Here is a 115,343-nt window from a genome sequence, read left to right on the forward strand (position 1 = left end):
CTACGACCTGCATCCGCATGAAGTCTCCGGCGGCATGGGCCAGCGCGCGATGATCGCGATGATGCTGATCGCAGGCCCGGAGCTGCTGATCGCCGACGAGCCGACCTCGGCGTTGGACGTCACTGTGCAGCTCGATGTGCTGAGGATCATGCACCGGCTGGTATCGGAACGCGGCATGGGGCTGATTTTCGTGTCCCACGATCTGAGGCTGGTGTCCTCCTTCTGTGACCGGGTGATCGTCATGTATGCCGGCAAGATCGTCGAGGAATTAAAAGCTTCCGAACTCAACAATGCGCAGCATCCCTATACGCGCGGTCTGTTGAACTGCATGCCCGTCATCGGCGAGGACCGTCACCCGCTGCCGGTCCTTGATCGCAAGCCGGAGTGGGCGGCATGACGGCGGCGCTTGCGGTCGACGGCCTCAGTGTCGTCTATGACGGTTATTACGCCCTCGATGCGGTCAACATCGATGTGAACAAGGGCGAATCCTTCGGTCTCGTCGGCGAATCCGGTTCCGGCAAATCGACCTTACTGCGCGCCGTCGCCGGTCTCGCGCCTGTCAGCGACGGCGTGATCCGCGTTAATGGCGAGGCGCTGAAGGGTGCAAAACGCACCAAAGCGTTTTACCGCCAGGTCCAGATGGTGTTTCAGGACCCCTATGGCTCGCTGCATCCGCGTCAAACCATCGACCGGCTGCTGCTGGAGCCGCTGGCAATCCACGGCATCGGCGACAGCGAGACGCGCATTACCCGGGCGCTTGACGAAGTCGGCCTCGGTTCAGGCTTCCGTTTCCGCTATCCGCACCAACTATCGGGCGGCCAGCGCCAGCGCGTGGCGATTGCCCGCGCTTTGATCGTCGAGCCGTCTATCCTGTTGCTCGACGAACCGACCTCGGCGCTGGATGCTTCCGTGCAGGCGGAAGTGCTCAATTTGCTGGAGCAGGTGCGAAGGGATCGTCATCTGACGTTCGTTATGGTCAGTCACGATCTCGGTGTCGTCACCCATATGTGCGAACGCCTCGTGGTGATGCAGAATGGCGCTGTCGTCGAGCGGCTGAGCGCAAAAGAATTGGCGGCCGGCGATGTCAAGCAGGACTACACGCGCAACCTGATGATTGCGAGCAAAGGCTTTGTCCGCGCCTAATTGATTGTAATCATTAGTCCTTCATCGCCCTTTTAGTTAAGCTTCGCTTAAAAGACGACTAATCGTATAGACTATTGACTCGTGCCGCAATTCTGTCATGATCCCATTAATGGCGGTTAACTTTCGTGATCTCCTACATGGGGTCATGCGCGAGTGGAGGCAGGCATGTTTTTCATGGGTGGCATGACCATGGGGTATCTTCATCCGCCAGCACCGGCAAAAGAAGAGGACGCGTTGACCGTCACTCTGCCGGAAGAACAGAGCCGCCGTCAGATCGGTCCGACCGAAACTCCGGCTGCTGAAGCAAGCGCTGTAGAGCGCACTTTGATCTGGGCTCGCCGCATTCTCTGCTGATGTCAGCTTGCTGATCTTTCGAGCCAGACCGCCGTCCAATGGTTTATTTTTTCTTACGTTGGCCTCTGGACAAAAATTCATCTCTACCTAATTGATAGGGATTGTATAAATGTCGGACGTGGGCTCGCCCACATGACAACGACAAAAACGAACGGAGGCAACACATGGCGAATTTGGGTATGTCGAATACGCATGTGAATCAGTTCGACGGCTCGAAGCGCGTTGCGACGACGCGCAGCAAGATCCAGACTGCAATCCACGTTGCGCTGTTTTCTGCCGCATTCCTCTTCGTCGTCGCCATCGTCTTCGGCATCGTGATCTGAACGCGCTGCAAGGATGATATGACCGGCATTGATCGGTCATATCATGGGCGCGCGCCGCTGCGGTGCCGCGTTTATAGAGCGATGGTTGGCGTCATCTCTTTTTTGTTTTCTAACGGCCACGGCCGATCGGGCTAATCTTCAGGTCAGCCAGACGTTACCGTCGCATTCCTGTTTCTTCCCAAGTTGAAACGCTTCCCTAACGGCAATTCTTCTTTCCCGGCCTTGTCAAAACTTCGCCGGGCAAAGAAAATTTCCCATGACCGATAGAATGCGCTTCATGAAAACAGTAAGCTTCGCCAAAACACAAAATAGAGTGGGGCGGAGCATGACCAAAGCGGAGGCTGGGCGCAGCGGCAGACGGAATGGTGGTCAAGACGGGCGAGCGGTCCTGGACCAGGATTCGCATGCCATACGCGACGTAAAAGAGAATAATCTCGAATTGGCGATCGGCCACGAGGTCCGCGCCTTTCGCAAGAAGCTCGGCATCACCGGCGCCGACCTTGCTTCGGCCACCGGCATATCGCTCGGCATGCTCTCAAAGATCGAAAACGGCAACACGTCGCCGTCTCTCACCACATTGCAGGCGTTGGCGCGGGCGCTTGGAGTGCCCGTCACCTCGTTTTTCCGGCGGTTCGAAGAAAAGCGCAACGCCGTCTTCGTCAAGGCCGGCGAGGGTGTGGAGATGGAGCGGCGGGGTACGCGCGCCGGTCATCAGTACAATCTGCTCGGTCACATAGCCAACGGGTCTAGCGGGCTGCAGGTCGAGCCCTATCTCATCACGCTGACGGCCGATTCTGATGTTTTTCCGGCATTTCAGCATGAAGGGCTGGAATTGATCTATATGTTGGAAGGGGAAGTCGAATACCGTCATGCCGACAAGCTTTATGCGATGCGGCCGGGTGACAGCCTCTTTTTCGATGCCGATGCGCCGCATGGTCCGGAAGTGCTCGTTAGTCTGCCGATCCGCTTTCTGTCGATCATTTCCTACCCTGAGAAACACAGCTCTTGAGAGGAATTTGCGAATCTTTTGAGGGAGTTCAGTTTAAGTTCATCTTCCGCGGGATATGGAGGGCAACCTACCAAACCCTACTGAATTTCCGATTGCAAGAAATCAGCCTAAGGAGAATGCCTCATGACCTTGATCGATTGTCTTTGACACGTGCAGACTGCTGCCGGAACCATCCGGTCGCGTCTCAAGTTTCACGGAAGCCTGTTTCGAATGATGGCGCAAAATTGCCATGATCCTGACGAAGAGGCCGTGAAAATCTTCGCCTGAATACGTTTGTTCTAAGCCGCCACTTCGAATTCATCCCCTTCGCGCGCCGGGAAGCGAAGCAAAGGGTCCAAATGCATGAATAGTCGTGTGGGGCAGGACAAAAACGGTAAAGGCGACAATGCCTGTCACTCTGTTTGGACCCAGAACCCGAATCCATGACGTCTCAAAACCTCTCCACTGTTCCGCCGCGCGATTCTGAAGCCAAGCAGATCGATCATAACGATTCGATCCGTGCCACCTATTTTTCCAACGATCAGATCCGGGAATGCGGTTCGATCTTCGCCCGCAACGGCGCTGCGACGAAGCTGCCGGGCTTTGCGCCCTTCGATTTCTTCGACCGGCACAAGGAGAACGAAAAAGAGATCCTGCGCGTCTATCGTTCGGCCAATGCCGACGTCGATGCCGGCGAATCGATCACGCCTGCGGCCGAATGGCTGCTCGACAACCACTACATCATCGAAGAGGCGATCCAGGAAGTCCGCCGCGATTTCCCGAAGAAGTACTACGATCAACTGCAGAAGATCACCATAGACGGCATGGTGATGCCGCGCACGCTGGCGCTTGCCTGGCTCTATGTCGCTCACACGCACAGCACCGTATCCAACCAGGGTCTGCTGGCGCTCGTCGAAGGCTTCCAGTCGCACGACATGCTGAAGATCGGTGAGCTCTGGGCGGTTCCGTCGCTGGTGCGCTATGTGCTCGTTGACAATCTGCGTCGCATCTCCAGCCGCGTCGAGCAGAGCCGCCTGACGCGCAAGAAGGCCAATGCCGCGGTCGATGAGCTGATTCGCCTCAATGACGATGCCAAGGTCACCGAGTTCCTGAGGACGCTCGAACCCTATACGTCCGACAATACCTTCGCCACGCAGTTCCTCTATCGTCTGCGCGACGGCTCGCACACTTCGGGCCTCGCCGTCACCTGGCTGGAACGGCGTCTGACGGAAGCCGGCACCGATGCCGAAACCGTCATGATGGCCGAGCACAACCGCCTGTCGTCCGGCAATGTGACGATGGGCAACATCATCAAAAGCCTGCGGCTGATCGACGATACCGACTGGTCGGGCTGGGTCGAGGAGGTCAGCGCAGTCGACAAGCTGCTCTGGGACGAGACCGATTACGCAAAGCTCGATCCTGGCTCGCGCAACAGCTATCGCCGCGCTATTGAGAAGCTAGCACGCCGCTCCGACAAGACGGAAATGGAGATCGCCCAGGTCGCCATGGCCATGACCGAAGCGGCCAAGGCCTCGGGCGAGCCGCAGCCGCATGAGCCCAATATCGGCGATTTCATCGTCGGCCAGCAGATCGGGAAGCTGGAAAAGGCGATCGGCTTCCGACCGAAGCTGTCGCAGCGCTTCGTCCGCCAGTGGCGCAAGTTCAACTGGCTGGCGATCGCCGCCCCCGTTCTCCTGATCACCGTCATCGCTCTCTGGATCGTCGGTTATTTCATGATCCAGGCCGGCATGGGTTGGGCTGAAACCATCATCCTGCTGTTGATGTTCTCGCTGCCGGCATCCGAAGGCGCCACCGGCCTGTTCAACTTCGTGGTCACCATGTACCTCACGCCGGCGCGTCTCGTCGGCTATGAGTTCAAGGAGGGCATTCCGGAAGAGGCCCGTACGCTGGTCGTCGTGCCGACTTTGATCGGTAATCGCGACAGCGTCGACGAACTGGTGCGCAACATCGAGGTCCATTATCTCGCCAATCCGCTTGGCGAAGTCTATTACGCGCTGCTGAGCGACTGGCCGGACAGCAAGGAAGAAGAGAGCGAACGCGATCTGGAGATTCTGGATTACGCCCGCCGCGAAGTCGCCAATCTCTCGGCCCGCTATGCCGAGGACGGCAAGCAGCGCTTCTATCTGCTGCATCGCCGCCGCCTCTACAATCCGGCCGAAGGCGCCTGGATGGGCTGGGAGCGCAAGCGCGGCAAGCTGCACGAGCTGAACCTGCTGCTGCGCGGCGACCGCGATACGACCTTCCTGCCCGGCGCCAATACCGTGCCGAAGAACGTGCAATACGTCATGACGCTCGATTCCGACACGCGTCTGGTGCGCGACACGGTCACGAAGCTCGTCGGCAAGCTGCATCATCCGACCAACCGCCCGGTCTTCGATCCTGAGACCAAGCGGGTCGTGCGTGGTTACGGCGTGCTGCAGCCGCGCGTCACCCCGTCGCTGACGACGGGCAAGGACGCCTCGGTGTTCCAGCGCGTCTTCTCCGTCAATCGCGGTCTCGACCCCTATGTCTTCGCCGTCTCCGACGTCTATCAGGACTTAGTCGAGGAAGGCACCTTCACCGGCAAGGGCCTCTATCATGTCGACGCCTTCGAGGCTTCACTGAAGGGCAAGATCGAGGAGAACGCGGTTCTCAGCCACGATCTGCTCGAAGGCTCGATGGCGCGCTGCGCCCTCGTCACCGACTGCGAACTCGTCGAAGATTTCCCGATCCGCTACGAAGTCGAAGTCTCGCGCCAGCATCGCTGGGCTCGCGGCGACTGGCAGTTGCTTCCCTATCTCTTCAATCCGAAGCGCGGCGTTACCGGCCTCGGTCGCTGGAAGATGATGGACAATCTGCGCCGCTCGCTGACGCCGATCGCCTGGTTCTTCGCCTCCGTTCTCGGCTGGTATTTCATGGGGCCGTTCGCCGCCCTGATCTGGCAGATCCTCTTGATCTTCTGCCTGTTCGTGGCGCCGACACTGTCGCTGATCAACGGCATCATTCCGCGCACCAGCGATATCGTTGCCCGGGCCCATCTCTATACGGTCTGGTCCGATATCCGCGCCGCCAACGCGCAAGTCGCGCTGCGTATCGTCTTCATCGCTGACGGCGCCTGCATCATGGCCGACGCCATCGGCCGCTCGCTCTACCGTGCCTTCGTCAGCCGTAAGCTGATGCTGCAGTGGCGCACGGCGGCCAGCGCCCAGGCCGCGGCGCAGACGACGATCCTCGGCCATTACCGCGTCATGTGGCACGCACCGGTGCTGGCGCTGCTGGCATTGGCTTTCGCATCTCTTTCCGGCGACAATGCCTTCTTCGTCGGCATCCCCTTCGCGCTGCTGTGGATTCTGTCGCCGGCGATTGCCTGGTATGTCAGCCAGACGGCGGAAACCGAAGACAAGCTCGAAGTGCCGGAAGGCGTCTCCGCCGAGCTGCGCAAGATCGCGCGGCGCACCTGGCGTTATTTCGACACCTTCGTGGTCGAGCAGCAAAACCACCTGCCGCCGGACAATGTGCAGCAGACGCCGCATGCGGTGGTCGCTTCGCGGACTTCGCCGACCAATATCGGCGTCTACCTGCTCTCCGTGATCTCGGCCCGCAATTTCGGTTGGATTTCCTTCGAAGAAACCATCGATCGCATGGAAAAGACCATGGCGACCGTCGAGAAGCTCGAGAAATTCCGCGGGCATCTCTGCAACTGGTATCATACGGACACGCTGAAGCCGATGGGCGCGCGCTATGTCTCGGCGGTCGACAGCGGTAACTTCGCCGGTCACCTGATCGCCGTGTCGTCGGCCTGCCGCATCTGGGCGGAAGCGCCCTCTGCGCATATGCAGGGCAATCTAGACGGCATCGGCGATGTCGCCGGCATTCTCGGTGAAATGCTCGCCGAACTGCCGGATGACCGCAAGACCGTTCGTCCGCTGCGTCATCGTCTGGAAGAGCGCATCATCGGCTTCCGGAACGCGCTGGCCGCCGTCAAGCGCGAGCACGAGTTCGCCTCGATCCGCATCATCAACCTGTCGGTCCTGGCGCATGATATTCAGAAGCTCGCCGCCAACCTCGACCATGAGGTCAAGTCGCAGCAGAGCGGCGAGGTGCTCACCTGGTCGGAATCGCTGGTGAAGGTCTGCGAAGGCCATATTGCCGACAGCGTCTTCGATCTCGCCAATGTCGATGCGCTGCGCCAGCGTCTGGCAAAGCTGCGCGACCGCATGCGCGATACTGCTTTCGGTATGGAATTCGCCTTCCTCTACCGTCCGGAACGGCGCCTGCTTTCTATCGGCTTCCGTGTTGAAACCAACGAACTCGATGCAGCCTGCTACGACTTGCTGGCATCCGAAGCCCGTCTTACCAGCCTCTTCGCCATCGCCAAGGGCGATCTGCCGACGGAGCATTGGTATCGCCTCGGCCGCCAGGTTGTGCCGATCGGCTCGCGGGGTGCGCTGGTTTCCTGGTCCGGCTCGATGTTCGAATATCTGATGCCTCCGCTCGTCATGCAGGAGCGTCAGGGTGGTATCCTCAACCAGACCAACAATCTGATCGTTCAGGAGCAGATGAATTATGCCAAGCGCCTCGGCGCCGGCATTCCCTGGGGCATTTCGGAAGCGGCCTTCAACGCCCGCGATCACTACATGCATTACCAGTACACCAACTTCGGCGTGCCTTCGCTCGGCCTGAAGCGCGGTCTCGGCCAGAATGCGGTCATCGCGCCCTATGCCTCGATTCTCGCCAGCCAGTATCGTCCGGAAGCGGCGCTTGAAAACCTGCAGAAGCTGCGCAAGGTCGGCGCGCTCGGCACCTACGGCTTCCACGACGCCGTCGACTTCACGCCGACCCGCGTTCCCGAGGGCAAGAAGTGCGCGGTGGTCTACAACTACTATGCCCACCATCACGGCATGTCGATTGCGGCTATTGCCAACGTCGCCTTCAACGGACGCCTGCGTGAGCTGTTCCATGCCGATCCGGTGATCGAAGCGGCCGAACTGCTGCTGCAGGAAAAGGCGCCGCGCGATATCCCTGTCATGGCCGCAAAGCACGAGAGCGACCAGCCGGCCAATATCCAGGAAGACATGCTGCGTCCGGAAATCCGCAAAATTGCCGATCCGGCGACGCACGATCGCGAACTCGCCTTCCTGTCCAACGGCCATTACGCCGTCATGCTGACGGCGACCGGCGCCGGCTACTCACGCTGGAACGGCTTGTCGGTCTCGCGCTGGCGGCCCGATCCGACGGAAGATCGCTGGGGCACTTTCATCTTCCTGCGCGATACCGCATCCGGCCAATGGTGGTCGGCCACATCAGAGCCGCGCAGCGTCGAAGGCGAAAAGGTCAAAGTCACCTTCAGCGATGAAAAGGCGGAATACAGCAAGACCATTGGTGATCTCACCAGCGATGTCGAATGCATCGTCGCAACCGAACACGATGCCGAGGGCCGCCGTGTGACGCTGCTCAACATGGGCGCGGAGGATCGCTTCATTGAAGTGACCTCCTATCTCGAGCCGGCAATCGCCAGCGACGATGTCGATTCGGGCCATCCGGTCTTTGCGCGCATGTTCGTGCGCACCGAGATCGGCAGCACGGGCGACGTGATCCGCGCCGAGCGCAACAAGCGCGATTACAACGAGCCTGACATGTCGATCGCCCATCTGGTCGTCGACAATGCCGGCACCGAGCGCCCGACGGAATTCGAGACAGACCGCCGCAAGTTCCTCGGCCGTGGCCGGACGCTCGCGGAAGCCGCCGCTTTCGATCCGGGCGCAACTCTGTCCGGCACGGACGGCTTCACCATGGACGCCTGCTTGTCGCTGCGTCGCGTCGTGCGCGTGCCGGCCGGCAAGAAGGTCAGCGTGATCTTCTGGACGATCGCCGCACCGAGCCGCGAGGATGTCGACAAGGCGGTCGATCGCTACCGCAATCCCGATACCTTCGGCATCGAGCTCACGCAGGCCTGGACGCGCACGCAGATGCAGATGCGCCATGTCGGCGTCACCTCGCAGCAGGCCGCAGCCTTCCAGAAGCTTGCCCGCTATCTCGTCTATCCGGACATGCATCTGCGCGCCGACAGCGCCACCGTTCAGGCCGGCCTGCATTCGCAGTCCGCACTTTGGCCGGTGACGATCTCGGGTGATTTCCCGATCTTCACCCTGCGCATCAACGACGATATCGACCTCGAAATCGCGCGGGAAGCGCTGAGTGCCGCGGAATATCTGCGTTCACGCGGCATCAATGCCGATCTGGTGATCGTCAATGAGCGGGCCGTGGACCAAGCCCAGGACATGCAACGTGAGCTCGACAAGCTCGTCGAGCATATTCGCCACAATCAGGGCGAGGGCCTGCGCCAGAATATCTTCTCGGTTCGCAAGGATCTGATCGAGCAGGAGACCTATCAGCAGATTCTTGCTGCCTCGCGCGTGATCTTCCATGCACGTAACGGCAAGCTTGTTGATCAAATCGCCCGTGCGGCGACGCTGTTCGGTTCGGCGCAGTCCGATGGGCCGGCGCCGGTCAATCGCCTTGCCGTGCCGATGGTGCCGCAGAAATCCGTCTTTGCAGCCGGCGAACTGGAAGCGCAGGACGACCTCGACTTCTGGAACGGCTATGGCGGCTTTGCCGACAATGGCCGCGAATATGTCGTCCGGCTCGCCGGCGGCCAGTCGACGCCGCATCCGTGGATCAACGTCATCTCCAACGAGCGTTTCGGCTTCCATGTGCCTGCTGAAGGCGGCGGTTTCACCTGGAGCCACAATTCGCGCGACTATCAGTTGACCCCATGGACCAACGACATGGTCATCAACCGTCCGGGCGAGGCGCTTTATGTGACCGATCTCGACAGCAATACGGTGATGACCCCCTATGCGGCCCTGTCGCGCAATCCGAAGGTCCAATATGAGGCCCGCCACGGTCTCGGCTATTCGGTGTTCTCGAGCGAACAGAACGGCATAGCGCTGGAGCTGACGCAAACGATCGATCGCGAACGCCCGGTCAAGCTTTTCCGCCTGCGCATCCGCAATACGGGCGAGGGCAGCCGCCGGCTGCGGCTCTACAATTATGCAGAATGGGTGCTCGGCATCAATCCGCATAAGACACGGCCGTTCATCCTGTCGTCGGTGGATGAGGAAACGGGCGCACTGTTTGCCAACAATCCCTACAGCATCGATTATTCCAAGCGTATCGCCTTCATGGCGGCGAGCGAGGCGCATTCGAGCTTCTCGGCCAGCCGCCGCGAATTCATCGGCCGTTACGGCACGGTGCAGATGCCGGAGGCCGTCGTTTCCGGCGCTGCCCTTTCCAATTCCACCGATCTCGACGGCGATCCCTGCGCGGCGCTCGCCTTCGATCTGACGGTCGGAGCCGGCGAACAGAAGGATATCTGCTTCTATATGGGCGATACCGCTTCGATCGAAGAGGCGCGCGCATTGGTGGCCGACATCCGCAATGCCGATTTCGAGGCTGTGCTTTCGGCCAGCCGCGGCTTCTGGGATAACTTCACCGGCCGTCTGCAGATCTCGACGCCGGACAAGGCGATGAACAACCTGATCAATGCCTGGCTGCCCTATCAGAGCCTCGGCTGCCGCATCATGGCCCGCACTGCCTTCTATCAGGCTTCCGGCGCCTTCGGTTTCCGCGACCAGTTGCAGGATACGCTGGCCTTCCTGATGCATGCGCCGGAGCTTGCCCGCAAGCAGATCCTGAATGCGGCGCAACGCCAGTTCCGCGAAGGCGATGTGCAGCATTGGTGGCTGCCGGGCAGCGGGGCCGGCGTGCGCACGAGTATCTCGGACGATGTCGTCTGGCTCGCCTATGCCATCGACCAGTATTGCACGGTGACCGGCGACAAGTCGCTTCTCGATGAAGAACTCGCCTTCGTCGAAGGTGCGGCTCTCATGCCTGGTACGCACGATGCATTCTACCAGCCGACCGTGTCGCAGGATAAGGTCAGCGTCTATCAGCATGCGGCCTTGGCGCTCGATCTGGCGATCAAGCGCAAGGGCGGCAATGGCCTGCCGCTGATCCTCGGCGGCGACTGGAACGACGGCATGAACCGGGTCGGCATTCAGGGCCGTGGCGAAAGCGTCTGGCTTGGCTGGTTCCTGGCCGGCACGCTTACCTCTTTCCTGCCCTATGCGGAAGCGCGGGGCGACCGGGAGCGTGTCGAACGCTGGACCAAGCATCTGCCGGAACTGCGCAAGGCGCTGGAAACGGCGGGCTGGGATGGCGGCCACTATCGCCGCGGCTATTTCGACGATGGCAGCCCGCTCGGCTCGGACGAGAATTTCGAATGCCAGATCGATTCGATCGCGCAGTCCTGGAACATCTTGTCCGGCGAAGGCGACCGCGAGCGCGGCGAGAAGGCGATGAATGCCGTTCTCGAAAAGCTGGTCGACGATGATAACCGCATCATCCGGCTGTTCACGCCGCCCTTCTCCAAGTCGGCGCGCGATCCGGGCTACATCAAGTCCTATCCGCCGGGCGTGCGCGAAAACGGCGGCCAGTATACCCATGCCGCGACCTGGGTGGTCATGGCACTGGCAGAGATGAATCGCGGCGACGATGCCTGGCATTGCTTCGAACTGCTCAATCCCGTGAACCATGCACGAAATCGTGATGAGGCCGATACCTACCGCGTGGAGCCCTATGTCATTGCCGCCGACGTCTATGGCGAGGGGCAATTGACCGGCCGAGGCGGTTGGACTTGGTATACGGGCTCGGCCGGATGGCTTTATCGCGTGGCAATTGAGGGAATTCTCGGCATTCGCGTCAAAAATGGCCATCTCTACGTCAAGCCGGCGCTGCCGTCGAAGTGGGATGGTTTTGCGGCGGACCTCGATCTGCCGAGCGGAAAATACCGCATTTCCGTCTCAAAAGCGCCCGATGCTAAGGGATACTTGGTGTCTGTGAATGACAGGGCGATCGCCCATCCCGAAGAGGGCTATCCGATCGGACAGTAGCGCTTTCCTGCACTGTTTCGCTTCAACGATCGGGGCCAAAGGGGGAACTCTTTGGCCCCGATCGCATTTGGTTGTCGGAACAGGAGAGGTCCATGAATTCCAGGGCAAATATCGACGTGGCCTCGGCAACGCGAGTCACCTTGCCGAAGGCGACGACGCAGCGGGATACGAGACTGGATGTTCTGAGGGCTTTGGCCCTGATCACGATCTTCATCAATCATGTGCCCGGTCAGTTCCTCGAGCGGCTGACCACCAAGAATTTCGGCTTCTCCGACGGGGCGGAAGCCTTCGTGCTGATCTCCGGTATTTCCGTCGGTCTTGCCTATGGCACGCGGTTCAAGCCGGGCAACCGGCTTTCAATTGCCTTGAAGGCGGTCAAGCGCGCTTTCACGCTTTACACCGCACATATGATCACCACTTTCATCACGCTGGTGCTGTTCATTTCCGGCGCATGGGTCTTCCGCCAGGCGGGCCTTCTCTGCGAGGTGAACATCCTTGCCGTGCTTATGGATCCGGCTCGCGGCGTTCCGGCCTTGCTGCTGCTCGGGCACCAGATCGGCTACAACAACATCCTGCCAATGTATGGCGCCTTGTTCCTGATGCTGCCGCTGATGTTGGTGCTGGAGGCGCGAAGCCCGCTGCTTTTGCTTTTGGTTTCCGGCAGCGTCTGGCTGGTCGCTGGCATCTATCAGATGGCGCCGCACACGACGCTGTTGGATGGTTTCTGGTTCCTCAATCCGCTGTCCTGGCAGTTCCTGTTCGTCATCGGCTTCGTTGCCGTCATGCATGTGAAGCGCGGCGGCCGGATATCCTATAATCCGGTCCTGTTTGCGCTGTCGCTTGCCTATGTCGTGCTGTCCTTCATCTGGGTCACCGACAAGCTCTGGACGTTGGGCGATCACCTTGCAGCGTTTGGTCTCCCGACGGTCGTCACCGGTTTCGACAAGACGTTTCTGTCGCTGCCGCGCTTGCTACATGTGCTGTCGCTTGCCTATCTCATCATCACTGTGCCGTCGGTTTCGCGGTTACTGCGTCGGTCCGCCGATCATCCGTTGACGATCCTTGGACGGCATTCCCTCAGCATTTTCGTTGCGGGCACGATCCTCGCCATGGCCGGCCAGGTCATCCTCTACGTTACCGACAAGGATCCGGCCGTCGGCGGCGCCTATGTGCTCGTCGGGATCGCCGCACAGTTCGCCTATGCCTATTATCTCGAGCATAAGCGGCAGGACGCAGTCAGCCGCCCGTCCCTTGCGACGTCCATAGCGACGATTCCGCTGCCGGTGCGAATCGAAAAGCGCCGATAGTCGACTCTGCGGCTATCGGCTACCACAACACGTAATCCATTGAATTATATTCACAATTCGTTTTGCGACACTTGTGTGAACGAAGTGTGACGTGATTTTTCTGCAACGCAATGACAATCCAGTGCGTTGCAGCAAAGATTCCATTGCTCGAAATCTTGTTGTGCAAAATTGAATTGCCTACATCAGGACCGTGACGGCGCTCGGGGAGTGCCGCCACCCCGGCGCTATACGCGTCCCAACGACGGGCGCGGCGCATTCGTGGGGATTGTCAAAACGGGAATGGGGTAGGGAACGTCGATTTTTCGGCGCGATAGCTCATGCCCAATCGATACTGGATTGGAGTAATCTATGAATATCAGAAGTCTTCTTCTCGGTTCGGCCGCTGCTCTGGCTGCCGTTTCGGGAGCACAGGCGGCTGACGCCATCGTGGCCGCCGAGCCGGAGCCGCTTGAATATGTTCGCATCTGCGACGCCTTTGGCGCCGGTTACTTCTTCATTCCCGGCACGGAAACCTGCCTGAAGATCGGCGGCCGCGTCCGCACCGAAGGCGAATGGTACGATGCCTACAACGCCAACAGCAAGAACGGTACGCTTTGGCATACTCGCGCCGAGCTCAGCATCGACACGGCGAGCGATACCGAATACGGCCCGCTGAAGACCAACACCGTCTACCGTTGGGATTGGCAGGAAGGCAACTCCACGAGCACGAAGCTGCTTTGGGCCAATATCAGCCTCGCCGGCTTCACCGTCGGTAAGCTCGACTCGCAGTACAACCTCTTCATGGGCTATGCCGGCAACGTCATCAACGACGACGTCGTCTATGACGGCCCGAAGGAACTCAACCAGTTCACCTACAAATATGATGCCGGCAACGGCTTCACGGCAGTGATCTCGCTGGAAGATTCCAACTCGTCGGCCGACACCTCGTCCTACGGCGGCGCATGGCGCACCGGCAAGGCCGATCATTATGCTCCTGACGTTGTTGCCGGCGCCGGCTACAAGGCCGGTGCATGGACCCTCCGGGTCATCGGCGGCTATGACTCGATCGTCGAAGAAGGCGCCATCAAGGCCCGCATCGACGCCGATTTCGGCGACTTCAAGGCCTTCCTGATGGGCGGCTGGAACACGGATGGCGACAAGCTGAACAAGTATGCCGGTTCCTACCTCAACAGCAACCGCTCAGCCTGCCCGACCAATGGCGCGGATTGCGGCTGGGGCGACTGGGCCTTCTGGACGGGCGCCAGCTACCAGTTGACGCCGAAGCTGCAGGCCAATGCTCAAGTCGCTTACACCGACTCGAAGATCCTCGCCGCCACCGCCAACGTTGCCTGGCGTCCGGTCAAGGACCTGCTGATCGAGCCGGAAGTCTCCTACACGGATTGGGACGCTGCCGACAAGGATCAGTGGGCCGGCGTGCTCCGCTTCGAACGCAAGTTCTGATCTGATCCCGGTTTGACGCCAGTCGCAACCGGTTTGACGTCGGCCGTGACTCCAGCTTGACGCCAAAACCGATTTGACCTCCGATCAGAGAAGGAGAAAGGCCCGGGTTCCCTGCCGGGCCTTTCTTGTTTTTGGTTTAGTTGCCGTATTCGAAGGGGATGTTTCTTGCGAGGGGCCAGGCACAGGGCTGCGGCGTCATCGTGCTTGCCTGATAAACTCCGCGCTGTCGGCAACAAAAAAGCCGGAAGAGCATCGCTCTCCCGGCCTCGATCTCTAAGCCCTTTGCAAATATCAGGCGGCTTCGTTTTCCGTGGTATGTGCCTTGCGGACCTCGTCGTCCGTCAGGATGCCGCTGGCGCGGAGCAGGGCGGCGAAGCGGCCGTTGCTCTGGCTGAGTTCGTTGAAGCTGCCGTTTTCGATCACGCGGCCATTGTCGAGGAAGAGGACGATATCGGCCTCGCGTACCGTCGACAGGCGGTGGGCGATGATGAAGGTCGTGCGGTTCTGGCGCAGATTGTCGATCGCCGCCTTGACCCGGTTCTCGGTCTCCACGTCGAGCGCGCTGGTCGCCTCGTCGAGCACGAGGATCGGCGCGTCCTTCAGGATGGCGCGGGCGATAGCGATACGCTGGCGCTCGCCGCCGGAGAGCTTGTTGCCGCGTTCGCCAACCCGGGTCTCGTAACCGCTCTCGCGATTCTCGATGAAGTCGTTGGCGGCAGCCGCTTGGGCGGCGCGGACCATCTCCTCTTCGGTCGCACCTTCGCGGCCGAGACGGATGTTGTCGCTGATCGAGCGGTTCAGCAGGCCGGCATCCTGGAAGACGGTGGCGATGTAGCGGCGCAGCGACTTGCGCGTCACCTTGGTGATGTCGTTGCCGTCGACGAGGATCTGGCCGTCCTGCGGGTCGAAGACGCGCTGCAGCAGGTTGACCAGCGTCGTCTTGCCGGCGCCGGTCGGGCCGACGATGGCGACCGTCTGGCCGGCCTTCACCGTGAAGTTGATATTGTGCAGGCCCTGCGACGTATTGCCGAAGCCGAAGGATACGTTGCGGAACTCGACTTCGCCCTTGACGTCCTTGATTTCGGCAAGGCCGGCCGGCTCTTCACGGTCGCGGACGGAATCTTCCAGCGTGTAGAAGTCTTCTAGCTTGGCACGTGCTTCGAAGATCTGGTTGGCAAAGTTGCGGAGCTGCTCCAGGCGGCCGATCAGCACGTTGGCGAAGGCGATAAAGGTGATGAGCGCGCCGAGGCTCAGGCTGCCGTCTTGGACGAGCACCGTACCGATCATCAGGATCGCCATCATCGCGACGGTCGAGGCCGTGCGGTTCAGCGCGCCGGCGAGCGCCCACCAGTCGAGAACCGGATACTGCGCGGCGAGCAGTCGTTCGGTGAAGGACTTCAGCGCCCTGGTTTCGGCTTCGATGCGGTTGTAGCTATGCAGCACGGAAACGTTGCTGATGCTGTCGCTGACATGCGAGAACACCGTGTTGTAATGGCTTTCCACCGAGGTCTGGCCATCCTTCGTGCGGTTCATGACCAGACGGCCGATGATCCAGTAGAAGACGCCGAGTAGGATGAGAACGGCCGACAGGCGCAGGTCCATGGCAATGGCCGTGGGAACCATCACGACCAGTGCGACCGCCGTCGTCAGATGGTTGCGCATGAATTCGAGCCAGAGGCCGAAGAGGGCTTCGCAGGCGCGGAGCAGCGTATTCAGAGCACTCGCCGTGCCGCGCTGGCTGTGCCAGGAGAGCGGCATGGAGATGATGCGGCTAAACGCTTCGGTCAGCAGCGAGGCGCGGCGTCCATGGGCGAGACGATCCGCCTCGCGGGAAACGACGATGAAGGCGACTGCGCTGAAGACGGCGAAACCGGCCCACAGCATCATCGTCGGCGCCGCGGCCTCTTTCTTGGCAATGGCGTCGAAGATACGGCCGAACAGAACTGGCTCGTAAATAGTGGTCATCGCCAGTGCAATGTTTGCGATGACAACCATCCAGACGCGGTATCGATACGCGCCAAGATACTTCAGGGCTCTTGCATAGACTTTGAACAACGACACGTCGGGCACCCTCTGTGCATCTGCGAAAATTCGGAATGATCGGATGCTACAGATTGGTTCCTGAACCGGCGATTAACGGAATCCGACGCTGTTTTTTCAGGGTAATTTTTACCCCTTATGCCGGGTGCCGCGAGGGTACGAAATCGGCTGCCAGAGAAATGTGACAATTAAAGAATACTTCATATCATGGCATTGTCGCGCAGCGATGCGATTGCTATTCAGGGTTGATCACTAAATTTTTCGCCAATGACGTTCAATTTATTTTCGATCCGATTATGTTTGCCCGCCATCAGCCGACTCGGGAGGCAAGGCGGAACATGAAGGCGGCATCTGCTGACGAACAACCAGGCTTTCAAGCCAGGGGGTAGCTGTGAATATTCATTCCTTAATACAATTGCTTGTGGTCATTGAAGAATGCAAGCTTGCCAAGAATGTCGTGGCGGAGCTGGAACTGGTGCTGCGGTCCTACAAGTTCGATTTCTACGGTCTGCTGAAGCAACCGCGGCCGAATGTGGACCCCACGACCCTGATGCTGGCCGGACGCTGGCCCGACAAATGGCCGCTCACTTACGTCGCCAAGAAATACCTCCTTATCGACCCCACCATCCGTTATCTCGGCCGGGCGCAGCGGCCCTTCCGCTGGCGCGATGCCATGGCGGCGCTGAAGGGCGATCCGCTGCGCCGGCGCATGGAGCAGATGATGGCCGATGCCCGCGCCCATGGGCTGATCGATGGCTATATCTTCCCCATTCACGGGCGCAGCGGCCTGCTCGGCAGCATGACCGTCGGCGGCAATGTGGTCGATCTGTCGCCCGCCGAGCTCTCGCTGTTCGATGCAGTGGCGAAAAAAGCCTTCTGGCGGCTTCTGGAACTGCGCGGCGAAGCGCAATCGCTGGAACAACCATCCACAATCGACGTGAAGCTGACCAGGCGCGAGACCGAGGTGTTGAACCATCTGGCGGAAGGCATGACCTCCATGGAAATCAGCCGGACGCTCAAAATCTCAAATCACACCGTCGATTGGTATATGAATAGTATCCAGGACAAGCTGAACGCCAAGAACCGCCAGCATATCGTTGCCATCGCCTTCAGAAACGGGCTTATTCCGTAGTGGCAACTATTTTGATGTCGGATGTCGCAGGAGAAATTGAACTTCTTGTGACAAGAAGTTAAGAATTCTCTTCGCGGGTGCAGCATTGCCCGTTTCGATGCCGTGAGGAGACAGCATTGCCCATTTCCAAGATCCTGGTTGCTAACCGTTCCGAAATCGCCATCCGCGTATTCCGCGCTGCCAACGAGCTTGGCATAAAAACGGTGGCCATTTGGGCCGAGGAAGACAAACTCGCGCTGCACCGCTTCAAGGCGGACGAGAGTTATCAGGTCGGCCGCGGCCCGCATCTTTCGCGCGATCTCGGCCCGATCGAAAGCTATCTGTCGATCGACGAGATCATCCGCGTCGCCAAGCTGTCCGGCGCCGACGCCATCCATCCCGGCTACGGCCTTTTGTCGGAAAGCCCGGAATTCGTCGATGCGTGCGATGCCGCCGGCATCATCTTCATCGGCCCGCGCGCCGACACGATGCGCCAGCTCGGCAATAAGGTGGCAGCGCGCAATCTCGCGATTTCGGTCGGCGTGCCCGTCGTGCCGGCTACGGAGCCGTTGCCGGACGATATGAAGGAAGTCGCCAAGATGGCCAAGGAGATCGGCTATCCGGTCATGCTGAAGGCCTCCTGGGGCGGCGGCGGTCGCGGCATGCGCGTCATCCGCGCTGAGGCGGATCTCGCCAAGGAAGTGACGGAGGCCAAGCGCGAGGCGATGGCCGCCTTCGGCAAGGACGAGGTCTATCTGGAAAAGCTCGTCGAACGCGCCCGCCACGTCGAAAGCCAGATCCTTGGCGACACGCACGGCAATGTCGTGCATCTTTTCGAGCGCGACTGTTCAGTTCAGCGCCGTAACCAGAAGGTCGTCGAGCGTGCGCCGGCGCCTTATCTGACCGATGCGCAGCGCCAGGAACTGGCCGCCTATTCGCTGAAGATCGCCGAGGCGACGAATTATATCGGCGCCGGCACCGTCGAATATCTGATGGACGCCGACACCGGCAAATTCTACTTCATCGAAGTCAATCCGCGTATCCAGGTCGAGCATACCGTGACCGAAGTCGTCACCGGCATCGATATCGTCAAGGCGCAGATCCACATTCTCGACGGCTTCGCCATCGGCACGCCGGAATCGGGCGTTCCGAAACAGGAGGACATCCGTCTCAACGGTCATGCGCTGCAATGCCGCGTGACGACCGAGGATCCGGAACATAATTTCATCCCGGATTATGGCCGGATTACCGCCTATCGCTCGGCCTCCGGCTTCGGCATCCGTCTCGACGGCGGCACGTCCTATTCCGGCGCCATTATCACCCGCTACTACGATCCGCTGCTGGTGAAGGTGACGGCCTGGGCACCGAACCCGCTGGAGGCCATCGCCCGCATGGATCGCGCGTTGCGCGAATTCCGCATCCGCGGTGTGGCGACCAACCTCACCTTTCTCGAAGCGATCATCACCCATCCGAAATTCCGCGACAACAGCTATACGACGCGTTTCATCGACACGACGCCGGAGCTGTTCCAGCAGGTCAAGCGTCAGGACCGCGCCACCAAGCTCTTGACCTATCTCGCCGACGTCACCGTCAACGGCCATCCGGAAGCCCGCGGCCGACCGGCGCCGTCGCCGAAGGCGGCCGAACCGGTCTTGCCCTATAGCGACGGCAAGGTTCCGGACGGCAGCAAGCAGCGCCTGGATCAGCTTGGCCCGCAGAAGTTCGCCGAGTGGATGCGCAACGAAAAGCGCGTGTTGATGACCGATACGACGATGCGTGACGGCCATCAGTCGCTGCTCGCGACCCGCATGCGTACCTTCGACATCGCCCGGGTTGCCGGCACCTATGCGCGCGCTCTGCCGCAATTGCTGTCGCTGGAATGCTGGGGCGGCGCCACCTTCGACGTTTCCATGCGCTTCCTCACCGAAGACCCGTGGGAACGCCTGTCGCTGATCCGCGAGGGCGCGCCGAACCTGCTCTTGCAGATGCTGTTGCGCGGTGCCAACGGCGTCGGCTACACCAACTATCCCGACAATGTCGTCAAATATTTCGTCCGCCAGGCGGCCAAGGGCGGCATCGATCTCTTCCGCGTCTTCGACTGCCTGAACTGGGTCGAGAACATGCGGGTGTCGATGGATGCGATTGCCGAGGAGAACAAGCTCTGCGAGGCGGCGATCTGCTATACGGGCGACATCCTCAATTCCGCCCGTCCGAAATACGATCTGAAATATTATACCGATCTCGCCGTCGAGCTGGAAAAGGCCGGCGCGCATATCATCGCGCTGAAGGACATGGCCGGGCTCTTGAAGCCGGGTGCGGCCAAGGTCCTGTTCAAGGCGCTGCGCGAGGCGACTGGCCTGCCGATCCATTTCCATACGCATGATACCTCGGGCATTGCAGCCGCAACCGTGCTGGCTGCCGTGGACGCCGGCGTCGATGCCGTCGATGCCGCGATGGATGCGCTCTCCGGCAATACCTCGCAGCCTTGCCTCGGCTCGATCGTCGAAGCGCTGAAGGGAACGGAGCGCGATCCGGGCCTCGATCCCGAATGGATCCGCCGCATCTCCTTCTATTGGGAAGCGGTGCGCCATCAGTACGCCGCTTTCGAAAGCGATCTCAAGGGACCGGCCTCGGAAGTCTACCTCCACGAGATGCCGGGCGGCCAGTTCACCAATCTCAAGGAACAGGCCCGCTCGCTTGGCCTCGAGACCCGTTGGCATCAGGTGGCGCAGGCTTATGCCGACGCCAACCAGATGTTCGGCGACATCGTCAAGGTGACGCCGTCCTCGAAGGTGGTCGGCGACATGGCGCTGATGATGGTGTCCCAGGACCTGACGGTCGCCGATGTCGAAAACCCGGCCAAGGATATAGCCTTCCCGGATTCGGTCGTTTCCATGCTGAAGGGCGATCTCGGCCAACCGCCGTCCGGATGGCCGCAAGCACTGCAGAAGAAGGCACTGAAGGGCGACAAGCCCTATACCGTCCGTCCAGGTTCGCTGCTCACTGAGGCCGATCTCGATGCCGATCGTAAGGCGATCGAAACCAAGCTGGAACGCAAGGTCGACGACTTCGAATTCGCCTCCTACCTGATGTATCCGAAGGTCTTCACCGACTATGCGCTGGCGGCCGACACCTATGGCCCGGTCTCGGTGCTGCCGACGCCGGCTTACTTCTACGGTCTGAAGGAAGGCGACGAGCTGTTTGCCGAAATCGAGAAAGGCAAGACGCTCGTCATCGTCAACCAGGCGATGACGGCGACCGACGAGAAGGGCATGGTGACGGTGTTCTTCGAGCTCAACGGCCAGCCGCGGCGCATCAAGGTGCCGGATCGTGCCCATGGTGCGTCGGGCAGCGCCATCCGCCGCAAGGCCGAGACCGGCAATGCCGCCCATGTCGGCGCGCCGATGCCGGGTGTCATCTCCACGGTCTTCGTCTCGCCCGGCCAGGCGATCAAGGCCGGGGATGTACTCGTCTCCATCGAAGCGATGAAGATGGAAACCGCGCTGCACGCGGAGAAGGATGGCACGATTTCCGAGGTGCTGGTGAAAGCCGGCGATCAGATCGATGCCAAGGATTTGCTCGTCGTATATGGCGCCTGAGCGTCCATAAAACACGGAAAGGGGGCGGCTCGTCATCCGGCCCCTTTCTGCAGCCCGCGAGCGGAGTCGCATCCATGACCGATCATTCCCTGCATGTCGGGCAATACGACGTTACTCTTCTGCACGACGGGTTATTCGAAGCGCCGGTGGATGTGTTGATCCACACGGATGGCGATGCTGCCCGGCAACATGCGATCGAAAGCTGGGGTAAGCCGACGCTTCAGGTGGATGTGAACTGCTTTCTCCTGCGCGGGCCTGCCGGTGTTCTTCTCGTCGATGCCGGGACGGGCACTGCCTGGGGGCCGAAATACGGCCATGCGCGATCGGCGTTGCATGAAGCGGGGATCGCGCCGGATGAAATCCAGAGCGTTTTACTCACCCATATTCATGGCGACCATGCGCTTGGCTTGTTCGATGGAGACAAGCCGTATTTCCCTCATGCAGACGTGTTCGTGTCGGACAGTGATATCGCCTTCTTCACCGATCCCGTCGCGCGCGAGGCTATGCCGGAGGCGCGGCGCGGCGGCTTCAAAGTGGCCGAGCAACTGCAGCGCGTCTATGGCTCCCGCATAAAACGGATCGGGGCTGGCGAAGTGCTGCCCGATATAGAGGCGCATCCGCTGCCGGGCCACACGCCGGGCCACACCGGCTATCTGCTGCGCGGTGGCGACAATTCTCTTCTGATCTGGGGCGATGCCCTGCATTTGGGGGATCTGCAGCCCGGCGATCCGAAGATCGGCCTGGCCTATGATCTCGATCCCGAGCTGGCCGTCAGAACCCGCCGGGCTGTTCTGGAAGATGCCGCCCGCGAAGGCTGGATCGTCGCCGGCGGCCACATCACCGGCTTCGGGCGCGTGGAGCTGGCCTCCAACGGCTACAGGATTTCGCCGGTGTGAAGCATCCGCCGGCCTCTCCTCGCTCACAATCTCTGCTTCTCAATCAAGGCAGCCCAGACTGCCGCCAGCAGCGCGAGCACCGCGGATATCAGCATCAGAGCAAACAGGGTATGGATCGTCGCCGATTGCGCGATGAACAACCCGCCAATCGAGCCGATGAGGGCTCCGCCCGCGATCCTCATGGCGGCGGCGAGCCCCGCAGCCGTGCCGACCATATCCGCCCGGACCGACATTGCACCACTGTTGGCAGCCGGCATGGTGAGACCGTTGCCGATGCCGATGAACATGCAGGGGCCGAAGAGCGCCCAGATGTGCGTCATTACCGACAGCGACAGGGCCAAGCCGATCGACAGGCCGATGCAGGTCAGAAGCCGCGCGATGACAAGGATCCTGCCGAGCGGGATTTTCGCGGCGTAGCGGCCGGCGAGATAGCTGCCGAGAATGAAGCCGGCGGGAACCAGGCCCATGTAGAAGCCGAGCTTGGCGCTCGATCCGCCGAGGGAATCGCCTATCGTGAGCGGGACTCCTCCAAGGAAGATATAGAGCACGCCCATGGAGCAGGCCATGCAGAGCGTATAGGCCCAGAATCGCGCCGAACGCAAAAGCAGCCCATAGGATTCAAGGTAGTTCCTCCGCGCACCCGATAAGGGCGCCCTCGATCCCGTCAATTCACGCAGGGAGAGGAGGAAGGCGGCGATGCCGAAGATCGCGAGGACGACGAAGCTTGCGCGCCAGCCGAAAAACTCGTCCAGCGAGCCGCCGAACAGCGGCCCGACCATGGGCGCCAGCGCCCATCCCATGGCGAGATAGCCGAATTTGCTGGCGGCCTCGTGCTCGTCGGATGTTTCCTTGATGACCACGAGAGCGACGGAATAGCACGGCCCGATGCATGCCTGCATCGAGCGAAAAACGAGAAAGGTGCCGATATCGGGCGCGAGAACGCAGCCGATCGAGGCGATGATGAAGATCGCGAGCGCCGTCAGGACCACAGGCCGGCGGCCGAACCGATCCGATATCGCTCCCCCGATGGCCTCAAGCGACGCGGTGACGATGGAAAAGCCGGCGACCGAAAGGTTCACGAGGGCGAAATCGGCATGGAACGCCGCTGATATCTTCGGCAGCGACGGCAGGATCATGTTGACCGGCAGCACGGCAAGGGCGGAAAGCAGGATGAGGGTCGTCAGCCGCGGCTGTGCGGCTGCTTTCCCACTGGTCGTGTTGTCGATTGCTTGCGTGGCTGAATGGTCTATGCGGCTTTTGGTGCGCGTCATGGCCTTGTCCGTCGCGTGAGTGGGGAAGTCGAGGGAGATCTGACGGGGTGCTGCCCGGATTGAGGGCAATAAAAAAGGCCCCGTCAGGAGCCTGCTTACCGCGCATGGGTGCTTTCGCCGGATGGTTACACCATCCTGCCCATGCGCCTTCCTACCACTGCGAGAACGAGTGCCGTGTTCATGACACCAGAGCTAGACGGAAAGCTGTGCGCGGTCAATGCGCCTTTTCCGGCGCAATGGATGCCCGGCAGCGCTGTCGCTCAAATATCGTAGCTGTGCCCGGCATTCAGCGTCGAGATGAACCGCTTCGTGCGCTCCTGCGTCGGGGCGCTGAAGATGGCGCGGGAGGGGCCGGTTTCGACGATGTTGCCGGCCTCGAGGAAGACCACGCTGGTGGCAATTTTCGAGGCAAGGCGCAGGTCGTGCGTTGCCATCACCATGGTGGTGCCTTCATTGGCGAGCTGGCCGAGAACGTCGACGACTTCGGCGGCGAGTTCGGGGTCGAGCGCCGAAGTGGGTTCGTCGCAGAGAAGAACGCGAGGCGAGGGGGCAAGCGCGCGGGCGATCGCCACGCGCTGCTGCTGTCCGCCCGATAGCGTCGAGGGCCAGGCGTCCATCTTGTGCGACATGCCGACCTTGGTCAAAAGCTCGACGGCGCGGGCGCGCGCCCTTTCGGCCGGCCAGCGCAGCACGGTGACCAGGCCTTCCATGACGTTTTCGATTGCCGTCTGATGCGGGAAGAGCTGGAAATTCTGGAAGACCATGCCGGTCTGGCGGCGGATTTTCTGAATATCCTGCCAGCCGGTTTTCTTGCCCGGCTGAAAGGTGGCCATCTCCTCGCCGATACGGATCATGCCGGCGGTCGGGATTTCCAGAAGGTTGATGCAGCGCAGCAGCGTACTTTTGCCGCCGCCGGAAGGGCCGACCAGCGCTGTCACCGTGCCTTCCGGAATGAGCAGGCTGATGTCGCTCAGGATGATATTCTCGCCAAAGCGTTTTTCGATGTGCGACAGCTCGATCATGTCCGTGCCTCCAGCGTGCCGCCATAGCGGGCGAAACGGCGTTCGAGAGAGACCTGTAGCGTCGACAGGAAAGAACTCATCACAAGATAGATCAGGGCTGCTTCGATATAGAGGATCAGCGGCTCATAGGTCGTTGCCACAATGCGCTGCGCGGCCTGGAACAGTTCCGGCACCGTGATCGCCGCGGCAAGCGAGGTATCCTTGACCAGCGAGATGAAGGTATTCGACAGCGGCGGCACGGCGACGCGTGCGGCCTGCGGCAGGATGGTGCGGTTCATCGCCTGCCGCCAGCTCATGCCGATGGAATAGGCTGCTTCCCACTGGCCCTTCGGCACCGAGGAGATGACGGCGCGGATGATCTCGGACGTATAGGCGCCGACGCTCAGCGTGAAGCCGATGACGGCGGCGGGAAAGGCATCGAGCAGGATGCCAAGGCTCGGCAGGCCGTAAAAGATAACGAAAAGCTGCACCAGCAGCGGCGTGCCGCGGATCACCCAGACGTAGAAGCGTGCGACAGCGACGAGCGGGCGTGGGCCGAAAAGCCGGGTGACCGCGGTGAGCAGCCCGAGCAGCAGGCCGAGAACGAAGGTAATCAGGGTGAGCGGGATGGTGAAGACGAGCCCCGCCCAAAGCAGCGAGCCCAGTGATTCCCACATCAATTGCAACCAGTGCTGCACGAAGAAGCGGCCTCTCAATAGAAGAATGCGTCCGGAAAGGGTTCCGGACGCATCTTTTTCACAATTTGGCGTCGATGCCTATTACTTCGAAACGTCCTGGCCGAAGTATTTCTGCGAAATCTTGGCATAGGTGCCGTCAGCCTTGATATCGGCCAACGCCTTGTTGATGGCAGCCTGCAGCTCCGGTTCGCCCTTTCGGATGATGGCGGCGGAATAATCGGCATTGGCCTGCTGGGCGACGATCTTCACCGGCGCATCCGGCTTGTGCTTCTTGAAATCGAAGAAGGAGAGGCTGTCGTTGATGGTGGCGTCGGCGCGGCCGGTCAGCACGAGCTGGATCGACTGGTCGAAGCCATCCGTGCCGACGAGTTCGGCGCCGGACGTTTGGGCGAGCTTGCCGAAATTGCTGGTCAGCGACTGCGCGGCCTTCTTGCCCTTGAGGTCGGGGAAGTCCTTGATGTCGCTGTTGCTTTCCTTGACGATCAGCACCGCCTTGGAGGCGATATAGGGATCGGAGAAATCATATTTCTGCTTGCGGGCATCGGTGATGCCGACTTCGTTGATGACGGTGTCGTAGCGGTTGGCGTCGAGACCGGCGATCAGGCCGTCCCACTTGCCTTCCAGAAACTGCGCCTTGACACCGAGCTTGCCGGCGATCGCCTCGGCGATCTCGACATCGAAGCCGACGAGCTTGCCGCTTTCGTCATGATAGGTGAAAGGAGCATAGGTGCCCTCCGTGCCGACCTTCAGAACGCCGGCGGACTGAATCGCCTTGAGGTTATCGCCTGCATGGGCAGGAAGGAGAAATGCGGCCTGCACGAGGGCGGCAGCGGCGACGGTCTTCAACCAGTTCATTGTTTTCTTCCGTTTCTTGAGCGGTTCAATCGATGAGGAATACATTGCAGAAAATCTAGGGCAGTGAAGCGTAGAAAACTGCAAAAGAATTCGGCAATTGCGAATATTTTTCTCAAAGGAGCTGAAGGCGCAAATCGAGTTCGTCTCTGATGGGGATTCTGTTGTCGGCGATCCTTGGAATGCTTGGTTTCAGCCGCCGCGCTTCATCGACCGCCCCAGGTCGAACCCGCCGAAGTTCGAAACCTCGACGTTGGTAGAAACGGAGGGCATCGAGATTGTCGTTCGTCGTCATGACCCAGAGTGCCGACACGCCTTGCTGGCGCAATTGATCGGCGAGCGCTTCTATCAAAGCGGTTCCCACGCCCTGGCCGGAGTGAACCGCATCCAGCGACATCAGTTCCGCCTCATTGCCTTGTATTCGGTAGGTTGCCAATCCCCGCTCGGGATCAACGACGAGCGCCGGCAGATCCAGCAGGTCAAAAATCTCGCCATGGGCGGCGACTTTTGTGCCGCCCCATCGCTCTGTGAGGAGCTTGACGATCCAATCCTTGTCTTGCGGTCCAGCTTCGCGAGTCATCATAAGCCCGATTAACAGCATTGGTTTCGCCCCGGATGGAATGAAGCACCAGCCGGTGCGAAATGGCGCCAAAAGTCAGCCCCGCCGACGCCATAGCCAGCTCGGAAATTAAGTGCCACGCCGTCCTTTCCGCGTTATAATAATCGGCTGCAATGTAGACGGAAAGGTGAAGCTAATGAAGAGGCTAGCAATCGTTGCCTTGTCGCTAGCGACGGCGCTGACAAGCGTCCCGCCGGCTGAGGCGTTTCCCACCATTGTTGTCCCGAAAGTCGAGGCACCGAAGGCGCAGCCGATAGACTGGCATGGCGGTTATCATGGCGGATACTACCATCATGGCGGATACTATCACCACCACGGCGACAACTGGGGTTGGGCGCTCGGCGGCCTCGCTGCTGGCGCGTTAATCGGCGGGCTACTGGCGCAGCCGAATTATTACGGCGGCTATTACGGGTCGGGCTATTACGGCGGCGGCTATTATGGGCCTGGCTACTACGGCGGCTATTATGGTCCGCGGTATTACGGCGGCTATTATGGTCCGCGCTATTACCGACGAGCCTACTATGGCGGCAGTGCGCATGTGCGCTGGTGCTATGCGCGTTATCGGTCCTACAGGGCTTACGATGATACGTTCCAGCCCTCCTATGGTCCGAGACGGCCGTGCGTCGCGCCATACTAGTGATGGCGCAAAAAGCATCTTTTAGGATTGGTTACTGGTGGCGGATAGCTGCCCGTCAGTCAGGCCATGGTTGCTGTCGAACCGCGCGTATGGCCGACTGCGCATAACGAGTCCAGCCGCCGCTATCTGCTCCTCGTCAAACCGTTGCCACTTTCCCCTTCATTCGCTCGCTGACGATGATGATCAAGCCGGCGCTGAGGATGAAGGCTGCGCCGAGGAAGGTGTTGGCCTTGGGGATGTCGCCCCAGATCAGGAAGCCAAGCAGGAAAGCCCAGATGAGGGACGTATATTCGAACGGCGCCAGAACGGAGACCGGCGCCTGCCGCATACCTTCGAACAAGGCAAGCTGTCCTGCGCCGGCAATGACGCCTGTGCCGAAAAGCAGCAACATCTGATAGGCGGTTGGCGTCTGCCAATGCAGGATGGCCATGGTGGCAGTCAGGAGGATGAAGATGATGTTCGAGACGGCCATCTGAATATGGCTTTTCTCGTGCAGCGCGGTCTTGCGCAGGAGCACCATGCCGGTCGCCCAGAGCACGGCGGCCTGCAGCGCCAGATAGACGGGCCAGGAAATGGACAGGCCGACCGGATTGGAGGCGATCACGACGCCGCAGAAGCCGAGGCCGACCGCCGTCCAGCGGACCAGGGTGACCTTCTCGCGCAGGACGATGGTCGCCAGGATCGTGCCGACCACCGGCGCGGCATAATAAAGTGTCGTCACTTCGGCAAGCTGCAGGTAGCGGGCGGCGGAATAGTAGGAGGTCCAGGCGATAACCAGCAACATGCTGCGCACGATCATCGGCTTGATGATCGGCGAGCGGCGGACCTTGCGCGCCAGCGACGGCCCTTCGAAGAGGAAGCAGCCGGCGAGGATGGTGCAACTGCGCCAGAAGAGGATCTGCCAGACGGGGATGTCGGCGACGAGCAATTTCACCACCGAATCGTGGGCAGTGAACAGCATGTAGGCAAACACCGTAAGCAGGATGCCGTAGCTGATGGGGTTTTTCACAGAAGCACCAGGGGAATGGCTTGAGGCAGGCCGGCAGAAAATTTCTTTTAAGGCTCAACGGATAGGCGGCTACTTTTTCGCCGTCAATAGGCCATATGGGCAGGGTAGACCGCGTGCGAAACATTGTTTGCGGTTGTGACTTCCTTGCCTCCGTTTTAACAGACGGAGACGAAACGTGACCGATCGGCGTCTTTTCGGATGTTGAGATTTCAATCGATTTAAATATCCTGCGGCCACCGATTTGGGGATTTCTTATGGATGATATGACTCGATCCGGGAGCTTTCAGGCTCGTAGAAGCGGATTTTTCACAAAATCGCGCGCAGCCGTTTCCCTGCTGTTTTTGATGAACGGCTTCACCGTCGGCTGCTGGGCGCCAAAGATTCCGGAGTTCGCCGAACGACTACAACTGACCAAATTCGAGCTCGGCCTGATGATCCTTGTCTTCGGTCTGGGGTCGCTGGTGATGATGCCGATGGCTGGCGCGCAGATTGCCGGGCGCGGCTCGAAGATCGTCGTCAAGGCCTTTGCCGTGTTGCTGGTGCCGATGTTGCTCGCCTTGACCGTCACCCAGAACGTCTGGACCGCCGCGATCGCCATCTTCCTGTTCGGCGGCTTCATCGGCGCCATGGACGTCGCGATGAATGCCAATGCCGTGTCGGTGGAGAAATCCATGCGTCGGGCGATCATGTCGTCCTGTCACGCGTTCTGGAGTCTTGGCGGCCTCATCGGCTCGGCGATCGGCGGTTTTCTGATCTCGCGCTGGGGCGTGCTCGGCCATGCCGAGGCGGCCACGGCCCTTGCCGCTCTCTTCCTCGCCGTCGCCTGGCCAATGATCCTCGGCGACCAGCCGCATCCGGACGAGGCAAAGCCGAAGGCGCGCTTGCCGATGATCCCCTTGCCCTGGCTGCTCGGCATGATGGCGCTTTTCTGCATGATTCCGGAAGGTGCGGTGCTTGATTGGAGCGCCCTCTATCTCGGCCAGGAAAAGGCCGCTTCGGTGACATTGTCCGGATTTGGCTTCGCCGCCTTTTCCCTCACCATGGCAGCGATGCGCTTTGCCGGCGATTTCGTTCGCGACCGGCTGGGCGCCGTCAAGACGTTGCGGGTCTGCACGGTCTTTGCGATTGTCGGCATGCTGCTTGCGGCGCTGGCGCCGAATGCGGAACTGGCCATTGTCGGCTTCGCGCTTTGCGGCATCGGCATTTCCAACATGGTGCCGATCGCCTTTTCGGCCGCCGGCAATATTCCGGGTCTGCAGCCGGGCATCGGCATCTCCGTCGTCACGACCATGGGCTATTCCGGCATGCTGGTTGCTCCCTCCGCCATCGGCTTTGCCGCCGAGCATGTCGGCTTTTCGCCGGTTCTGATGGCGCTGCCGGTGCTGCTGCTCATCGTGCTGGCGCTGTCGTCTCTGGCCCATTACGCCGACGGCATTGGCAGCGGCTCGCATTAATTTGGTCGCTTTCGCCTGCTATCGCCGTGCTTTCGCCTGAGCAAAAGTGATGCCCGGAGCGGTTGACAACGACCGCTCCGTGATCCACCTGAAAGGCACCCATTTCCCGAGGCTAACGAGAGCTTTCCATGTCGTCCGCCAGTGATTTCGATCCGAAACCGCGCCGTTCCTCCGTTGCCGTCGATGTCGGCGGCGTCATCGTTGGCGGCGGCGCGCCCGTGGTCGTGCAGTCCATGACCAACACCGATACCGCCGATATCGATTCGACGGTGGCGCAGGTCGCAGCGCTCTATAGGTCCGGTTCTGAGCTGGTGCGCATCACCGTCGATCGCGACGAAAGTGCCGCCGCCGTTCCGAAGATCCGCGAGCGGCTGCTGCGCCTTGGCATGGACGTGCCGCTGATCGGCGATTTCCATTATATCGGCCATAAGCTGCTTGCCGACCATCCGGCCTGCGCCGAGGCGCTGGCGAAATACCGCATCAATCCCGGCAATGTCGGCTTCAAGGACAAGAAGGATAAGCAATTCGCTGAAATCATCGAGATGGCGATCCGCTACGACAAGCCGGTGCGCATCGGCGTCAACTGGGGCTCGCTCGACCAGGACCTGCTGACGGCGCTGATGGACAAGAATGCGGCCGAGGGCTCGCCGCTCTCGGCCCGCGAGGTGACGCGCGAGACGATCGTGCAGTCGGCGCTGATTTCGGCCGACCTTGCCGAGGAAATCGGCCTGCCGCGCAATCGCATCATTCTCTCGGCCAAGGTCAGCCAGGTGCAGGACCTGATCGCCGTCTATTCCATGCTCGCTGCCCGTTCCGATCATGCGCTGCATCTTGGCCTCACCGAGGCCGGCATGGGCTCGAAGGGCATCGTCGCCTCATCCGCCGCCATGGGCTATGTGCTGCAGCACGGCATCGGCGACACTATCCGTGTCTCATTGACGCCGGAGCCGAATGGCGACCGCACCCGCGAAGTGCAGGTGGCGCAGGAACTGCTGCAGGTGATGGGTTTCCGCCAGTTCGTGCCGGTTGTCGCGGCCTGTCCCGGCTGCGGCCGGACGACCTCGACCGTGTTCCAGGAACTGGCGCAGAACATTCAGAACGACATCCGCAAGAACATGCCGGTCTGGCGCGAGAAATATCCGGGTGTCGAGGCGCTCAACGTCGCCGTCATGGGCTGCATCGTCAATGGTCCCGGCGAGAGCAAGCATGCCGATATCGGCATCTCGCTGCCCGGCACTGGCGAAACGCCCGCCGCCCCAGTCTTCATCGACGGCAAGAAGGCGATGACGCTGCGCGGCCCGAATATCGCTTCGGACTTCGAGGCGCTGGTTACCGACTATATCGAGAAGCGTTTCGGCCAGAAGAGTGCTGCGGCGGAGTGATCCGCCGCCGGAACTGGCCTCAGACGTTGCTGGTCAGCAGCTTGATGCCGGCAAAGCAATAGAAGCCGGCCATGGCGCCTTCGATCCATCGGCGCGCGTTCCTGTAAATCTTCAGAGCATGCGGCGTCGAGAACAGCGTCGCATAGCCCATGAAAGCAACAAAACCGGTCGCTCCGCACACGGTTATAATGAGTACCGCAACGGAAGCCGGCGCACCCGGCGGCATACCGAGCGCGATGATGGCGAGCCAAGCGAAGATCGCTTTCGGATTGGTGACGTGGATGCCGTAGCCGCGCAGGATCAGCGACTTGAAGCTTGGCGTCTTCTGCTCCGCCGTGGCGGCCGGCAGGTCGCCACTGGCGCGCACAGCGCGAAATGCCTTGTAGGCGAGATAGAGCAGATAGAACCCGCCAAAAATCTTCAGGATCTCCAGCGCCATCGCGTAGGTTTGCAACAGGGTGGCAAGCCCGGCGGCGGCAGCGATCGCCCAGGTCAGCGAGCCGCCGAAGATGCCGAGCGAAATCGTCATGCCCGCCTTGCGGCCGTGGGTCATTGATGTTCCGATGATGGCCATGATCGCCGGTCCAGGACTGACGACGGCGATGATATAGGCAATATAGGCCGGCAGGATCTGCGGCAGATAGGCAAGCGCCTCATGCATGGGATAGCTCCGCAGGATGTCAGACAGCGCGGCCAATTCCGCGTGCTTGACACTGCAGGCGCCAGAATTGCCACGGAATCGCCAGGACGTCACTCTTGTCTCGGAGATTTTTTGTCACGGTGACATTTTGCGCCGAGAGCTTCTCAGCTCCGGCGGCTTGCCACGAAGCGCGCCGTCTCGATCAGCAAAGCCGCCTTCTCTCCATAGGGAGAGAGCAACTCCGCGGCTTCCGCCACCAGGCGCGCAAGCGTGGTTTCGGCCCAGGCCTGGCCATGCAGCGCGACCAGCGTGCCTTTGCCGCGGGCGGCATCCTTGCCGGTGGCCTTGCCCATGGTTGCAGCATCGGCGGTCAAATCGAGGAGATCGTCGGCGAGTTGGAAGGCGAGACCGATCTTTTCGCCGAAGATACGCAGCCGCTGACGGTCCTCAGCCGGGGCACCGGCGATGATGGCGCCGGCTTCGCAGGCAAAGCGGATCAGTGCGCCGGTCTTCATGGCCTGCAAAGTGGTGATGCCGCGTTCGTCCGGCGTCTCTTTTTCGGCAGCAAGATCAAGGGCCTGACCACCGGCCATCCCGCCGATCCCGGCCGCGCGCGACAGCGCCAGCACGAGCTCGATCTTCCGGTCCGCCGGCAGGCCGGTTTCCGGCGCCGCGATGATATCGAAGGCATAGGTCAGCAGGCTGTCGCCGGCGAGGATCGCCGTTGCATAGTCGAAGGCGACATGCACGGTCGGCTGCCCGCGGCGTAAATCGTCGTCGTCCATCGCCGGTAGGTCGTCGTGGACCAGCGAATAACAGTGCACGCATTCGAGCGCCGCTCCGATGCGGAGCGCTGCGTCGCCGTTGCCGCCGAGAAGTGCCGCCGTCTCCATCACGAGAAACGGTCTCAGCCGCTTACCGCCGTTCAGCACGCCATGACGCATCGCTTCGAGCAGGCGGGTGGGGCGAGTGATTTCACCGTTCAGGCTGGCGTCCGCAAGAAGCAGGCTCAGGATAGCCTCGACCTTGCCGGCATTGTCCCTGAGGCGATGTTCGAAGGAGGAATTGGTGCTGTCCATGGCCGCTGTTTGGCATGAGTGCGTGTTGCTGGCAACGAGAATTGTCAACAGCCAGGGTGGGAATCTCGTCGCACTCTGGTCATCGCTCTGTGTAGACGGTATGACAATTGCAGCATTCCTGCGCGTTCCTCGGACGCAGGGGTGCTCCGGGGTGGAGCAACGGGTGGACCTTCAGCAATTGGACATACCGACGGACAGCGATGAGGAAGCCGAGATGCCGCAACGCTCGGGCCGGCTTGCACGGTTCAAGGCCCGTCCGCTCTGGCAGCGTATCGTTCTCCTCCTCGTCGGTTTGATGCTGCTGCCCTATCTGTTCATCCTGCTTTACGTTCTGCCATTCACCCACCCGATTTCGACTTTGATGCTGCGCGATGCCCTCACGTTTCAGGGATATGATCGCCGGTGGGTTTCCTTCGATGAGATAGCGCCGGTGCTGGTGCAGTCGGTCATGGCTTCCGAGGACGGACAATTCTGCTTTCATGGTGGGGTCGACTGGGGCGAGATGCGCATGCTGGTACAGGATACGCTGCGGGGCCAGTCCACGCGGGGCGGCAGCACCATCCCCATGCAGACCTCAAAGAATCTTTTCCTCTGGAACAGCCGCTCCTTCGTGCGCAAGGCGCTGGAGCTGCCGCTGGCCGTCTCCTCCTCGTTCGTCTGGTCGAAGCGGCGGATGATGGAAATCTATCTGAATATCGCCGAATGGGGGCCGGGCATCTACGGCATAGAGGCGGCGGCACGCTATCATTTCAAGGTGCCCGCCTCGAAGCTGAACGCCCGTCAGGCCGCTCTTCTCGCCGTCTCTCTGCCCAATCCGATCGACCGGGTGGCAAGCAAGCCGGGGCGCGGACTGCGCCAACTCGCCTCGCTGATCCAGCGCCGCGCGAGGAGTTCCGGCGAGTACATCAAATGCCTTTATAACTGATATCAGAACTTGTCGTTCGATTGGCTGACCGTCATCTGACATTCTTGCTTGTGACGTAAGGGCGGGTATCTGCCAACCAAACCGGACATTTGCCCAATGAACATTGATGCCTTCTCGCCCGAACTGCTGAACTATTCCAAGAGCCGTCATCCCGAACCGTCCATTCATCTCGGCACGCGCTTTGATCTCTCGGGCAATTTCCAATACGAGCCTGGCAATACGATCGTCTGCCATGTGGTGGAAGGCTCCGAAACGCAGCAGGCCCTCGTTGCGGCGCGCGAGAAATTTCTGGCGATGCCGGAAGCCGCGCAATTCACCTTTACGCCGATTTCCAGCCTGCATATGACGCTGTTTCAGGGTATTATCGAATATCGCCGCAAGCAGCTCTATTGGCCGGCGGATATCGCGCTCGATACGCCGATCGATGAGATGACCGAGATCATGGGCGAGCGCTTAAAAGCTTTTTCCATGCGCGATCCCTTCAACGTGGCGGTGACGGGCGCGCGGCCGAGCGGCCTTTTGATGGATGGCGCGACCGAGAGGGATCAGCAGGTGATGCGGGAGTGGCGCAACGCTTTTGCGGATCTACTCGGCTATCGCCATCCCGATCATGACGTCTATCCGTTCCACATCACCTTCTCCTATGTCATCGAGCGGCTGGATGACGAGGCGCTGCCACGCTGGCAGGCGATGCTGGACAAGGTTGCCGCCGATGTTCGCGCCGAGGTGCCGGTTCTCGAGCTGCGACCACCGGCTTTCTGCGCATTCGACGACATGAAGCATTTCGAGGAACTTCTGGTATTCGAGTTCCAAAAATAAGAAGGACAAATCATGGACAAGCTGACCCTCTATATCGGAAACAAGAACTATTCCTCCTGGTCGTTTCGGCCGTGGATCGCCTTGGAGGGTTGCGGCATCGCATTCGAAGAGGTGCTGATCCCCTTCGACTTTCCGGCCGGCAATCCGCGCATCCGCGAGGTTTCGCCGACCGGCAGGGTGCCGATGCTCGTTCATGATGGCTTCAAGGTCTGGGAATCGCTCGCCATCATCGAATATGTGGCCGAGCTTTTCCCGGATGCAGGCCTCTGGCCTAGTGATCGCCAGGCACGGGCCACGGCGCGCTCGATTTCCATGGAAATGCTGGCGGGCTTCCGGGCGTTGCGCAACGCCTGCCCGATGAACATCCGTCGCCCCGTCAGCCGGCTCGATCTGCCGGAGGGCGTCATGGAGGACGTGGCGCGGATCGAGACGATCTGGCGCGACATGCGCGCCCTATCCGGCGGCCCGTTCCTGTTCGGCGCTTTCTCCGGCGCCGATGCCATGTTCGCGCCGATCGTCAACCGCTTTGAAGTTTATGATCTCGTCAGTTCCGCCGACACCCTGGACTATATGGCCGCGATGAAAGCCCTGCCCGCCTGGCAGAAATGGGAAAAAGCGGCGCGCGAGGAGCCGTGGATCGTGCCGGAGGACGAAGCCTGATCATCGATTCGGCTTCCATCCCGCCGAATCAGATGGTGCGGGCAAAAAATGCGGGAAGGGACTGGTCAAAGTCCCTTTAGCCATGTATAAGCCCGCCCAATTTCCGAAATTGATCCATGTCTGTTTCGGCCGCCTGGCTGGCCGCTGATATGTTTCGTCCGCAAAGTGGAGTAACGAGAATGGCTGTACCGAAGAGAAAAACGAGCCCGTCCAAGCGCGGTATGCGCCGCTCGGCCGATGCGCTGAAGGCTCCGACCTATGTCGAAGACAAGAACTCCGGCGAACTGCGTCGCCCGCATCATATCGACCTGAAGACCGGCATGTATCGCGGTCGTCAGGTTCTGACGCCGAAGGAAAGCGCATAATTCAAGCGCTGCCTTAAAGGCTGAGATTAAAAGGCTGGCGTCTCGCCGGCCTTTTTCTGTTTGCGCATTCGGCTCAGCAGGATCACGCCCGAAAACGCTTCGCACTTTTCCTGGATTTGCTTTAAGACTCGCGGCGACTTCAATTCCGAAGGGATTTTCCTGGCTATGATTGTTGCCTTCCCGCTGATGGTCGTTCCGCTCGTGCTCTATAATCTGGCGATGCTGGGTCTGATGGGCGCCGGCGGTATCGCTTCGCTCAACAATGTCATCCTTGCTCTTCCCATGCTCTCGGGCGCGACATGGACGCTGCAGCTCGGCGATCTCTTCATCGTCATCGCGCTGATCACGCTGTTCTTCGAAATCTTGAAGGCGACGCGCAACGGTTCCGGCTCGCTGCTCAATCACATATTGTCGATGCTGGTGTTCATCGCCTATCTCGTCGAATTCCTGCTGGTCAAGGATGCGGCGACGCAGACTTTCTTCATCCTGATGGTCATCACCTTCATCGACGTCATCGGCGGATTCACGATCTCGATCCGCTCGGCGGGACGGGATGTTTCGATCGGCTTGTGAGGGTTTTTGACTTCTCCCCCGACGGGGAGAAGCTCGTACAGAGCACGGATTAAAGCGGCGCTGCACTGTGGGCGGGCATCGGCAAGATGCTCACAAACTATCCAGCTTGTTTTGCATCGCGCGGAGCTGCTCTTTCAACTCGTCGATGTCCTTTGCCTCCGCCTTGCGGCTTTCCTTTGCCGGCGGCTTCATGAAGGGGGAGAACATCTGCATGGCCTGCTGGAACATTTCGGTATTGCGGCGGACCTGTTCTTCGACCATCTGGATCGGCAATTGCAGATTCTTGCCGAGCGGCGTTTCGCCGAAGGCGCGGTTGATCTGATCGCGCATCTGTGTCTGCTGTTCGGTGAAGGCGCGCATGGAATGTTCGAGAAAGCTCGGGACGACCATCTGCATCTGATCGCCGTAATAGGTGATCAACTGCCGGAGGAATGAAATCGGCAACAGCGTATTTCCGGTCTTCGATTCCTGTTCGAAAATAATCTGCGTCAGCACCGAATGCGTGATTTCTTCGCCGCTTTTTGCATCTTGGACGATAAATTCCTCTCCCTTCTTCACCATCTCCGCCAGGTCATCCAGCGTCACGTATGTGCTGGTGCCGGTATTGTATAGGCGGCGATTGGCGTATTTCTTGATTACGATCTGGCCCTCATTCTTTGCCATTATCAGTCTCCTGGACCCGTCTGATTGTATGGAAACTCCTCCACCCCCAAGTGTAGACGCAAAAGAAGCTTGGTGACAATCGGTTTGTGCGATGCGGCAAGCCCTTTCCATTAATCAGATTTTTGCCGGCGATGACGGGTTCATGAAATCTGGAAGATCAAAATTCTTGGCGTTTGACTCCGGCGCAAAGCTTTGACAGTTTCGCCTTATATATGTTCAACCTGTGAGGAGGCTTCCATGAGCAATCCATCCATCGTCGTCGCCAGTGCAGCTCGCACTGCTGTCGGTTCCTTCAACGGCGCCTTTGCGACCATTCCGGCTCATGAGCTCGGCGCGGCTGCCATCAAGGGCGCATTGGAACGCGCCGGTGTCGAGGGCAGGGAAGTCGACGAGGTGATTCTCGGCCAGGTGCTGCAGGCGGGCGAAGGGCAGAACCCTGCCCGCCAGGCCGCCATGAAGGCCGGCATCCCGCAGGAGGCAACCGCCTGGGGTGTCAATCAGCTCTGCGGTTCCGGCTTGCGCGCTGTTGCGCTCGGCATGCAGCAGATCGCTTCTGGCGACGCGAAGATCATCGTTGCCGGCGGCCAGGAATCCATGTCGATGGCCCCCCATGCCGCCCATCTTCGCGGCGGCACCAAGATGGGCGACATGAAGATGATCGACACGATGATCAAGGACGGCCTGACGGACGCCTTCTACGGCTATCACATGGGCATCACGGCGGAAAACATCGCCCGCCAGTGGCAGCTCTCGCGCGATGACCAGGATCAGTTCGCCGTTTCCTCGCAGAACAAGGCTGAGGCTGCCCAGCTCGCAGGCCGTTTCAAGGATGAGATCGTGCCCTTCATCGTCAAGGGCCGCAAGGGCGACGTCAGCGTCGACGCCGACGAATTTATCCGTCACGGTGCGACGCTGGACGGCATGACCAAGCTGCGCCCGGCCTTCGACAAGGAAGGCACGGTGACGGCCGGCAATGCCTCGGGCCTCAATGACGGCGCGGCCGCCGCCGTGCTGATGACCGAGGCGGAGGCCTCGCGCCGCGGCATCCAGCCGCTTGCACGCATCGTCTCCTGGGCTACCGCCGGCGTCGATCCGCAGATCATGGGCAGCGGCCCGATCCCGGCCTCGCGCAAGGCCTTGGAAAAGGCGGGCTGGTCGGTCGGCGATCTCGACCTCGTCGAGGCAAACGAGGCCTTCGCTGCACAGGCCTGCGCCGTCAACAAGGATCTCGGCTGGGATACGTCGATCGTCAACGTCAATGGCGGTGCTATTGCCATCGGTCATCCGATCGGCGCCTCCGGCGCGCGCATCCTCAACACGCTGCTGTTCGAAATGAAGCGCCGCGGCGCCAAGAAGGGTCTCGCAACGCTCTGCATCGGCGGCGGCATGGGTGTCGCCATGTGCTTCGAGGCGCTTTGAGCAGCGTCGCGCCAAACGGTGCGGGAATGGTTGTAAACAAGGTCATGCTAAAATAAATAGCGAGAGACGGATGAGCGATTCGGGTTCGCTCATCCTGCTCTAGCGGTAACAGAGGGGAGTGGACATGAGCAGAGTGGCGTTGGTGACAGGCGGGACGCGCGGCATCGGGGCGGCCATTTCGATAGCGCTGCGCAATGCAGGCTACCGGGTTGCGGCAACCTATGCCGGCAACGACGAGAAGGCACAGGCTTTCCGCGAGGAGACGGGCATTTCCGTCCATAAATGGGATGTGTCCGACTATGAAGCTTGCGGCGCCGGCATTGCCAAGGTGCAGGAGGAGCTTGGCCCCATCGAGATCCTCGTCAACAATGCCGGGATCACCCGTGACGCCATGTTCCACAAGATGACGCCGCAGCAGTGGCACGAGGTCGTCAATACCAACCTTACCGGCCTGTTCAACATGACGCATCATGTCTGGCAGGGCATGCGTGACCGCAGCTTCGGCCGCGTCATCAATATCTCTTCGATCAATGGTCAGAAGGGCCAGATGGGCCAGGCGAACTATTCCGCCGCCAAGGCCGGCGATCTCGGCTTCACCAAGGCGCTGGCCCAGGAGGGTGCTGCCAAGAACATCACCGTCAATGCCATCTGCCCCGGTTATATCGGCACCGAGATGGTGCTGGCGGTGCCGGAAAAGGTGCTGAACGAGCGCATCATCCCGCAAATCCCTGTGGGACGCCTCGGCGAGCCCGAGGAAGTCGCCCGCGTCGCGGTCTTCCTTGCTAGCGACGATTCCGGCTTCATCACGGGATCGACGATCAGCGCCAATGGCGGCCAGTTCTTCGTTTGAGCTGATGGGCTGAAGTGGCGGATGATTGCCGGGAAATTGCCCGGCAGTCATCGCTGGCGTGAATTCACGGACGGCCGTGGCCGGGGTTTGAATTCCAAAACGACAGGCTTAAGGGCCACACGGCGCATTTCCTTGTCCCGCATCCGTACGGCATGGCCGAGTACATAAAATGTGGTGCCGACAAGAGCGAATGCTGCGATACTTGCAATGAATTCGGCCATGGTGCCGTTCCTTTCCAAAAACGTTGACGCGATCCCCCCGAAACCTGCGTGGGTGTGAGTGTTCGTCTCAAGAAATGTCGGCCCAAATTTTCGGCGCGAAAGATTTGGCTTTCATGACCGATCGTCAACGAAGCGCTGACGATCGGTCGGAAGAAATCGATCTTTGTCTATACCGGCTTACCGGCAGCGAGCCTCATAGCGGCGGCCATAGCGGTCGCGGTAGATGCAATAGCCCTGGTGCTCGTGGGACCGGCCGATGAGGTAGCCAACGGCGCCACCGGCGACGGCACCGATTGCGGCGCCACCCCAGCTATTGCTGGCGACACCGCCTATGATCGCGCCGGTGCCGGCGCCTATGGCTGTGCCCTTCTCGGTTGCTGTGCATGAGGCGAGTGCGCCGACAAGAGCGATCGCGACAATGATTTTCTTCATGGTATTGCTCCCTAGTGTGAGATCTTCAACAAACTCAGCCGGATCAGATCCGGCCCATCAATAGCAGAATAAGAACGATGACGAGAACTAGTCCGAGACCACCTGATGGACCATATCCCCAACCTCGGCTGTAACCCCAGTTCGGGAGCGCTCCGATCAGCAGCAGAATCAAAATCACGAGCAATATTGTACCAAGCATAGCGTATTCCTCCGCGTCCAGCGCCTAGAGCATCCCGCCAGAGCGACCTCACGCAAGCGGATAAGATGCGCCTAGATACAAGTGCCGATGCGTCCTTATCCACTCCTCGAGAATGAGGGCGCACCAATGCCGCTGTCGATAGAAACTTATTTCACGAGAAATTGTTCCGGCTCAGAAATAACAAGACATGAAGATGAGCCGGCATGCCCCGGGCAAAGGTTAATGCCCGGCTGCGAGCTGCGCAAGAAAATACCCGCCGACGACCGCGGGATATGGTTAAAAACAATTTAAAATACAATATGTTGCGGTGAACGAAACGGGAAAGCGAGCTTGTCCGTGATTCGTCAGCGATTCGTTCTGTATTTGGGCTTTGGTTAACGGCGGCAGGGATTGTGGCCTCGGAGAACCTACCCCTTTCGGCGAGGAAGGTTTAGGCCTTATCGCCGGAAAGTGGTAATTCCTCGGTCGAAATGGTTAATGCCGGCGAATTTTTTCGCTACCCATATCGTCACATCATCCTCCCTTTGGATGAGCTTCCCCTCCGAACGCTATATCTAGCCGTGAACAAATACAGTACACGAGATAATCAGCGATTCGTCGCCGATTCGTTCCGGCTTTGGTCGGAAGTTAACGATTGCAATCAATGCGAGAGATTATGGACTTTTCATATTACGTTTCGCTCAAAAGTTAATTGCAATCCACGATTCGACGTGATTTGGCGCTTCAACCCTGCAGAGTCCTGGGCATTTCGCCGGAGAAGGCACTAGATGTTGTGGAGAACAAATGCGGAATTGTGGAAAGTCAGCGATTCGTCGCCGATTCGTTCCGGCTTTGGCCCGAATCTTAACCCAGAGCCGTTCTCGATACTTATCCTCGGAAAATTGCGGAATTTACAGATGGTTAACCATGTTTCCAAACGGGAAGGCTGGTTCGCTGGATTCGCGTGATGGCTCCTGATTCACGCGAAAAAGGAGTCCTAATGCGATTCACTATCTGGTGGCGGTTTGTAAATCGAAATCCATATGTAGTGGTGAACACAAAGGGAACAGGGCGGAGTCAGCGATTCGTCGCCGATTCGTTCTCAAGCTGTTCTCGACTTACCAGGACTCGTTTTGGATGCAGAGAGAATGTAGCTTTCGGTTGAAGCCGCCAAAGATAAAATCGCATATTCCGGCCGTTGTTTTTGCATTTCAGGTCTTGCCTTTGTCACATATGGTCGTCATCTCTTCTTCTCTTCCCTGGGGACCTTGCTGATCGGAAGACAGTGGTTTCTCGCCCATGCATGGACCTATGACTCAGACTTCGCAGCCAATGATCCTGAGCGGACGCGGCGTGACCGCGGTGCTCGGACCCACCAATACCGGCAAGACCCATTATGCCATCGAGCGCATGGTGGCGCACGGCAATGGCGTCATCGGCCTGCCGCTGCGGCTCTTGGCGCGCGAGGTCTATACGCGTGTCGTCGAGAAGGTTGGGGCTCAGCATGTCGCGCTGGTCACCGGCGAGGAAAAGATCTCGCCGCCGAATGCGCGTTATTCCGTCTGCACCGTAGAAGCCATGCCGCGCGAGACGCGGGCCTCTTTCGTCGCCATCGATGAAGTGCAGCTCGCCGGCGATCTGGAGCGCGGCCATATCTTCACCGACCGCATCCTGCATTTGCGCGGGCGGGACGAGACGCTATTGCTCGGCGCCGGCACGATGCGGCCGATCCTTGAGCAGCTCTTGCCGGGGATCACCGTGGTTGAGCGGCCGCGGCTGTCGCATCTCTTCTATGCCGGACAGAAGAAGATCACCCGCCTGCCGCAGCGCACAGCGATCGTCGCCTTCTCCGCCGACGAAGTCTATGCCATCGCCGAACTCATCCGTCGCCAGCGCGGCGGTGCCGCCGTTGTCCTCGGCGCGCTCAGCCCGCGTACCCGCAATGCACAGGTCGCGCTCTATCAGGCCGGCGATGTCGAATATCTCGTGGCGACCGATGCGATCGGCATGGGGCTCAATCTGGATGTCGATCACGTCGCCTTTGCCCAGGATCGCAAGTTTGACGGCTATCAGTTCCGCAATCTCAATCCGGGCGAACTCGGCCAGGTCGCCGGCCGCGCCGGTCGTCATCTGAAGGACGGCACTTTTGGCGTAACGGGCCAGGTGGATCCCTTCGACGACGAATTGGTACGGCGCATTGAGGGTCACGAGTTCGATACGGTTAAAGTGCTACAATGGCGCACCAAGGAATTCGATTTCTCCTCGATCGCTTCGCTGCGCGCGAGCCTCGAGAGCGCACCGCGCGTACAGGGCTTGACGCGGGCACTGCCGGCGGTCGATCAGCAGGCGCTGGAATATCTGTCGCGCGATCTGGAGATTTCCGATCTCGCCAATAATCCGGCGCGGGTCGAAAAATTATGGGAAGCCTGCGCGCTTCCGGATTATCGGCGGATTACGCCCGCCCAGCATGCCGATCTTATCGCCACCCTCTTTTCCGACCTTGTGCGCTATGGCACGGTAAAAGAGGACTTCCTTGCCGAGCAGGTGCATCGCGCCGATCGGACGGACGGTGAGATCGACACGCTTTCGGCGCGAATCGCGCAGATAAGGACTTGGACCTATGTGTCGAACCGGCCCGGTTGGCTTGCCGATCCGACACACTGGCAAGAAAAGACGCGGGAAATCGAAGATCGATTGTCTGACGCGTTACATGAGAGGTTGACGAAACGCTTTGTTGATCGCAGGACATCTGTGCTCATGAAGCGCCTGAGAGAGAATGCGATGCTGGAAGCTGAAATCAGTGTGAATGGGGATGTCTTCGTTGAGGGGCATCATGTGGGACAGTTGACCGGATTCCGGTTCACGCCTATCGCGGGAACCGAGGGGCCGGACGCCAAGGCTGTCCAGACGGCCTCGCAGAAGGCGCTGGCGCTGGAGTTCGAGGCGCGCGCCGCCCGTATCCATGCGGCAGGCAACAGCGATTTGGCGATCAGTGCGGATGGCCTCGTCCGTTGGCTCGGCGATCCCGTGGCGCGGCTGTCGGGCAGCGATCACGTCATGCGTCCGCGCGTCATCCTGCTCGCAGACGAGCAGTTGACGGGCAATGCGCGTGATCATGTCGCCGCGCGCATCGAGCGCTTCGTGAATCATCATATCAGCACGGTGCTGAAGCCGCTCGACGATCTGTCGCGCGCCGAAGATTTGCAGGGTCTTGCCAAGGGGCTGGCGTTCCAGCTCGTCGAAAATCTCGGCGTGCTCTTCCGCCGCGACGTCACGGAAGAGGTGAAATCGCTGGACCAGGACGCGCGCGCCTCGATGCGCCGCTATGGTGTCCGCTTCGGCGCCTACCACATTTTCGTGCCCGCTCTGCTGAAGCCGGCTCCGGCCGAGCTCATCACCCTGCTTTGGGCATTGAAGAACGACGGCCTCGACAAGCCGGGCTATGGCGACCTGATCCCGGTTCTGGCGGCGGGCCGTACGTCCGTGGTCACCGATCCGACTTTCGAGCGCATGTTCTATAAGCTCGCCGGCTTCCGCTTCCTCGGCAAGCGGGCGGTGCGCATCGATATTCTTGAGCGGCTGGCGGATATTATCCGTCCGCTGCTGCAGTGGAAGCCCGGCCAGGCGTCGCGTCCGGAAGGCGCCTATGACGGCCGCCGCTTCACGACGACGACGGCGATGCTCTCCATCCTCGGCGCAACGCTGGAAGATATGGAAGAGATCCTGAAGGGTCTCGGCTATCGTGCCGACGCCGTGAAGGCCGAAGACGCGGCAGCCTTCCTTTCGCAGCAGGATACCTCCTCGGCACCTGCTCCGGCGCAGGCTGCGGAAACCGTCGCAGAGAAGGCCGATCACGACGATGCCGATGGCGCAGGCGATGAGCCGGCTACCGAAGGCGAAACCGCCGCACAGGATGCGGTTCCCGCAGCGCAAGCTCCTGCTGAGCCTGCCGCCGCCGAGCCGGTGGACGCCACAGAGGCAGCAACCGAGTTGCAGGTTGCCGATGCCGTCGCCGAGGCGGTCGAACCGAAGCCGGTTCTGCTTTGGCGTCTTGGCGGACGCAGCGATAACCAGCAGCGCCAGGGTGGACGCGGCCATGGCGATCGTCGCGGCCATCAGGGCGAGGGGCGCGGTCACCAGGGTAATCGCCGCAACGGCGGTGGCGAGCAGCAGGCGAACGGCGAAGGCAACCGCGAGGGCCGGGATAATCGCGAAGGGCGCGAGGCCCGTGGCGACAACCGAGGACCGCGCGGCAATCGCGACGGCGGCCGTCCGCAGCATCAGGGCAATCGTTCCGAACGCAACGACCGCCAGGATCGCGGCGACCGGGGTGACCGGAAAGAGCGTAACGATCGCAATGATCGGAACGACCGCAACAATCGCGGCGCATCGCAGCCGCTGCGCTTCGAGGCCAAGCCGCCGCGCAAGGAAAAGCCGATCGATCCGGATTCTCCTTTCGCCAAGCTCGCTGCCCTCAAGGAGCAGATGAAGAAATAGGCCATGACGGACGAAAAGCAGCCATCTTCCGGTTCGCGCCAGCGCATCGACAAGTGGCTGTTCTTTGCCCGCATGGTAAAATCCCGCTCGCTGGCGCAGGTCTATGTCCAGAACGGCAGCGTGCGGGTGAATGGCGAGCGGGTCGTTCAGCCGAGCTACGGCGTCAAGGCAGGCGACCGGATCGAGCTCTCGCTCGAGCGGCGCGACGTCGTCCTGATCGTGCGTCAGCCGGGCGAGCGCAGAGGTCCCTTTGAAGAAGCGAAGCTGCTTTATGAGGATCTGACGCCGCCGCCAGATGAGACAAAACGTCTCACTCCCTTCGAGCAGGCGCTCCGCGCGCCGGGCAGCGGACGGCCGACGAAACGCGACCGGCGAGCTATAGACCGGCTGACCTCCGAGGATGATTAGAAAACCGTGCTCGAACTCCATGATTTTGGGACTGTTTATCCCTTGAAATTGGCCGGCAAAGTCGATACCTCACGGTCAACCCGCTGGTAACCAGCCGGTCGGCATGCCTGCGCATAGCGCATACGCCTGTCCGCCGGCTTCCGAGGGAAAAGCGTGACGTTCCAGGTTGCGCATCCGCGGAAAACGAGAGACATCCCTGGAGTGCTTCATGACATACGTCGTGACCGACAATTGCGTTCGCTGCAAATACACCGATTGCGTGGAAGTCTGCCCCGTCGACTGCTTCTACGAGGGTGAGAATTTTCTCGTCATTCATCCCGACGAATGCATCGATTGCGGCGTTTGCGAGCCGGAATGTCCCGCCGAGGCGATCAAGCCCGATACCGAGCCGGGCCTCGACAAGTGGCTGAAAATCAACGCGGATTATGCCTCGATCTGGCCGAATATTACGGTCAAGCGCGATCCTCTCCCGGAAGCCAAGGAAATGGACGGCGAACAGGGCAAGTTCGAGAAATATTTCTCGACCAACCCTGGTTCGGGTGACTGATTGAGGGCCGTGACAGGCCCTCGATAAAGGTGTAGTCGATAACGCTTAAAGACGAATCATTGCCGTTGGCCGCCGGAGCGGTCGACGTGGCCGTTTTGGTGTGCGTAAAGCAAATTATTGATTTAGTCAGATTTTTGTGATAGCTTCCTCACACTGATCCACTGCGGCATTTCGCGTGCCCCAAACCATCACGAAAGCAAGTAACAAATCCGTACGCGGTTTCCTTGACATATCAACGTTTTGAGTTGTCGGGTCTGGGATCGCGATGAACGGATTTCTTTTTGCACGCGTCTGGCTGGACCAGGATGAAGTCACCCCGACGGTGCTTCCGTCTCAACCGGGCCTGACTGACCCGGCCCCGGCTCATGCTGGGTGCGTAACAGGGAGTTTTTGAAAAGAATGACGATCCAGCAGAAAAAACCTTCAGCAGCACGCCATGGCTTCAAGACCGGCGAATCGATCGTATACCCCGCTCACGGTGTTGGTACGATTACCGCGATTGAAGAGCAAGAAGTCGCAGGCATGAAGCTTGAGCTTTTTGTAATCGACTTCGAAAAAGACAAGATGCGTCTGAAGGTGCCCGTGGCCAAGGCCATGAGCATCGGAATGCGTAAGCTTTCCGAGACTGATTTCGTCGATCGGGCGCTTAAGGTTGTTCAGGGCAAGGCTCGCGTCAAGCGTACCATGTGGTCGCGCCGCGCCCAGGAATATGATGCCAAGATCAATTCCGGCGATCTGATCTCGATTGCCGAAGTGGTTCGCGATCTCTATCGCGCCGAGAACCAGCCGGAGCAGTCCTATTCCGAACGTCAGCTCTATGAAGCTGCGCTCGATCGCATGGCGCGCGAAATCGCCGCCGTCAACAAGATGTCCGAGACCGAGGCCGTTCGCCTCGTCGAAGTCAATCTGAACAAGGGCCCGAAGCGCGGCAAGGTCGTCGAAGAAGACGATTCCCAAGACGAAGCCGCATAAGACCGGAAGCTCACATACCACGTCAAAAAACCCGGCCTTCGAGCCGGGTTTTTTCTTTGGAACCTTTTTTGGTCTGATGCGTTTAGGTTTCGTATTTGCGGCTGGTGCGCGCTTTCTCGTTATCAGAGTTTCTCGCCCAGCCGTTTCCCTTAACGTTCACGAGGACCGGACCCCATGCGTTTTGATTGGAAATTTCCCGGCGATCGGAAGTCATTTCCTTCGCCAGGTCATTTCGGAGAAGCCGAATTAGACCCGTAACACCGATCGTCGGATATCCGGAGATCGGCCTCCAATTGCATTCCATTCATAGATTTTCACCCGCGCAGCGATGTCGGGAAGCGATGTTTGCTGTCTTTTCCGTTGACCGTAGCACAGAGACGATTTTGGGGCAGGATTAGGGGATATGCATATGAAGAATATGTCTGCAGATCGGCGTATGATTAAGATCGCGATGGCCGCTCCCTATCTCGGCCGGGACGAAGAGCACGACCTCGCCATCCGCTGGAAGGATCACGACGACCGCGGCGCTCGCAACAAGATCGCCACAGCCCACATGCGCCTCGTTATTTCGATGGCGGGCAAATTCCGCAATTTCGGCTTGCCGATGAGCGACCTTGTACAGGAAGGCTATGTAGGTCTCCTAGAGGCGGCGGCAAGGTTCGAACCGGAACGGGAGGTACGATTCTCGACCTACGCAAGCTGGTGGATCCGCGCTTCGATTCAGGATTATATCCTGCGCAACTGGTCGATCGTGCGCGGAGGCACGAGCTCGGCGCAGAAGGCGCTGTTCTTCAATCTTCGCCGCTTGCGGGCCAAGCTCGCCCGGGGCAATACCGGCGTTACGGTGCAGTCGATCCATGAAGAAATCGCCGTCGCCCTCGGCGTCAGCCTTGCCGATGTGCAGACCATGGATGCGCGCCTCTCCAGCAATGATGCATCCTTGCAGGCGCCGTCGATTTCCGGTGACGCCGAAAGCGCCGAGCGCATGGATTTCCTGATCAGCGACGAGCCTCTGCCCGACGAACAGGTCTCCAACATGATCGATGGCGAGCGCCGCCGCGTCTGGCTGGCTTCCGCCTTGAAGCATCTCAATGAGCGTGAAATGAAGATCATCCGCGCCCGTCGCCTGGTGGAGGATGGTGCGACGCTGGAGGAGCTGGGCGCCGATCTCGGCATTTCCAAGGAACGCGTGCGTCAGATCGAAAGCCGCGCCATGGAAAAACTCCGCAGCGCTCTGGTCGACGCCGATCCGCGTATGGCGAGTTACGCTTGATAAAAACCTTCTCCCCATGGGGGAAGGATCAGGTACCAGCAAAAAGGCAGCTTTTCTCGATAACGCCCTCAAGCCGCGCTGTGCGCGGCCTTTTCGTGCTGGGGGCGAAGATACGCGATCCAATTATTCGGAAATAATCTTGACCCTGTCGCCGGGCGCGACGTTTGCGCCCGTTGGCAGGGCGTTGATCAGCTTGAAGAGATCGAGTTTGCGGTCGGTGCCCATCATGCGGGCGGCGAGCGTTGTGATATTATCGCCTGTCTTGACCGTCACGACGCGCACGCGCAGTGGCTTCAGTGATGAGGCTTCTTCCGGCGTCATGTGCCGGAAGCTTGAGCGAAGCACGTCGGCCGTCTGCTGCAGGGCGGTCGTGTTGCCCTTCGGCACGGCTGTCAGGAAGCGGAAGATCTGCGAGCGGTCGCGGATGACGGTGACGTCGAAATCCCAGCGATCAGCCGAGGCACGCGCGGTGGCCGCCTCCATGCCGTTGACGGTGATGGCCCGGATGGTCGAGGGATCGAGACCGGTGACCCAGCCGCTGGAAATATAATTCGTCAGGTTCTGATTCTGATTGTCCGCCACGCCGTCGAAGCGGACGGCGATATCGCCGGGGCCGGTCGCCATGACCGCCTCGACCTTGTTGTCGATGTGGAAATCGGGCGGGACATCGAAGCGAATGCCGAGGCCGCCGTGCAGGAAGGTCTGGCCACGCACATAGCCTTCTTCCGGGCTGTCGCCATAAAGCAGGCCGTCGATGCCGTTGAGGTAATAATCGCGGCCGGCATCGCCGACCTTACCTTCCTCGCCGAATTCACGGGCATGCATCTTGGCAAGATCGATGCGCTGCGGCGTGCTCGGATGGCTCGATAAGAAGTCGAGGCTCTGGTCGGCGTCGGAATTGGCCGTCATAAAGTGGCTGTAGTCTTCCATCGCATTGAGGAAGCGGGCTGCCGCATAGGGATCGTAGCCGGCCTGGCCAAGCGTGCGGATGCCGATCTCGTCGGCTTGCAGCTCCTGCTGGCGGGAGAAGGCGGCAAGACGCAGCTTGCCGCGGGCGAGGGCTTGCTTGCCGGCAAGATCGCTCGACAGAACTTCGGAGACGACGCGGCTGGCGATGACTTCGGCCTCTTCACGCTTCTGGCGCTCGATACCGTGATTGGCAGTGACGTGCGCCATTTCATGCGACAGCACGGCGGCGACTTCCGAGGCATCGTTTGCAAGCGCCAGCAGGCCGCGCGTGACGTAGAGATAGCCACCGGGCAGCGCGAAGGCATTGATCGACGGCGAATTCAAAATGGTGATGCGATAGGATTGCTGCGGATTTTCCGACACGCTGGTCAGTGCGCCGGCGATGCGGGCGACCAGGCGCTCGGTCCTGGCATCCTTATACTCGCCGCCATAGCTCGCCAGAATGCGCGGATGCTCACGGGCGCCCATCTGCGCGCGCGGATCGTTCTTCTGCACTTCGGAAACGATCTGCGGGCTGGACGATGGCGAAACATTCGGTTGGTAGGATTGATCCAGCACCGACTGACAGCCGTTGAGCACCGCCGCGGCAATGAGGACGGGGGCCAAGCGGCGCGCGTGGGCCGCGACAGTCCTGCTGATCCTTCGTCCTGCGTAGTCGCTCTGCTTCAGTGCCTGTGTCCCACTCATCTTACTGCCATGCCGGCCGGACGCCGAACCCGGTTGATCATGACTAGGCAGATCATCGCCGCGTTTCGTCAAAGGTTGCATCCACTCCGATCGGACCTGAGTTCGTCCGAGTGGTCTCTGCCCTTTGCTGTAGCCGATTTCGGCAGCAGTTGCATAGCGAGACTCCGTTTAAATGTGGCAGCGTTGTATTTTGGCAAGCATATGCCAGGACTTTCAGCCGTCCGCCGCGACGAAATTAAGGCAAAACCGGCAGCAAAATGCTGCGTCGCATTCAATGTTGCAAAAATGTGGTCAGTGCCGGAATGCCGTCTTGCGTCAAAAAACGCTCGATGGGAGCTGAAAGCGGAACGGTTCCGCCATCGATGAAGACGGCATGATCGGCAAGACGGCGAACTTCAGCCGGGTCGTGCGAGACGATCAGCACCGTATTGCCAGTTTCGCGGTGAAGCTCGGACAAAAGCTCCGCCATGCCGGAGCGCAGGCCGGGATCGAGCGCGGCGAAGGGCTCGTCGAGCAGCAGGATCGGCTTGTCGCGCACCAGCGCCCGTGCGAAGGCCGCACGTTGGCGCTCGCCGCCGGAAAGGGTGCCGGGCTTGCGTCTATCGAAGCCGGCAAGCCCAACGCGTGTCAGGGCTCCCGAAATCCTTTGCCGGTCGTCCACCGAGAGTTTCAGCGACGGGCTGATGCCAAGCCCGACATTGGTGAAGAGATCGAGATGGGCAAAGAGGTTGTTATCTTGGAAAACCAGCGATACCGGCCGCTCGGAGGGATGCAGCCTAGTGACATCCTGCCCGGCAAGCATAATGCGGCCACGGTCGGGCGTCTCGAAGCCGGCGAGCAGATTGAGGAAGGTGGATTTGCCCGATCCGGACGGGCCGGTAATAGCGATGATCCGGCCTTGCGGCAGTTCGCAATCGAAGCGGAAATCATGGGTGCCGAGCCGCAATTCGACCCCGGTCATTGTGATGCCCCGTTGTCCCGTGCGCTGATTATCGGTCATTCCGCCTGCCTTCGTCCTCATGCCTGCCTTGACCGGCCGTGCCGGCGACAGTCAGGAGTAGACATATCAGCCCCAGAATGAAAGCAAGTCCGTCCGCATCGTTGGTGCGATAGCTGCCGAGCTTGCTGTAGACCAGCCAAGGCAGTGTCACCAGGCTATCGGAGCCGAAGAGAGCGACGGCGCCGAGATCGCCAAGCGACAGCGCCATGGCGAAGGAGAGCGCCGTAAAAAGCGGCTTGCGCAGGCCGGGCCAGTCGACCAACCGCAACCGCGCGAGGCCCTGAAGACCGAGGCTTGCGGCCAAACGTTCCGTGCGGCGACGATGGACAGCATGGGCCGGTTCGATGACGCGGATGACAAAGGGAAGCGCCACCAGGGCGTTGATGGCGACGATCAGAAGCGCTGCAAATCGGGCGGGATCGCCAAACAGCCTCAGCGCCAGGAACCATCCGGTCGCCAGCACGATCGGCGGCACCAGCAAGACGAGGGAGGACGTGCCGCTCAAGGCGAAGGCGAGGGCGCGCAGGCCCGGCGCTTTCCGGCGTTCGGCCGCTATCGCCGCGCGGGCGCGGATGATGGCGAAGGAGATGAGAACCGCCAGAATGCCGGCGGCAAGCGCGATTGCGAGGCTGGTCGAGGCTGCCTGCAGGAAGATCGCCTGGCTGACGAGCCTCAGAAGATCTGCCTTGAGGCCGGTGACGACCACCGAGGCGAGCGGCAGGCCGATGAATAGGGTGGCGAGCAGGAGCAGCGTGCTGTCGGCCAGTTTGGCGGCGGGCACTGTTCCATCGATGCGCCGCACGGCGCGGCCTGCCGTCAGCCCGTGATCGTCCGGCGCTGGAAGCAAGGCCATGGCGCCGAGAATGGCGGCGGTCACCACGATCTGCAGCAGGGACAGGGCTACGGCGCGGCCGGGATCGAAATCAAAGCGCAATGCTTGATAGATCGCCACCTCGAGCGTGGTCGCGGCCGGGCCGCCACCGAGGATCAGCACCAGCGTGAAGCTGGTGGCACAGAGCATGAAGATCAGGCCGGCGATGCCGGAAATGAGGCCGCGCAGCACCGGCCATTCGATGAAACGAAAGACGGAGGCGGGGCGCATGCCGAGGCCACCGGCCATTAGCCAATATTCCGCCGGCACGCGTTCCAGCCCGGCGAGCATCAGGCGGGCGGCGAGCGGCAGGTTGAAGAAGACGTGCGCCAGCAGGATGCCCGTCAGCCCGTAGATGCTGACCGGCTGCGCTAGGCCGAGCCCCGTCAATAGCTGGTTGAGAACGCCCTGACGCCCCCATATGCCGAGCAGGCCCAGCGCGCCGATCAGCACCGGCAGGCCCATGGGAACGGCCATCAGGCGTATCAGCCAGAGCCGGCCGAGAAATCGCGGTTGCCGCGCCAGCGCGCGGGCGACCGGAATTGCGAGGGCGACAGAAAGCAGGGTGGACAGCGTTGCCTGCAGCAGGGTGAAGCGCAGCACGCGCAGAAGATAGGGATCGGCAAGCGGATTGCCGTCGGCGGATTCGATGCCGGCGGCAAGCAGGGTGACGATGGCAAGGCCGATGAAAAACACGATACCGGCGAGGCTGAAGGCCCCGCCGGTGATGGCATGTCTTTTCTCCGGCGCCGTCAGCAGCATCTCGGCATCAATTGGTGCTGGTGGCGGCCAGCCATTCGTCGATCCAGGCCTTGCGGTTCTTCTCGACCACATCGGGGCTCATCAGGAAGGTCTTCGACGGGACGACCAGCTTACTGAAGGCATCCGGCAGCGGCTCGGACGTCGCCGAGACCGGCATCATCCAGTTGTTGGTCGGGATTGTGTCCTGGAAGCCGGGCGAAACCATGAACTTCAGGAAGTCGCGGGCAAGGTCCTTGTTCGCAGACGACTTGATCAGGCCGGCGACCTCGATCTGGATGTAATGGCCCTCGGAGAAGGCGGCCGCCTGATAGCGGTCGGTCTTGTCTACGACCATATGATAGGCCGGCGACGTCGTATAGGAGAGCACCATCGGTGCCTCGCCCTTGGTGAAGAGGTCATAGGCTTCCGACCAGCCGGGCGTCACGGTCAGGATGCGGCCCTTGAGCTTCGTCCAGGCATCGGCCGCCTTGTCGCCATAGACCGACTTGACCCAGAGCAGCAGGCCGAGGCCCGGCGTCGAGGTGCGGGGGTCCTCGATGACGATCTTCTGCGACGGATCGCCCTCGACCAGATCCTTCAGGCTCTTTGGCGGATTCTTGACCACCTGCGTATCGTAGACGACGGCGAAATGGCCGTAGTCATAGGGGACGAAGACGTCGTCTTTGAAATCGCCCGGAACCTTCAGGCCTGATGTGTCGATGCCACTGGCGTCGAACAGGCCAGTGTCCTTGGCCTCGTCGACGAGGTTGGTGTCGAGGCCGAGAACGACGTCCGCTTTCGTGCCCGTGCCTTCCAGCTTCAGCCTAGAAAGCAGCGCCACGCCGTCGGTGACGCTGACGTAATTGACCGTGCAGCCGCAGGTCTTCTCGAAGGCGGCCTTGACCTTGGCGCCCGGACCCCAGTCGGCGGTGAAGCTTTCATAGGTGTAGATGGTGAGCGTCTTGTCGGCGGCTTCGGCGCCCGGGGCGGCGAAAAGCGTTGCGCCGGCGGCGAGAGCCAAGCCGGTAAACAGTGACAATAGCGATCGGTTGGGCATGACAGCGCCTCCTCGTTGGTTTCGTTTTGAACGGGAAAAGGGCGCCATGATTTTGTCACGCGTCTAATCCCTCCGCCGGTGTTAGCCGGATCAGGTTCCGCGGGTTGGCCGGTGAAAGCCTCTCAGCCAGATGTCTTCGAAAGACATAAGGCACCCCGTTAGAGCGTTGGCAGGTTTATTCCTGTGACGAAGCGATGACAAGGGGAATGATTCCCCTGTCGATTGCAGTACGTTCGTTTTACTCGGCCGCGTGCGCAGCCGCCTGGCTGTCGAGCTTCTTGGCGGAGCCGGGCAATTGCACGTTCTTCAATGAGATCGCCGTCAGCAGGCCGAGGAAACAGATGGCGGCGGCCGTCATGAACAGTGGGCTGAAGGCGCTCGCATAGGCATTGGCAACGCTTTCGCGCGTGGCGTCCGGCAGGGCCGCCATCATCTTCGGCGTCAGCTCCTCGATATTGGCGACACCGGGGATGGAAACGCCGATATTGCCGAGCTTGGCGGCGATGATGGCGCCGTAGATGGAAATGGCGATCGAGGCGCCGCCCATGCGCGAGAGCGTCACGGCGCCGGTGGCGGCACCGACGTCGCGGCTGGCTGCGGCATTCTGCACGCCAATGACCGGGACTTGTTGTGCCAGGCCGATGCCGATGCCATGCAGCAGCATCAGGGCGCCGATGAAGACGATCGGCGTGCCGGCGTGAACATGCGCCAGCGTGGCGAAGGCGATGGTGCTGCAGGCGGCGCTGGCGATGGCGAAGGGCTTGTAGCGGCCCTTCATCGAGATCAGCCGGCCGGCCGAAAGCGAACCGCAGACGATGCCGCCGGTCAACAGGATGAACAGCAGGCCCGCCATGGATGGCGACAGGCCGGTCGTCGTCTGCAGGAAGAGCGCGAAATAATTGACCATGCCGATTGCCACCGCGCCGCTGGTGACCGAGATGATCAGCAGCAGGCCGAAGGTCGGGTTGCGGAACAGCGTCATCGGCACGATCGGCTCCGGCGCGCGACGTTCGACGAAAACCCAGGCCAGCGCACAGAGCGCGCCGAAGGCGGTGATCCCGAGGCATTGCGGCGAAAGCAATGAGCCGAAGAGCTCCGTGCCGTCAGCGGCAAGCACGATGCTGGTGGTCGTCAGCGCAAGGAGGAGCGCGCCGGCATAGTCGATCTTCGGCTTGCGGGCGGGTTTGCGGTACGGCAGCATGAAGGCGAGGCCGGCCAGAACGATAAAGCCGATCGGCACGTTGACGAGGAAGATCGAGCGCCAGCCGAAGAGGTCGCTCATCGTGCCGCCGAGAACGGGGCCGATGGCGCCGGAAGCCATCAGCACCAGGCTGGAATAGCTCTGATAACGGGCGCGTTCCCGCGGTTCGAAGAGATCGGCGTTGACGGAGAAGATCGAGACCAGAATGCCGCCGCCGCCAAGGCCCTGCAGCACGCGGGCGGCGATCAGCGTATTCATCGATATTGCAAGGCCGCAGACCGCCGAACCGATGGTGAAGATCGCGATCGCGGTCATCATCACATATTTGCGGCCGAAAAGGTCACCGAGCTTGCCGTAAACGGGCATCGAGGCGGAAAGGGCCAGCAGATAGGCCGAGCCGATCCAGCCGAAGCGTTCCAAGTGCCCGAATTCTCCGACGATGGTCGGAAGTGCCGTCGATACGATCTGGTTGTCGAGGGTTGCCATGAACATGGCGGTCATCAGGAAGAAGAAGAGAATCAGCCGGCGGCGATGATCCGCCACAAGTGGCGTGGGCGTGGTCTGCATATCCATGGAACGAGAAATCCGAGCTTGCCCGAAACGCTATGCGCTCGACCGAACGCATGGGAACGCCCCGGTTCCTGAATGCGGAACATGGCGTTTTCGGACAGGTCTTCGAAAGCGAATGTTCCGGAGCAATATATGTGCTATCAGCATATAACTGTCAATGGCAAGTGAATGCTGTTTGCATATTTTAATTCCTATCCGTCTCTGATATGTTGGAATGATGACATCAGCGACGAACACACGAGAAGTTGAAGCCTCACCCTTGCCCGAAGATGAAAACCGGTTGCGCATCGGGCAGGTGATGACCCGCATGCGCCTGATGACCGGCCGCCGCATGATCGGTCGGCTTGCTATCCAGAACGTTGCGCCGGGCCTGGAGCTTTCGCATCTCGACGTCATCGATGCCGTAAGGCGCGCGGAAGAGGCCGGCGAAGTCACGGTCGGGACGATCGCCGACATCCTGCGCATCGATCCATCGCGGGCAAGCCGCATCGTCGCTGACATGGTCGCCCGCGGCGTGTTGCGCCGCAGGGCATCGCAGGCGGATGCGCGCCGCATCGTGGTCGTGCTGACCGCGCTGGGCCAAAGGCTGCTCGCCGAAATCCAGGCGCAGAAATTTTCGGTCATCGAGAGCATCATTGCCGACTGGTCGACCGAGGACATCGAGACTTTCTCGCTGCTGTTCGATCGGTTCGTCAGCGGTTATGAGCAGGTTTTCCAGGCGCGCATCAAGGAAACAGACGGCTGAACGGCTGACACCGCCGTTCTTGCCAACAGCGCTCTTCCCTTAGGACGCGTCTTTGCGCTATGGGCTTGGCACATGAGCCAATCCACCACCTTCACTATCCTTCTTGGCGGCGAGCTTCGCCTGACGGACCGGCTGCGCGCGGCGGTCGCGGGCAGCCGTTTCATTGCGGCAGATGGCGGCATGCGCCATGCTGTGGCGCTCAATGCGACGCCCGAGCTCTGGGTCGGCGATTTCGACTCGACGCCGGCGGATCTGCACGGTGCATTTCCGGATGTGCCCAAGCAGCCCTATCCGGAGGCAAAGGCAGCGACGGACGGCGAGATCGCCGTGTCGGAAGCGATCGGCCGTGGTGCGAAGCGGTTGATCCTCGCCGGCGCCATGGGTGGAGAACGCTCCGATCACGCGATCCAGCATCTGCTCAATGGCGTTCAGCTCGCCGAAAAAGGTTTCGACGTGCTGCTGACCTCGGGCGATGAAGAGGCCGTGCCGCTGCTGCCGGGCGACTTGGAACTGGCGCTGCCGGCCGGCTCGCTGTTTTCCATTCTGGGCTTCAGCGACTTGAAGGGTCTCTTCATTCACAACGCCCGCTATCCCCTGCGCGATTTCCATCTGCCCTTCGGCGCATCGCGCACCATTTCCAATGTGGCTGAAGGCACCGTGCGCCTTTCGCTCGGCAGCGGCAGGGCGATCGTCCTTGCCCGCCCTTATGATCTCAGCGGAGTCTGATCTTGGCCCCTCCCATTCTGAAACTCGACGACATCTTTCTGAGCTTCGGCGGCGCGCCACTCTTGGCCGGCGCCGGGCTGCAGGTCGAGCCGGGCGATAAGATCTGCCTTGTCGGCCGTAATGGCTCCGGCAAGTCGACCCTACTCAAGATCGCCGCCGGCCTCGTCGAGGCGCAGTCCGGCGAAGTGTTCCGTCATCCGTCGTCGACAGTGCGCTATCTCGAACAGGCGCCGGACTTTGCCGATTACAAGACGGTGGCCGCTTATGCCGAAGCCGGGCTCGGACCGGGCGACGACCCTTATCGCGTCACCTACCTGCTCTCCCATCTTGGCCTGACCGGCGAGGAGGATCCGAAAAACCTCTCGGGCGGCGAGGCGCGCCGTGCCGCTCTGGCCCGCGTTCTTGCGCCGGAACCGGATATCCTGCTGCTCGACGAGCCGACCAACCATTTGGATCTGCCGACCATCGAATGGCTGGAAGGCGAGCTACAGAAGAGCCGTAGCGCCCTGGTGCTGATCTCGCACGACCGGCGCTTCCTGGAAAAGGTGTCGACGGCGACCGTCTGGCTCGATCGCGGTACGTCGCGGCGGCTCGATCGCGGCTTTGCGTTTTTCGAAGCCTGGCGCGACCAGGTGCTGGAAGCCGAGGAGCTGGAACAGCACAAGCTCGGCAAGGCGATCGAGCGCGAGGAGCATTGGCTGCGCTACGGCGTGACCGCGCGGCGCAAGCGCAATATGCGCCGCCTCGGCGAGCTGCAGGACATGCGCGCCCGCCATCGCGGCCACAAGGGGCCGCAGGGCACGGTGCAGGCAGCGGCTGCCGACGCGCAGGAGAGCGGCAAGCTGGTGATCGAGGCAGACAAGATCACCAAGACCTATGACGAGCGCGTTATCGTCGCGCCGTTTTCGATCCGGGTGCATCGAGGCGACTGCATCGGTCTCGTCGGTCCGAACGGTGCCGGCAAGACGACGCTCCTGAAGATGCTGACCGGCCAATTGCCGCCGGACGGCGGTATGGTCAAGCTCGGCACCAATCTGGAGATCGCCACCCTCGACCAGAAGCGCGAGGACCTCAATCCGGAGGATACGCTCGCCAATTACCTGACGGATGGCCGTGGCGAAAACCTGCTGGTCAATGGCGAGCAGCGGCATGTCACCGGCTATATGAAGGAGTTCCTGTTCCAACCGGAACAGGCGCGTACGCCAATCAAGAATCTTTCCGGCGGCGAGCGCGCCCGCCTGATACTGGCGCGTATCCTGTCGCGGCCGACCAATCTCCTGATCCTCGACGAACCGACCAACGATCTCGACATCGAGACGCTGGACCTCCTGCAGGAGATCGTTACCGGCTTTAACGGCACCGTTATCCTCGTCAGTCACGACCGTGATTTCCTCGATCGGACCGTGACCTCAACCATCGCACCTGCCAATCCCGAAGAGCCGGACGGCCGCTGGATCGAATATGCCGGCGGCTATTCCGACATGCTCGCTCAGCGCAAGGGCGCAATCGAGGAGCGCAAGCGAGCCGAAAAGGCAGCCGAGAAGCCGAAAGCAGCGGAGACGCAGGCAGCCACCGCTGAAGCTTCGAAGGGTAAGGGCAAGCTCTCCTACAAGCAGAAATTCGCCCTGGAAAACCTGCCGAAGGAGATGGCGAAGGCCGAGGCTGACATCGCCGCCCGCGAAAAGAAAATGGCCGATCCCAACCTCTTCGCCAAGGATCCGGCAAGCTTCAACCGCCTTGCGGCCGAGATGGAAAAGCTGCGCGACAGCCTGACGAAAATGGAAGAGGAATGGCTGGAGCTCGAGATGCTGCGGGAAGAGCTGGAGGGCTGAGGCGCGGTTCAAACCGTGTCATCAACCTTTCATAGCCATCGGTATATTAAAGAAAACAGATGGTTGCAGCCGGTGCTATTCCCTGTTGTCGAATTCGATAAACTGTTTATACATTGTGTTGAAAGTACCAGACTAGAGCATCCTGCTTTCAGGTAAATATCCCCTCCAAGCGAACAGATGCTCCAGGTTCAAACGTCCAGAGCGCCCCTTCTGCGTTTAAACCAACGCACGGCGTTCCGGAGCTGGAGGACGCCGCGGATCGTCAGTCATCCGCGACGCATTGAGAAGTCCGAAGAGATCTGACGAGATTCCGCCGCTGGCGGTGTAGGTCCTTCGCGAAAGGCTGCAGGCAGACATCATGAACGCTTGACGCGGCAGTTTTTGCCGTGGGTAATTTATTGGTCAGGGGGTTCCTTCATGCCGATGACGCTGGCGCGTGTCGCTTTCTTAAGCTGTGCAATTGCTGCTCTCACGGGATCTCAGGCGCTGGCGCAAAATGCGCCGCCCGCGGCACCGGTGACGGTCGCCAAGCCCGTGGTCCGCGATGTCATCGACAGCGATGAATTCATCGGCCGCTTCCAGCCGGTCGATGAGGTCTCCGTGCGCTCGCGCATCGGCGGCTATCTGCAGGAGGTGCATTTTCAGGACGGTACCATAGTCAAGCAGGGAGACCTGCTTTTCGTCATCGACCAACGGCCCTACGTCAATGCGCTGAATGAAGCCACGGCTTCCCTCGAAGTCGCGAAGTCGACACTGACGAATGCCGATGCGCAATTTCAGCGCACGCAGGCATTGGCGGGTACCGGCAGTTTGTCCGCATCCAATCTCGACGATCGCCGCCGCGATCTAATCTCGGCGCAGGCAAATGTCCGCGGCGCGCAGGCGGCTGTCGATCGTGCCTCGCTCGACATGGAATATACCAGGATAACCGCGCCGCTCAGCGGCCGCATCGACCGGCGCCTGATTTCGGTAGGCAATCTCGTCCAGGCGGACCAGACCGTTTTGACGACCATCGTTTCGCTCGATCCGATCGACTTCTATTTCGACGTCGATGAACGGCGGCTGCTTTCCTATGCCGATGAGGCGCGCAAGAACGGCAGTGTTCTGCAGCAGGGCGGTGGTGGCCTCGATGTCACCGTGATGATCGCCGACAATCGCCAGCAGCCGTTCAAGGGCAAGCTCGATTTCGCGGAAAACCGCGTCGACAACCAAACCGGCACGATCCGTGTGCGCGCCCGCTTCCCCAATCCGAATCTCGTCTTGCAGCCCGGCCTTTTCGGGCGCATCCAGGTCGCGGGTTCCAATAGTTACAAGGCGGTCCTTGTTCCCGACGAGGCCATCGGCGCCGATCAGGATCAGCGCGTCGTCTACGTCGTCGGTGCCGATGGCAGCGTTACGCCGAAATCCGTGCGGCTTGGGCCGAAGCTTTACGGCTACCGCGTCATCCGCAGCGGCATGACTGGCGACGAAACCATCGTCGTCAACGGGCTGATGCGCATCAGGCCCGGCGTCAAGGTTGCACCGCAATTGGTCCAACTGCCGCCGGATGCAACCAACGAGGAGGCGCCGACACAGGCATCGGTCCAGGGGTCGGACCAATGAGATTTTCCCATTTCTTCGTCGACCGGCCGATTTTCGCGTCGGTCCTTTCCATCGTGCTGCTGATCGTCGGCGGCATCGCCTATTTCCAGCTTCCGGTCGCGCAATATCCGGAAGTGGCACCCCCGACGATCGTGGTGCGAACCTCCTATCCGGGTGCGGATTCGCAGACCATTGCCGATACGGTGGCGACGCCGATCGAGCAGGAGGTCAACGGCGTCGAGGACATGCTCTACATGTCCTCCTATTCCAGCGCCGACGGTTCGATGTCGCTGACCATTACCTTCAAGCTCGGCACCGATCTCGACAAGGCGCAGGTTCTGGTCCAGAACCGCGTCTCCATCGCCGAGCCCCGCCTGCCGGATGAGGTTCGCCGCATCGGCATCACCACGGTCAAAAGCTCGCCTGACCTGATGATGGTCGTGCATCTGCTTTCTCCGAGCAATCGCTATGATCAACTCTATATCTCCAACTACGCCCGCACGCGCATCCGCGACCTTCTCGTCCGGCTCGACGGCGTCGGCGACGTGCAGCTCTTCGGCGAGCGGCAATATTCGCTGCGCATCTGGCTCGACCCCGAAAAGCTTGCCGCCTACGGCATGACCGCCGGCGATATCGTCCAGGCATTGAGGGATCAGAACGTGCAGGTATCGGGCGGCTCGATCGGCGGGCCGCCGGTTTCGGGCACCAATGCCTTTCAATATACGGTGACGACCCAGGGGCGCTTTTCCGATGCGCGACAATTCCGCTATGTCATCGTCAAGGCGACGGATAGCGGTCGGCTCGTGCAGTTGCAGGATGTGGCGCGCATCGAACTCGGCGCGCAGGACTATGTCACCAACAGCTACCTGAACGGCGCTCCCGCCGTTGCGCTCGGCATCTTTTCGCGGCCCGGCACCAATGCGCTCGATGCTGCCGCAGATATCCAGAAGACGATGAAGGATCTGGCACAGGATTTCCCCCAAGGCCTCGAGTATCGCATCGTCTACAATCCGACGGAGTTCATCTCGGAATCGATCAACGAGGTCTACAAGACGATCTTCGAGGCAGCGATCCTCGTCGCCATCGTCGTGCTGGTCTTCCTGCAATCCTGGCGAACGGCGATTATTCCGATCGTCGCCATCCCGGTATCGTTGATCGGCACCTTCGCCTTTTTGCTGGCCTTCGGCTTCTCGCTCAATATGCTGACGCTGTTCGGCCTGGTGCTCGCCATCGGCATCGTCGTTGACGATGCGATCGTCGTCGTCGAAAACGTCGAACGCAATCTTGCGCTCGGGATGACGCCGAAAGAGGCGTCGCACGTGACCATGAACGAGGTCGGTACCGCCGTGCTGGCGATTTCGCTGGTCCTCATCGCCGTCTTCCTGCCGACGGCTTTCATTCCCGGCATATCGGGGCAGTTCTACCGGCAGTTCGCGGTGACGATTTCCGTTGCAACAGCGATTTCCTGCCTGAATTCGCTGACGCTGTCGCCGGCGATCGCGTCGATCGTGCTGCGCCCGCATGACCATAAGAAATCGAATAACATCTTCTCGCGCTTCGGCCGCGCTCTTGGCAACGGTTTCAACCGCGGCTTCGACCGGATGAGCAGCGGCTATTCCTGGGTCATCAGCCATCTCGTCACGACCTGGGTCGCGCTCGGCTGCGCTCTTGTCGTGTTCGTCGGGCTGCTGGGTGCGACGTGGTACATGGGCAAGATCGTGCCGCAAGGCTTCATCCCGACCATGGACCAGGGCTATGCCATCGTCGTCGTGCAGCTTCCGGATGGAGCGTCGCTCGCGCGCACCAACGCCGTCATTCAGAAGGCGACCGAGATCATCAGGAAAACGCCGGGCGTCGAAAACGCTGTTGCCTTCGCCGGTTTCAACGGCGCGACCTTCACGAATGCCTCGAATTCCGGTGTCATCTTCACGCCCTTCAAACCGTTCGAGGAGAGATTGAAGAACGGGGAAAGCGCCAGCAAAATCATTGGTCAGCTCTACGGCAGCCTGCAGGGCATCCAGGAAGCCTTCATCATCGCGATTCCGCCGCCTTCCATCCGCGGCGTCGGCAATTCCGGCGGCTTCAAGATGCAGCTTATGGACCGGGAAAATGCCGATATGCGCCGGATTCTCCCGCTGGCCTATCAGCTCATGGGCGTGGCCGCACAGAACAAGGGCGTCAGCGGCGTCTTCACCACCTTCTCGGCCAATAGCCCGCAATATTTCCTCGCGGTCGATCGCGACAAGGCGCGGGCGCTGAACGTGCCGATCCCGAATATCTTCGAGACCTTGTCGATCAATCTCGGCACGTCCTATGTCAACGACTTCAACGCCTTCGGCCGCGTCTATCAGGTACGGGCGCAGGCGGACCAGCAATATCGCATGGACCGGGAGGATATTCTCGCTCTGAAAGTTCGCTCGGCAACCGGTGCGCTGGTGCCGCTCGGGACGCTGGTCGACATTCGGGATACGACCGGGCCGACGCTTGTCCAACGCTACAACATGTATGTCTCGGTCCCCCTCCAGGGCAATCCGGGGCCGGGAGTTTCGACCGGCACCGCGCTCGATACGATGGAAGGATTGGCGAAGAACCTCCTGCCGGCGGGTACGACCTTCGAATGGACGGAGCTCGCTTATCAGGAAAGGAACACCGGCAATACAGCCGTCTATATCTTCGCGCTGTCGGTCATCTTCGTCTTCCTGGCGCTCTCGGCGCAGTATGAAAGCTGGATCCTGCCGCTGGCCATCATCCTGATCGTGCCGCTGGCGGTGCTGGCTGCCCTCATCGGCGTGCATCTGAGGGGTATGGACAACAATATCCTGACGCAGATCGGCCTCATCGTGCTGATCGGCCTTGCGGCGAAGAACGCGATCCTGATCGTGGAATTCGCCCGCCAGGCGCAGGAGGAGGGCAAGAGTGCCGTCGAAGCGGCAATCGAGGCCAGCCATCTGCGCCTGCGGCCGATCCTGATGACTGCCTTCGCCTTCATCTTCGGCGTCGTGCCGCTGATGATCGCCACCGGCCCCGGCGCGGAAATGCGCCAGTCGCTGGGTACGGCGGTCTTCTCGGGCATGCTCGGTGTGACGTTGTTCGGCCTGTTCCTGACGCCCGTCTTCTATGTCGTGCTGCGCAGGCGGCGCCGGCCGGCGGCGGAGGCTGCGGCGGAAGCGCCTTCAGCCCACGATGCCGCGGCGCAGTGACGCCGATCAGAGATGTGGATTGCGCGGCCGGTATTTTTTCACCAGCCGCTGATTGACTTCCTTGGCGCGCGGCATGTTGGCGCTGAGATAGACGGGCGGGTCGCCGTCCTTGCAAAGCTCGGCGGCGACTTCGGCAAAAACGGCATTCAACACCGTGGCGCCAATCGCGGTCGATGCCGGCCCGACTTTCAAATCGCTGCCCGGCAGATCGATGACGGCGTCGCCAGGCGGCAGGCCGTTGTCGAAGACGATATCGGCGATATCGGCTAACCGCCGGCGGCCATTGGCGATAGCGGTGGAGTAGGCGAGGGAAGTGATGGCAATGACGGTCGCGCCGATCTCGCGGCCGTAATCGGCGGCCTCGATCGGGGCGGCATTGACGCCGGAATTAGAGGCGATGATGAGGACATCGCCGGACTGCATGCCGTAGCGCTCGAAAATCGGCCGTATCAGGCCCTCGGTGCGCTCATAGACCGAGCTGATGACGGCGCCTTCATGCAGCATGGCCGAGCCGACCAGCACGGGGATGGTGAAGGCCAGGCCGCCGGCGCGGTAGTGCACCTCCTCCGCCAGCATATGCGAATGGCCGGTGCCGAAGACATAGACGCGTCGATCGGCGCGCGCCGCCGCGCTGATGACGGCGGCAGCCTTGGCCATCGGCTCGGCGAGCGTCTCGCGCAAGGTTTCCAGCCGGCCGATGAGGGCGGAGAAATAGCTGTCCGTGACTGCGGTCATTCCGTGCCTCTCTCGTTTGCGGTTTCAGGCCGATCGCTGGCCGGAGATCCATGTCTTGGTGACTTCGATGCCGTCATTGATGTGGACGAGATCGGCACGCGCGCCGGGCGTCAGATATCCACGGTCGGTAAGCCGCAGGAAGCGCGCGGGATAGGACGTCGCCATGCGCAAGGCTTCTGCCAGCGGCAATTCAAGGATATTGACGCCGTAACGGATCGTCGAGGCCATATCGACATCGGAGCCGGCAAGCGTGCCGTCATCCAGCGTCAGCTTCGAGCAATAGCCGCCCTTGGTGCGATAGACGGTGCGGCCGTTCAGGGTGAAGCTCGGAAGGTCGGTGCCAACCAGCGACATGGCATCGGTGACGAAGAACAGCCGGCCCTCGCCGCGCTTGGCGCGAAGCGCGATGCGCAGGGCTCGTGGATCGACATGGTGACCATCGGCGATGATGCCGCACCAGGGCGCGGGATGGTCGATCGCTGCGCCCACGAGGCCCGGCGCGCGATGACCCATCTGGCTCATGGCGTTGAAAAGATGGGTGACGCCACGGGCGCCGGCGTCGAAGCGGGCATCGGCCGCTTCCGCGGTGCAGTCGCTATGGCCGATGCTGACGATGACGCCGCCTTCGTTCAGCGCCTGTACCTGGCGTGCGGTGACCTGCTCGGCCGCCATGGTGACCAGCAGGATGCCGATCGCCTCGCGGGCGCGGATGAGGGTCTTGACGTCGCTGTCTTCGACCGGGCGCATCAGTTCGGCAAGATGTGCACCCTTGCGGGCCGGCGCCAGATGCGGGCCTTCGAGATGCAGGCCGACGACGCCTCGGTTGGCCTTGACGGCTTCGGTCGCCGCCTCGATCGCCGCCGTCGTCGTCGCAGCGATATCGGTGATCAGCGTCGGCAGCAGCGCCGTCGTACCATAGGGGCGATGCCCCTCGGCGATCGTATACATGGCTTCCGGCGAAGGGCCGTCGTTCAGCATGCAGCCGCCACCGCCGTTCACCTGTGCGTCGATGAAGCCGGGGGACAGGACGCCGCCGTCAAGGCGGATCACTTCGGCATTATCCGGCACATTGTTGGCGGCGGTGATCGCCTGCACCCGGCCATTGCCGGTCACCAAGGCGCTGTCCTCGTGAAACCGTTCGCCGTCGAAGACGCGGGCGCCGGTAAAGACCTTGTAATCCATCACATGGTCTCCGTTACCTTGAGAAGATTAGCCGGCTTATCCGGATCGAATCCCTTGCGACGCGTCACGGATTCGATGAGGCGATAATAGCAGAGCAGCGACACCAGCGGGTCGAGCAAACCGTTGCCGGTGGTCGGCATGCGAAGGTTGATGCCGGGTAGCGGAGCGGTAGAGAAGGAGACGGCGGTGGCGCCGAGCTTCTGCAGGCGCTCCAGCGCCTGGGCATTGTTGGCAAAGGCGGCATCGTCGGGCGAAAAGGCAACAATCGGGAAGCCCGGCTGCACTAGCCGCATCGGTCCGTGCATCAGCTCGGCAAGCGAAAAGGCTTCGGCATGCAGGCCAGAGGTTTCCTTGGCCTTCAGGGCTGCCTCCAGCGCAATGGCGAATGCTGGACCGCGACCGCCGGTATAAAGCGATGTCGCGTTGAACAGCACGTCCTCGGCGGCCTTGCCGTCGATCCCCGATGTCGCTGCAAGCGCTTCCGGCAATTTGGCGAGGCCGGCGGCAAGCGCCTGGTTTCCCGAGATCGCGGCGGTGACGCCGGCGAGCGCTGCGACGGAGGCAATGAAGGATTTCGTGGCGGCGACGCTCTTTTCCGGGCCGGCGTTGAGACCGAGCACGATATCGGCCTCCTTGGCGAGCGGGCTGTCGGTGACGTTGACGACGGCGATCGTGGTGGCACCACCTTGCTTGGCGGCGGCCTGCAGCGCGATGATGTCGGGGCTGCCGCCGGATTGCGATACGGTGAAGTGGATGCCGCCCTTTAGATGCAGGGGGGCGCCATAGACCGAGGCGATCGACGGACCGACCGAGGCGACGGGTACGCCATGGGAGATTTCGAAGAGATATTTGAAGAAGGTGGCGGCATGGTCGGAAGACCCGCGTGCGGCCGTGGTGATCACGGAGGGGCGGGTAGAGACGAAGAGCTTTGCGATCTCAGCAAAGACGGGCTTTTCTTTCTCAAGCAGCGCCGCGACAACATCCGGCGACTGGCCGGCTTCCGTCAGCATCAGGGATTGGGTCTCGCTCATAGGTCATCTCCAATTCTCAATTCGGCAACGAAATCATAGGCATCGCCGCGATAATGCGAGCGGGTGTATTCAACGACGCGCTGGTCTTCCAGGCGTGAAATACGTTCGATCAAAAGCGCGGGCGCGCCGGCTTTGACGTTGAGGATCGACGCGGAGGTCGGATCGAGCGTCACGGCTGTCAGTCGTTGCAGGGCCCGGACCGGCTTGAAGCCGTTTCCAGCCAGCGCATCATAGAGCGAACCCTCGGAAACCGCATCCTCGCCGACGAATTTGATCGGTACGACGGCGCGCTCGATGGCGAGCGGCTGGCCATCGGCCAGGCGCAAGCGATCGAGCCGCAGCACGGGCTCGTCCTGGCCGAGACCGAGCAGAAAGGATTCTTCGGGGGCCGGCGTGCTGACGCTGCGCGACAGGATCCTTGCCGCCGGCTCGCGGCCGCGCGAGCGCATATCGGCGGAGAAGGAGGAGAGGCGCCAGAGTGATTGTTCGATACGCTCGACGCGCTGCGACACGAAAGTACCGCTGCCATGGCGCGACTCGATCGCGCCGGAGGCCAGCAGATCGCGATAGGCGGTGCGGACCGTGACGCGGCCGACCTGCAATGCCTCGGCCAGATCGCGCTCGCCTGGCAGAGCCGCTCCCGATTTCAGCAGGCCTTCCTGGATGAGCCCGGTCAGCGCCTGGGCCAAGCGCTTGTACAGCGGGCCGCTCATGGCCGCGTCGCGCAGGCCGCGACTGTTCAATTCAGCGACTAAACTGGTTCTATCCATGGGTCCTTCATAGAACCTATTTAGAACCAATCTGCAAGATGAATCTGATCTGCGGGCTAAAATTCAATCGGCTGGGCGCGGTGCGCCCGGCCGGCAATTCCGTGATTGGGTATCTTCAGCTCAGTTCTTGGTGAAGATGTAATCAGTTTCCTGCCGCAGCACTTCGCCGGGACGAAGAACGGCGTTGGGGAAGCCCTGGTGGTTGATGGCATCCGGCCAGACCTGGGTTTCCAGGCAGAACCCTGCGAAGGGGCCGATCTTGCGGCCATCGTGGCCGGGAACGGGAACATCCAGCTTGAAACCGGCATAGAACTGCACCCCTGGCTCGGTCGTGCGCACTTCCAGCGAAACGCCGGAATTGACGCTGCGCGCCAGCACCACCGAGCGCTTGGCGGTACGTTCGGACGACAGGCAGAAATTATGGTCGTAGAGCGCCTGTTCGGTCCCATCGAAGCGCATCATCGGCGCCATTTCGCGGAAATCGAAGACGGTACCGGCGACGGGGCGCACTTCGCCCGTCGGCACCTGCTTTTCATCCGTCGGGGTATAGTGGTCGGCGGCGATCATGATGTCGTGGCCGAGCGCGTCGTCGTGGCCATCGAGGTTGAAATAGGCGTGCTGGCAGACATTGGCGAGCGTCGGCTGATCGGCCGTCGATTCATAGGTGACCGAGAATTCACCGTTGCCATGCACCCAATAGGTCGCCTGGATCGTGCAATTGCCAGGATAGCCGGCGCGGCCATCGGGATCGACGATCTTCAGCACGACGCGGTCGATGGCGTGTTCGACGATCGTCCAGTTGCGCTTGGCGGTGTTATCCTTGCCGCCATGCAGATGGGTGACGCCTTTTTCGTTGAGGTCGAGCTGATATTCCTTGCCGTCCAGCGTGAAATGGCCGGCGCCGATGCGGTTGGCGCAGCGGCCGGGCGTGGCGCCGAAATAGGAGGAATGGGCCGGATAATCGGCGAAGTCATCGAAGCCGAGCAGCAGGGACGGGCTATGGCCGTCCAGCCGCAGGTCCTGAATGACGGCGCCCCAGGTCATGATGTGAGCCGTCAGGCCGCCGCCGACGATCTTGACGCGATAGACCGTTTCTCCATCGGCCGTCGTCCCGAAAACTTCCCGCTCCAAATTGTCTTTCGTCATATCAGCTCATCCATTCCCATTGAAAATTCGAGGCCTGACCCTGCCCCCATTTGCGCCGGTCCGCAATCTGTCGATTGCGAAATTTAGAGGCGGCGGGTGGCCGATCAAGTGCCGCTCGGGTTTCTCCCGACGGCTTCGGAACCGGCAGACTGCGCCGGAAATGTGCAATGCGTACGACAGGCCGGCGAGGTGTTTTGTTCGGGTTTGCCGCGGTCTTGTGCCTAGCCATCGCCATCAAGCATGCATGATGAAGACAAGCAGGCAATCAATGTAGATTGTCTCAGCGGGACAGTTCCTTCGTCGCCCTCTCCAAACCACCAAGCGTCAGCGGGTACATCCGCTCGGCAAGCAGACGGCGGATGATTGAGATCGAGGTGGTGTGGGTCCAATAGTTTTCGGGCACGGGATTGAGCCAGACGCATTTGCGGAAATGGCCGGTGATACGGCTGAGCCAGGCTTCGCCGGCCTCCCTGTTCCAATGTTCCACGGAGCCGCCCGGATGGGTGACCTCATAGGGGCTCATCGAGGCATCGCCGACGAAGACGACGCGATAGTCGGGACCGAAGGTGCGGATCAGGTCGGCCGTTGCGGTAATATCGGCGCGCCGGCGGCGATTGTCCTTCCATACGCCTTCGTAGAGGCAGTTGTGAAAATAGAAATATTCCATGTGCCGGAATTCGGCGCGGGCGGCGGAGAATAGTTCCTCGACCACACGGATATGATCATCCATCGAACCGCCGACATCGAAGAACATCAACAGTTTGACGGCATTGCGCCGCTCCGGCCGGGTCTGGACGTCGAGATAGCCGTGCTCTGCGGTGGAGCGGATCGTTCCGGAAAGATCGAGCTCTTCGGCAGCTCCTTCGCGCACCCAGCGGCGGAGCCGTTTCAGCGCCACTTTGATGTTGCGGGTGCCGAGTTCGACGCTGTCGTCGAGATTTTGAAACTCGCGCCGGTCCCAGACTTTCGCCGCCTTGCGGTGACGGGACGCGTCCTGGCCGATGCGCACGCCTTCGGGGTTATAGCCATAGGCGCCGAACGGCGACGTGCCTGCCGTACCGATCCATTTCGAGCCGCCCTGGTGCCGGCCCTTCTGTTCGGCAAGACGCTGATGCAGCGTCTCCATCAGCTTTTCGAAGCCGCCGAGCGCCTCGACCAGTTTCTTCTCCTCGTCTGTCAGATGTTTTTCGGCGAGTTTGCGCAGCCATTCCTCGGGGATCGCGACCTGCTCGGCCGGCGGCGCATCGCTGCCGACCGCCTCGACACCGCGGAAGTAATCGGCAAAGACCTGGTCGAAACGGTCGATGAAGCGCTCGTCCTTGATCAGCGCCGCACGGGCCAGATAGTAGAAGGCTTCGACGTCGTAATCGGCGATCCCTTCTTCCATCCCCTCCAGAAGCGACAGGAATTCCCGGAGCGTCACCGGAACCTTCGCTTCCTTCAGCTTCAGGAAGAAGGGAATGAACAAGCTCAGAACCTCTCTTGGCCGATCTCCTCGAGATCATAGGGCGTCGTCTGGTAGATCTCGTTGATCCAGTTGCCGAAAAACAGATGCGCATGGCTGCGCCAGCGGTTCTGCGGCGCGATTTCCGGGTCGTTATGCGGGAAATAATTGTGCGGCATCTTGATCGGCACGCCCGCGTTCACATCCCGAAAATATTCGTCCGCCAGCGAGGTGGAATCATACTCCACGTGATTGAACATGTAGAGCCGGTTGCAGGCCTGCTCGTGGACCAGACAGACGCCCATCTCGCTGGAGTCCATCAGGATCTGTAGCCCCGGCACCTTTTCGATGTCGGCACGGCGCACTTCCGTCCAGCGCGAGACCGGTATGGCGAAATCATCGGAGAAGCCGTTGAGATAGACCGAGGACGGCTTCAGGTTTTGGTGGCGATAGACCCCGAAGGCTTTTTCCTTCAGCGTATATTTCGGCACCCTATGGAAATGATAGGCAGCCGCCATCGCGCCCCAGCAGACGTTCATTGTGGAATGGACATTGGTCGCCGTCCAGTCGAAGATCTGCTGCATCTCGTCCCAGTAGGTGACCTCCTCATAATCCAGAAGCTCGATAGGCGCGCCGGTGATGATGAAGCCGTCGTATTTGCGGTGCTTCACCTCCTCCCAAGTCTGGTAGAAGGCGAGCAGATGCTCTTCCGATGTGTTCTTGGCCTTGTGGCCGCCGACGCGGATCAGCGAAAATTCCACCTGCAAGGGCGAGGCGCCGACAAGGCGCGCCATCTGCACTTCGGTCTTGATCTTGTTCGGCATGAGATTGAGAAGCCCGATCTGAAGGGGGCGGATATCCTGCCGGATCGCCACCGTTTCGGTCATCACCCGCACACCCTCGCTCTGGAGGGCTTCGAACGCGGGCAGCGTATCGGGAATCTTGATGGGCATCGTTATCACTCGACAAAAACAAAAAAACCGGCCGCGATAAGAATCGCTACCGGTCCGCACGCGGCCCTTTAGCGACTTTTTTAACGTGGCTGCAAGCCGGCCGGCCAAATCACCACGGGAGAAATTCAATAGACCTGCTGCCCCTGCGGGTCAATGGGCAAGCTTTTCCGGGAAAAGCGGGCGGTTGCGTATGTCGGTTGTCGCCTACAGATGATTAAGGAGCGCCTGCATGCCATAGCCGAGACGCAGCCTGGCGTCCTCGATCGGCAGCCAGAAGAAACGGAAGCCAATCGGATCGCCGCCGCCGAACGGCGTCATTTCATAGTGAAGCCAGGTGGCGGGCGCCGTCTCGGAGATGCGGCAGCGGAAATAGTGCCGCTGATGATGGTGCTCGCGCCCATCCTTTTCGAACCGATAGTCATGAATGCCGAGCGGATGGAGTTCGTCCGGCGCAAAACCGGTTTCCTCCTCGAATTCGCGCGCCGCCGCCGTTGCGATGCCTTCGCCGGGTTCGACAGTGCCGCCGGGAACCTGGAGTTCGACGGCGGGAAAATCCGGCTCGTCGAATACCAGCAAATGCCGACCGCTCAGCGCGTAGATCAAGACCTTCACGGCATCCGGCTGCATCATTTCCCCTGCCCGCGCGCCATGAAGGCGAGGCGTTCGAAGAGATGGACATCCTGCTCGTTCTTCAGCAAAGCCCCATGCAGCTTTGGCAAGACGCTCTTCGCGTCGCCGCGCAGCGTGGCCGGATCGACGTCGTCGGCGACGAGGAGGCGAATCCAGTCGAGCGCTTCGGAGGTGGAGGGCTTCTTCTTCAGCCCCGGCACATCGCGGATCTCGAAAAATTGGGTGAGGGCTGCCCGCACCAGTGTCTGCTTGATGCCGGGATAGTGCACCTCGACGATGCGCGTCAGCGTTTCGGCATCGGGAAAGCGGATATAATGGAAGAAGCAGCGGCGCAGGAAAGCATCCGGCAGCTCCTTTTCATTATTCGAGGTGATGATGACGATCGGCCGGACGGCGGCGCGGATCGTTTCGCCGGTCTCATAGACATGGAACTCCATGCGGTCGAGTTCCTGCAGCAGATCGTTCGGGAATTCGATGTCGGCCTTGTCGATCTCATCGATCAGCAGCACGCATTTCTGCGAGGCCGTAAATGCCTGCCAGAGCTTGCCTTGGCGGATGTAGTTCCTGACGTCATTGACGCGCACGTCGCCCAACTGGCTGTCGCGCAGGCGCGAGACGGCATCATACTCGTAGAGACCCTGCTGCGCCTTCGTGGTCGATTTGATATTCCACTCGATGAGGTCGAGACCGAGGGCTGCGGCGACCTGACGAGCCAGTTCCGTCTTGCCCGTCCCAGGCTCGCCCTTCACCAAAAGCGGTCGTTCCAGCCGAATGGCGGCGTTGACGGCGACCATCAGATCCTTGTCGGCGATATAGTCCGCGGTGCCCTGAAATTGCATTGGAAGGCTTTCATCAATCTTTCGGGCGCAAGCTATCCCTTGGCCTAATTCGGTTCAAGGCGTGAAACGGTGTATATACCGAACGTGATCGCGCTGATGTATCGCATGGATGGACATGTGAGCAGGTCATGATTAACTGAGGATTAAGTGCGTCGCAGGGAAGTGTTGATGGCAGTTGAAACGCAAGCCAAGCCGAATAATGAGGGAGCGGACCGGGTCGGATACGACTTCAGCGTTCTCTATCGGCTGCGCATGATGTTTTCCGCCTTTTGGAATTCGGCGGTACGCATCAAGATTATTTCTCTTACGATTGCTTTGTTCGCGATTATTCTTGTCACGGCCTATGTCCAGGTTCTGCTCAACAACTGGAATGCGCCGTTTTATGATTCGCTGGCGCGGCGCGATACGGGAGCGTTCTTCCATCAGCTCGGCGTCTTCGGCATTATTGCCGGCCTGCTTTTGGTCCTCAACGTCGTGCAGGCATGGCTCAATCAAATGACCGCGCTTTATATGCGCGAGGGCCTGGCGCGCGATCTCGTCGACCAGTGGCTGCAGGCCAAGCGCGCGCTTCGTCTGGCCTCCTCCGGCCTGATCGGCGTCAATCCGGACCAGCGGCTGCACGAGGATGCGCGCAATCTTGCCGAAAGCACGACGGGCCTTGCGATCGGTCTGGTGCAGGCGACCATCCTGCTCCTGAGCTTCATCGGCGTGCTCTGGGAGCTGTCCAGCGGCATGGTCTTCAATTTCAAGGGCATGAGCTTTTCCATTCCCGGCTACATGGTCTGGGCGGCAATCATCTATGCCGGCTCTGCCTCGTTCCTGAGCCAGCTCGTTGGCCGCCGGCTGGTGCGGCTGAATGCCGACCGCTATTCCAAGGAAGCCGAGCTGCGCTTTGCGCTGATGCATGCCAACGAGCATATGCCGGCGATCACCATTGCGGGCGGCGAGGAGAATGAGCGCCGGCGGATCAATCTCGATATTTCCGCCGTGCTTGCCGTCATCCGTCAGCTCGCCATTGCCAACACCAATCTCACCTGGGTTTCGGCCGGTTATGGCTGGCTGGTGCTGATCATTCCGATCCTGGTGGCCGCGCCCGCCTATTTCTCCGGCGGGCTGACCATCGGTCAATTGATGGTGGCGGTCGGTGCCTTCAACCAGGTCAATACCGCCTTGCGCTGGTATGTCGCCAATTTCGGCCCGATCGCGGAATGGCGCGCCACGCTGATGCGCGTCACCGATTTCCGCCAGGCGCTGACCGAGATGGATGACGGCAAGGTCATGCCGCATACCATTGCTTTCGAGCATGCCGCGCTCGGTGAAATGGTCTGGACGGATATGGAGATTTCCACCAAGACCAGCGAGGATATCATCGAGAACGGTTTCCGTATCCGCGAGGGCACGGTGACGATTGCCGCCGGCGAGCACATCATGGTCAACGGCGATCATGGCGTGAACCGCAGGCTGCTGTTCCAATCGCTGGCGCATCAATGGAATTGCGGCTCCGGAAAGATCAGCCTGCCGCCGATGGAAGACATGTTGTTCATGCCGCACACGCCCTATGTGCCTGGCGGTACGCTACGCGAAGCGATCAGTTTCCCCGAGGATCGGGACACCTATGACGATGCCGCCGTCGAGGCTGCGATGGACAAGGTCGGCCTCGGCCGCCTGAAGAGCCGGCTCGATACGCAGGCGCGCTGGGACCGGCTCCTTGACAATGACGAGCAAAAGGCGCTCGCCTTCGCGCATCTGCTGCTGGCGCAACCGAAATGGATCATCCTCGATGAAGTTATGGAAGGGCTGGAGCCGGATATCCAGGCCAAGTTCTCGGCGCTGCTGACGGAGTTCACTGACGCCACCGTGATTTATATCGGCCGCTCCGAAGCCTATCTTCAGGCAATGTCGCCGCGCGTCCTGCATCTTCAGGCGCTGGTGCAGCACGAGGAGGTCGTTGCCTCAGTCGTGCCGCGGGCGGCGGTGGTACCGGACGTAAGCCCCAAGAGGGCGAATGGGCCGTCGCGGTAGCTTTGTGGCGGAGCCCTATCTCGCCCGGGCGAGATAGTCCCGAATTCGCTCAGCATGCGAGATCATGCACAAAAACAAAAACGCCCCGTCCGTGAAGACAGGGCGTTTTCCGTGAAACGATAGGCCGATCGCTCAGTCCTTGGCGCGCTCGACGTAGGAGTTGTCTTCCGTGGCGATGACGACGCGGGTGCCGGCGTTGATGTGCGGCGGAACCATGGTGCGCACGCCGTTCGACAGCATGGCGGGCTTGTAGGACGAGGATGCCGTCTGGCCCTTCACGACCGGTTCGGTCTCGGTGATTTCCAGCGTGACATGGCGCGGCAGTTCGAGTGCCAGTGGAACGCCTTCGTGGATCGACAGGATGCAGGTCATGCCTTCCTGGAGATAGGCCTTCTGGTCGCCCATGGTCTCGACGTCGACGACGACCTGGTCGTAGGTGGCCGGGTTCATGAAGTGGAAGCCTTCACCGTCTTCGTAGAGGTACTGGAAGTTCACGTCTTCGACGAAGGCGCGCTCGACCTGCTCGGTGGTGCGCCAGCGCTCGGACACCTTCACGCCGTCAACGATGCGGCGCATGTCGACCTGGGTGACCGGCGTGCCCTTGCCCGGATGAAAGTTCTGAGCGGTGAGAACGACGTAGAGTTTGCCGTCGACATCGAGAACGTTGCCCTTGCGGACTGAAGAGGCGATGACCTTGACCATAAGACTTCCTTGTAACGCTGCCCTTTGCGTCGTAGAGGGACTGTCGAAATGCACCTCGAGACGCAGCTATTGTTTGCTTGGGGGCGCAAGTACCCTAAATCAGCAGAAATAGCCACCCCCATCCCCGGCGATCCCGAGAAGAAAGCGCGCAATGGAGCCAACGAGCAGCAAAGCGTCCCCCTGGTGGACCCGCAGCGTGCACGCGGACCGGCGGCCGTTCCTGATTGGCCGCAATGCCATCCAGGCGGCGCTGCGTGAATTCTTCATCCGCAACGGTTTTATCGAGGTCGACACGCCAACGCTGCAAGTGTCGCCGGGCAACGAGGCGCATCTTCATGCCTTCGCCACCGAGGCGCTGACGACGGACGGCCAGAAGGCGCCCTTCTATCTCCACACCTCGCCGGAATTCGCCTGCAAGAAGCTGCTGGCTGCCGGCGAGGAGCGCATTGCCTGTTTCGCCCACGTTTATCGCAACCGCGAGCGCGGTCCGCTGCACCATCCGGAATTCACCATGCTGGAATGGTATCGGGCGGGCGAGACCTATGAGACGCTGATGGCCGATTGCGCCGCTCTGCTGGCGCTGGCGGCGAAGACGGTGGGGGCAAAGAAACTCAGCTATCGCGGCGCCGAAACCGATCCGTTCCTCACACCGGAGCGTATCAGCGTCGCTGCGGCCTTCGAACGTTATGCCGGGATCGACCTGCTCGGTTCGATCGGTCTCGACGGTTCGACGGATCGTGAGCATCTGGCGGCCGAGATGCGGCGTGTCGGCATGCGCGTTGCAAACGACGATCACTGGCCCGATCTTTTCAGCCGCGTGCTGGTCGAGAAGGTCGAGCCCTATCTCGGCTTCGGCCGGGCGACGATCCTCGACGAATATCCGGTCTTGGAGGCGGCTCTTGCTCGGCCTTCGGCTAGGGATCATCGGGTGGCCGAACGCTTCGAGCTCTATGCTTGCGGTGTCGAGCTCGCCAATGCTTTCGGCGAACTCACCAATGCCGTCGAGCAGCGGCGGCGGTTCGAGATCGAGATGGCCGAGAAAGCCCGCATCTACGGCGAGACCTATCCGCTGGACGAGGAATTTCTTGAAGCTCTCGCAGCCATGCCGGAGGCGAGCGGCATAGCGCTCGGCTTCGACCGGCTGGTGATGCTAGCGACCGGGGCCTCGCGGATCGAACAGGTGCTCTGGGCACCTGTTTCGGAGTTCGGTTCATGAATGTGATGCGCCCGATCAGAAATGTCGACGACCTCGAACAGGCCGGTCTGATCGATGCCGGCGAGGCTCTTTCCCTACAGGCGGTGGCGGAGCGTTACGCCATCGCGCTGACGCCCACCATGGCAAAGCTGATCGACCGCAGCGATCCCGCCGACCCCATCGCCCGGCAATTCGTGCCCGACAAGGCCGAACTCATCGTCACGCCGGAAGAGCGGGCCGATCCGATCGGGGATCATGCCTATAGCCCCGTCGAAGGCATCGTCCATCGCTATCCTGATCGCGTGCTGTTGAAGGCCGTGCATGTCTGCCCGGTCTATTGCCGCTTCTGTTTCCGCCGCGAGATGGTCGGGCCGCAGGGACTTGGAACGCTGGATGCGGCGGCACTTGATGCCGCTTTCGCCTATATCCGCGATCACCGGGAGATCTGGGAGGTCATCCTGACCGGCGGCGATCCGCTGGTGCTGTCGCCGCGCCGGCTGGAGGAGATGCTCAGTGTGCTCGCCGATATCGATCATGTGAAGATCGTCCGATTCCACACCCGTGTACCGGTCGTCGATCCGCTGAAGATCGATGGAGCGCTGATTGCGGCGCTGAAGGCGAGCGGCAAGACGGTCTATGTGGCGCTGCATGCCAACCATCCGCGCGAGCTGACCGGCGAGGCGCGTGCGGCTTGTGCGCGGCTTGTCGATGCCGGTATCGTCCTGGTCAGCCAGTCCGTCTTGCTGAAGGGCGTCAATGACGATCCGGATGTGCTGGCGGCGCTGATGAAGGCTTTCGTCGAGACGCGGATCAAGCCCTATTACCTGCATCACCCCGATCTTGCCCCTGGCACCAGCCATTTCCGCCTGTCGATAGCGGAGGGGCAGAAGATCGTCGCTGCGCTGCGCGGCCGCATTTCCGGCCTATGCCAGCCCACCTACATCCTCGATATTCCAGGCGGCCACGGCAAGGCGGACATCGGCAGAAAAGCCGTCCGCGAACTCGGCGAAGGCTGCTATTCCATCTCGGACTATCGCGACGGCGAGCATATCTATCCGCCGGAGGGATAGTCTGTTCCCGAGCGGTTTCTGCTACTTCGGGATGTCTAGGCGCCGCGTTTGTAAATGAATTTTGCTGGAAAATTGGCGCATTAACCTTGCGGCCAAGTACCATTTTTCCGCACATCCTTCCCTGCATATTTTAGAGTTGTAAGATATCACCCTGCAAACGACAGCTTACATGGCTTAAATATCGTAAATTTCCTTTAGATGAAGCTAAAATATAAGATTTTCTTGCTAAGTATAGCGTGGTTATATTTACCACGTCGCTTAGCGGAATGTTCTATTTTACCTGTTACTTCTCGGCCCAGGATAAGACGGCCTTGCTGCCGTCGTGTTTGCGATTGCCTGGAGGGACTACAGATGAATGAGACGATTCGCGATTTGCTGGCCAAGTTTGGTGCGCTCCCCGTTACGATGGATCAGATTGCCGACGATGCCGATCTCTACGCGGCCGGGCTGTCTTCCTTTGCGTCGGTGCAGCTCATGCTTGGCATCGAAGAAGCTTTCGACATCGAGTTTCCCGACAACCTGCTGAACCGCAAATCCTTTGCCAGCATCGTCGCCATCGAAAAGACGGTCGCCATGATCCTGGATAGCCGAAAGGTTGCCTGATGAACGTGGCGGTCGCTTTGGTCGAAGCCGGAGCCGGAGATACCGCGGCGGTGCGCGCCGCGCGCGTTGCGGCAATTGCCGGCAAATATGCTGATGCAGTCGACGCCGAAGGTCGATTCCCGCGCGAGGCCGTGGATGCGATGCGCGCCGAAAGGCTGCTGTCGATCCAGATCCCCGCCGATCTTGGCGGCGAGGGTGCTTCGACCACCGAAATAGCCGAGCTCTGCTCCATCCTTGGTCAAGCCTGTGCGGCCAGTGCCATGGTTTTCGCCATGCATCAGATCAAGCTGTCGAGCCTGGTCGAGCACGGTGCCGGCAGCGACTGGCACTGCGATTTCATGCGCCGTATTGCCAAGGAGCAGCTTCTGCTGGCATCGGCGACGACGGAAGGCGGTATCGGCGGCAATCTCCGCAACAGCATCTGCGCCATCAAGGTCGAAGGCGACCGCTGCTTCCTGGAGAAAGACGCAACCGTCATCTCCTACGGCGCCCATGCCGATGCGATCCTGATCACCTCGCGCAGCCATGCCGAGGCGGCCTCTTCCGACCAGGTACTGACGGTTTTCCTCAGGGATCAATACACGCTGGAGCGCACCGTCGAGTGGAACACGCTCGGCATGCGCGGCACCTGCTCCGACGGCTTCCTCTTCAAAGGCGAGGCGCCGGCCATGCAGATCCTCCCGAAACCGTTTGCCGAAATTGCCGCGCAATCGATGCTGGCAAGTTCGCATCTGCTCTGGAGCGGCGTTTGGTACGGCATCGCGGCCGACGCGGTGGCCCGCGCCCAGGCTTTCGTGCGCGCCGCGGCCCGCAAGTCGCCCGGCACACAGCCGCCCGGCGCGTTGCGGCTGGCAGAGGTCTCCAGCCTGCTGCAGATGGTGAAATCGAATGTCGTGGCCGGTCTGAAAGTCTATGAAGAGGCCAAGGCCGATGCCGACCGGCTCTCCTCGATGGCCTTTGCCGTCGCCATGAACAACGTCAAGATCGCGTCGTCGGAAATGATCCTGCCGATCATCAACCACGCCATGCTGATCTGCGGCATCACGGGCTATAAGAACGGCACGCCCTACAGCCTCGGCCGCCATCTGCGCGACGCGCATTCCGCTCAACTGATGATCTCGAACGACCGCATTCTCGGCAATACGTCGACCATGCTGCTCGTCCACAAGCAAGATACCAGCCTGTTAGGGTAACCGTCATGGATATGCAGACCTCGTTTCTCGACCGCCTTTTTGAATCCGGCCTTCTGATCGACACCGGCATTGATGGCCTTTATGGCCGCAGCGGCCAGTTCGAAGACGTCATTTCCGCTTTCGAACGGCTGATCGACAAGTTCGGCGGCGCCGATGGTGCTGAAGCCATCCGGTTTCCGCCCGGCATGAACCGCGCCTTCTTCGAAAAGAGTGGTTACATGAAGAGCTTCCCGCAGCTTGCCGGCACCGTGCACAGCTTCTGCGGCAACGAACTCGACCATATGAGCCTGCTGAAGTGCATGGAAGTCGGCGACGACTGGACGAAGGACCAGCAGGCGACCGATATCGTGCTGACGCCGGCGGCCTGCTATCCGCTCTATCCGACGGTTGCCAAGCGCGGCGCATTGTCCGACGACGGCGCACTCTTCGACCTGCAGTCCTATTGCTTCCGTCATGAGCCCTCCAAGGATCCGGCTCGCCAGCAACTGTTCCGCATGCGCGAATATGTCTGCATGGGCAGCGAAAAGCATGTGACTGATTTCCGCCAGAGCTGGATGGATCGCGGCGTCGAGATGATGAAGGCTGTCGGCCTTGAGGTAACCATCGACGTCGCCAACGACCCGTTCTTCGGCCGCGCCGGCAAGATGCTCGCCAACAATCAACGCGATCAGAACTTGAAATTCGAGCTGCTGATCCCGATCACCTCCGTCGCCAAACCGACCGCCTGCATGAGCTTCAATTATCATCAGGACGCCTTCGGCGCGAAATGGGGCCTGAACTTTGCCGACGGCAGTGTCGCCCATACGGCCTGTGTCGGCTTCGGTCTGGAGCGCATTGCGCTGGCGCTGTTCCATACTCATGGTCTCGATACCAAGGAATGGCCCGAAAGCGTGCGCAAGGCGCTGTGGGGCTGATCGCTTCCATGGCTGCCGTCTTTCAGGGACTGGATCCCACCGCCTACAAGCCCCATGCGCTGCACGACAGCGAGCGCATGTGGCCGGAAACCAATTGCTATATCGATCTCTGGATCGAGGTGCTTTCGAGCCTGAAACTGCAGCCGGAAGCCATGCTCGGCTTCACGGTGCGCCAAGATTTCGAGGGGGATCAGTTCACCTTCTTCAAGGTGCCGCTCGAAGATCTGGAAGCGCTCTACGGCATCCGCTGCACCGAACTGGCAATCTATGACAAGATCCAGCACCATGTCGCCGAGCAGATCGGCCGTGGCCGGCTCTGCCTTGTGGAGATGGACTCCTTCTATATGCCCGACACCCAGGGTGTCGGTTACCGCCGCGAGCACGGCAAGACGACCGTCGCCATCAACAGGCTGGATATGGCGGGCCGCGAGCTCGACTATTTCCATAATGGCGGTTTCTTCCGGCTGTCGGGCGAGGATTTCGACGGGCTGTTCCAACTGCATCTGGGTGACGAGGACCTGCCCTTCCTGCCCTATACGGAATTCGCGAAGTTTCCCGAGAACGGGCCGGGCGAGGCTGCCGTCCGGCAGACGTCCAGGCAACTTCTGGCTTTCCATTTCCGTCGCCGTCCCATGGACAATCCCATCCGTGCCTTCGCGGCAGTTTTCCCGGCGCAGGTGGAAGCGGTGGCCGAGCGGCCCTTCGGCTTTTTCCATAAATATGCCTTCAATACGCTGCGTCAGCTCGGAGCCAATTTCGAGCTGGCGGGCAGTCATCTCGGCTGGCTTTCGGGGGATTTTTCGGCGGTTGCCGACGAGGCGCGGCGAATTTCGGAAGCGGCGAAATCGGTGCAGTTCCAGCTTGCCCGCGCCATAACCCGCAAGAAATTCGAGCCGCTGCGGACGGCCCTTGATCCGGCCGCGGATGCGTGGGATTCCATGATGGGGCTGATTGAACAAAAGCTTTAGTTACACATGATCCTATCCAAAAGCTGCTTTGCATTTTTGGGATCATGTCTTGAGCCGGGAGATCCAATGCACGGGCGTTTGGCAAGCTTTGGCGGCGAGACGCTGCTGAGCGAGGGATGGAATCTGGTTCTGACGGATGCGGGCGCCTGCGCCTCGCCTTCGGACGTGCCGCTTTCGGCCGGTTTCATCCCGGCGTCGGTGCCGGGCACCGTGGCCGGGGCGCTGGAAAAGGCCGGGCTTTTTAATCGCGAGTATCCCCATCCGCTGAACGACAAGGACGCCTGGTATCTTTGCCGGTTGGTCGACGCCGACCCTGGCAATGCGGTTCTGCGGCTCGATGGGTTGGCAACGCTTTGCGAGGTCTTTCTGAACGGCAGAAAAATTCTCGTCTCCGAAAGCATGTTCGAGGCCCACGAACTCGCCGTCCATCTGCTGGGCGGCGATGAGCTGGCGCTCTGCTTCCGCGCACTGGAGCCGCGGCTTGCCGAACCTGGCCCAAGAGCCCGCTGGCGGCCGCAGATGATCACGCGGCAGGGGCTGCGCCTAGTGCGCACGACGCTGCTCGGCCATATGCCCGGCTGGTGCCCGGAAATTCACGCGGTCGGTCCCTGGCGGCCGATTTCGCTTTTGCGTCCGCATAGCCCCGTCATTCGCGATCTCTCCCTGCGTCCGGACCTGCTGGAGGACGGCGAGGGCCGGCTTTATGCCTCGCTCGTCATCGAAGGACCGGTCGGCGAGATCGTGCTTCGTTGTGGCGACGCCGAACAGGCATTCGTGCAAGACAATAGCGGCCACTGCACCGCATTCCTGAAAATCCCGGGCGTGATGCCATGGTGGCCGCACACCCACGGCACGCCCTGTCTTCATGACGTCGCGCTGATCATCGAGGGCGTTGAATATCCGCTCGGGCGCACCGGCTTCCGCCGGCTCGCGGTCGATCGCGGTGCGGACGGCCAGGATTTTGCGCTTGTCGTCAATGGCGAGCGTATCTTCTGCCGCGGCGCAGTCTGGACGACGGCGGATATTGCCCATCTGCCCGGCGGCCGCGAAGATTACGAACCCTGGCTGCGGCTGGCGGCGGAGGCGGGGATGAACATGGTCCGCATTGGCGGCACCATGGCCTATGAGACCCCGGAGTTTTTCCGCCTCTGCGACGAACTCGGCCTGCTGGTTTGGCAGGATTTCATGTTCGCCAATTTCGACTATCCGAAGAACGACAAGGCATTCAACGCCCATGTCGAAGCGGAGGCGGCGCAGCTTCTTTCCGGCACGCGCCTGTCACCCTCGCTCGCCGTCCTTTGCGGTGGGAGCGAGATGTATCAGCAGGCGGCGATGCTGGGATTGCCGGAACGGTTTTGGGCAAGCCCGATCGTGGAGGAGATCATTCCGGCCGTCGTCAAGGCCATCCGGCCCGACGTTCCCTATGTCGTCAATTCTCCTGCGGGCGGCGCTATGCCGTTTTCCCCGAATGCGGGCGTGACGCATTATTACGGCGTCGGGGCCTATATGCGGCCGCTTGGCGATGCGCGCCGTGCCGATGTTCGCTTTGCTGCGGAAAGCCTGGCTTTCGCACATGTGCCGCAAGGTCGGACCTTGGCGCAGCATCTGCCGGTTCCGGCAGTCCATAGCCCGCTATGGAAAGAGCGCGTGCCGCGCGATCGCGGTGCTTCCTGGGATTTCGAGGATGTGCGCGACCATTACTTGCGCGAACTCTACGGTTTCGAGCCGGACCGGCTGCGGCGGGAGGATCCGGATCTCTATCTCGATCTGTCTCGGGCCGTTACAGGCGAAGTCGCGGAAGAAACCTATGCCGAATGGCGCCGCCAGGGCTCCGGCTGCAGCGGCGCACTCGTCTGGACCCTGCAGGATCTGCTGCCCGGTCCCGGCTGGGGCGTGATCGATTCCACCGGCGAGCCGAAGCCCATATGGTATGCGCTCCGCCGCGCCTTCCGGCCGGTGCAAGTATTGCTTACCGATGAAGGCACGAATGGCCTCGATGTGCATGTCATCAACGAGGGCGATGTTGCCCTTGATCTTGATCTTGATGTGGTCTGCCTGCGGGACGGCCGGCAGTCCGTGGTCAGCGGCAAGCGGGAATTGTCGGTTGAGGCTCGCGGCAAGCAAAAGATAGCCTGCACTGATCTTTTCGGCGCCTTCTTCGACACGACTTATGCCTTCCGCTTCGGCCCGCCGTCGCATGACGTCACGGTGGCGCGTCTTACGGCGCGCGAGACCGGGGCGCTGATCGCAGAAGCCTTCTATTTCCCGCTGGGCAGGACGAAAGCCTTTCATGAGGGCGAAATCGCTGCCTCCATCACGCAACAGGACGGCCATTGGTTCCTCGATCTGCGCAGCGACCGGTTGGTACAATCGGTGCAGATCGATTTCGAAGCCTATCGGGCGGAAGATGACTGGTTCCACCTACCACCTGGGGCGACCCGGCGGTTGAGGCTTCATCCGAGGGCAGGGACGTTGGTGGAGACTGTTCCCACGGGTCAGATCGGGACCTGGGGTAGCCGGCGGATAGTCGAAGTGTGATCAAGGCGCTGCAAATGCGGAGTTCTATCTCGCCCTTGGCGGGCGAGAAAGTAAAAACTTAGGATTAGGCGAGGGCTCGTCCCTCGTCTAATTCTTAGTTTTTACAAGAGCGGGGGTAGGCAGGGACGCACTGATCCCGAAACCCGTCAATGCGAGAAACGGCCCCCTCTCTTGCAATTTCAATGGCTTAGAAATTGCGCCAAATTTTTGAATATGCAGCACCCGCGATGACGCAATTCCTAAACCAGTGAAATTGCTATCTCGCCCGCCAAGGGCGAGATAGGTCTTGCGCTAGCCCCAACTACAAAGTCACGCCATCCGGCCCGAACAGATGGCAGCGTTCGGGATCGATGTGGATGCTGACCGTTTCGCCCGCGCGGATGGCCTGCTGATCTTCCAGCGCAACCGTCAGTGCCTGACCGCCCTGCAGTGTAACGTACAAGATCGTCTGGCCACCGAGGTGCTCGACGAGATCGACACGGGCGTTGCCAAGCGCCAGGCCGCGATCGCCGACGTTCAGGTGCTCCGGGCGGGCGCCGAGCGTGACCGGCTGTCCGGGCTGCAGGCCGCCCAGCCGGCGCGGCAGACGGACGGTTTGGCCGTTGAGGTCGATGACGGCGGAGCCGTCGTCGGAGGCAACGATCCTGGCTTCCAGGAAGTTCATCTTCGGCGAACCGATGAAGCCGGCGACGAACTTGTTACGCGGCTTGTTGTAGAGATCGAGCGGGGCGCCGACTTGTTCGATGTTGCCGCCATTCAGCACGACGATCTTGTCGGCCATGGTCATGGCTTCCGTCTGGTCGTGGGTGACGTAGATCATGGTGTTGCCGAGCCGTTGGTGCAGGCGGGCGATCTCGACGCGCATCTGCACGCGCAGTTCGGCATCGAGATTGGAGAGTGGTTCGTCGAAAAGGAAGATCTTCGGTTCGCGCACGATGGCGCGGCCGATGGCGACGCGCTGGCGCTGGCCGCCGGAGAGCTGCTTCGGCTTGCGCTGCAGGAGCTGCTTGATCTGCAGGATTTCGGCCGCCTTCTCAACGCGCGGCTGGATCTCCTGCTTCTTCATGCCCGCCGTTTCCAGGCCGAAAGCGAGGTTCTTGTAGACCGACATGTGCGGATAAAGCGCATAGGACTGGAACACCATGGCGATCCCACGCTTGGAAGCGGGGACATCATTCATGCGGCTGCCGTCGAGATAGAGCGCGCCGCCGGAAATCGGCTCCAGGCCGGCGATCATGCGCAGCAGCGTGGACTTGCCGCAGCCGGAGGGGCCGACGAAAACCGCGAATTCACCGGGCTCGATTTCCAGGTCGATGCCGTGGACGACCTGAAGCTCGCCATAACGCTTGATGACCTTCTGCAGCGAGACGCTTGTCGCCATGGGCGCTTCCTCCTTGTTGGTCCTGATGGCTCGCAGGGCCGTCGTCATGCCGGCCTCCAGCTCTTATATTTCGTGCTTTCCGGGCCGACTGGAAAGCGGACTTCGGCGCGCGTTTCCGACGATTCGTAGAACGCGGTCACCAGCTCCAGTGCCTGGCGGGCGTCGACCGTGGTCACAGGCAGCGGTTCGCCGGAAACCAGCGCCTCATGGAAGAGCTTCATCTGCGTGTTGAAGCGGACCGGCACCGGTGTCCAATCGGCAAGCAACGCATCGATCTTTGCAGCGACCTCGTCATTGGCCGGCACGATTTTCCAAGGGTCCTGGCCGGGACTGTAGGGCTCGTGATTGCTTTCGATCAGGACGTTTTCGAAAGCGAGGCGCAGGCGGCTGATCTGTTCTTGCGAGCCAAGCGTCGCGCTGATCGTCGCTAGCGCGCCGTTCTCCATCAGCAGGCTGGCGCTGGCGCAATCTTCCACCTCGATATCGTTGACGCGGGTGGCGACGCGGCCGAAAAGGCCGGCGATCGGCCCCATCAGATAGGTCAGCATGTCGTGCAGATGGATCGAATGCGTCATCAGCACGCCGCCGAGTTCCGTTGCCCATTTGCCGCGCCAGGGAACGGCGTAATATTCCGCCGTGCGGACCCAATGGGTTTCAGAGGTGGCGACATAGGGCCTGCCAGCGATGCCGGCCTCGATGATGCGCTTGGCCTTCTGGATGCCGTCGCCATAACGATATTGGAAGATCGGCATCAGCTTGCCCTTTGCCGTCTTTTCCGCCGCGATGATTGCGTCCACGTCGGCGAGGGAGCCGACCAGCGGCTTTTCGCAGACCACATGCTTGCCGGCGGCAAGCGCCTGCAGGATCATTTCGAAATGCGAGCCCGGCGGCGTGCAGATGTCGATAATATCGATGTCCGGCATGTTCAGGACCTCGACGAAATCCTTGATGCGCCTCGTAATGCCGAATTCGTCGCCGGTGGCGTTCAGGCGCTCTTCGTTGAGATCGCAGAGTACGGCGACTTCGAAGCGGTCCGGATGCGGCAGATAGCCCTCGACAATATGGGAGCGGCCGATACCGAGACCGATGACCGCAACTTTCTTTACGTCGGACATGTGCAATTACCTTTGTACGCTGTTGAGCGATGTCGCTTCGGCCAGAGCCTGCGCCTTCAGCGCCAGCTCCATGGCCTTGAAGCAATGGTCCTGTCCCATCGCGGTTTCGGTGCGGTCCCTGATATCGCTAGCCAGTTGCCGGCCATAAGGCAGCTCGACACCGCTGCAATCGATATGCTGCATGCCCTTGCGGTCGGTCAGGAACAGGTGATCGGTGCCGGGGCGGCCGGCGACGTCGATGTATTTGCGCAGCTCGATGGTGCCTTCCGTGCCGACGATGAAGAGGCGGCCGTCGCCCCAAGTGGAAAGGCCGTCGGGCGTAAACCAATCGACACGGACATAGCCGGTGACGTCTGGCGTACGCACATGGAAATCGCCGTAATCCTGCAGGCCGGGTGTCTCGGGATTGGCGCGGTTCGAGACCGTCGCCGACAGAACCTCGGCTTCGAGCGAACCGGCGAAGAACAGGAATTGCTCGCATTGATGCGAAGCAATGTCGGTGATGATGCCGCCATAGCGCGTGCGGTCGAAGAACCAATCTGGCCGGGTCGGCTTGCGCAGCCGGTGCGGCCCGAGGCCGGTCGTGTGGATCACCTTGCCGATGGCGCCGGCCTTGACCAACTCTCCGGCCTTTACGGTCGAGGCGGTTTCGAAATGTTCGGAATAGAGGATGGAGACGATGCGCTTGGTTTCGGCCTGTACCCTGCGCACTTCGGCGAGCTGATCCAGCGTTACCATGCCGGGCTTGTCGAGCATCACATCCTTACCATGCCGCATGGCATCGATCGCGACGCCCGAGCGTTCGCTGGAGATCGCTGCGCTGACGATCAGGTCAATCGAGCGGTCCTCCAGGATTTCACGCTTGTCCGCGACGCGTCTTGCCTGCGGGAAGCGCCCGGAGAATGCGGCCGCAAGCTCGTCCTCCGCGGCGTGGAAGGCGACCAGTTCCGCGCCGGCCCGCAGCATGACGTTGACTTGGCCGTAGATGTGATCGTGGTTGAGACCGATGGCAGCAAAGCGCAGGGCGCTCATACGACATTTCCTTTCAAGTATATTCTTTGCAGCATGACCCCCGGACATCGCCGGGGATCATGTTTTCGCGTCAGCGTTTGAGGCCGGCCGTGGCGATGCCGTCGATCAGCAGCCTCTGGAAGAACAGGAAGATCAGGAAGACGGGGATCAGCGAAATGCTCGACATGGCAAAGAGGCTGCTCCAGTCGGAGCTTCCGGTCGAATCCACGAAGGAGCGTAGGCCGAGCTGCACCGTGTAGGTGTTGATGTCGGAGAGATAGATCAGCGGACCGAAGAAATCGTCCCAGGTCCAAATGAAGGAGAAGATGGCGGCGGTGGCGAGAACCGGCAGCGACAGCGGCATCATGATGCGCCAGTAGATGCGCCAGGGGCTGCAGCCGTCCATCATTGCCGCTTCGTCGAGCTCGCGAGGGATACCGCGGAAGAACTGCACCATCAGGAAGATGAAGAAGGCGTCGACCGCCAGGAATTTCGGCACGACCAGCGGCAGCATGGTTTTCACCCAGCCGAGCTTCAGGAACAGGATATATTGCGGGATCAGCGTCACATGATAGGGCAGCATCAGCGTGCCGAGCATCAGTGCGAACCAGAAATTTTTGCCCCAGAAATTCAGCCGCGCGAAGGCATAGGCCGCTAGGGAGCAGGAGACGACATTGCCGATGACGGAAAGGACGGCGATGACGACGGAATTCCACACGAACGAGCCGAAATTCACCTGCCCGCCGAACCAGCCGCGGGCATAGGCGCTGAAGTCGAACTGCGACGGGATTAGCGAGGCCGAGCCAAAGATTTCGTTCTGATCCTTGACCGAACCGGACAGCATCCACAGCAGCGGATAGAGCATCACGATCGATGCGCCGACCAGCGCGACATGGATGAGCACGGACAAGAACCAGGGGCGCTCGCGCGGCGGGTTCAGATCGTCGGGAAAATGGGTGAGCTTCGCGTCAGTCATCGTAGTGAACCCAATAACGAGCGGAGAGGAAGGAGAAGGCGGTGAAGACCGCGATAATGATCACCAGGACCCAGGCGAGGGCTGCGGCATATCCCATGCGGAAATAGCCGAAGGCTTCCTGGTAGAGGTAGAGCGTGTAGAACAACGTCGAGTCGATCGGCCCGCCGGTGCCGGACGAGATGACATAGGCCGGCGTGAAGGCCTTGAAGGCGTCGATGGTCTGCACGACCGCGTTGAAGAAGATGACCGGCGTCAAGAGCGGCAGGGTGATCTTGAAGAAGATCCGTGTCTTTGATGCGCCGTCGAGGCTGGCCGCCTCATAGAGATCGGTCGGGATCTGCCGGAGGCCGGCAAGGAAGATGATCATCGGCGAGCCGAACTGCCAGATGGCCAGGATGATGAGGGTGTAGAGGGAATAGTTGGGGTTGGAGATCCAGCTCGGGCCGTTGATGCCGAGCACATACCAGAGCAGGGTATTGACGACGCCGTCGCCATCGAAAATCTGCCGCCAGAGCACGGCGATGGCGACGCTGGAGCCGAGCAGCGACGGCAGATAGAAGATGGCGCGATAGATCGGCAGGCCACGAATGCCGCGGTTGAGCAACAGCGCCACCATCAGCGCGAAGGCAAGCTTCAGCGGAACCGAGCAGACGACATAGAACAGCGTCACCTTCATCGACGAGATGAACTTGTCGTCGCCGGTGGCGATGCGCGCATAATTGTCCAGCCCAACCAAATGCGGCGCCTGCAGCAGGTTATAGTCGGTGAAGGACAGGTAGAGCGACACGATCGCCGGTCCAAGCGTCAGGCCGAAGAAGCCGATGAACCACGGCAGGAGAAACAAATAGCCCGGCGCGTTGCGCGCAAATGCACTCGGCGCCTTCTGATAGGTTTCGACGCGCACTGGCGCGCTCGCGCCGATGGCCAAGCCACCGGCAACGCTGTTGCGGTTTGTGCCCACGGTATCAGCCTCGCGTTATGTTTGCCGCCGCCTGTTCGACGAACTTCGCTCCAGCGTCCTGTGCGCTGGTTTTGCCGAAAGCCACTTCCTCGGCGATTTTCTTCAGCAGGAATGCATTTTCACCCGCACCGTTCGGCGGAGACGGCGGGAGTGCTCCGACCTTCGGCGTCAATCGGCCGATGTAGTCGACAACCTGTTTGCTTGTCGCATCGAGATCCGGCGTCAGCAGATCGCGGATCTTCGGGGAGGCGGGAACGCCGCGCTCTACGCCGAGTATCTTTGCGCCTTCTGGATCTTCCACGAGATAATTGACGAAGGCGACGGCGGCGTCCTTGTTTGCGGAGGTTGCCGAAACCGACATCAGCATCGAGGGTTTCAGATACTGGCCGGGCTTGCTGCCGGGGTCGCTGGGATAGGCGATCAGGTCGATCTTTTCCTTGACGAGGCCCTGAATGGCGACGAACTGGTTGGAAAAGGCGTAGCTGACGGCCGCCTTCTTGGTCACCAGCATGTCAGTCTCGAGGGTCTGCTTGTAGAGCGCCTGCACGTCGGCCGGCACGCAGGCGCCGATTTCGCGCAGATGGCCCCAGAAGGAAAACCATTCGGCGGCATCCTTGGCCTCGAAGCCGAGCTTGCCGTCGCTCGTATAGAGCGCCTTGCCGCGCTGGCGCAGCCAGCATTCGAAGTCGGGCTCTCCGCCGCTCTGATCTGCGGTGCCGTAGAAGCCGCGGCGTTTCTTGGCGGCGGTGACCTTGGCGCAGGCCTCGCCGAGCTGCTCCCAGGTCATGCCGTCATGCGGGGGCTCGACGCCGGCTTCCTGCCAGGCTGCCACATTGACGACGACCATGGAGGAATTGACCCCGAGATTGACGCCGTAAATCTTGCCATCGACCTTGCCGGAATTGATATTGGGAGCCCCGAAATCCTCGATCGCCAGGCTCTTGTCGAGATAGGGCGTCATGTCGAGCAGCGCGCCGCGGCGGGCGTATTCAAAGATGTAGCGATAATCCATCTGAATGAGATCGGGCGCATTGCCGCCGCCGGTCTGCGTGGCAAGACGCGTCCAGTAGCTGTCCCAGCCGAAGGATTCGCCGGCGATCGTGACGTCCGGATTCTTGGCCTGATAGGCCTTCACCGCCGCAAACGTGCGATCGCTTCGCTCCTTCGATCCCCACCAAAGAAGGCGCATGGAGGTTGCCGCATTGGCGCGGTTAAGTCCGATACCGCTGAAAGCTAGCGTCGCTGCCATGCCGGCAAGCAACTGCCGGCGATCGATCGTCAAAGTCATCCTGGTCTCCTCCCCAGTTAACCGGTGATTTACGAACTGCTTTTGCATGATATAACTATTTGGTTACAAGTTGGATAGAAACGCGACCGCTGTCAAGCGCCAATCGTGTCGCAATCAAACGACCTGCGCTGAGGCTGGAGAGGTCCGTTGCGGAAGAGATAGATCGGGGAGGAGGAATGTCCATGGTGACCAGAGCGACGCAAGGAACTGAAAAACCAGCGAAAGCCGGCGCTTACGGGAATGCGGAAATGAGGCCGGCGAAGGTGCCGCGCAATCCGCAGCGCACCCATGCCATGATCCTGGAAGCGGCGACGGAGGAATTCGCCGCTCACGGTTTCGGTGGCGCGAGGGTGGATGCGATTGCGGCTCGGGCGCAGACCAACAAACGCATGCTCTATCACTATTTCGGCGACAAGGAGGGGCTCTATGTCGCCGTGCTGGAAGCCACCTATGCGGCAATCCGCAATGCCGAGAAAAATCTCGACCTTGCCCGCCGTGATCCCGAGGAAGGGATGCGCGAACTTGCGCTTTTCACCTGGCATCATTTCCTTGAGCATCCGGAATTTTTGAGCCTGCTCGTTACCGAAAACCTACATGAAGCGCGCTATCTGAAACGTTCCGACAAGATCTTGGCGATGCATTCACACTTCATCGGCGAACTCGCCGACGTACTGCGACGAGGTGAAGCAGCCGGCATTTTCCGGCCGGCCATCGACCCGGTGTCGGTTTACCTTACCATCGCCGCGCTCGGGTTCTTCTACCTGTCCAATCGCCATACGCTGTCGACGATTTTCGCCCGCAAGCTGACGGCCCCGGCGGCGCTGAAAGCCTGGGGCGAGCATATCGTTTCGGTGACCTTGGCTTCGATCAGGGCTTAGCATGAACTCGCGGCGCTCCGGCGATCACGAGAAATTTTCGAAAGGCGATTGACAAATCCGGACGTATCGCGCGATCGTGTAACTATATAGTTACATTGGCTGATCGACCAAGCCTTTGCTTTTCCTGACTCTGGAGGGAGTCGGCTCAGAAATTCAGGAGGGATCATGAAGCGCGTTGGTATCATCATGCACGGCGTCACGGGACGCATGGGGCTGAACCAGCATCTCATCCGTTCGATCGTGGCGATCCGCGCCGGAGGCGGCGTGTTGTTGTCGAACGGCGAGCGCGTCATGCCCGATCCCGTCCTCGTCGGCCGCAATGCGGCGCGGCTGGAAGAGCTTGCCCGCAAATATGGCATCGAGCGCTGGACCACCGATCTCGACGGTGCGCTTGCCGACCCCAACGACACGATCTTCTTCGATGCGGCGACGACGCAGATGCGCGCCGAGCTGATTTCGAAGGCGCTGGATGCCGGCAAGCATATCTATTGCGAAAAGCCGATCTCCGACGACCTCGACGCTGCGATTGCGCTCGCCCGCAAGGCCAAGGCATCGGGCCTGAAGAACGGCGTCGTGCAGGACAAGCTGTTCCTACCCGGCCTGCGCAAGATCGCCATGCTGCGCGACAGCGGTTTCTTCGGCAAGATCCTCTCCGTGCGCGGTGAGTTCGGCTACTGGGTGTTCGAAGGCGACTGGCAGACGGCGCAGCGGCCGTCGTGGAACTATCGCAAGAAAGACGGCGGCGGCATCATCCTCGATATGCTCTGCCACTGGCGCTATGTGCTCGACAATCTCTTCGGGCCGGTGAAGGCGATTAGCTGCCTCGGCGCCACCCATATTCCCGAACGCGTGGACGAAGCCGGCCGGCATTATGTCGCCGATGCCGATGATGCGGCCTATGCCACCTTCGAGTTGGAGGGCGGCATCATCGCCCATATCAATTCCTCCTGGGCGGTGCGTGTGCGCCGCGACGATCTCGTCACGTTCCAGGTAGACGGCACGCATGGCTCGGCCGTGGCGGGACTGACGCGCTGCTGGACGCAGCACCGTGTCAACACGCCGAAGCCGGTCTGGAACCCGGATCAGCCGCAGACCATCGACTTCCACGACACCTGGGACGAAGTGCCGGATAACCAAGTCTACGATAACGGCTTCAAGATCCAGTGGGAAATGTTCCTGCGCCATGTGCTCGAAGACGCTCCCTGGCGCTACACGCTGACGGAAGGCGCCGAGGGCGTGCAGCTCGCCTCTCTCGGCCTGAAGAGCTGGGCGGAGCGCCGCTGGCTGGATGTCGAGCCGCTGGAGATTTGAGGGATGGTGGCTTCCCAAATATCGGGATGGTCAGGATATCTCGTGGGTGCTGCATCTATGTGCATGGCCCCTCACCCTAGCCCTCTCCCCGCCGAAGCGGGGAGAGGGGACGACCGAGCAAAGCGGTGTTTGCCTTAGCGGAACAGCGAAGGGTTGGCACGACAGAACTCCCTCGCCCCGCTTGCGGGGAGAGGGCTGGGGTGAGGGGCCAGGCGCAAATGTGCGGCATAGGCAGACTTGCCTGACGATCACAGGAGCCATCTGAAATATGACCGAACCGTTGAAAATCAGACTTGTCGAGGCCGAGACCTTCGAGCGGCCGGTGACATTGCGGCTTCCTTTCCGCTTCGGCGCGGCGACGCTGCGGGAGGCGCGGCAGATTTTTCTGCGCGTCCGCATCGAAGATGCCCGTGGGGGTTCGGCAAGTGGCATGGCTGCCGAGCTGATGGTGCCGAAATGGTTCGATAAATCGCCGGAACTCTCCAATGCCGACAATGAAAACCAGCTTCGCCGCTCGCTGGCACTGGCTCTCGACGCCCTGAAAAATGCGGGATTGGGTACGGCTTTCGCGCTCCATGCGGCCGTCGAAGCGGTGCACCATACGCGGGCAGCCGCCGAGGGGCTGAACGGACTGGTCGCGTCCTTCGGCCTGGCGCTTGCCAATCGGGCGGTTCTCGATGCGCTCTGCCGGCTGGAAGGGTTGACGGTTGCGCAGGCGATCAGGGCCAACCGCCCCGGCGTCGATGCATCGACGGCGCCCGATCTGGCGGGCTTCGACCTGCCGGCTTTCCTCAAGGGATTGGCGCCGGCCGAAAGCCTCGCCGCGCGGCACACGGTCGGTCTGATCGATGCTATCCGAGCGGGCGACATCCCGGCCGCCGACCGTTTGAATGACGGCCTGCCGGAAAGTTTCGAAGAGGCGATCGATGCCTATGGCCTGACCTTCTTCAAGGTGAAGGTATCGGGCGTTCCCGATGCTGATATCGACCGTCTCTGCCGCATTGCCGCTGTCATCGATGCCAAAATGCCGGCTTATTCGGTGACGCTTGACGGTAATGAGCAATTCGCGTCCGCCGAGGCGGTCGCCGATCTGCTGACGCGCATCCAGGCCGAACCGCGGCTTGCCCGTTTTGCGGCTTCGATCCTGTTTGTCGAGCAGCCGATCGCCCGCGCTTACGCCTTCGAGAAGCCGGTCACGGCGCTTGCGGCCTTCAAGCCTGTCGAGATCGATGAATCCGATGCCGATATCAACGCTTTCGTTGCCGCCAGACGGCTTGGCTATACCGGCATCTCCTCTAAATCCTGCAAGGGTTTTTATCGTTCGCTGCTGAACCGGGCGCGCGTCGCCAAGTGGAGCGCCGATGACGGTGTGGTCTATTTCATGTCGGCAGAGGACCTGACGACACAGGGCGGTCTCGCCGTACAACAGGATCTGGCGCTCGCCTCGCTGATCGGCATGACGCATATCGAGCGGAACGGCCACCACTATGTCGACGGCATGGCCGGCGCACCCCAGGCTGAGCAGGCGGCTTTCGCACGGGATCATGCCGATCTCTACGCCGTTCGAAACGGGCGGACGCGATTGAGGATCGAGGGTGGAAGGGTCGCGATCGGTTCGGTGATCGGCGCGATCGGCCTCGGTTCATCCGTCGAGCCGGATTGGAGCGCGATGGAGACGCCGCCGGCATAAGATTTCGGTAATGGCCAGGCATGCTCCGTTTTTGACGCGCTGTCGTGCATGGCCCCTCACCCTTGCCGTCTCCCCGTTCGGACGGGGAGAAGGGACTACGGAGCAAGCCAACCGATCCAACCACTCGGATCGAGGCAATATCATGCATGATAAACCCGCTCACCCCGCTGTGCGGGGAGAGGTTGGGTGAGGGGCCACGCAAAAGGTGCGGTCGAGCCGGACCAACCTGACCATCGTTATTGCAGACTCTGGAGGAGAAACATGCAGTCGTCATCGAAGAAGCGCTATGCGCTGGTCGGCACGGGCAATCGCGGCGCGACCATGTGGGGCAAGGATCTGGTCGAGCGCTGGAGCAATGAGGTCGAACTTGTCGCCGTCTGCGATCTCAACGCGATGCGGGCCAGGCATGCGCTGGACTATATCGGCGCCTCCGTGCCGGTCTATACCGATTTCGACGAGCTGTTGCGGGTCGAAAAGCCGGATCTCGTCATCGTTTGCACCCGCGATTCCACCCATGACGATCAAATTGTCAAAGCGCTGGAAGCAGGCGCCAATGTCATCAGTGAAAAGCCGATGACGACCACGGTCGGCAAGATCAAGCGTATTCTTAATGCCGAGGCTCGGACGGGCAAGCGGGTCGACGTGTCCTTCAACTATCGTTTCGCGCCGACGGCGGCGAAGATCAAGGAACTCATCAATTCCGGCGTTATCGGCGATGTGACGTCGGTCGATTTTCATTGGTATCTCGACACCAGTCATGGCGCCGACTACTTCCGGCGCTGGCACGCCTTTGTCGAAAATTCCGGCAGCCTCTTCGTTCACAAGGCGACGCACCATTTCGATCTTCTGAACTGGTACCTCGATTCCGATCCGGAAAGGGTATCCGCCTTTGCCGATCTCAAGCACTATGGTCGCAAAGGCCCCTTCCGTGGCGAGCGCTGTCGCACCTGTCGGTACAAGGACGAATGCGATTATTATCTCGATATCAGCGCCACGCCGCTGCTCGAGAGCCTTTATGAAGACCCGTCGACGGTCGATGGTTATGTTCGCGATGCCTGCGTCTTCCGTGAGGATATCGACATTCCCGACACCATGGTCGCCTCGATCCGCTATCGCAACGGCGTCAACGTCTCCTATTCGCTGAACACCTATATGCCGATCGAAGGCCACCATATTGCCTTCAACGGCCACAAGGGGCGTATCGAGCTGCGGCAATATGAGAAGCAGCATTGGACGACGCCGCCGGCCGACGAAATCGTCGTCATGAAGAATTTCGGTGATGTCGAGCGCATCTGGGTGCCCTATTCCTCGGGCGGCCATTACGGCGGCGACGACCGGCTGCGCAACATGCTGCTGCGGTCCGGGCCAAACGACGAACTGAGACAGCGCGCCGGTTCACGCGCGGGCGCGCTTTCGGTTCTCTGCGGCATCGCGGCGTTGGAAAGCAGCCGGACCGGCCAGCAGGTATCGATCGCCGATATCTGGGGTCAGGATGACGGGCTCAACCTGCTCGAGGCGCGGCCTTAGAGCGGCTTAACTTTTCATGGAAAAGCAAAACCGCTGAGGCTCAATTGCAATTGCGCAACTGCGAGGCATAGAGCGCGGACATGTTGGCGACCTTCTGCGCCGTGCGCTGCAGGTCGCCATTGCCGCGCCAGGCTCCCTGCTGATAGCCCTTCCAACCGACATAATAAGCCAGATAAAGATTATAGGGATCGTTGAGTGGGATGCCGTTCCGCAGATGGCTTTGGGCGTGATACCAGCCGATGAATTCGATCGCGTCGGAGAAGTCGGAGCGGCGTGCGCCCCAGCGGCCCGTGTCGCGCTGGTAGTGATCCCAGGCGCCGTCGAGGGCCTGAGAATAGCCATAGGCGCTAGAAGGTCGCGTCCAGGGAATGAAGCCGAGCAGTTTCCTGCGCGGCGGCCGGGCATGCGGCTGGAAGCCGGATTCGGCGTAGATCGTCGCCATCAGGATCGGCACCGGCACACCGTATTCCCGTTCCGTACGTTCGGCGGCGCGCTGCCAATTGTTGAACCAGCCGTCGCGCTGATCGAAGATCGCGCAGACATTGCGGGTATGGGACGGTGCGGTGGCGCAGCCTGCCAGCATTCCGAGCAGCAGCACAGCGGCTATGGAGACGATACGGGTACGCATAACTAGAACCTCTTCGCTGAAGAGATTGCTAGGCCAGAATGATTAAAAACGGGTTTTCCGCATGTGCCGAAATGAGGCGGTTTGGTGATGATTCCGAGGCTTTACGCCATGCGCGCCAGGTCCTCGCGGCGGATTTCGTAGAGCAACGGCTCTCCCTCGATGAACCGGCTGACTTCATCGACGGCCATCTCGCCGAGGCGGGTGCGTTCCAGGCCGACGGCGCCGGCAATGTGCGGCGTCAGGAAGACGTTCGGCAGATCGTAGAAGGCTGAGCTTGTCTCCGGGATTTCCGGATCGGTGACGTCGATGATCGCGTCGATGCGGCCGGTCTTAAGTGCTGCGAGCAGGGCGGTCTCGTCGACCAGCGCGCCGCGCGCCGTGTTGATGAAGGTGGCGCCGTTTTTCATCAGCGACAGGCGGTGAGCATCGATCATATGCCGTGTCGCCGGCAGCGATGGGGCATGCAGCGAGACGATGTCGGCCCGCGCCATCAGGAGGTCGAGTTCGGTCTTCTCGACGCCGAGTTGCCGTGCTTCCGCCTCTCCGACCATCGGATCGTAAAGCAGGATCCTATAGTCGAACGGCGCCAGCAATTCGATCACCCGCCGGCCGATGCGAGAGGCGCCGATGATGCCGACCGTTCGGCCGTAATTGCCGATCGCTTGGCTCTGCATCGGCTGCGTGCGGTTGCGATGACGGTCAGCGACATAGACGTCCCGGAAGCGGAAGACCTGCTTGCCGGCGAAGATGATGGCGGCGAGGGTGAATTCGGCGACCGGCAGGGCATTGGCCTGCGCCGCATGGCTAACCGATATGCCCCTGGCGAACAGGCTGTCCTCGATCAGGCCTTTCACGGTGCCGGCCGCATGTGCCACCAGTTTCAGATGCGGCGCCTGCGCCAACACAGGGGCATCGATATGCGGCGAGCCCCAAGCGGTGATCAGTATCACCGTCTCACTTAGCAGCTTTCGCGCCCTTTCGTCGTCAAAGCGCTCCATTGGCGCGGCGTCCAATACGCGGCCGATCACTTCGAGCCGCTGGATCAGCCCCGGCGTCAGGACATGCTGCGTCCGTGCGGGCTGCATGGCGAAGGCGATGGCGGGGCGGTCTGGGGCCGATTGGGTCATGCCGGTCGTCCCGGCACGTCGATGGCGCTGACGGTGATGCCCTTTTCGGCGATCAGTGCGCGCAAGCCATCGAGATCGGGTTTAGTGGGCGGCTTCGTCCAGGCGCCTGAGAGGGCAGCGGGGTCATGCTCTACCAGGATGGCGGAAACGAGAATGGTTTCGCCTGCCGGAATCGCCCCGCGCAATTGCGGCACCAGCGTCTTGGCAACGATCAGATTGGTGTTGGGCGGCGCTTTCTGCGCCAGGCCGTCGCGCGGGATGGTCGAGCCGAGATCGAGAATGCCGCTGAAATCCGCCTCGCCGACAACATAGGCAGCGCCTTTTTGCGAAGACAGTGTATCGGCCTCGAAATCCCGCCGGGCAATGGCGAAACCGCCTTCGGCTGTCTGCAACGGGCGGGGCGTGGTGATCCTGTGCAGGCGGATATGCCAGGGTGCCGCGGGGATCAGCCAGGTTTCGACGGTGACGTCAGGCCATGGCGACCACTTGGCATAAAGCGTATCGCCGGCGAGCTTCGCCTCTTCATTGGTTTCGCGAACACGATAATGGAGGCCATCGTCACTGAAGGCGAGCATGCTGTCGAAGGCGCCGCCGGCAAAGGCACGCTCGTCGCTTTCAACGCTGAAGCCGTAGCGGGCGGAATAGGCGAATTTGGCGTATTTTTCCGACCCGAAGCGCATCTGCAGGTTTTCCTGGCCTGAGGACAGCGCCACGACATCCGCTTTGCCATGCATCATCACCATGCCGGGGTGCTTGAGCGGCGCGATCGTCGGCTCGGCGACATGCGGCTTTTCCTCGGCGGTCCAGAAGGGATGCGTCTCGGGGAGCGCCAGCGGCAGGAAAGCCTTGAAGGCCCAATAGGGGGAGCCGGCTGAATTGTAGTTTTCCGACATCAGAAGATTGGGATAGCCATAGCCGATCGGCAGCGTACCGTCGCGATTGGCGATCGGCTTGTCGGCCCACCAGCGCAGGTGCCGCAGGCAGAGCCCCTTGATCTCACCCCAAGGCAACGCCTCGACATCGGCGAACGCCAGCGCCGACCAGAAGCCGGCGCAGGCGAAGCGGTAGGTGAGGCTGCGGCCGAAGGGCACGGTGGCGCCATCGGGCGCGAACCAGTGGCGAAAATCCTTGGCAAAGAGGACGGCGCGTTCGCGGTAGCGCTTGGCGCGGTCGTCATCGACGAGCCTGGAATAGATCAGCCCGTAAAAATGCATGGCGAAGGGAATGTAGTGATCGACGCGCCTGATATTGCCGTCGCGATACCAGCCGTCAGCAATGTAGAACCCGTCCAATTCCCTGAGATATTCTTCCGTCAGGCTGCGATCGAACGCCGCACCGAGCCGGTCGAGGGCGATATCGACGAGGACGCGGAAGAATTTCCAGTTGTTCTCGGCATAATCGAACGCGCGGGCATGCTTGAGATAGGCAATGAGATTGTCGCGCGCTCTGCCATCGAGCGGTTCCCAGATCTTTTCCGGCACTAGGGCAAGCGCAAAACCAAGGGCGGCGAGTTCGACCATACGCTGGTCGCGGCCGTTGACGGTGCCCCAATATTCCGGATGGCCGGGGTCGACGCCATTGGCAATCCCTTCGGCATAGCGGCCCCAATGCGCAAAATCGCCGCCGCCGGCGCCGAATGGTGCGAGACCCCAGAGCGGGCGGGCGAAGCCTTCGAGATCGGCGGCGGCGCGGTCGAAATGCGCGCCGGCGGCATCGATACGGACACGGGCATTGCCCCTGGAGAAGTACGGAAGCAGCGGATAGAACAGGTCGATCAGCGCTCGGCGCATGTCGGTGCGATTTTCCAGCGGATTGCCGGCGAGCGGGTTGGTGCTGGCGGGGTCGTAGGTCATCGGTCTGGCTCTTTTTCGGTCGTTGCCGCTAAAGAAACGGGCTCAGGTTTCGGGCGGGAGTGTGCCGCCGAGAACTGGGACGACGGCATGACAAACTTGGCGCGCGGGCGCCTCGCGGTCGCGGAAACGGGCGGTCATCAGGCCGATCGCTTCGCGTCCGATGGCCGCGCGGTCGACGCGCATGGTGGCGAGGCGCGGATTGGTCATCAGTGCGCAGGGCAGATCGTCAAAGCCGACGATGGCGAAATCATCCGGCACGCGCAGACCCGCCTCCATCACCGCTTCGAGCACGCCGACCGCGACGAAATCGTTCATGCAGAAGGCGGCGGTGAAGCTGCTATCCTCGGCAAGGACAGCGGTGGTGACGGCATGGGCCTCCGTGCTCGCACTGCCCCTAAACGTCAACGGCACGACGCGGCCTTCACCGCCTTCGACGGAAGCCATCGCCGCCTCGAAGCCACGGATGCGCTCGCGAATGGTCTGGCGATGCGAACCCGTCAGATGCAGGATGCGACGATGGCCGGCATCGATCAGGCGTCGCGTCGCGGCATAGGCGCCAAAAAAATTCGAGGGGGAGACGCCATCGAAGCGCAGTTTTGCATCGGTGCCGTTGACGAGCACGACCGGCGTGCCGCTGTCCTCCAGCCAGATGCGCAGCTCATCGGAGGGATCGATGCCGACGAGGAACAGACCCTCGGCGCCGGCTGCCTGGAGATATTCACCGATATGGTCTGGCGTGGTCCTGGCTTCGCGGACGAGGCGAATGTCGAAAGGCATGCCGCGTTCGGCTGCGCCGGCGCGCAGGCCCTCCAAAATACCCTCATAAAAGACGCTCAGGCCGCCGGTAGCGCTGTCGCTGGCGATCAGCGCGAGCGCGGCCGGCACGGTTTCCGCGGCCGGCTTCAGCGGGTAGCCGAGATCGCTCGCCACCTTGAAGATCTGCTGACGGATAGCTTCGCTGATTCCAGGCTCATTGGTTAGCACCCGCGACACCGTCGAGACGGAGACGCCGGCCCTGCTGGCAATATCGGCTTGCCTGACACGTTTGGATCGAACTTCACTCATGCGGCAATATTTCCGCAAATTATGCAAATTTGCAAGAAAAAGATTGTTTATTGCAATACGCAATCGAATTGCATATCCTGCCCTCGAATTTGTCCGCACAAGGCGTCGGGAGGTCGCTGCGGATAACGCGCCATGGGCATCGCAAGAGAAGGAGGAATCTCATGCGTATGAATCGCCGTTCATTCATGATTGGGACTGCCGGAGCCGCTGCCGGTCTTGCTTTTGGTGCAGGGGGCTCGCTGCCCGCCTTTGCCGACTCCACGCAACTGCGGGCGATGTGGTGGGGCTCGCCCGACCGCGGCAAGCGCACGGTCGCCGTCGCCGAGCTGTTCCACAGCAAAAACCCGGATATTTCCATCGTCGGCGAGAGCATCAGCGGCGACGGTTATTGGGCCAAACTCGCAACGGGAATGGCGAGCCAGACCATCGCGGATGTCTTCCAGCTTGAGCCGAGCACGATCTCGGATTATTCGAAGCGTGGCGCCTGCATGCCGCTCGATCAGTTCGTGCCTTCAACGTTGAATGTCGACAGTTTCGGCAAGGATGTGCTGAAGCTGACGACGGTCGACGGCAAGCTCTATGGCGTCGGCCTCGGGCTTAATTCCTTCGCGATGTTTTATGATGAGGACGTTTTCAAGAAGGCCGGCCTGACGCCGCCCGGCCCCACGACGACCTGGGCGGAATATGCCGACCTTGCCGTGGAACTGACCAAGGCTGCCGGCAAGCGCGCCTATTGGGGCGGCCCCTATGGTGCGCGTTACAACTATGTGCTGGATGCCTGGCTGCGCCAGCGCGGCAAGAGCCTCTATTCCGAAGATGGCGGGCTCGGCTTCGGCGTCGATGACGCCAAGGAATGGTATTCCTATTGGGAGGATCTCCGCCAGCGTGGCGGCACCGTATCGCCCGACGTCCAGACGCTCGATCAGAACACCATTGAGAGCAATTGCCTGGCACAGGGCAAATCGGCGATCGGCATGGCCTATTCCAACCAGCTCGTCGGTTATCAGCTCGTGGTCAAGAGCAAGCTCGCCATCACGATGCTGCCGCGCGAAAAGAAGGATGGACCTTCCGGCCATTACTATCGCCCGGCGTTGATCTGGAGCGTGGGCTCCTCCAGCAAGAACGGCGAAGCGGCCGCGAAATTCATCAATTTCTTCGTCAACGATCTCGATGCCGGCAAGGTCCTCGGTGTCGAGCGCGGTGTGCCGATGTCGCCGGCCGTGCGCGCGGCCATCCTGCCAACGCTCAACCCGGTCGAGCAGCAGACGGTGAAATATGTCGAGCTGCTGAAGGATCAGGTCGGCGCCTACCCGGCACCGGCGCCGCTGGGTGCGAACGAATTCGACCAGAATGTCATGCGCCCCGTCGCCGATCAGCTTGCTTTCGGCAAGATCACGGTTGCTGAAGCCGCGCAAAAACTGGTGGAAGAAGGGAAGACGAAATTGAAGAGAGGGTGATGGGGTGAGGTTCGTTCAGAGGCGGTGGCATATGCCGCGCCTCTGACGCCGCTCCGTCCCTTTGAAACATCTCCCCCACTCGGAGGGAGACGTTCGGATTGGCAGGTCTGGATGCATCACCGGATCGCGAAGATCGTCAACGCGATCCGGTTCCGATCGATCTTGCCGCGATCCCGATGCGCTATTCGTTGATATCGGGTTCGACGAGCTTTGCCAGATTGCGCAGCGATTCCTGCCAGCCGAGATAGCAGGCTTCAGGCGGAATGACGTCGGGCACGCCTGCCTGGGTTATGTTTACTTCCGTTCCGACCAGGACCTTCTTCAACGTCACTGTCACTGCCATTTCGCCCGGCAGGTTGGGGTCGTCGAACTTGTCGGTGTAGCGCACCAGCTCGCCGGGGATCAGCTCGACATATTCTCCACCAAAGGCGTGGCTTTTGCCGGTCGTAAAGTTGCGGAAGGACATTCTGAACGTGCCGCCGACTGTCGCTTCCAGATGATGCACGGTGCATACAAAGCCGTTGGGCGGAAGCCACTTGGCGAGCGCGTCCGCCTCGATGAATGCGCGATAGACCTTTTCCGGGCTGGTTGCCAGGACGCGATGCAAACGTATGGTGTTCGGCATGGTTATGATCCTTCTGAATTGACGAATTGGACGACCTTAGGACGAACGATACTTCAGCAATCCGACATTGGATCGATATTCTCTTCAAATAAATTATTCATAACAAAAAATGCCGGAGCTCTTTCGAGCCCCGGCATTCCTGCCGCATGAAAGGTCGGGCTTACTTTGCTGCGTCAGCCCAGCTCTTGACCAGTTCGTCGTAGTTGACGGTGACCGGCTTTTCCTTCTCGTTCGCGATCTTCAACTGCGGAGCGAGATGGCCATTCTTGACGGCATCGGCGTTCCAATAGTTCAGATCATGCTCTTCGGCGAGCTTCGGGCCGATGTCGCCCTGCACGCCTGCACGCTCGAGGCGCTGAAGCACCTTTTCCTGATCGGCGCACAGTGCATCCATGGCGCCCTGTGCGTCCTTCGCGCCGGATGCGGCATCGCCGATGGCCTGCCACCAAAGCTGTGCCAGCTTCGGATAGTCCGGAACGTTGGTGCCGGTGGGCGACCACTGAACACGGGCCGGCGAGCGGTAGAACTCGATCAGACCGCCGAGTTCAGGCGCGCGCTTGGTGAAGCTCTTGTCGCGGATGGTGGATTCGCGAATGAAGGTGAGACCGATCTGGCTCTTCTTCACGTCTATGGTCTTCGACGTCACGAACTGCGCGTAGAGCCAGGCAGCCTTGGCGCGATCGACCGGCGTGGACTTCATCAGCGTCCAGGAACCCACGTCCTGATAGCCGAGCTTCATGCCGTCCTTCCAGTATACGCCGTGCGGTGAAGGAGCCATGCGCCATTTCGGCGTGCCGTCCGCGTTCATGACCGGCAAGCCCGGCTTGACCATGTCGGCGGTAAAGGCCGTGTACCAGAAGATCTGCTGGGCGATATTGCCCTGTGCCGGAACCGGGCCGGATTCGGAGAAGGTCATGCCCTGTGCTTCCGGCGGAGCGTAAGCCTTCAGCCAATCGAGATACTTCTGGATCGAATAGACGGCTGCCGGGCCGTTGGTGTCGCCGCCGCGCGCGACGCAGGAGCCGACCGGACGTGAGCCGGCGTCGACCTTGATACCCCATTCGTCGACGGGCAGACCGTTCGGCAGGCCCTTGTCGCCATTGCCGGCCATGGAGAGCCAGGCGTCGGTGAAGCGCCAGCCGAGCGACGGGTCCTTCTTGCCATAGTCCATATGGCCGAAGACCTTCTTGCCGCCGACGTCACGGCCGGTGAAGAACTGGGCGATATCCTCATAGGCCGACCAGTTGACCGGCACGCCGAGATCATAGCCGTATTTAGCCTTGAAATCGGCCTTGTTCTTCGGATCGTTGAACCAGTCGTAGCGGAACCAATAGAGGTTTGCGAACTGCTGGTCGGGGAGCTGATAAAGCTTCTTGTCCGGAGCGGTGGTGAAGCTGGTGCCGATGAAGTCGGCGATGTCGAGATTGGGGTTGGTGACGTCCTTGCCTTCGCCCGCCATCCAGTCGGTCAGGTTGCGCACCTGCTTATAGCGCCAATGGGTACCGATCAGGTCCGAATCGTTGACCCAGCCGTCATAGAGGTTCTGGCCGGTCTGCATCTGCGTCTGGATCTTTTCGACGACGTCGCCTTCCTGGATGACGTCGTGGGTGACCTTGATACCGGTGATGGCGGTGAAGGCCGGTGCCAGAACCTGTGATTCATACTGGTGGGTCGTCAGGGTTTCCGAAACGACCTTGATTTCCATACCCTGGAAAGGCTTGGCCGCATCGACGAACCATTGCATTTCCTTTTCCTGGTCGGCGCGCGAGAGCGTCGAGAGATCGCCGATCTCCTTGTCCAGAAATGCCTTGGCTTCGTTCATGCCGGCATGGGCCGATCCGGCCAAAGCCAGCATCACGACTGCCGTCGTTGTTAAGAGATGCCGTCGCATATATTCCTCCCTACAGGTTGCGAGTGTATTGTCAGACGGCCAGACCCCCAGCCATCCGTATCGACTTGTCTTACTGCGCCATGTGTCCGAGACGGGCAAAGGGCGCGGTAACTCCTTGAAACCGCGCTAGACCAGACGGAAAACGCCGATCGCGTAGACGACAGAAATGGCGACCGCCCACCACAGGTTCGGCCCTCCCAGGCCCAACCACGCAATATGAATGAAGGCGGCGCCGAGCAGCGAGACGAACAGCCGGTCGCCGCGCGTTGTTTCAAAATGCAGGATGCCGACGCGCGGATTGCCGCCGGGCGAAAAATATTCCCAAATGGCCATGCCGAGCAGAAGCAGCAGAATGGTCACGAAAAACAGGACCGTCGGCAGCGTCCAGGCCATCCAGGAGAAATCGGTATTCATGGCGGTTTCCTCTTAGACGCGGCCGAGCGCGAAGCCCTTGGCGATGTAATTGCGGACGAAATAGATGACGAGCGCGCCGGGGATCAGCGTCAGCACACCGGCGGCGGCAAGCAGGCCCCAGTCCATGCCGGCGGCCGAGACCGTGCGCGTCATGATGGCGGCGATCGGCTTGGCGTCGGTCGTGGTCAGCGTGCGGGCGATCAGCAGTTCCACCCAGGAGAACATGAAGCAGAAGAAGGCGGCGACACCGATGCCGCTTGCGATCAAGGGAATGAAGATCTTGATGAAGAAGCGCGGGAACGAATAGCCGTCGATATAGGCCGTCTCGTCGATCTCCTTCGGCACGCCGGACATGAAACCTTCAAGGATCCAGACCGCCAGCGGCACGTTGAACAGGCAGTGCGCCAGGGCTACCGCGATATGAGTGTCGATCAGGCCGAAGGCCGAATAGAGCTGGAAGAAGGGCAGCGCGAAGACCGCCGGCGGCGCCATGCGGTTGGTCAGCAGCCAGAAGAAGACGTGCTTGTCGCCGAGGAAGCGGTAGCGCGAGAAGGCGTAAGCTGCGGGCAGCGCGCAGGCAACCGAGATCACCATGTTCATGACGACATAGGTGATGGAGTTGATATAGCCCTTATACCAGGACGGATCGGTGAAGATGATCGTGTAATTGCGCAGCGTCGGCTGGTGCGGATAAAGCGTCAACCCGCTGACGATCTCCTCATTGGTCTTGAAGCTCATATTGACGAGCCAGTAGATCGGCAGCAGCAGGAAGATGATGTAGAGCGTCGGCACCACCCAGGACCAGCGCCCTTCCTCTTTATGTCGGCTCACCGGCTGCGTGCCGGTCGTCGCGGTAACACCGGCGACGGGGCTGGAAGCCGCTATCTTGTTCATCGTGTTATCGCCTGCGGAGGTCGTAAGAGGTTTGCCGCTCATCGCGTCTCTCCCGCATCATAATTGGTCATGACGGTGTAGAAGACCCAGGACAGCAGAAGCACGATCAGGAAGTAGATCAGCGACATTGCCGCTGCCGGGCCGAGATCGAACTGGCCAAGGGCCATCTTGACGAGATCGATCGACAGGAAGGTCGTTGAATTGCCAGGGCCGCCGCCGGTGACGACGAAGGGTTCGGTATAGATCATGAAACTATCCATGAAGCGCAGGAGCACGGCGATCAATAGCACGCGGTTCATCTTCGGGAGCTGGATGTAGCGGAAGACGGACCAGCGCGAGGCGCCGTCGATCTTGGCGGCCTGGTAGAAGGCATCGGGAATGGAGGCGAGGCCGGCATAGCAGAGCAGCACGACGAGGCTGGTCCAGTGCCAGACATCCATGATGATAATCGTTGCCCAGGCATCGGCCGGATCGGAGACGTAGTTGTAGTCGATGCCGAGGCCGACGAGGACGTAGCCCATCAGGCCGATATCGCTGCGGCCGAACACCTGCCAAATCGTCCCGACGACATTCCACGGGATCAGCAGCGGCAGTGCCATCAAGACCAGGCAAACCGGAACGCCGATACCCTTCTTCGGCATGTTGAGAGCGATGAAGATGCCGAGCGGCACCTCGATCGCCAGGATGACGAAGGAGAAGATCAGGTTGCGGAGCATCGAATCCCAGAAGCGGCTGGAATGAAGGATCTCCTCAAACCACTGTGTTCCCGCCCAGAAGAAGACGTTGTTGCCGAAGGTGTCCTGCACCGAATAGTTCACCACCGTCATCAGCGGGATGACGGCCGAGAAGCCGACCAGCAGCAGTACGGGAATGAGCATGAACCAGGCTTTGTTGTTCCAGGTCTTGTCCATGATCAGGCTCCCATCTCGACGCGCCAGGAGTTGGCGTAGATATTGATGCCGGCGGGATCGAAGGCGATGTGCGGTTCGGCCGGCACGGTCTGATCCTCACCGATGATCGCCGTGATTTCCTGCCCTTCCAATTTGGCGCGCACCACCTTGCGACGGCCGAGGTCCTCGACCTTGGTCACGGTCGCCGGCATGCCCTCGCGGCCAAGGCGGACGAATTCCGGGCGGATGCCGAGTTCGGTCTTGCCGCCCTGTCCATTGATGGGGGCGCCCGGCAGCGCGACGGTGCTGCCGGCGAGACGGGCGCTGCGGCCCTCGATCTGCACGGGCATGACGTTCATGCCCGGTGAACCGATGAAATAGCCGACGAAGGTGTGGCGCGGCCGCTCGAAGAGATCGTTCGGCGTGCCGATCTGCACCACCTCGCCGTTATACATCACCACGACCTTGTCGGCGAAAGTCAGCGCCTCCGTCTGATCGTGGGTGACATAGACCATGGTGAAGCCGAAGCGGCGGTGGAGCTGCTTCAACTGCGAACGGAGGACCCATTTCATATGTGGGTCGATGACCGTCAGCGGTTCGTCGAACAGGATGGCGCTGACATCGGAGCGCACCAGGCCGCGGCCGAGAGAGATTTTCTGCTTGGCATCGGCCGTCAATCCCCGCGCCTTGCGATGGGCACTGTCGGAGAGGCCGATCATCTCGATGATCTCATCGACCTTGCGCTTCACCTCGGCTTCCGGAACGTGCCGGTTGCGCAAGGGAAAAGCGAGGTTTTCGTACACCGTCATCGTGTCGTAGACGACCGGAAACTGGAAGACCTGGGCAATATTGCGCTCCTGCGTCGACAGTTTAGTCACGTCCTTGCCGTCGAAGAGGATGCGGCCTTCCGAGGCACGCACGAGGCCGGAAACGATGTTGAGCAGGGTGGTCTTGCCGCAGCCCGACGGTCCGAGCAAAGCATAGGCGCTGCCGTCCTCCCAGCTATGATGAACTTCCTTCAGCGCATAGTCCGCATCGGATTTGGGGTGGTCGTTATAGGCGTGTCTTATATGGTCCAGGTCGATGCGTGCCATTGGCCCTGTCTCTCCTCAGGCAGCCCGTTGCAGGGCGGGTGTGACTGCGGCGCCGTTGGTGTCGAACACCATGATGTGGCGCGGGTCGATGTAGACATCGATCGAGTCGTCGACATCGATGTCCTCGACGCCCTGGATCAGCATGACCCAGCGCTGGTCGGCGAAATCGATGTGGATGAAGCTTTCCGAACCGGTGATCTCGGTCACCATCACCCTTGCCGGCGCTGCGACCGCTTCGGAGGTCTGCGGCTTCAGCGCCAGATGGTGCGGCTGGAAGGCGATGGTGTAGGGGCCGTCCGGCTGGCTTTCTAGGCCCGGCGGTACGGGCAGGCTCATATCGCCGTTCAGCACGAACAGATTGCCGCGCTTGTCGAGCGAGATCGTGTTCAGCGGCGGATCGGCGAAGGTAACGGCGGTGATCAAGTCCTTCGGCCTGCGGAAGACATCGATGGTCGGTCCGAACTGGGTGATCCTGCCTTCCGACAGGGTCGCCGTATTGCCGCCCAAAAGCAGCGCTTCAGAGGGCTCAGTCGTGGCGTAGACGAAGATGGCGCCGGATTCGGCGAAGATTTTCGGCAGTTCGGCGCGCAGCTCTTCGCGCAGCTTATAGTCGAGATTGGCGAGCGGCTCATCGAGCAGCACCAGGCCTGCATTCTTGACGATGGCGCGGGCAAGCGCCGTGCGCTGCTGCTGGCCGCCGGAGAGGCTGAGCGGCAGACGATCAAGGAAGGGGCCAAGCCGCAGAAGATCGGCCGCTTTCTTCACTTCGCGGTCGATCGTCGCCGCATCGATGCCGCCGAGGCGCATCGGCGATGCGATATTGTCGTAAACGGTCATGGCGGGATAGTTGATGAATTGCTGGTAGACCATGGCGACGTTGCGGCGCTGCACGGGCACGCCCGTGACATCGGCGCCGTCGACGTGGATCGTGCCCGAAGTCGGCTTGTCCAGCCCGGCCATCAGCCGCATCAGCGACGTCTTGCCTGAAAGCGTCGGTCCGAGGAGGACATTCAGCGTGCCGCGCTGCAGCGTCAGGTTCGTTTCGGCAATGTGCGTTTCGCCGCCGACCGCCTTCGACACGTTTCTGAGTTCAAGCACCATATGCTCCTTCCATGCATCGTATGGGGACGCTGCGACGGATTGCTGGCCGTAAGGCCTGTTTTGTTGCCCATTGGGTAGCGATCTGGAGGATATAAACCCGCCGCGATCGTTTATGCCTTTACTGTCCGAATGCCCCGTTCCTTCGACAGATTCGGGAGCGGCGGCGGGATGGTTGTGGAGAAGTAAATTGCGTCGATCCGGATGCGAGGGATTCGCGATGACGCAAACCGAGGCGAGCACGGTTCGGAACGCGGCAGACGCGCTCGACCGGACTGCGGCTCACGCAGCGACCAATGACATCCGTGACGTCGATTTGAGCTCTGGACAATTACCTCTCCCCTCGTTTCGATTTCTACCCCTCATGCGAAAACCGAAACTAGAATGACGATAAATGAAGATAAAGGAATGTCAAACGAAAATTGGGCGGGTCGCAATTTCCGGCCGAAACCGACATCAGGGGATGCGCCTTCATCCGCAGCATAACTGTTTAGGCGACACTGAAAATGGCTGAAAGTCACCCCGAATACAGAAAGCCGAGGCGGCGATTTTGTACCGCAGACCTGGCTTTACCGCACGAATAGGGCCGAAGAATCTGGCGAAAAAGTCGCGATCGTCCTCGGCAAGATAGCGCCTGGCCTTTTCCGGATTAAGATCGACGACCATGCCGGGGCGATCGATGACATCGATGAAACCGTTCTTGACGATCACCTCCGACAGGCCTTCGGCAATGTCATGCCACCAGTCGGGATCGCCTGTCGCGTATTCGAAAGCAATAAAGTTTGCCGGAAGCGTGGCCGAAACCTGGATCACGCGGCCTACTCGAGCAGGCCGTTGGCTGTGCCGTGCGGGGCGAATAAAATGCAGATCGGCCTCGAAACCCGCAAGCCTGTCCGAAACATCCTCCGATCAATCGCCTTGGCGGAATGGATACCTCAAGCGGCGGCGACCTGGATTTCCGTCTTGACGGAATTGGCAATGAAGCACTGTTCATGCGCCAGGTGGTGCAGTTCTGCTTGCATTGCGGCGGTTGGCGGTTCCCCGGCATAGACGATGGTCGGATTGAGCTCAACGCGGCTGACGATCAATTTTCCGTCGACCTTTTCCATCACGCCGATCGCCTTGTCGGTATAGCTCTCGACGACGATCCGCTTGGGTGCGGCGAGCGAGAGAAAGGTCAGCATGTGGCAACTGGAAATCGCCGCGATGTAGGCCTCCTCCGGATCGACATTGGCTTCCACGGAATAAGGAAGCGGAACGATATGCGGCGAAGCTGACGCCGGCACGACTTGGCCGCCGTCAAAGCGCCAGATGTGCGCGCGGCTGTAACGCTTGTCGGTGAAAACAGCCCCTTCACGCTCCCAATGCACCTCGACGGTCATCTTCATATCAGATCATCCTTTGTCGGCATGGAAAGAAGTCTTGCAGTCGTTTGAGTGAGATGGTGGCGAAGATGCTGCGCGGCAGCGTCGACATCTCCCCTGGCGCAAGCGGCAACGATCGCGGCGTGTTCCTCGAAAAAATCAATGCGCTCCTGGGCGCCACGCTTTTGATGAAGGCATGCCCGCCGAGATTCTCGTCGAAGCGTTGCTATGGTTCTCAGCAATCGCGTATTTTCGCACTCGCTATACAGGGTCAGGTGAAACTGCTGGTCGAGCTCCTCAATCCGCACCGGATCGTACTCTGCGAATAGCTCATCGTTGAGCCTTTCAGCCTTCCGCAAGGCGGAAGGCAAAAGCAACGGCACCGACTGCTCCAAGGCGGCGACCTCCAGAATAGTCCGAAGCTCGGTAAGTTCACTTGCCTCCCGTTCCGAGAGGATCGCTACCGCCAGACTTCGATCCGGACGCCGCACGACCAAGCCACTCCCGAGTAAGCGGTCCAAGGCCTGCCTGACGGGCTGGCGGCTGACCCCGAAACGCTCGGCGATCGATTCCTGCTTGAGAACGGAGCCTGGTGCCAATTCACCTGACTCAATCTCGTCCCGCAGCTCGCTGAAAATAGACTTTGGATCCATGGATCCAAAGTAATGCTCTTTCCCGAAATTGGTCAAGCCTTAATCAGGAGGCGATCCCAGCCGCGTTCGTCGCAGGGCGGGGGCGAGGCGCGGCGTGTCGATGACCGGCGGTGATCCCGGGGATCGTGCATATGCTGTGCTGGTGCGGGTGCTGGAAGGATTGTCCTGTCGTCGACGGCGGCTCGGCGCGCTGACCGGCAGGACCAGAGTGGCCTAAAGCCAGTTGATACGCTTCAGCACCCAGAGGGTCGCGATCGAGGTGATCGTTACGAAGACGACGATGATAACGAAGGCCCAGGTGTCGTTGACGCCGGGGATGCCACCGACATTCATGCCGAAGAGGCCGGCCACAACGCTCGGCGGCAAAAGCAGGGCTGCGAGGGCGGCAAGGCGGTTGGAATTGCGGGCGATGCGCTCGCTGATGACGGTCGACAAGTCGTCGTGCAGGATGCTGGTGCGGTCGCGGATGGCGTCGAGATATTCGATGTAGCGCATCAGCTTGTCGATCACTTCGCGCATGCGCAGCTTGTCGCGCTCGGCAAGCCAGGGCGCATCGTCATGCTCGATGCGGTTTAGGGCATCACGTTGCGGCGCCAGATAACGGCGAAGCTGCACGGCTCGCCGGCGCAGCAGTTTCAGGCGCTCGCGCACTTGGCCGGCTTCGCCGTGAAAGATCAGTTCGTCGAGTTCGTCCACCTCTTCATCCATGGCGTCGAGCACGGGTTCGAGGTCGCGCACCAGCTTGTCGCCGATCAAGGCGAGCAGGTCGCCGGTGCGCTGCGGCCCTTTTTTCTTTTCCAACGACAGACGGATATCGCGCAGCGCCGTAATGTAGTGGCCGCTGTCGCGGAGCGAAACGATGCGCTCGCCATCGACCCAGAGATGCAGGGGCACAAGGTCGATATCGGCGGGTTTCTGCGTCGCGCCGTCCGGCGATGTCGCGCAGACGCCGCGCAGGATGATCAACAGCCCGTCGCCCACCGGTTCGACGCGAGGGCGCGAATCCTCCTCCAGCAGGGCTTCGATGACGAAGGGGTCGAAGCCGCTTTTATGCATGACCCAGTCGGCTGCGGCAGGATGGTCGCGCTCGAGATGTAGCCAAGTCACACCCTGCCCATGCTTCCACTCGCTGAGCTCTTCCATGCAGAGCTGCTTGCAGCCGCCACGTCCGTCGAGCTGGGAAGCGAAACGCAAACCCGGTTCGGTGCCGTAGCTGACCGTCGACGTGTTGGGTGCTTCCGTGGCGCCTTGGTCCATCCGTCCTCCCCCGCCAGCAAAAAAGCGCAAGTAGCACAAGCGTTTGTGGCGTGCCGGCGATATTTTATCAGTTCGGGTCAAGGTGGCAAGGTGGAGGTGCGGAGAAGCCCCTCATCCGGCTCGTGAGCTTGTCGAAGGGCGGCCGCCCTGTCCCGCGTGCCGGGAGAGGGTTGTGTGAGGAGCAATTCTTGCTTGGAAATCAGATAGAGGCAGGTGCCCTCAACGCGCGGCCCAGTTGGCGCCGCGGCGGAAGATGGTTTTCATCTGTGGCACGTTGAATTCCTTGGCCTGGTGGCCGAGCGAGGAATAGAAAACGCGGCCCTTGCCGTATCTGCGCTTCCAGGCGACCGGCATGACCACGCCGTCGATCCAATAGGCATGATCGCCGGTAAATGTCGTGGTTGCCAGCACCTCGTTCGACGGGTCGACATGCATGTAATATTGCTCGGATGTGTAGGGGAAATCGGTGATCCCCTCCATGATCGGGTCATCCGATTTTGTGATGTTGACCGTGTAGTCGATGATGTTGCCGGGATGGGCGACCCACTGGCCGCCGATAATGAACTGATACTCGACGCATTCCCGGAAGCTGTCGCCTGCGCCGCCGTGATAGCCGGCGATGCCGACGCCGCTTTCGATCGCGGCGGCGAGGTTCTTCGCCTCTTCCTTCTCGATCTTCGACATGGTGACGATCGGCACGACCAGGCTGAGGTCATGGATCGACGGGTCGGCAAAGGCTTCGGTGCTGTTTTCGAGGTAGACCTTAAAGCCATCCTCTTCCAGCACGTCGCGGATGATATGGGCGCATTCCTGCGGTTCGTGACCGCTCCAGCCGCCCCAGACGATAAGTGCTTCGCGCATGATATTCCTCCTGAAACTGTGTCGTTAGCGGCCGATCTGTCCATCGACCAGAGATTCGGACAGAGGGGCCGGGCGCTCTGTTTGCGTCGTGATGGCGATCGTGCGGCCGGTGTCGGAGGCCGTCTGGAAGGCTTCCATGACTTCGAGCACATGCAGCGCGAGGCTGCCATTGGCGCGGTGCGGCCGGTTGGAACGGATGGCATGCGCCAGATCGGCGACGCCGAGCGAACGGTAGTTGCCGTCGGCATAGGGGGCCGCGACTTCGCGTTCCTCGAACTGGCCGCCTTTCTTGAGATATTCGACCGGGCCGCCGAAACGGTTCGGATCAGGCACGATCAGCGTGCCCTCAGTGCCGTAGACTTCGAGTGGCACATGCTTGTGGCCGGCAACGTCAAAGCTCATGCCGATCTGCACGACCGCGCCGTTGGCGAAGGCCATGACGCCGGCAACATGGGTGGCGACATGCACGGGGATGCGCTCGCCGTTGCGCGGCTCGCTGGTGATGATGCGCTCCTTGCGTGGCGCCACGGCAAAGCCGGCGACCTGGGAGACGGGGCCGAGCAGGTTGACGAGGTCTGTGATGTAGTAAGGTCCCATGTCGAGCATCGGGCCGCCACCGACTTCATAATAGAAAGCCGGATTCGGATGCCAGCGCTCATGGCCGGGGCACATGAAGGTGGCGGTGCCGCCGACCGGGACGCCGATCGCGCCCTCATCGATGATGGCGCGCGCCGTCTGGTGGCTGCCGCCGAGGAAGGTGTCCGGGGCAGCGCCGATGCGCAGGCCCTTGGCGGCCGCGGCATCCGCAAGCTTCTTGCCCTCCGCGAAGTTGATGCCGAGCGGCTTTTCCGAATAGGTGTGCTTACCGGCGTCAAGCGCCTGCAGGCCGACGGCGACGTGTGCCTTCGGAATGGTCAGGTTGACGATGATCTCGATCGTGGGATCGGCAAACAGGGCAGCGACATCGACGGCCTTCAGACCAAATTCGGCGGCTTTGGCTTCGGCGAGTTCGCGGTTGAGGTCGGTCACCCCTTTGATGTCGAGAATGGGGAACGATTTCATCGCGGTGAGATAGGCGCCGGAAATGTTTCCGCAGCCGATGATGCCAATGCCGACCTTTTCCATAAAGCTTCCTCCAAATGAAGTGTCCGTGCATGCCTTGCGGGGTTAGAGCGCCGGTGCCGGCCCTGTCGTTCCCCAAGGAGATTCGTAGAGTTCGCGCAGCGCCACTACGGCCGCGCCCTGCGCCCAGGTTTCATCCGTCGACTGGTCGAAGACGAGTTCGGTCACGCCCTTGATCGATGGCGGGATTGCCAGCGAATAGGCCTCTCTCAGGCTGTCGAGGAAGGGCTGGCCGAGCGCGAGGCTCGAGCCGACGAGGATAACGCGCGGCGGCGCAAACAGCGTGACGATATTGGCTAGCGCCATGCCGCAGGCTTCGCCGGCGCGGATCGCCGCGCTGATCAGCGCGTTGTCTTCGGCGGCAATCAACGTTTTGGCATGCGCCATACCGCGGCCGAGGCGGATGGCTTCGGCAAAGCGGCCGCCGCTCGGCTGGTCGCCGAGGATCGCGCTTTCGCCCGCCAGGCTCGCAAGCCTGACCGTGCCCTGCGGCCCGATGCCGAGCGCGAGGTCGCCGAGATTGTGGCTCAAGCCGCCGGCGCCGCGAAACAATTGGCCGCCATGCAGCACGCCGAGGCCAAGCGTCTGTTCCAGCGACACCAGCACCATGTCGTCAAGATCTCTCGCCTCGCCGAACCAATGATGCGCCAGCGTGATCGCATGGGCATCGCTTTCGACGATGGTGGTAACACCCAGCCGCTCTGACATTTCCCTGGCAAAATCGACGCCGCTCTCGCGGAAAATCGGGCTGGAGCGCACATGGCCGGTGCGGTGTTCGATGACGCCGGGCAGGCCGAGGCAGACCGAATCGATTTCATCGAGCGCGAGATTGGCATCGACGACGCAGCGGCGCACCCCGTCCTCGATCAGGTCGGCGATGACGCTGATCGGCTGCCGGTCGACGCGAAGGGCGAGCGTCAGCGTCGACTGCACTTCGCCGCGGAAATCGGCGACGACGAAGACCATGCGGTTCGCGGCGATTTTTGCGCCGACGACGCGGGCGGCGTCCGGATTGAGCTCCAGCATGACGCGCGGCCGCCCACGGGCGGCGGCTTCACGCAGGTCGCCTTCGGTGCGCGCCAGGATCAGGCCGTCATCGAGCAGCGAAGCGGTGATCGCCGATACGGTCGTGGTCGAAAGCTGGGTGCGCTCGCTGATTTCGATACGCGCGATCGAACCCGCCCGCCGGATCGTATCCAGCACGTTGAAGCGGTTGATTGCCCGCATAAGCTCGGGGTCTGCTGTTTTCATGTGAATGGTGCCGAATGACGAATCCGCTCGGCTGCGGCCTGATATTTTTGACGGGATACGAATTAAATAACCTATGCTTATGGCCTGATGTCAAGCCGTTTCCCAGTCACTTCGCCGAAAATTTAGCGATGGTGGTTGACATTTCAGCAAAGCTCCGCTGAATTAATCCGCATGAGGGAAAAATTATTGAGGCTCTTGTTCCCTTGGGAGGAGAAAATCATGCTGTATGAACGCGGGGCGAAGGCCCTTCGCGGTGTGCGTGTTGCTGCGATCGCCGCTGCCACGGGACTTGTCATGCTTGCCGGCGCCACGAGCGCTGCGGCGGATACGGTCGTCAAGTGGCTGCACCTGGAGCTCGATCCGAACTACATCGCCGTCTGGCGCAAGATCGCCGATCAATATGAAGCCCAGCATCCGGGCGTGAAGATCGAAATGCAGTTCCTGGCGAACGAAGCCTTCAAGGCCAAGCTGCCGACGCTGCTGCAATCGAAGGACGCTCCCGATTTCTTCTTTAGTTGGGGCGGTGGTGTGTTGAAGCAGCAGCAGGCAACCGGCACGCTGATGGACCTGACCGCGGCGATGAACGCCAAGGATGGCGCCTGGGTGAAGAGCTATAATCCTGCGGCAGTGAAAGGCCTGACCTTCGACAACAAGATCAGTGCCGTGCCTTACAAGCTTGGCACCGTTTCCTTCTTCTATAACAAGGCCTTGTTCGCCAAGGCCGGCGTCGACGCCAATACTATCAAGAGCTGGGACGACTATCTGGCCGCCGTCAAGAAGATCAAAGCGGCCGGTATCGTGCCGATTGCCGGCGGCGGCGAGAAGTGGCCGATCCATTTCTATTGGAGCTATCTGGTGATGCGTGACGGCGGCCAGAAGGTCTTTTCCGCGGCCAAGAGCGGCGAGGGCAATGGCTTCAATGATCCGGCGATCATCAAGGCCGGCGA

Annotated in this window: 96 protein-coding genes and 2 riboswitches (2 of these 98 only partly in view); of the genes, 45 read left to right on the forward strand and 51 right to left on the reverse strand. The window is 60.8% G+C overall.

What is annotated here, in order from left to right:
* The 8 genes from ACXHXG_RS17335 to ACXHXG_RS17370 all read left to right on the forward strand — a co-directional run.
* Window positions 1-397, forward strand: partial view of an ABC transporter ATP-binding protein gene (locus ACXHXG_RS17335; protein ID WP_457900100.1) — the end only. The gene continues 437 nt to the left of window position 1, outside the view; 397 of the gene's 834 nt are visible here — the last part of the coding sequence; its start codon lies off the left edge, out of view; its stop codon occupies window positions 395-397.
* A complete protein-coding gene (locus ACXHXG_RS17340) occupies window positions 394-1,143 on the forward strand; it encodes an ABC transporter ATP-binding protein (protein WP_283048109.1) in 750 nt (249 codons plus the stop codon). Before ACXHXG_RS17335 ends, ACXHXG_RS17340 begins: the two co-directional genes overlap by 4 nt.
* A gap of 165 nt (window positions 1,144-1,308) precedes the next feature.
* Window positions 1,309-1,497, forward strand: a complete 189-nt coding sequence (locus ACXHXG_RS17345) for a hypothetical protein (protein WP_104824845.1) — start codon at window positions 1,309-1,311, stop codon at window positions 1,495-1,497.
* A 164-nt stretch (window positions 1,498-1,661) separates the two neighbouring features.
* The gene (locus ACXHXG_RS17350) at window positions 1,662-1,820 is read left to right on the forward strand and encodes a hypothetical protein (RefSeq protein WP_199773502.1); all 159 of its coding nucleotides are present in this window, start codon (window positions 1,662-1,664) and stop codon (window positions 1,818-1,820) included.
* Between the two features lie 325 nt (window positions 1,821-2,145).
* The gene (locus ACXHXG_RS17355; protein ID WP_104824844.1) at window positions 2,146-2,829 is read left to right on the forward strand and encodes a helix-turn-helix domain-containing protein; all 684 of its coding nucleotides are present in this window, start codon (window positions 2,146-2,148) and stop codon (window positions 2,827-2,829) included.
* A gap of 422 nt (window positions 2,830-3,251) precedes the next feature.
* Window positions 3,252-11,762, forward strand: coding sequence for a glycoside hydrolase family 94 protein (locus ACXHXG_RS17360; RefSeq protein ID WP_457900101.1), 8,511 nt, complete (start codon window positions 3,252-3,254; stop codon window positions 11,760-11,762).
* A 92-nt stretch (window positions 11,763-11,854) separates the two neighbouring features.
* Window positions 11,855-13,069 carry an OpgC family protein gene (locus ACXHXG_RS17365; protein ID WP_457900102.1) on the forward strand — a complete coding sequence of 405 codons (1,215 nt, stop codon included), beginning with the start codon at window positions 11,855-11,857 and terminating at the stop codon, window positions 13,067-13,069.
* A gap of 348 nt (window positions 13,070-13,417) precedes the next feature.
* Window positions 13,418-14,509 carry a porin gene (locus ACXHXG_RS17370; RefSeq protein WP_104824841.1) on the forward strand — a complete coding sequence of 364 codons (1,092 nt, stop codon included), beginning with the start codon at window positions 13,418-13,420 and terminating at the stop codon, window positions 14,507-14,509.
* Between the two features lie 291 nt (window positions 14,510-14,800).
* Here ACXHXG_RS17370 and ACXHXG_RS17375 read toward each other — a convergent pair whose 3' ends face one another.
* Window positions 14,801-16,570 carry a glucan ABC transporter ATP-binding protein/ permease gene (locus ACXHXG_RS17375; RefSeq protein WP_104825274.1) on the reverse strand — a complete coding sequence of 590 codons (1,770 nt, stop codon included), beginning with the start codon at window positions 16,568-16,570 and terminating at the stop codon, window positions 14,801-14,803.
* A gap of 370 nt (window positions 16,571-16,940) precedes the next feature.
* Between ACXHXG_RS17375 and ACXHXG_RS17380 the strand changes: the two genes are divergently transcribed.
* The 3 genes from ACXHXG_RS17380 to aidB all read left to right on the forward strand — a co-directional run bounded on the left by ACXHXG_RS17380 (window position 16,941) and on the right by aidB (window position 22,155).
* Window positions 16,941-17,681 carry a helix-turn-helix transcriptional regulator gene (locus tag ACXHXG_RS17380; protein ID WP_283048100.1) on the forward strand — a complete coding sequence of 247 codons (741 nt, stop codon included), beginning with the start codon at window positions 16,941-16,943 and terminating at the stop codon, window positions 17,679-17,681.
* A gap of 116 nt (window positions 17,682-17,797) precedes the next feature.
* On the forward strand, window positions 17,798-21,259 hold the full coding sequence (gene pyc, locus ACXHXG_RS17385) for a pyruvate carboxylase (RefSeq protein WP_457900103.1): 3,462 nt from the start codon (window positions 17,798-17,800) through the stop codon (window positions 21,257-21,259).
* Window positions 21,260-21,333: 74 nt separating this feature from the next.
* Window positions 21,334-22,155, forward strand: coding sequence for an AidB family quorum-quenching N-acyl homoserine lactonase (aidB, locus tag ACXHXG_RS17390; RefSeq protein ID WP_283048096.1), 822 nt, complete (start codon window positions 21,334-21,336; stop codon window positions 22,153-22,155).
* Window positions 22,156-22,178: 23 nt separating this feature from the next.
* On the opposite strand, the gene ACXHXG_RS17395 is transcribed toward aidB, so the two are convergent.
* From ACXHXG_RS17395 to ACXHXG_RS17415, 5 genes are all read right to left on the reverse strand, one after another.
* A complete protein-coding gene (locus tag ACXHXG_RS17395) occupies window positions 22,179-23,426 on the reverse strand; it encodes an MFS transporter (protein WP_457900104.1) in 1,248 nt (415 codons plus the stop codon).
* A gap of 260 nt (window positions 23,427-23,686) precedes the next feature.
* A complete protein-coding gene (locus tag ACXHXG_RS17400) occupies window positions 23,687-24,448 on the reverse strand; it encodes an amino acid ABC transporter ATP-binding protein (protein WP_457900105.1) in 762 nt (253 codons plus the stop codon).
* Window positions 24,445-25,125, reverse strand: coding sequence for an amino acid ABC transporter permease (locus tag ACXHXG_RS17405; protein ID WP_104825273.1), 681 nt, complete (start codon window positions 25,123-25,125; stop codon window positions 24,445-24,447). Before ACXHXG_RS17405 ends, ACXHXG_RS17400 begins: the two co-directional genes overlap by 4 nt.
* A gap of 81 nt (window positions 25,126-25,206) precedes the next feature.
* Window positions 25,207-25,980, reverse strand: a complete 774-nt coding sequence (locus ACXHXG_RS17410; protein ID WP_283048091.1) for an amino acid ABC transporter substrate-binding protein — start codon at window positions 25,978-25,980, stop codon at window positions 25,207-25,209.
* Between the two features lie 112 nt (window positions 25,981-26,092).
* The gene (locus ACXHXG_RS17415) at window positions 26,093-26,578 is read right to left on the reverse strand and encodes a GNAT family N-acetyltransferase (protein ID WP_457900106.1); all 486 of its coding nucleotides are present in this window, start codon (window positions 26,576-26,578) and stop codon (window positions 26,093-26,095) included.
* A gap of 154 nt (window positions 26,579-26,732) precedes the next feature.
* Between ACXHXG_RS17415 and ACXHXG_RS17420 the strand changes: the two genes are divergently transcribed.
* On the forward strand, window positions 26,733-27,233 hold the full coding sequence (locus ACXHXG_RS17420) for a BA14K family protein (protein WP_283048088.1): 501 nt from the start codon (window positions 26,733-26,735) through the stop codon (window positions 27,231-27,233).
* A gap of 136 nt (window positions 27,234-27,369) precedes the next feature.
* Here ACXHXG_RS17420 and ACXHXG_RS17425 read toward each other — a convergent pair whose 3' ends face one another.
* On the reverse strand, window positions 27,370-28,242 hold the full coding sequence (locus tag ACXHXG_RS17425) for a DMT family transporter (RefSeq protein ID WP_104824833.1): 873 nt from the start codon (window positions 28,240-28,242) through the stop codon (window positions 27,370-27,372).
* Window positions 28,243-28,496: 254 nt separating this feature from the next.
* Here ACXHXG_RS17425 and ACXHXG_RS17430 point away from each other — a divergent pair, with 254 nt between their 5' ends.
* Both ACXHXG_RS17430 and ispG read left to right on the forward strand, forming a co-directional pair.
* Window positions 28,497-29,696, forward strand: coding sequence for an MFS transporter (locus ACXHXG_RS17430; RefSeq protein WP_457900107.1), 1,200 nt, complete (start codon window positions 28,497-28,499; stop codon window positions 29,694-29,696).
* Between the two features lie 128 nt (window positions 29,697-29,824).
* On the forward strand, window positions 29,825-31,078 hold the full coding sequence (gene ispG, locus ACXHXG_RS17435; protein ID WP_104824831.1) for a flavodoxin-dependent (E)-4-hydroxy-3-methylbut-2-enyl-diphosphate synthase: 1,254 nt from the start codon (window positions 29,825-29,827) through the stop codon (window positions 31,076-31,078).
* Between the two features lie 19 nt (window positions 31,079-31,097).
* Here ispG and ACXHXG_RS17440 read toward each other — a convergent pair whose 3' ends face one another.
* Together ACXHXG_RS17440 and ACXHXG_RS17445 are read right to left on the reverse strand one after the other, a co-directional pair.
* A complete protein-coding gene (locus ACXHXG_RS17440) occupies window positions 31,098-31,739 on the reverse strand; it encodes a LysE family translocator (protein ID WP_260303205.1) in 642 nt (213 codons plus the stop codon).
* Window positions 31,740-31,882: 143 nt separating this feature from the next.
* Window positions 31,883-32,797 carry a polyprenyl synthetase family protein gene (locus tag ACXHXG_RS17445; RefSeq protein ID WP_457900108.1) on the reverse strand — a complete coding sequence of 305 codons (915 nt, stop codon included), beginning with the start codon at window positions 32,795-32,797 and terminating at the stop codon, window positions 31,883-31,885.
* 214 nt (window positions 32,798-33,011) lie between these two features.
* On the opposite strand from ACXHXG_RS17445, the gene mtgA reads away from it, so the two are divergent.
* The 5 genes from mtgA to ACXHXG_RS17470 all read left to right on the forward strand — a co-directional run bounded on the left by mtgA (window position 33,012) and on the right by ACXHXG_RS17470 (window position 36,139).
* On the forward strand, window positions 33,012-33,722 hold the full coding sequence (gene mtgA, locus ACXHXG_RS17450) for a monofunctional biosynthetic peptidoglycan transglycosylase (RefSeq protein ID WP_104825270.1): 711 nt from the start codon (window positions 33,012-33,014) through the stop codon (window positions 33,720-33,722).
* Between the two features lie 96 nt (window positions 33,723-33,818).
* Entirely contained in the window at window positions 33,819-34,541 is a 723-nt protein-coding gene (locus tag ACXHXG_RS17455; protein ID WP_457900109.1) for a DUF1868 domain-containing protein, read from the forward strand.
* 12 nt (window positions 34,542-34,553) lie between these two features.
* A complete protein-coding gene (locus tag ACXHXG_RS17460; RefSeq protein ID WP_457900110.1) occupies window positions 34,554-35,201 on the forward strand; it encodes a glutathione S-transferase family protein in 648 nt (215 codons plus the stop codon).
* A 179-nt stretch (window positions 35,202-35,380) separates the two neighbouring features.
* Window positions 35,381-35,566 (forward strand): 50S ribosomal protein L32, encoded by a 186-nt coding sequence (gene rpmF, locus ACXHXG_RS17465; protein WP_003543812.1) that lies wholly within the window; start codon window positions 35,381-35,383, stop codon window positions 35,564-35,566.
* A 165-nt stretch (window positions 35,567-35,731) separates the two neighbouring features.
* The gene (locus ACXHXG_RS17470; protein ID WP_457900111.1) at window positions 35,732-36,139 is read left to right on the forward strand and encodes a hypothetical protein; all 408 of its coding nucleotides are present in this window, start codon (window positions 35,732-35,734) and stop codon (window positions 36,137-36,139) included.
* 90 nt (window positions 36,140-36,229) lie between these two features.
* Here ACXHXG_RS17470 and phaR read toward each other — a convergent pair whose 3' ends face one another.
* Complete coding sequence (phaR, locus tag ACXHXG_RS17475; protein WP_104824826.1) at window positions 36,230-36,802, reverse strand: polyhydroxyalkanoate synthesis repressor PhaR; 573 nt, start codon at window positions 36,800-36,802, stop codon at window positions 36,230-36,232.
* Between the two features lie 237 nt (window positions 36,803-37,039).
* Here phaR and ACXHXG_RS17480 point away from each other — a divergent pair, with 237 nt between their 5' ends.
* Together ACXHXG_RS17480 and phbB are read left to right on the forward strand one after the other, a co-directional pair.
* On the forward strand, window positions 37,040-38,221 hold the full coding sequence (locus ACXHXG_RS17480) for an acetyl-CoA C-acetyltransferase (RefSeq protein WP_283048076.1): 1,182 nt from the start codon (window positions 37,040-37,042) through the stop codon (window positions 38,219-38,221).
* Between the two features lie 124 nt (window positions 38,222-38,345).
* Window positions 38,346-39,071, forward strand: coding sequence for a beta-ketoacyl-ACP reductase (phbB, locus tag ACXHXG_RS17485; protein WP_457900112.1), 726 nt, complete (start codon window positions 38,346-38,348; stop codon window positions 39,069-39,071).
* A 398-nt stretch (window positions 39,072-39,469) separates the two neighbouring features.
* Here phbB and ACXHXG_RS17490 read toward each other — a convergent pair whose 3' ends face one another.
* Both ACXHXG_RS17490 and ACXHXG_RS17495 read right to left on the reverse strand, forming a co-directional pair.
* On the reverse strand, window positions 39,470-39,724 hold the full coding sequence (locus tag ACXHXG_RS17490; RefSeq protein ID WP_104824823.1) for a YMGG-like glycine zipper-containing protein: 255 nt from the start codon (window positions 39,722-39,724) through the stop codon (window positions 39,470-39,472).
* A gap of 43 nt (window positions 39,725-39,767) precedes the next feature.
* Entirely contained in the window at window positions 39,768-39,923 is a 156-nt protein-coding gene (locus ACXHXG_RS17495; protein ID WP_104824822.1) for a DUF3309 family protein, read from the reverse strand.
* Between the two features lie 1,290 nt (window positions 39,924-41,213).
* Between ACXHXG_RS17495 and ACXHXG_RS17500 the strand changes: the two genes are divergently transcribed.
* From ACXHXG_RS17500 to ACXHXG_RS17520, 5 genes are all read left to right on the forward strand, one after another.
* Window positions 41,214-44,399 carry a helicase-related protein gene (locus tag ACXHXG_RS17500; protein WP_457900113.1) on the forward strand — a complete coding sequence of 1,062 codons (3,186 nt, stop codon included), beginning with the start codon at window positions 41,214-41,216 and terminating at the stop codon, window positions 44,397-44,399.
* Between the two features lie 3 nt (window positions 44,400-44,402).
* Complete coding sequence (locus ACXHXG_RS17505; RefSeq protein ID WP_104824820.1) at window positions 44,403-44,807, forward strand: RNA-binding S4 domain-containing protein; 405 nt, start codon at window positions 44,403-44,405, stop codon at window positions 44,805-44,807.
* Window positions 44,808-45,015: 208 nt separating this feature from the next.
* A complete protein-coding gene (gene fdxA, locus ACXHXG_RS17510) occupies window positions 45,016-45,354 on the forward strand; it encodes a ferredoxin FdxA (protein ID WP_028751539.1) in 339 nt (112 codons plus the stop codon).
* 399 nt (window positions 45,355-45,753) lie between these two features.
* Complete coding sequence (locus ACXHXG_RS17515) at window positions 45,754-46,326, forward strand: CarD family transcriptional regulator (RefSeq protein WP_028751538.1); 573 nt, start codon at window positions 45,754-45,756, stop codon at window positions 46,324-46,326.
* A 409-nt stretch (window positions 46,327-46,735) separates the two neighbouring features.
* On the forward strand, window positions 46,736-47,599 hold the full coding sequence (locus tag ACXHXG_RS17520) for an RNA polymerase factor sigma-32 (RefSeq protein WP_028751537.1): 864 nt from the start codon (window positions 46,736-46,738) through the stop codon (window positions 47,597-47,599).
* Window positions 47,600-47,722: 123 nt separating this feature from the next.
* Here the strand turns inward: ACXHXG_RS17520 and ACXHXG_RS17525 are convergent, their stop codons facing one another.
* From ACXHXG_RS17525 to ACXHXG_RS17545, 5 genes are all read right to left on the reverse strand, one after another.
* Window positions 47,723-49,255 (reverse strand): M48 family metalloprotease, encoded by a 1,533-nt coding sequence (locus tag ACXHXG_RS17525; protein ID WP_457900114.1) that lies wholly within the window; start codon window positions 49,253-49,255, stop codon window positions 47,723-47,725.
* A 271-nt stretch (window positions 49,256-49,526) separates the two neighbouring features.
* Window positions 49,527-50,255 (reverse strand): thiamine ABC transporter ATP-binding protein, encoded by a 729-nt coding sequence (locus ACXHXG_RS17530; protein WP_457900115.1) that lies wholly within the window; start codon window positions 50,253-50,255, stop codon window positions 49,527-49,529.
* The gene (thiP, locus tag ACXHXG_RS17535) at window positions 50,245-51,888 is read right to left on the reverse strand and encodes a thiamine/thiamine pyrophosphate ABC transporter permease ThiP (RefSeq protein WP_457900116.1); all 1,644 of its coding nucleotides are present in this window, start codon (window positions 51,886-51,888) and stop codon (window positions 50,245-50,247) included. The genes ACXHXG_RS17530 and thiP overlap by 11 nt, the downstream gene beginning before the upstream one ends.
* 7 nt (window positions 51,889-51,895) lie before the next feature.
* A complete protein-coding gene (thiB, locus tag ACXHXG_RS17540) occupies window positions 51,896-52,924 on the reverse strand; it encodes a thiamine ABC transporter substrate binding subunit (RefSeq protein ID WP_457900117.1) in 1,029 nt (342 codons plus the stop codon).
* 50 nt (window positions 52,925-52,974) lie between these two features.
* A riboswitch (TPP riboswitch) is annotated at window positions 52,975-53,092 on the reverse strand.
* 70 nt (window positions 53,093-53,162) lie between these two features.
* Window positions 53,163-54,698: an MDR family MFS transporter gene (locus tag ACXHXG_RS17545; protein ID WP_457900118.1), complete on the reverse strand. Its 1,536-nt coding sequence runs from the start codon at window positions 54,696-54,698 to the stop codon at window positions 53,163-53,165.
* Between the two features lie 214 nt (window positions 54,699-54,912).
* Here ACXHXG_RS17545 and ACXHXG_RS17550 point away from each other — a divergent pair, with 214 nt between their 5' ends.
* From ACXHXG_RS17550 to ACXHXG_RS17570, 5 genes are all read left to right on the forward strand, one after another.
* Window positions 54,913-55,440 (forward strand): MarR family winged helix-turn-helix transcriptional regulator, encoded by a 528-nt coding sequence (locus tag ACXHXG_RS17550; RefSeq protein WP_457900283.1) that lies wholly within the window; start codon window positions 54,913-54,915, stop codon window positions 55,438-55,440.
* 72 nt (window positions 55,441-55,512) lie between these two features.
* Window positions 55,513-56,166 (forward strand): thiamine diphosphokinase, encoded by a 654-nt coding sequence (locus tag ACXHXG_RS17555; RefSeq protein ID WP_457900119.1) that lies wholly within the window; start codon window positions 55,513-55,515, stop codon window positions 56,164-56,166.
* Between the two features lie 2 nt (window positions 56,167-56,168).
* Window positions 56,169-57,998, forward strand: a complete 1,830-nt coding sequence (locus ACXHXG_RS17560) for an ABC-F family ATP-binding cassette domain-containing protein (protein ID WP_457900120.1) — start codon at window positions 56,169-56,171, stop codon at window positions 57,996-57,998.
* Window positions 57,999-58,421: 423 nt separating this feature from the next.
* Window positions 58,422-59,600 (forward strand): efflux RND transporter periplasmic adaptor subunit, encoded by a 1,179-nt coding sequence (locus tag ACXHXG_RS17565; RefSeq protein ID WP_457900284.1) that lies wholly within the window; start codon window positions 58,422-58,424, stop codon window positions 59,598-59,600.
* The gene (locus tag ACXHXG_RS17570; protein ID WP_104824810.1) at window positions 59,597-62,779 is read left to right on the forward strand and encodes an efflux RND transporter permease subunit; all 3,183 of its coding nucleotides are present in this window, start codon (window positions 59,597-59,599) and stop codon (window positions 62,777-62,779) included. Before ACXHXG_RS17565 ends, ACXHXG_RS17570 begins: the two co-directional genes overlap by 4 nt.
* 6 nt (window positions 62,780-62,785) lie before the next feature.
* Here the strand turns inward: ACXHXG_RS17570 and ACXHXG_RS17575 are convergent, their stop codons facing one another.
* The 9 genes from ACXHXG_RS17575 to ACXHXG_RS17615 all read right to left on the reverse strand — a co-directional run bounded on the left by ACXHXG_RS17575 (window position 62,786) and on the right by ACXHXG_RS17615 (window position 71,509).
* Window positions 62,786-63,514: an SIS domain-containing protein gene (locus ACXHXG_RS17575; protein WP_457900121.1), complete on the reverse strand. Its 729-nt coding sequence runs from the start codon at window positions 63,512-63,514 to the stop codon at window positions 62,786-62,788.
* A 24-nt stretch (window positions 63,515-63,538) separates the two neighbouring features.
* Complete coding sequence (gene nagA / locus ACXHXG_RS17580; protein ID WP_457900122.1) at window positions 63,539-64,696, reverse strand: N-acetylglucosamine-6-phosphate deacetylase; 1,158 nt, start codon at window positions 64,694-64,696, stop codon at window positions 63,539-63,541.
* Window positions 64,696-65,727, reverse strand: a complete 1,032-nt coding sequence (locus ACXHXG_RS17585) for an SIS domain-containing protein (RefSeq protein ID WP_457900123.1) — start codon at window positions 65,725-65,727, stop codon at window positions 64,696-64,698. The genes nagA and ACXHXG_RS17585 overlap by 1 nt, the downstream gene beginning before the upstream one ends.
* The gene (locus ACXHXG_RS17590; protein WP_104824806.1) at window positions 65,724-66,497 is read right to left on the reverse strand and encodes a GntR family transcriptional regulator; all 774 of its coding nucleotides are present in this window, start codon (window positions 66,495-66,497) and stop codon (window positions 65,724-65,726) included. The genes ACXHXG_RS17585 and ACXHXG_RS17590 overlap by 4 nt, the downstream gene beginning before the upstream one ends.
* 120 nt (window positions 66,498-66,617) lie before the next feature.
* Window positions 66,618-67,643 carry an aldose epimerase family protein gene (locus ACXHXG_RS17595; protein ID WP_457900124.1) on the reverse strand — a complete coding sequence of 342 codons (1,026 nt, stop codon included), beginning with the start codon at window positions 67,641-67,643 and terminating at the stop codon, window positions 66,618-66,620.
* Window positions 67,644-67,923: 280 nt separating this feature from the next.
* Window positions 67,924-69,111 carry a vWA domain-containing protein gene (locus ACXHXG_RS17600; protein WP_457900125.1) on the reverse strand — a complete coding sequence of 396 codons (1,188 nt, stop codon included), beginning with the start codon at window positions 69,109-69,111 and terminating at the stop codon, window positions 67,924-67,926.
* A gap of 2 nt (window positions 69,112-69,113) precedes the next feature.
* Window positions 69,114-70,040, reverse strand: a complete 927-nt coding sequence (gene metA, locus ACXHXG_RS17605) for a homoserine O-acetyltransferase MetA (protein ID WP_104824803.1) — start codon at window positions 70,038-70,040, stop codon at window positions 69,114-69,116.
* A gap of 48 nt (window positions 70,041-70,088) precedes the next feature.
* A riboswitch (SAM riboswitch) is annotated at window positions 70,089-70,166 on the reverse strand.
* 78 nt (window positions 70,167-70,244) lie between these two features.
* Complete coding sequence (locus ACXHXG_RS17610) at window positions 70,245-70,667, reverse strand: NUDIX hydrolase (protein WP_457900285.1); 423 nt, start codon at window positions 70,665-70,667, stop codon at window positions 70,245-70,247.
* Window positions 70,667-71,509, reverse strand: coding sequence for an AAA family ATPase (locus ACXHXG_RS17615; RefSeq protein WP_104824801.1), 843 nt, complete (start codon window positions 71,507-71,509; stop codon window positions 70,667-70,669). The genes ACXHXG_RS17610 and ACXHXG_RS17615 overlap by 1 nt, the downstream gene beginning before the upstream one ends.
* A gap of 168 nt (window positions 71,510-71,677) precedes the next feature.
* On the opposite strand from ACXHXG_RS17615, the gene ACXHXG_RS17620 reads away from it, so the two are divergent.
* Window positions 71,678-73,531: an ABC transporter ATP-binding protein/permease gene (locus tag ACXHXG_RS17620; protein WP_457900126.1), complete on the forward strand. Its 1,854-nt coding sequence runs from the start codon at window positions 71,678-71,680 to the stop codon at window positions 73,529-73,531.
* Between the two features lie 132 nt (window positions 73,532-73,663).
* Here ACXHXG_RS17620 and efp read toward each other — a convergent pair whose 3' ends face one another.
* Window positions 73,664-74,233 (reverse strand): elongation factor P, encoded by a 570-nt coding sequence (efp, locus tag ACXHXG_RS17625; RefSeq protein WP_104824799.1) that lies wholly within the window; start codon window positions 74,231-74,233, stop codon window positions 73,664-73,666.
* 151 nt (window positions 74,234-74,384) lie between these two features.
* On the opposite strand from efp, the gene epmA reads away from it, so the two are divergent.
* The 7 genes from epmA (at window position 74,385) to ACXHXG_RS17660 (ending at window position 82,714) form a co-directional block, all read left to right on the forward strand.
* Entirely contained in the window at window positions 74,385-75,449 is a 1,065-nt protein-coding gene (epmA, locus tag ACXHXG_RS17630; RefSeq protein WP_457900127.1) for an EF-P lysine aminoacylase EpmA, read from the forward strand.
* On the forward strand, window positions 75,446-76,498 hold the full coding sequence (locus ACXHXG_RS17635; RefSeq protein WP_457900128.1) for a lysine-2,3-aminomutase-like protein: 1,053 nt from the start codon (window positions 75,446-75,448) through the stop codon (window positions 76,496-76,498). Before epmA ends, ACXHXG_RS17635 begins: the two co-directional genes overlap by 4 nt.
* Window positions 76,499-76,849: 351 nt before the next feature.
* Window positions 76,850-77,101, forward strand: a complete 252-nt coding sequence (locus ACXHXG_RS17640; protein ID WP_104824796.1) for an acyl carrier protein — start codon at window positions 76,850-76,852, stop codon at window positions 77,099-77,101.
* Window positions 77,101-78,294 (forward strand): acyl-CoA dehydrogenase family protein, encoded by a 1,194-nt coding sequence (locus ACXHXG_RS17645; RefSeq protein WP_457900129.1) that lies wholly within the window; start codon window positions 77,101-77,103, stop codon window positions 78,292-78,294. Before ACXHXG_RS17640 ends, ACXHXG_RS17645 begins: the two co-directional genes overlap by 1 nt.
* 5 nt (window positions 78,295-78,299) lie before the next feature.
* The gene (locus ACXHXG_RS17650) at window positions 78,300-79,208 is read left to right on the forward strand and encodes an amino acid--[acyl-carrier-protein] ligase (protein WP_104824794.1); all 909 of its coding nucleotides are present in this window, start codon (window positions 78,300-78,302) and stop codon (window positions 79,206-79,208) included.
* Window positions 79,209-79,216: 8 nt separating this feature from the next.
* Window positions 79,217-80,176: a DUF1839 family protein gene (locus tag ACXHXG_RS17655; RefSeq protein ID WP_457900286.1), complete on the forward strand. Its 960-nt coding sequence runs from the start codon at window positions 79,217-79,219 to the stop codon at window positions 80,174-80,176.
* 66 nt (window positions 80,177-80,242) lie between these two features.
* Window positions 80,243-82,714 (forward strand): glycoside hydrolase family 2 protein, encoded by a 2,472-nt coding sequence (locus ACXHXG_RS17660; protein ID WP_457900130.1) that lies wholly within the window; start codon window positions 80,243-80,245, stop codon window positions 82,712-82,714.
* Window positions 82,715-83,015: 301 nt separating this feature from the next.
* Here the strand turns inward: ACXHXG_RS17660 and ACXHXG_RS17665 are convergent, their stop codons facing one another.
* The 6 genes from ACXHXG_RS17665 to ACXHXG_RS17690 form a co-directional block, all read right to left on the reverse strand.
* Window positions 83,016-84,095, reverse strand: coding sequence for an ABC transporter ATP-binding protein (locus ACXHXG_RS17665; RefSeq protein ID WP_457900287.1), 1,080 nt, complete (start codon window positions 84,093-84,095; stop codon window positions 83,016-83,018).
* 44 nt (window positions 84,096-84,139) lie between these two features.
* Window positions 84,140-85,210, reverse strand: a complete 1,071-nt coding sequence (locus ACXHXG_RS17670; RefSeq protein WP_457900131.1) for a Gfo/Idh/MocA family protein — start codon at window positions 85,208-85,210, stop codon at window positions 84,140-84,142.
* A gap of 6 nt (window positions 85,211-85,216) precedes the next feature.
* Window positions 85,217-86,242 carry a Gfo/Idh/MocA family protein gene (locus ACXHXG_RS17675; protein WP_457900132.1) on the reverse strand — a complete coding sequence of 342 codons (1,026 nt, stop codon included), beginning with the start codon at window positions 86,240-86,242 and terminating at the stop codon, window positions 85,217-85,219.
* 70 nt (window positions 86,243-86,312) lie between these two features.
* Window positions 86,313-87,197: a carbohydrate ABC transporter permease gene (locus ACXHXG_RS17680; protein ID WP_457900133.1), complete on the reverse strand. Its 885-nt coding sequence runs from the start codon at window positions 87,195-87,197 to the stop codon at window positions 86,313-86,315.
* Window positions 87,190-88,125 carry a carbohydrate ABC transporter permease gene (locus tag ACXHXG_RS17685; protein ID WP_457900288.1) on the reverse strand — a complete coding sequence of 312 codons (936 nt, stop codon included), beginning with the start codon at window positions 88,123-88,125 and terminating at the stop codon, window positions 87,190-87,192. The genes ACXHXG_RS17680 and ACXHXG_RS17685 overlap by 8 nt, the downstream gene beginning before the upstream one ends.
* 37 nt (window positions 88,126-88,162) lie before the next feature.
* Window positions 88,163-89,446 carry an ABC transporter substrate-binding protein gene (locus tag ACXHXG_RS17690; RefSeq protein WP_457900134.1) on the reverse strand — a complete coding sequence of 428 codons (1,284 nt, stop codon included), beginning with the start codon at window positions 89,444-89,446 and terminating at the stop codon, window positions 88,163-88,165.
* 182 nt (window positions 89,447-89,628) lie between these two features.
* Between ACXHXG_RS17690 and ACXHXG_RS17695 the strand changes: the two genes are divergently transcribed.
* The 4 genes from ACXHXG_RS17695 (at window position 89,629) to ACXHXG_RS17710 (ending at window position 94,852) form a co-directional block, all read left to right on the forward strand.
* Entirely contained in the window at window positions 89,629-90,324 is a 696-nt protein-coding gene (locus ACXHXG_RS17695) for a TetR/AcrR family transcriptional regulator (RefSeq protein ID WP_457900135.1), read from the forward strand.
* Between the two features lie 165 nt (window positions 90,325-90,489).
* The gene (locus ACXHXG_RS17700) at window positions 90,490-91,635 is read left to right on the forward strand and encodes a Gfo/Idh/MocA family protein (protein WP_457900136.1); all 1,146 of its coding nucleotides are present in this window, start codon (window positions 90,490-90,492) and stop codon (window positions 91,633-91,635) included.
* Between the two features lie 268 nt (window positions 91,636-91,903).
* Complete coding sequence (locus tag ACXHXG_RS17705; RefSeq protein ID WP_457900137.1) at window positions 91,904-93,325, forward strand: mandelate racemase; 1,422 nt, start codon at window positions 91,904-91,906, stop codon at window positions 93,323-93,325.
* A gap of 261 nt (window positions 93,326-93,586) precedes the next feature.
* A complete protein-coding gene (locus ACXHXG_RS17710) occupies window positions 93,587-94,852 on the forward strand; it encodes a Gfo/Idh/MocA family protein (protein ID WP_457900138.1) in 1,266 nt (421 codons plus the stop codon).
* A gap of 40 nt (window positions 94,853-94,892) precedes the next feature.
* On the opposite strand, the gene ACXHXG_RS17715 is transcribed toward ACXHXG_RS17710, so the two are convergent.
* From ACXHXG_RS17715 to ACXHXG_RS17730, 4 genes are all read right to left on the reverse strand, one after another.
* Complete coding sequence (locus tag ACXHXG_RS17715) at window positions 94,893-95,480, reverse strand: transglycosylase SLT domain-containing protein (protein WP_457900139.1); 588 nt, start codon at window positions 95,478-95,480, stop codon at window positions 94,893-94,895.
* Between the two features lie 101 nt (window positions 95,481-95,581).
* Window positions 95,582-96,607, reverse strand: a complete 1,026-nt coding sequence (locus ACXHXG_RS17720) for a hydroxyacid dehydrogenase (RefSeq protein ID WP_457900140.1) — start codon at window positions 96,605-96,607, stop codon at window positions 95,582-95,584.
* Complete coding sequence (locus ACXHXG_RS17725) at window positions 96,604-98,460, reverse strand: DUF2264 domain-containing protein (RefSeq protein WP_457900141.1); 1,857 nt, start codon at window positions 98,458-98,460, stop codon at window positions 96,604-96,606. The genes ACXHXG_RS17720 and ACXHXG_RS17725 overlap by 4 nt, the downstream gene beginning before the upstream one ends.
* A 42-nt stretch (window positions 98,461-98,502) precedes the next feature.
* Window positions 98,503-99,525: a LacI family DNA-binding transcriptional regulator gene (locus ACXHXG_RS17730; protein WP_104824779.1), complete on the reverse strand. Its 1,023-nt coding sequence runs from the start codon at window positions 99,523-99,525 to the stop codon at window positions 98,503-98,505.
* 161 nt (window positions 99,526-99,686) lie between these two features.
* On the opposite strand from ACXHXG_RS17730, the gene ACXHXG_RS17735 reads away from it, so the two are divergent.
* A complete protein-coding gene (locus tag ACXHXG_RS17735) occupies window positions 99,687-100,982 on the forward strand; it encodes an ABC transporter substrate-binding protein (protein WP_457900142.1) in 1,296 nt (431 codons plus the stop codon).
* A gap of 181 nt (window positions 100,983-101,163) precedes the next feature.
* Here the strand turns inward: ACXHXG_RS17735 and ACXHXG_RS17740 are convergent, their stop codons facing one another.
* The 14 genes from ACXHXG_RS17740 to ACXHXG_RS17805 form a co-directional block, all read right to left on the reverse strand.
* Window positions 101,164-101,607, reverse strand: a complete 444-nt coding sequence (locus ACXHXG_RS17740; protein ID WP_283048008.1) for an SRPBCC family protein — start codon at window positions 101,605-101,607, stop codon at window positions 101,164-101,166.
* A gap of 160 nt (window positions 101,608-101,767) precedes the next feature.
* On the reverse strand, window positions 101,768-103,498 hold the full coding sequence (locus ACXHXG_RS17745) for an ABC transporter substrate-binding protein (protein WP_285168296.1): 1,731 nt from the start codon (window positions 103,496-103,498) through the stop codon (window positions 101,768-101,770).
* A gap of 126 nt (window positions 103,499-103,624) precedes the next feature.
* Window positions 103,625-103,912 (reverse strand): DUF2160 domain-containing protein, encoded by a 288-nt coding sequence (locus tag ACXHXG_RS17750; protein ID WP_104824775.1) that lies wholly within the window; start codon window positions 103,910-103,912, stop codon window positions 103,625-103,627.
* A gap of 12 nt (window positions 103,913-103,924) precedes the next feature.
* Window positions 103,925-104,806 (reverse strand): carbohydrate ABC transporter permease, encoded by an 882-nt coding sequence (locus ACXHXG_RS17755; RefSeq protein WP_104825266.1) that lies wholly within the window; start codon window positions 104,804-104,806, stop codon window positions 103,925-103,927.
* Between the two features lie 38 nt (window positions 104,807-104,844).
* A complete protein-coding gene (locus ACXHXG_RS17760; RefSeq protein WP_104824774.1) occupies window positions 104,845-105,717 on the reverse strand; it encodes a carbohydrate ABC transporter permease in 873 nt (290 codons plus the stop codon).
* Between the two features lie 2 nt (window positions 105,718-105,719).
* Window positions 105,720-106,790, reverse strand: a complete 1,071-nt coding sequence (locus tag ACXHXG_RS17765) for an ABC transporter ATP-binding protein (RefSeq protein WP_457900143.1) — start codon at window positions 106,788-106,790, stop codon at window positions 105,720-105,722.
* A 15-nt stretch (window positions 106,791-106,805) separates the two neighbouring features.
* The gene (locus ACXHXG_RS17770) at window positions 106,806-107,888 is read right to left on the reverse strand and encodes an ABC transporter ATP-binding protein (RefSeq protein WP_457900144.1); all 1,083 of its coding nucleotides are present in this window, start codon (window positions 107,886-107,888) and stop codon (window positions 106,806-106,808) included.
* 471 nt (window positions 107,889-108,359) lie between these two features.
* A complete protein-coding gene (locus ACXHXG_RS17775) occupies window positions 108,360-108,701 on the reverse strand; it encodes a hypothetical protein (protein WP_283048000.1) in 342 nt (113 codons plus the stop codon).
* Between the two features lie 122 nt (window positions 108,702-108,823).
* Entirely contained in the window at window positions 108,824-109,276 is a 453-nt protein-coding gene (locus ACXHXG_RS17780; RefSeq protein ID WP_445944966.1) for an OsmC family protein, read from the reverse strand.
* Window positions 109,273-109,941, reverse strand: coding sequence for a GntR family transcriptional regulator (locus ACXHXG_RS17785; protein ID WP_457900145.1), 669 nt, complete (start codon window positions 109,939-109,941; stop codon window positions 109,273-109,275). The genes ACXHXG_RS17780 and ACXHXG_RS17785 overlap by 4 nt, the downstream gene beginning before the upstream one ends.
* Before the next feature lie 177 nt (window positions 109,942-110,118).
* Window positions 110,119-111,162 carry a CorA family divalent cation transporter gene (locus tag ACXHXG_RS17790; protein WP_457900146.1) on the reverse strand — a complete coding sequence of 348 codons (1,044 nt, stop codon included), beginning with the start codon at window positions 111,160-111,162 and terminating at the stop codon, window positions 110,119-110,121.
* Between the two features lie 219 nt (window positions 111,163-111,381).
* Window positions 111,382-112,023: a ThuA domain-containing protein gene (locus tag ACXHXG_RS17795; protein ID WP_457900147.1), complete on the reverse strand. Its 642-nt coding sequence runs from the start codon at window positions 112,021-112,023 to the stop codon at window positions 111,382-111,384.
* Between the two features lie 24 nt (window positions 112,024-112,047).
* Window positions 112,048-113,148, reverse strand: a complete 1,101-nt coding sequence (locus ACXHXG_RS17800) for a Gfo/Idh/MocA family protein (RefSeq protein WP_457900148.1) — start codon at window positions 113,146-113,148, stop codon at window positions 112,048-112,050.
* A 42-nt stretch (window positions 113,149-113,190) separates the two neighbouring features.
* A complete protein-coding gene (locus ACXHXG_RS17805; protein ID WP_285168302.1) occupies window positions 113,191-114,396 on the reverse strand; it encodes an ROK family transcriptional regulator in 1,206 nt (401 codons plus the stop codon).
* A gap of 219 nt (window positions 114,397-114,615) precedes the next feature.
* Between ACXHXG_RS17805 and ACXHXG_RS17810 the strand changes: the two genes are divergently transcribed.
* Window positions 114,616-115,343, forward strand: the 5' portion of a protein-coding gene (locus tag ACXHXG_RS17810) for an ABC transporter substrate-binding protein (protein WP_457900149.1). It continues 580 nt past the right edge of the window; only the first 728 of its 1,308 coding nucleotides appear in the window; the start codon lies at window positions 114,616-114,618; its stop codon lies off the right edge, out of view.

It is taken from the genome of Rhizobium sp. LEGMi-198b, assembly GCF_054114205.1.

Bases quoted from the DNA above. Each gene is read 5' to 3' on its own strand.
- ACXHXG_RS17780 (WP_445944966.1), bottom strand. From the start codon at position 109,276: ATGAAGATGACCGTCGAGGTGCATTGGGAGCGTGAAGGGGCTGTTTTC.
- ACXHXG_RS17700 (WP_457900136.1), top strand. From the start codon at position 90,490: ATGAAGCGCGTTGGTATCATCATGCACGGCGTCACGGGACGCATGGGG.
- ACXHXG_RS17615 (WP_104824801.1), bottom strand. From the start codon at position 71,509: ATGCAATTTCAGGGCACCGCGGACTATATCGCCGACAAGGATCTGATG.
- thiB (WP_457900117.1), bottom strand. From the start codon at position 52,924: ATGCCCAACCGATCGCTATTGTCACTGTTTACCGGCTTGGCTCTCGCC.
- ACXHXG_RS17555 (WP_457900119.1), top strand. From the start codon at position 55,513: ATGAGCCAATCCACCACCTTCACTATCCTTCTTGGCGGCGAGCTTCGC.
- ACXHXG_RS17660 (WP_457900130.1), top strand. From the start codon at position 80,243: ATGCACGGGCGTTTGGCAAGCTTTGGCGGCGAGACGCTGCTGAGCGAG.
- ACXHXG_RS17725 (WP_457900141.1), bottom strand. From the start codon at position 98,460: ATGACCTACGACCCCGCCAGCACCAACCCGCTCGCCGGCAATCCGCTG.
- ACXHXG_RS17800 (WP_457900148.1), bottom strand. From the start codon at position 113,148: ATGGAAAAGGTCGGCATTGGCATCATCGGCTGCGGAAACATTTCCGGC.
- ACXHXG_RS17730 (WP_104824779.1), bottom strand. From the start codon at position 99,525: ATGAGTGAAGTTCGATCCAAACGTGTCAGGCAAGCCGATATTGCCAGC.
- ACXHXG_RS17755 (WP_104825266.1), bottom strand. From the start codon at position 104,806: ATGAACAAGATAGCGGCTTCCAGCCCCGTCGCCGGTGTTACCGCGACG.
- nagA (WP_457900122.1), bottom strand. From the start codon at position 64,696: ATGGATTACAAGGTCTTTACCGGCGCCCGCGTCTTCGACGGCGAACGG.
- ACXHXG_RS17750 (WP_104824775.1), bottom strand. From the start codon at position 103,912: ATGAATACCGATTTCTCCTGGATGGCCTGGACGCTGCCGACGGTCCTG.
- ACXHXG_RS17550 (WP_457900283.1), top strand. From the start codon at position 54,913: ATGACATCAGCGACGAACACACGAGAAGTTGAAGCCTCACCCTTGCCC.
- ACXHXG_RS17645 (WP_457900129.1), top strand. From the start codon at position 77,101: ATGAACGTGGCGGTCGCTTTGGTCGAAGCCGGAGCCGGAGATACCGCG.
- ACXHXG_RS17445 (WP_457900108.1), bottom strand. From the start codon at position 32,797: ATGGACAGCACCAATTCCTCCTTCGAACATCGCCTCAGGGACAATGCC.
- ACXHXG_RS17690 (WP_457900134.1), bottom strand. From the start codon at position 89,446: ATGACTTTGACGATCGATCGCCGGCAGTTGCTTGCCGGCATGGCAGCG.
- ACXHXG_RS17680 (WP_457900133.1), bottom strand. From the start codon at position 87,197: ATGACTGACGCGAAGCTCACCCATTTTCCCGACGATCTGAACCCGCCG.
- ACXHXG_RS17795 (WP_457900147.1), bottom strand. From the start codon at position 112,023: ATGCGCGAAGCACTTATCGTCTGGGGCGGCTGGAGCGGTCACGAACCG.
- ACXHXG_RS17400 (WP_457900105.1), bottom strand. From the start codon at position 24,448: ATGATCGAGCTGTCGCACATCGAAAAACGCTTTGGCGAGAATATCATC.
- ACXHXG_RS17500 (WP_457900113.1), top strand. From the start codon at position 41,214: ATGACTCAGACTTCGCAGCCAATGATCCTGAGCGGACGCGGCGTGACC.
- ispG (WP_104824831.1), top strand. From the start codon at position 29,825: ATGTCGTCCGCCAGTGATTTCGATCCGAAACCGCGCCGTTCCTCCGTT.
- ACXHXG_RS17365 (WP_457900102.1), top strand. From the start codon at position 11,855: ATGAATTCCAGGGCAAATATCGACGTGGCCTCGGCAACGCGAGTCACC.
- fdxA (WP_028751539.1), top strand. From the start codon at position 45,016: ATGACATACGTCGTGACCGACAATTGCGTTCGCTGCAAATACACCGAT.
- ACXHXG_RS17415 (WP_457900106.1), bottom strand. From the start codon at position 26,578: ATGCTGTTAATCGGGCTTATGATGACTCGCGAAGCTGGACCGCAAGAC.
- ACXHXG_RS17545 (WP_457900118.1), bottom strand. From the start codon at position 54,698: ATGGATATGCAGACCACGCCCACGCCACTTGTGGCGGATCATCGCCGC.
- ACXHXG_RS17695 (WP_457900135.1), top strand. From the start codon at position 89,629: ATGGTGACCAGAGCGACGCAAGGAACTGAAAAACCAGCGAAAGCCGGC.
- ACXHXG_RS17745 (WP_285168296.1), bottom strand. From the start codon at position 103,498: ATGCGACGGCATCTCTTAACAACGACGGCAGTCGTGATGCTGGCTTTG.
- ACXHXG_RS17715 (WP_457900139.1), bottom strand. From the start codon at position 95,480: ATGCGTACCCGTATCGTCTCCATAGCCGCTGTGCTGCTGCTCGGAATG.
- ACXHXG_RS17790 (WP_457900146.1), bottom strand. From the start codon at position 111,162: ATGGACCAAGGCGCCACGGAAGCACCCAACACGTCGACGGTCAGCTAC.
- ACXHXG_RS17610 (WP_457900285.1), bottom strand. From the start codon at position 70,667: ATGCAGCCGGATGCCGTGAAGGTCTTGATCTACGCGCTGAGCGGTCGG.
- ACXHXG_RS17675 (WP_457900132.1), bottom strand. From the start codon at position 86,242: ATGAGCGCCCTGCGCTTTGCTGCCATCGGTCTCAACCACGATCACATC.
- ACXHXG_RS17635 (WP_457900128.1), top strand. From the start codon at position 75,446: ATGAATGTGATGCGCCCGATCAGAAATGTCGACGACCTCGAACAGGCC.
- ACXHXG_RS17665 (WP_457900287.1), bottom strand. From the start codon at position 84,095: ATGGCGACAAGCGTCTCGCTGCAGAAGGTCATCAAGCGTTATGGCGAG.
- ACXHXG_RS17345 (WP_104824845.1), top strand. From the start codon at position 1,309: ATGTTTTTCATGGGTGGCATGACCATGGGGTATCTTCATCCGCCAGCA.
- ACXHXG_RS17720 (WP_457900140.1), bottom strand. From the start codon at position 96,607: ATGACCCAATCGGCCCCAGACCGCCCCGCCATCGCCTTCGCCATGCAG.
- ACXHXG_RS17395 (WP_457900104.1), bottom strand. From the start codon at position 23,426: ATGACGCGCACCAAAAGCCGCATAGACCATTCAGCCACGCAAGCAATC.
- ACXHXG_RS17410 (WP_283048091.1), bottom strand. From the start codon at position 25,980: ATGAACTGGTTGAAGACCGTCGCCGCTGCCGCCCTCGTGCAGGCCGCA.
- ACXHXG_RS17575 (WP_457900121.1), bottom strand. From the start codon at position 63,514: ATGACCGCAGTCACGGACAGCTATTTCTCCGCCCTCATCGGCCGGCTG.
- ACXHXG_RS17355 (WP_104824844.1), top strand. From the start codon at position 2,146: ATGACCAAAGCGGAGGCTGGGCGCAGCGGCAGACGGAATGGTGGTCAA.
- ACXHXG_RS17595 (WP_457900124.1), bottom strand. From the start codon at position 67,643: ATGACGAAAGACAATTTGGAGCGGGAAGTTTTCGGGACGACGGCCGAT.
- ACXHXG_RS17585 (WP_457900123.1), bottom strand. From the start codon at position 65,727: ATGAGCGAGACCCAATCCCTGATGCTGACGGAAGCCGGCCAGTCGCCG.
- ACXHXG_RS17370 (WP_104824841.1), top strand. From the start codon at position 13,418: ATGAATATCAGAAGTCTTCTTCTCGGTTCGGCCGCTGCTCTGGCTGCC.
- ACXHXG_RS17515 (WP_028751538.1), top strand. From the start codon at position 45,754: ATGACGATCCAGCAGAAAAAACCTTCAGCAGCACGCCATGGCTTCAAG.
- ACXHXG_RS17620 (WP_457900126.1), top strand. From the start codon at position 71,678: ATGGCAGTTGAAACGCAAGCCAAGCCGAATAATGAGGGAGCGGACCGG.
- rpmF (WP_003543812.1), top strand. From the start codon at position 35,381: ATGGCTGTACCGAAGAGAAAAACGAGCCCGTCCAAGCGCGGTATGCGC.
- ACXHXG_RS17570 (WP_104824810.1), top strand. From the start codon at position 59,597: ATGAGATTTTCCCATTTCTTCGTCGACCGGCCGATTTTCGCGTCGGTC.
- ACXHXG_RS17430 (WP_457900107.1), top strand. From the start codon at position 28,497: ATGGATGATATGACTCGATCCGGGAGCTTTCAGGCTCGTAGAAGCGGA.
- ACXHXG_RS17420 (WP_283048088.1), top strand. From the start codon at position 26,733: ATGAAGAGGCTAGCAATCGTTGCCTTGTCGCTAGCGACGGCGCTGACA.
- ACXHXG_RS17520 (WP_028751537.1), top strand. From the start codon at position 46,736: ATGAAGAATATGTCTGCAGATCGGCGTATGATTAAGATCGCGATGGCC.
- ACXHXG_RS17565 (WP_457900284.1), top strand. From the start codon at position 58,422: ATGACGCTGGCGCGTGTCGCTTTCTTAAGCTGTGCAATTGCTGCTCTC.
- ACXHXG_RS17495 (WP_104824822.1), bottom strand. From the start codon at position 39,923: ATGCTTGGTACAATATTGCTCGTGATTTTGATTCTGCTGCTGATCGGA.
- ACXHXG_RS17530 (WP_457900115.1), bottom strand. From the start codon at position 50,255: ATGACCGATAATCAGCGCACGGGACAACGGGGCATCACAATGACCGGG.
- ACXHXG_RS17480 (WP_283048076.1), top strand. From the start codon at position 37,040: ATGAGCAATCCATCCATCGTCGTCGCCAGTGCAGCTCGCACTGCTGTC.
- ACXHXG_RS17710 (WP_457900138.1), top strand. From the start codon at position 93,587: ATGCAGTCGTCATCGAAGAAGCGCTATGCGCTGGTCGGCACGGGCAAT.
- ACXHXG_RS17590 (WP_104824806.1), bottom strand. From the start codon at position 66,497: ATGGATAGAACCAGTTTAGTCGCTGAATTGAACAGTCGCGGCCTGCGC.
- ACXHXG_RS17340 (WP_283048109.1), top strand. From the start codon at position 394: ATGACGGCGGCGCTTGCGGTCGACGGCCTCAGTGTCGTCTATGACGGT.
- ACXHXG_RS17440 (WP_260303205.1), bottom strand. From the start codon at position 31,739: ATGCATGAGGCGCTTGCCTATCTGCCGCAGATCCTGCCGGCCTATATT.
- epmA (WP_457900127.1), top strand. From the start codon at position 74,385: ATGGAGCCAACGAGCAGCAAAGCGTCCCCCTGGTGGACCCGCAGCGTG.
- mtgA (WP_104825270.1), top strand. From the start codon at position 33,012: ATGCCGCAACGCTCGGGCCGGCTTGCACGGTTCAAGGCCCGTCCGCTC.
- phaR (WP_104824826.1), bottom strand. From the start codon at position 36,802: ATGGCAAAGAATGAGGGCCAGATCGTAATCAAGAAATACGCCAATCGC.
- ACXHXG_RS17360 (WP_457900101.1), top strand. From the start codon at position 3,252: ATGACGTCTCAAAACCTCTCCACTGTTCCGCCGCGCGATTCTGAAGCC.
- efp (WP_104824799.1), bottom strand. From the start codon at position 74,233: ATGGTCAAGGTCATCGCCTCTTCAGTCCGCAAGGGCAACGTTCTCGAT.
- thiP (WP_457900116.1), bottom strand. From the start codon at position 51,888: ATGCTGCTGACGGCGCCGGAGAAAAGACATGCCATCACCGGCGGGGCC.
- ACXHXG_RS17640 (WP_104824796.1), top strand. From the start codon at position 76,850: ATGAATGAGACGATTCGCGATTTGCTGGCCAAGTTTGGTGCGCTCCCC.
- ACXHXG_RS17525 (WP_457900114.1), bottom strand. From the start codon at position 49,255: ATGAGTGGGACACAGGCACTGAAGCAGAGCGACTACGCAGGACGAAGG.
- ACXHXG_RS17740 (WP_283048008.1), bottom strand. From the start codon at position 101,607: ATGCCGAACACCATACGTTTGCATCGCGTCCTGGCAACCAGCCCGGAA.
- ACXHXG_RS17470 (WP_457900111.1), top strand. From the start codon at position 35,732: ATGATTGTTGCCTTCCCGCTGATGGTCGTTCCGCTCGTGCTCTATAAT.
- ACXHXG_RS17735 (WP_457900142.1), top strand. From the start codon at position 99,687: ATGCGTATGAATCGCCGTTCATTCATGATTGGGACTGCCGGAGCCGCT.
- ACXHXG_RS17655 (WP_457900286.1), top strand. From the start codon at position 79,217: ATGGCTGCCGTCTTTCAGGGACTGGATCCCACCGCCTACAAGCCCCAT.
- metA (WP_104824803.1), bottom strand. From the start codon at position 70,040: ATGCCCATCAAGATTCCCGATACGCTGCCCGCGTTCGAAGCCCTCCAG.
- ACXHXG_RS17765 (WP_457900143.1), bottom strand. From the start codon at position 106,790: ATGGCACGCATCGACCTGGACCATATAAGACACGCCTATAACGACCAC.
- ACXHXG_RS17460 (WP_457900110.1), top strand. From the start codon at position 34,554: ATGGACAAGCTGACCCTCTATATCGGAAACAAGAACTATTCCTCCTGG.
- ACXHXG_RS17670 (WP_457900131.1), bottom strand. From the start codon at position 85,210: ATGTCCGACGTAAAGAAAGTTGCGGTCATCGGTCTCGGTATCGGCCGC.
- ACXHXG_RS17760 (WP_104824774.1), bottom strand. From the start codon at position 105,717: ATGGACAAGACCTGGAACAACAAAGCCTGGTTCATGCTCATTCCCGTA.
- ACXHXG_RS17490 (WP_104824823.1), bottom strand. From the start codon at position 39,724: ATGAAGAAAATCATTGTCGCGATCGCTCTTGTCGGCGCACTCGCCTCA.
- ACXHXG_RS17505 (WP_104824820.1), top strand. From the start codon at position 44,403: ATGACGGACGAAAAGCAGCCATCTTCCGGTTCGCGCCAGCGCATCGAC.
- ACXHXG_RS17650 (WP_104824794.1), top strand. From the start codon at position 78,300: ATGGATATGCAGACCTCGTTTCTCGACCGCCTTTTTGAATCCGGCCTT.
- aidB (WP_283048096.1), top strand. From the start codon at position 21,334: ATGACCGATCATTCCCTGCATGTCGGGCAATACGACGTTACTCTTCTG.
- ACXHXG_RS17455 (WP_457900109.1), top strand. From the start codon at position 33,819: ATGAACATTGATGCCTTCTCGCCCGAACTGCTGAACTATTCCAAGAGC.
- ACXHXG_RS17705 (WP_457900137.1), top strand. From the start codon at position 91,904: ATGACCGAACCGTTGAAAATCAGACTTGTCGAGGCCGAGACCTTCGAG.
- phbB (WP_457900112.1), top strand. From the start codon at position 38,346: ATGAGCAGAGTGGCGTTGGTGACAGGCGGGACGCGCGGCATCGGGGCG.
- ACXHXG_RS17805 (WP_285168302.1), bottom strand. From the start codon at position 114,396: ATGAAAACAGCAGACCCCGAGCTTATGCGGGCAATCAACCGCTTCAAC.
- ACXHXG_RS17350 (WP_199773502.1), top strand. From the start codon at position 1,662: ATGGCGAATTTGGGTATGTCGAATACGCATGTGAATCAGTTCGACGGC.